Here is a 115,343-nt window from a genome sequence, read left to right as displayed (position 1 = left end):
ACTTCTGACTCACATAACCGATCAGGCCGCCGGCGGCTATAATTTGCTGCATAAACTCCGGCACCGGGGTGGCCTGGTACTCTTCATTTTTGGTCAGGTTCTTGATTACGCCGCTGCCGGGGTCCACCTGCAGCTCGTCGCCTTCACTGATGGCCTCGGCAGCTTGGGGGGACTCAAAAATCGGCAGGCCGATATTAAAAGCGTTGCGGTAAAAAATCCGCGCAAAGGTTTTGGCGATAACGCAGCTTACCCCGGCATATTTGATGGCGATGGGGGCATGCTCCCGGGAGCTGCCGCAGCCGAAATTTTTATCCGCCACGATAATATCCCCCGGCTGAACCTTTTGGGGAAACTCGGGGTCGGCGTCTTCCATGCAGTGTTTCGCCAGCTCCTCGGAATCAGATGTATTTAAGTAACGGGCGGGAATGATGGCGTCGGTATCAACATCGGCGCCGAATTTCCATGCTTTACCCTGGTATTTCATTAGGCCACCTCCCACGGTGCGGCAATTTTGCCCATGATAGCCGTGGCCGCCGCCACAGCCGGGCTGGCCAGGTATACTTCGCTCTCCGGATGGCCCATGCGGCCGACAAAATTCCTGTTGGTGGTGGCCAGAGCCCGCTCGCCCTTGGCCAAGATACCCATGTAACCGCCCAGGCAGGGCCCGCAGGTGGGCGTGCTTACCGCAGCCCCCGCTTCCACAAAGAGGTCCGCCAGCCCTTCCCGCATCATCTGCCGGTAAATCTCCTGGGTGCCGGGAATGACAATCAGCCGCACATTATTATTTACTTTATGGCCTTTTAAAATTGAGGCCGCTTCCCGCAGGTCCTCCATGCGCCCGTTGGTGCAGGAGCCGATGACCACCTGGTCGATGGCAACGTCTCCGGCCTCGCTGACCGGGCGGGTGTTTTCGGGCAGGTGGGGGAATGCCACCTGGGGTTCCATTTTGCTCACATCAAATTCATATATTTTGGCGTAGCGGGCGTCCGGGTCGCTCCGGTAAAAATGATAAGGCCGCTTGGCCCGCCCTTCCACGTACCGGCGGGTTATTTCATCCGGGGGCACAATACCGTTCTTGGCGCCGGCCTCAACGGCCATGTTGGCCATGGTCAGCCGCCCGTCCATACTCAATTTTTCAATTGCCGGGCCGGTGAATTCCATCGCCATGTACAGCGCCCCGTCCACCCCGATTTGCCCGATGGTGTAAAGGATCAGGTCTTTGCCGCTAACCCATTGGGGCAACTCGCCGTTAAAAATAAACTTGATGCTTTCCGGGACCTTCAGCCAGGTTTCTCCCAGCGCCATCGCCGCGGCCAGATCGGTGCTGCCCACCCCGGTGGAAAAAGCGCCCAGGCCGCCGTAAGTGCAGGTATGGCTGTCGGCGCCGATGATCAGGTCGCCGGGACCCACCAGTCCCTGCTCCGGCAGCAGGCAATGTTCAATGCCCATGTGCCCTACCTCGTAATAATTGGTCAGGTTGTGCCGGCGGGCAAATTTTCTGAGCAGCAGCGCCTGCTCGGCCGATTTTATGTCTTTGTTGGGTACAAAATGGTCCGGAACCAGAACCACCCGGTCCCGGTCCCATACCGTTTCTACTCCTATTTTTTCAAATTCGCGAATGGCCACCGGGGCCGTAATGTCATTTCCCAGCGCTACGTCTATTTTGACGTTGATCAACTGTCCCGGTTCAACCTGGTCCATTCCGGCATGAGCAGCCAGAATTTTTTCAGTAATGGTCATAGGCATTTCCAGTCACCTCATATTCAGGAGTCAGGAGCCAGAATTTAGGAGTCAGAATTTAATAGCAAAACGGATCTTCGGTTGTCATTCTGACTTCCGACTACCTATATTAAATATTTACAATTACTCGTTTCTAGTCAGCATTCAGTACTCAAGAGTCAGAACCCAGTTCCAGAAATCACAAGCTCTAGTTCTCATTCTGACTCCTGTCTCCTGACTCCTGACTACTTATCATTATTCTGGTTCTTTTTCTCGTAAATCATTTTGTTGACCGCATTGATGTAAGCCCGGGCGCTTGATTCCAGGATGTCGGTGCTGATGCCCCGGCCCATATACAGTCTCTCGCTGTTGTTTTCGGCAATACGCAGGGTAACTTCACCCAGCGCGTCCTTGCCGCCGGTAATGGCGTTGATGCTCCAGCTGTACAGCCGGCAGTTATAGCCGGCGATCTTGTCCACGGCCTTGCAGATGGCGTCAACCGGGCCGTTGCCACAGGCGGCCTCCTCCAGCAGTTCTTCCCCGTGGTTAAGCCCCACAGTGGCGGTGGGCACCACAGTTGTGCCGCTGCTGATGTGCAGGTAAGCCAGCTCGTAGGTGGGGGGCACTTTGCGAATTTCGTTTTCAACTATTGCTTCCAGATCCTGATCGGTAATTTCTTTTTTGCGGTCGGCCAGGTCCTTGAACCGGGCAAACGCTTTGTTTAACTCCTGCTCATTCAGTGCAAAGCCCAGTTCAACCAGCCGGGAGCGAAAAGCATGGCGCCCGCTGTGCTTGCCCAGCACCAGGTTGCCGTGGGCAATGCCCACCATCGTCGGGTTCATTATTTCATAGGTGGTGCGTTCTTTGAGCACACCGTCCTGGTGAATGCCGGATTCGTGGGCAAAGGCGTTTTTGCCGACAACCGCCTTGTTGGGCTGAATCTCCATCCCGGTGAGCTTGCTCACCAGCTTGCTGGTACGATAAATTTCCTCAGTATTGATACCTGTCTCCAACCCGTAGCGGTCCCGGCGGGTGTACAGGGCCATGACAATTTCTTCAATGGAGGCGTTGCCGGCCCTTTCCCCGATGCCGTTGATGGCGCCTTCCACCTGTCTCGCGCCGGCCAGCACCGCGGCCAGTGAATTAGACACCGCCAGGCCCAGGTCGTCATGGCAGTGGATGCTCAAAATAACCTTTTCAATGCCTCTGACGTTGTTCATGATGCTGCGGATAAATTCGGCAAATTCGTCCGGGGTGGCGTAGCCCACCGTGTCCGGAATGTTGATGGTGGTGGCGCCCGCTGCTATGGCTGCCTCCACCACCCGGCATAAAAAGTTCAGTTCACTGCGTGAGGCGTCCTCGGCCGAGAACTCAACGTCGGAGGTGTAGCCCCTGGCTCTTTTTATGCCGGCCACGGCAGCTTCAATCACCTGCTCCCCGGACATGCGCAGTTTATGTTTCAAGTGAATATCGGAAGTGGCAATAAAGGTGTGAATCCGGGGCTGGTCGGCATGCTTTACCGCCTCCCAGGCCCTGTCTATATCAGCAAAATTAGTGCGGGCCAAACCGGCGACGGTGACGCCCCGCACCTCGCGCGCAATGGTCTTGACGGCCTCAAAGTCACCTGAGGAAGTAATGGGAAAGCCGGCTTCGATGATGTCGACACCCAGACGGGCCAACTGCCTTGCTATCTCCAGCTTTTCATTTCTATTCAGGCTGACTCCCGGTGATTGCTCACCATCCCGCAGGGTGGTATCAAATATATAAACCCTGTTGCTCAAATTAATCCCTCCAGATCTAGCAATCAACGGCCTCGCTAATGGCCTTGCCGGCCAACACCATGGGATTGACGTTTTCCGCAGCGCAAATCAGGCAGTTCACCAGTACCGGGCCCGGGCTGTTAATGGCTTCCGGCAGCAGCTCATCAACCTCTTTTTCCGTACGCAGGGTGTAGTCCCTGATACCATAAGCCCTGGCCAGAGTAGCAAATTCCGGGTGGAATTTAAATTCCACCGCCATGTAGCGGGAATCGCAGTAAACCTGCTGCAGCTGGCGGACCATGCCTAGCACGTGATTGTTTAAGATGATTATTTTTAAGGGCAGTTCCTGCTCCATGGCCGTGCCCAGCTCCTGCATGGTCATTTGAATGCCGCCGTCGCCCACCACCAGGATGACCCGCTCACCGGGCCGGCCGATCTGGGCGCCCACCGCGGCCGGCAGGCCGAAGCCCATCGTACCCAGGCCGCCGGAGGAAATCAACGAGCCGGGACGCTTAAAGCAATAGTACTGGGCCACCCACATCTGGTGCTGCCCCACGTCTGTCACCACCGTAGCGTTGCCGCCGGTGATTTCATTTAATTTCTCTATGACGTACTGCGGCTTTAATTCGCCTTCCCCACGCCGGTAAACCAGCGGGTATTGTTCCTTCCAGGCCTCAATTTGCTCCAGCCAGCTGGTATCCTGCTTCTTTTCCAGCCGGGACAGCAGCTCCCGCAGCACCTGTTTCACATCTCCCACTATCGGGATGTGCACCTGCACGTTCTTGCCGATTTCCGCCGGGTCGATATCAACGTGCACCACCGCGGCATGGGGAGCAAACTCGGCCAGCTTACCGGTAACCCGGTCATCAAAGCGCGCCCCCAGCGCGATGAGCAAGTCGCAGTTGGTGACCGCCAGGTTGGCGGCCCGGGTGCCGTGCAGCCCCAGCATCCCCAGGAACAGCGGGTGATCACCGGGAAAACTGCTCAGGCCCATAAAAGTATTAGTAACCGGAGCATTGATGGTTTCCGCCAGAGTCAGCAGTTCCCCGCTGGCCTGGCTGTTAATTATGCCGCCGCCGGCATAGATCACCGGCCTGGCGGCGCGGCTGATCAGCCTCGCCGCCTCGGCTATTTGATTAGGGTGCCCCCGGTAAGTGGGTTTGTAACCCCGCAAATTCACCGAATCGGGATAATCAAATTTGATTCTGGCCTGGGCCACGTCCCTGGGCAAATCAATCAGCACCGGCCCGGGCCGCCCGGTGGCGGCAATATGAAAAGCGTTTTTAATAATCCTGGGCAGCTGCGCCGCGTCTTTGACCAGGTAATTATGCTTGGTTACAGGTATGGTGATACCGGTGATATCCACCTCTTGAAAGGCGTCGGTACCCACCTGGCTGGTCGGAACCTGTCCGGTAAACACCACCAGTGGAATTGAATCCATATAGGCATTGGCAATGCCGGTAACCAGGTTGGTGGCCCCGGGGCCGGAGGTGGCCATGCATACGCCGACCTTGCCGGTGGCCCTGGCGTAACCGTCCGCCGCATGGACCGCTCCCTGCTCGTGCCTTACCAGCACGTGCCGGACGGAGGAGTGGTACAGGGCGTCGTATACGTCAAGTATCGCCCCGCCCGGATAACCAAAAATCACTTCAACTTGTTCATTTTCGAGGCATTTGACCAGGGCTTGTGCAGCCGTAATCTCCATTGCAAGCCCCCCCTTGTTATTTTTTGTAGGAGTCAGAATTCAGGAGTCAGAATGATTTTTAGGGTAGAATTGAAGTAGGATCAGCTGGAGTCTTACGAATTCTGACTACCGGTTATTAAATTCTTAATAATTATTGTTTATAGGAATTAGGAATTAAAAGTCAGGAACGAGGAGTCAGAATAATTTTTCGGATAATTTAAGACTGGATTAATGAATCCTACTGAATTCTGACTCCTGACTCCTGAATTCTAATGTTATTCTCCGTTTTCCTGGAGAGCGGTGTATTTAAATCCCCTGAGCATGGCGATCTTGCCCGTGCGGACCAGCTCTTTAATGCCATAGGGCCGCAGGGATTCCTCAAAAGCATTGATTTTGCCGTCGTTGCCGGTGCACTCCAGGGTGACCGTCTTGCGTCCCAGGTCTACTATTCGGGCCCGGAAAACATCGGCAATTTGCATTACCTCACCCCTTTGGGCGGGGTCTACGTTTACTTTAATCAGCACCAGCTCGCGGTCAACATATTCGTCGGCTGTGATGTCATTAATCTTGATTACATCCACCAGTTTGTGCAGCTGTTTGTTTACCTGCTCCAGGATCCGGGCGTCTCCCTCAACCACTATCGTCATCCGGGAAACATCCGGGCTCTCTGTACGTCCCACGGCCAAACTATCAATATTGAACCCGCGCCGGCTAAACAAACCGGCTACCCGGGCCAGAACGCCCGGATTGTTTTCAACCAGCACAGCCAGGGTGTGCCGCATAATCACCCCTCCTATCCCAGCATATTATTAATGGCTTCTCCGGGAGGAACAAAGGGCATAACGTTCTCCTCCCGCTCAATTACAAAATCCAATACCACCGGCTTATCGATCCGGAGCGCTTCATCCAGAGCCGGCCGGACTTCAGACTTTTTATCCACCCTGATGCCTACGGCGCCATAGGCCTCGGCAATTTTTACAAAGTCAGGGTTATCCAGTTCCGTATATGAATAACGGCGGTCATAAAACAGCTCCTGCCACTGTCTGACCATGCCCAGGAAACCGTTGTTTAAAATGGCGATTTTAACCGGCAGCTTATGACTGACTGCGGTAGCCAGTTCCTGAATATTCATCTGAATGCTTCCGTCGCCGGCAATGTCGATCACTGTTTCGCCCGGGCAGGCCAACTGCACTCCAATGGCGGCGGGGAAGCCAAAGCCCATCGTTCCCAGTCCGCCTGATGAGATAAAGGTGCGCGGCCTGGTATACGTAAAGTAATGGGCGGCCCACATCTGGTGCTGTCCCACTTCGGTTGTAATCCTGGCATTGCCGCCGGTGGCGTGATAGATCTCCCTGATCACTTCCTGGGGCTTGATTCTGCCGTTTTCTTCAAATTCAATGGGATATTCCTTTTTCCACACCTGAATTTTATCCCGCCACTTGCTGACGAGCCTGGGCTGCAGGCGCCCGGCCAGTTCCCGCAGGGTGGTGCGCACGTCTCCCACCACGGGAATGTCAACACCCACATTTTTTCCAATTTCAGCCGGGTCTATGTCTATATGAATCACTGTGGCGTTAGGGGCAAAAGCCTCCAGCTTACTGGTAACCCGGTCGTCAAAGCGCACACCCACGCCGATCAGTAAATCGCACTCGGAAACAGCGTAGTTGGCATACTTGCTGCCATGCATGCCCAGCATACCCACCGACAGCGGGTGATTTCCGGGAAAGCCACCCAGGCCCATCAGGGTGGTGGCCACAGGGGCCAGCAGCATTTCCGCAAGTTTAAGCAGCTCAACATGTGCGTTGGCGCTAATCACACCACCGCCAGCATAAATAACGGGCCGCTCGGCTTCTTCAATCGCCCTGACGGCCCTGGCAACTTGCTCGGGATCTGGATCTGTTTTAACGTCATATCCCGGCAAATGCGCCGGCCCGGGGTCCTGATACTCCGTCTCACCCGCTGAAACATCCCGCGGCATGTCGATAAGCACCGGGCCCGGTCGGCCTGTGGTAGCGATATAAAATGCTTCACGTATTATTGTGGCCAGGTCTTTAACATCCTTGACCAGATAATTGTGTTTGGTAATTGGCAGGGTTATACCCGTAATATCAGCTTCCTGAAAAGAATCCCGCCCCAGCATTGAGGTCGGCACCTGGCCGGTAATAGCCACCAGGGGGACCGAGTCCATGTAGGCATTGGCAATTCCCGTCACTAAATTAGTAGCACCGGGACCCGAAGTGGCCAGGCAAACACCAGGTTTGCCAGAGGCCCGGGCATAGCCGTCGGCAGCATGGGCGGCGCCCTGTTCATGTCGGGTCAGGATATGGCGAATGTCAGCATCATATAAAGCGTCGTAAATAGGTAGCGCCTGCCCGCCAGGGTAGCCGAAAATGGTATCCACCCCCTCAGCCAGGAGACTTTCCACCAGGATTTGCGCCCCGGTTTTTTTCATACCCCTTCACCTCCGGTAAATTGTCAAACCGCCTCCGCCGGTTTATGGCCTCATTGGCAGGTAAACAGTTCTAATTAATCTACTTTAAGTCTATCATTAAAATATTTACAGTCTGTCAATTATACATTAAAGTTTCGTTAGTACTACAGCAGAAGATTGTTTATTTGTACAATGCTAACTTGATTCTCCTGACTCCTTATTCAAAGTCTTTTTTCAAGACCGCCCCGGTGCCGGCGGAGGTGACCAGTTTGGCATACCGGACCAGGTAGCCTTTGCGCACCCTGGGTTCCGGTTTGACCCAGCGGTTCATCCGGGCCGCCAGTTCTTCGTCGCTCAGCAGCACATTCAGTTTACATTCGGGTATGTTGATATCAATGATGTCCCCGTCCTGCAGTGCCGCGATAGGTCCTCCTTCGGCCGCCTCAGGAGTTGCGTGACCGATGGAAGCGCCGCGGGTGGCCCCGCTGAAGCGCCCGTCGGTGATCAGGGCCACATCCTTGTCAAGGCCAAGGCCGGCCACCGTGGCGGTGGGAGTAAGCATCTCCCGCATGCCCGGACCTCCTTTGGGCCCCTCGTATCTGATAATGATAACGTCGCCTTTTTGTATTTCCAGGTTATTTAAAGCCTGCACGGCTTCTTCTTCAGAGTTGAATACACGGGCCGGGCCGCGGTGCTGCAGCATTTCCGGCGCCACCGCCGATCTTTTGACCACCGCCCCGCCGGGAGCCAGATTACCGTAAAGGATAGCTATGCCTCCTGTGGAACTGTACGGTTCTTCCACACTGCGAATTACCTCCCGCCTCAGCACAGAGGCCGCGGCCACATTTTCACCCAAAGTCCGGCCGGTTACGGTCAGCGTGCTGCCGTCTATAAACCCGTGCTCGGACAGCTCCCGCAGCACGGCGGAAATACCGCCGGCCTCGTTCAGGTCCTGCATATAATGAGGACCCGCCGGGCTTAGCTTGCACAGGTTGGGAGTTTTTTCACTGATCCGGTTAATCTGGTCCAGCTCTATTTTAATATCGGCCTCACTGGCGATGGCGGGCAGGTGCAGCACCGTATTAGTGGAGCAGCCCAGGGCCATATCCATGGCCAGACCGTTGGCAAAGGCCTTTTCAGTAAGTATATCGGAAGGTTTCAGGTTTTCCCGCACCAGGTCAACCACCCGCATCCCGCTTAACTTGGCCAGACGGCGGCGGGCCGCGGAAACCGCGGGCAGCGTTCCGTTGCCGGGCAGCGCCATGCCCAGCACCTCTGTCAGGCAGTTCATGGAATTGGCGGTAAACATCCCGGCGCAAGAGCCGCAGCCGGGGCAAACCGACTCTTCATACAGGGCCAGTTCCTCTTCGGTCATCGTGCCTGCCCGCACCGAGCCAACGCCTTCAAAAATGTTGCTCAGGGAAAGATCCTTACCATTGAGCCGCCCGGCCATCATGGGGCCGCCGCTGACTACAATGGCAGGAATGTCCAGCCGGGCCGCGGCCATCAGCATGCCGGGCACCACTTTATCGCAAGAGGTAACCAGCACAATGCCGTCAAAGGGGTGGGCCATGCTCATTACTTCCACCGAATCTGCAATTAGCTCCCTGCTGGCCAGCGAGTATTTCATGCCAGAATGGTTCATGGCAATGCCGTCACAAACCGCGATGGCGGGAAATTCAAACGGAGTGCCGCCGTTCATTCTGACCCCGGCTTTGACTGCCTCGGTGATTTCCCGCAGGTGCATATGGCCCGGCACTATTTCATTGAATGAATTGACCACTCCGATCATGGGACGTTCCAGCTCCTGCCTGGTCAGACCCAGGGCATTGAACAGGGAGCGGTGCGGGGCTTTGTCCAGACCTTTTTTCATAGCATCACTGCGCACAATTACTCCTCCTTTTACGAAATAGCCACATCTTTTGCTGTAATAGAAAATAGCTTATTCGAAAGCTTCTTATGCATAAGTTTTATTTGAAAACAGTTTATTCAAAAATGACCGGTCCGTCCACTTTGGTTAATTCGCGGAAATCACCCAACAGTTCTTTGAACACCGGGCCGGGCTGGCCATTGCCAATAGCCCTGCCGTCCACCCGGACGCAGGGAATAAGTTCGGCTGCGGTTCCGGTTAGGAAACATTCGTCAGAAATATAAACATCATGACGGGTAAATACCTTCTCAATAACTTCAATGCCTCTCTCTCTGGCCAGGTCCATTACCGCATTGCGGGTAACGCCTTCCAGCATGCCTACATGAATCGGAGGAGTGATAAGTTTACCGTTCTTGACCAGGAAAATGTTATCCCCGGTAGCCTCGGCGACGTAACCTTCCTGGTTGAGCATAATTGCTTCGGGAACGCCGGCCAGGTTGGCTTCCATTTTGGCGTAAATATTATTTAAATAGTTAAGGGACTTGACCCTGGGGTTGCATGCTTCCGGAACATTGCGGCGCGTCGCCACGGTGATCATTTCAAGTCCTTTTTCATACAATTCTTCCGGATAAAGTTGAATTGAGGCGGCAATGCAAAAAATAGTCGGCCTTGGGCACTTGCGCGGGTCCAGACCCAGATCGCCCTTGCCCCGGGTAACCACCAGGCGGATATAAGCGTCCCGCAAATTATTGCGCCGCAGGGTCTCCAGCACCACTTCCTGCATTTCTTCAATACTGATGGGAATTTCCATAGCCAGCGTGCGGGCTGATTCATAAAGCCTGACCAGGTGGTCCTGCAGCTTGAACACCCGGTTATGGTAAGCTCTGATGCCCTCAAAAATACCGTCGCCATACAAAAGACCATGATCGAATACGGAAACAACCGCCTGTTCCTCGGGAACATATTTCCCATCCAAATAAATCGTAAGGCTCATCTTTTCACTCTCCTAATTCAAAATCTGCCATTAAAGCACCAATGTAAAAACAGCTATCGTTTCCATCATCCGCCAACACTTTTTCCAAACCAATCTCTACCCGGTTGCACCCGGTATTATAAAAGGGATTGACGACTGTTTTCACCTCCTGTGGCCAAGCAGGGAAATAAAAATAAGACCCCGCCGATATTTTCCAAGAGTGGAACCTATCCGCTGGGTCTTTTATCCCCACGGTGTAACCTCCGGGGATTACATCCCCTTTGGTCTGTACCGCTCGGTCCAGTCCCTCCCGCAGGAGGCGGAACCCTAGGTACACTTCCCTCTTTATAAAGGTGTATAAAATTAAAAACCTCCCGTATCTGGTTGGCACAACCAACCAGGGACGAGAGGTATAATCTCCTCACGCGGTACCACCCTGCTTGCCTCCGCCTCACGGCGAAAGCCTCTCAGCATGTCTCGTAAACACTACAGCGATAACGGGCCACTCCCGTCTTCGCTTACGGGAAGAACCTTTCAGCGAAGCAGTTCCAGGGCGATGTCATACCTGTTCCGGGCGCCGGTTTTCAGCATCCCCGGCTCTCTGTGGCACGGTTTTCCAGGCATTGCTCCCCTTCATAACTTTTACAGAATATTAGGAGTCAGGAGTCAGAATGAAAAAAACCATATTTAGGCCTTATCAATAACTAATTCTGAATTCTGAGCACTGATTACTGAGTTGGAATTGAAACTGATTTAAAAACTTTACTGTTTAGAAATCAGGAATTGAATGAACATGAAAAGAACCGTGTTCAGGACTACTGAATTCTGACTCCTGACTCCTGAAGTAAAACTTATTTTAAAAGTATACCGTATAATCGTTATATCGGTCAACAGTTTGTGAGCATTATTTGGCCAGATACTGCATTCCGACCATGACCAGTCCTAAAATGGCGCCCAGCAGTCCCCCGAGCCAGGTGATCGCCACCAGCTCGCGGCGCATTATGCCCAACAGCAGCTCCTCCACCTGCAGCACGTCTAATTCCTCCACCTGCCGGCGAATCATGGCGTTGACATCTAAAAATCTAACCAGGCCGGGGACCTGTTTTTGGACCAGAAAACGATACAGGCCCAGCGCCAAACGCCCGGGGTTTTCCCTGGCGTCATCCGGCAGCAGCTCCAAAACATAACTCATTTTAGCCTGCAGCAGCCCGTCGATACAGCGGTCTGCCAGCTGCTTAACTTTTTGGGCATACCCAGCGCTGCTTTGTGTTTGTTGCAACAGGCGGTCGAAAAACGACTCCAGCGCCTCCCACGGGCCGGGCTCACTGATGCTGAATATCTCGCGCCAGGTTTTATCACTGTTGCGCTCCACCAGTTGCTCAACAATTTCCGGGATCGACAGCCCCAGGCCGGGATTACGCATTTTTTCCAGCAGCCAGGAGGCAATCTCCTCTGCTTTTTCCTTTTTCCCCGCCTCATCCAGCGCCGCAGCAATATCAGCAATGCTTTTTTCCATAGCCTCATCCGCCAGCTGGTGCAGGCGTTTGATAATTTCCGCCCGGTTTTGCTCATCAGCCAGGAACATGGCTATTTCCGCGGCCAACTTTTCCGTAAGGGCGTCGGTGCCGGTTCCCAGCAGGCTGAAAACTCCGTTGAGCATCCGTTTTAACGCCGTACTTTCAAAAAAATGGTTTAACCTGTTTTTGATCGCCCGGTGTGCACTCCTGGAGGACAAGTACTGTTCAACGGCGCTGCCGATACGGGGGGCCTGGTCGTCAATAAACCGGTGCACCCCTTCTATTAACGCTTCCGGAAGGTATTCCCGCACAGTTTTGGGGCTGTTTAAAAAATCTTCTATTATATTAACCAGCCTGCTCCGCAAATTATCGCCCGCTTCACCTGCCAGCAAGCCGGCGTTGACCTGTTCCAACCATGCTCTAAACCGTGCCCGGCCGATAATTTCTATTGCAGGTCCCACTTGCTTGTCCAGAAGAGAACCGGTCAAATCTGCGGCGGCACGGGCGGCGGTCCGGCGAAATTCATCGCTCCGGGCAACGTTTACCGCGATGGTGGCAAACCATTGTTTTAAATCAGCCGCGGGCTGCTCACCGGGCGGCAGGGCCAAGGTTTCACCGACCGTCGCGTCCCGCCGGCGCATTTCAGCAATCCTGTTATCCAGGAAATGCTGAACTTTTTCTTCGGAATCCGGCCGCAGCAGGTGCTGCACTACTTTTTCCTCTGTCAGCAGCATTCCGCCCACAGCATCACCTATGCCTTTAGCCAGACGTGTCTTACCCCGGGGAATGACTCCCGGGGTAAAAGGGACATGCATACCCATCAGCTTTCTTTCATAAAGAGGCCGGAATAACATGCGAATAGCAATCCAGTTGGTAATATAACCGATTACGGCCCCAACCAGCACGGCCAGGGCAGCTTGCTGCCAGTTCATAATAAACCCACCCTGCCGCGCATTTTGGCAATGCTCTCCCGGACAGCTTCCGGGGCCGGACCTCCCGGAACCTTGCGGGCCGCCACACAATGGTCGATGCCAATGGCGCTGTAAACCTCTTCATCGATTACCGGTGAAAAACGGTTAAATTCCTCCAGGGTTAAATCATCCAAATTGCCTGCCCTTTCAATGCAATAGGCCACTGCCCGGCCGACTATTTCATGTGCTTCCCTGAAAGGCACGCCCTTTTCCACCAGGTAGTCGGCCAAATCGGTGGCATTGGTGAACCCTCCCCGGGCGGCCCGGGCCAGGTTGTCTTTTTTAACCCTCATCGTCGCCAGCATGGGGCGGAAAATAAGCAGACATTTTTTAACCGTATCCACCGCGTCAAACAGCGCTTCTTTATCTTCCTGCATATCCTTGTTATAAGCCAGGGGCAGCCCTTTGAGCATCACCAGCAGAGTGGTTAGGTCGCCGAAAACCCTGCCGCTTTTGCCCTTGATGAGCTCCGCCACATCGGGATTCTTCTTTTGCGGCATCATGCTGCTGCCGGTGCTATAGGCGTCATCCAATTCAACAAAGCTGAATTCACTGGTTGACCATAGGATTATTTCCTCGCAGAACCGGCTCAGGTGCACCATCACCAGCGCAGCGGCCGCCGCAAATTCCACTGCAAAATCACGGTCGCTTACGGCATCAAGACTGTTTTCGGTGATGGCGTCAAACCCCAGCTCCCGGGCCACGAATGCCCGGTCCAGGGGGAAAGTGGTCCCAGCCAGCGCTCCGGCGCCCAGCGGCATGACATTTACCCGCCGGCGGCAGTCCCGCAGCCTGTCCATATCCCGGTAAAACATCTGGCAGTACGCCAGCAAGTGATGGGCCAGGTTAACCGGCTGGGCGCGCTGCAGATGGGTATACCCGGGCATGACCGTATCAATATGCTGTTCGGCCAAATCCAGCAGGGTAACATTCAACTGCCCCAAAAGCTCCAGCACAGCATCTATTTCATCTCTGAGGTACATGCGGACATCCAGGGCCACCTGGTCGTTGCGGCTGCGGGCGGTGTGCAGCTTTTTGCCCACTTCACCGATTCTTTCTATTAAAAGCTGCTCGACATTCATGTGGATGTCCTCGGCGGATACGGAGAATTCCACCAGCCCGGCCTCAATATCAGCCAGTATGCCCTGCAGGCCGCGCGTTATTGTTTCCGATTCTTCCAGGCTGATTATGCCAACCCGGGCCAGCATTGCGGCATGGGCGATACTGCCGGTTATATCATATTTGTACAGGCGGCTGTCAAAGGATATGGATGAATGAAAATCATCCACCAGGCTGTCCGTCTCCTTTTGAAAGCGCCCTCCCCATAGTTTGGACATGCTACCACTCCTCAATCCAGGAGTCAGAAGTCAGGAGTCAGAATACACCAAGCCGGTCCTTTTATTCTGACTCCTGACTTCTGACTCCTAATATTTACAGATACTGACAGTTACCAAAAAATTATTATACCCCCGGATATTTTACCACATGCCAAGCCCAATATTATAGTAATCAGGTCGTTTTTTTAGAACAAATGAAATATATAAGCTGATTTTGACGAAAGCGTATAAAACATTTTCGAAAAAATGTTATACTAAATGACCCATTAGTTAATAAATATGTTAAAATGAAATTGTTACATGTAAGCTTTTAACAAAGGAGACGAGTTCAATGGAAAGAGAACTGACACTGGAACTGGTGCGCGTTACGGAAATGGCGGCGCTGGCATCAGCGCAGTGGATGGGGCGCGGGCGCAAAATTGAAGCCGACGACGCGGCCACCAACGCCATGCGGACCATGTTTGATTCAGTCTGTGTGAACGGAACCGTGGTTATCGGTGAAGGTGAAATGGACGAAGCTCCGATGCTTTATATCGGTGAAAAAGTTGGCAACTCGCAAACTCCCGAGGTAGATGTGGCCGTAGACCCCCTGGAGGGCACGAATATATTGGCCAAGGGACTGCCCAACGCTATGTCGGTAATCGCTATTGCCGACCGGGGCAACCTGCTGCACGCTCCGGATATGTATATGCAAAAACTGGCTGTAGGGCCTAAGGCAGCTGGTTTAATTAATCTGGATGACCCCATCGAAAAAACTTTGGAAATTGTGGCCAAAGCAAATAATAAGCGCATTGTTGACTGCACCGTAATGATTTTGGACCGGCCGCGCCACCAGGAATTAATAGAAGCTGTGCGGGGCGCGGGGGCCAGGGTGCGCCTGATCGGCGACGGAGACGTGGCGGCGGCGCTGGCTACTGCCTTTGAAGATACCGGCATTGACATTTGCGCGGGAATCGGCGGCGCGCCGGAAGGGGTTATCGCCGCGGCGGCACTCAAGTGCCTGGGCGGCGACATGCAGGCCCGGCTGGTGCCCGAGGACGATGCCGAATACCAGCGCTGCCTGAGCATGGGCATTCAGGACCCCAACCGCATCCTGACCATGAACGATCTGGTCAAGGGTGACGACGCCATCTTTGCCGCCACCGGAGTTACAGACGGAGAATTGCTCAAAGGCGTGCGCTTCCGCGGAGGCGAAATTGCCGAAACCTATTCGCTGGTAATGCGGGCCAAGAGCAGAACAGTTCGCACGATCAATACGGTACATAATCTGCAGTATAAACCGCACTATTCGCTGATCAAGGAAAAATAGAATAGGGTTCAAAAAGCTAAGGCCCGGGTTCCGGGCCTTCTTTATTATAAAAATTAATTGTTTTAGACCCTGCCGCCCCCCCCCGTCCCCTTAGTATTACCGGGACAAGCACGATAGGTGATGTTATTATCTGCTCAGATTCGTTAATCTCTTTCCATTTTAAAAAACCAAAGGAGAGATATAATATATTAACGCCTTGCTCTTCTATGGCGGTTTTAGCTTGATTTATTTTTCATTTATTTACCCCATACAATCAATAGCACCTGCCCGAAAGCAGATGCTCCTTATCTGTAAATATCTTTAAAATTACCCCGCTAGAAATCATTTTATAATTTCCTGGACTCTTCCAATCTGTCCATCGACAAGTCTTACCTTAATTCCTCTCGGATGTGTCATTGAGTTTGTTAGGACATCTTTGACCACTCCACGTGTCCTTTTCCCTGTACCTTGATCTTTTTTCAAAACAATCTCCACAGTTATCCCCGGATAAATATTTTTCCTATTTTGACCTTCCATAGATACCACCTTTTACTCCCAATTATTCCATACATCAGGACTATACCCAACTGTAGCATGTTTACCATTCCTGACAATTGGGGATTGATAAAGTTTTGGGTTTTTAAAAAGAATTTCTTCCGCAACGCTTCCAGTTCCAAGGCGGTGCATATTAAGCAGCTTATATTCCTTCGCTTTACTGTTTATTAATGCCCTTAGCCCTACTGCAGCTTTAACACTTGAAAATTCACCTTTACTTAACCCATATTTGGCCAGGTCAATATATTGGTATTTAATATTTCTTTCTTTAAAGTATCTCTCCGCCTTTTGTGTATCAAAGCATTTTTTCACACCGAAAATTTGGATATTCATTTGTTTTGCCCTACCTTCTTTCTATCCTTACCCACTCCAATTCAAACATAATCTAATAGACTTTTTTATGAATATGTCGCTCCTTACTAATATATTTATACCATGCTCCTGGCGCAAAAGCCTTGGACAATAGCGAAATTAATTAAAAAATTATACTAAATTTATTATTCGGGTCCACAAAGCCAAACCTATCTCATCGGGCCAGGATTTTGCCTCCAGCTTCCTTCAGATTCCATCTCGTGATGGACACCTTGCTCTCGGTTAATGGTTTCAACTGCCAAAAGCCCATAGTGGACTTTCACCGCCAAGTTGCTGCCCATGCCGGACGCACACGCAGCAAAGCCAAGGCTCGTTACGGGCCTTGGCTTTTTTAAAACAGCTACTGTATAAGCTCCAAATACAGCATCGCTTCCGGGGCCGACTTAAAGCCATTGTTCCGGCTGAGAAGCTGCTCAAGGAAGTTGATAAAGTCTTCAGATAGTGGCAGCACTTTCTGCCACGGTTCATTTAAATTTGGGTTTTCAATCAGGTTTGTAAAAAGGTCAACGCCTACAACTCCAACTCCGAAAAGATCACTGCCGGGCAAGATTTCTCTGCGCAACAGACGGTATGTTTCCGTTCCGGGAATCCTGTTAGCAGCTGAATAATTCAAGCAGTTGGGAGTGCTGTTATCTGAGCCGGCATTTCCCGGCGCAGGGTCCGGCACATGGGGGAACCGGGCAGGATTAAGATATCTTGCCAGCCCAAAATCCAAAAGGTAAATCTTACTGCTGTTAATCAATATATTGGACAGCCTTAAATCACGGTGTACAACAGCATTTTCCTTTTGGGGCGGACAATGCAAATAATCAAGAATAGTCAGCAGTTGAAAAAGCAGCGGCTTAACCCCGCCTTCATCAAATCTGTGGCCGTTGTGAATATGATAGCTCAGTGGCAGGCCTTCAATATATTCCTGAATAATGTAATGGACATCCTTAAAGGTAAAGGCATCAATAAACCCCGGTATCCGGGGGTGGTTTAAACGGCTGAGGATATCGGCTTCCAGTTTGTGCGCCAAAAACAGCTCGACATCCTCAGCTTTGTTGATCAATGCCTTTATAGCATATAAACTGTTGTTGCGCCTGGCTTTAATCACAACACCAAAACTGCCCCGCCCGAGAAACTCCTCGATTCTATAATCCCTGATCCATGGCTGTTCTTTTCATGAAGAAAATAGACGCCCCAAGAGTCCCTTCTTGCGTCCGCGGTGCCTGCCTGAACTGCTGCCGTGATAGCGGCCATGCGCATATGGAGGCTGATAGTGATCATCCGGCTGCCGGCGGGATGGCGCTTGCTTTTGTGCAGCAGGTCTATGGGATGCCTCCTTTAAGCTGCTGCCGCAATAGGGGCAAGCGGCCCATTCCGGCTGCAGCTGTTTATGGCAGGAGGGGCAGGAAAGGCTTTTATTTAACTCTATTCCACAATTGGGGCAAAATTTAAAATCTCCCTGTAGTTGTTTTTGGCAATTTGGACAATTCATAACGTAAACCTCCTTGGATTTAGCAATTAAGAATTAGTGATTTATTTTATAAAGCTCATATTGTTTAAAGTATACCACAAAAACACCAACCAGCAATCACGATCCAGAGCAAATCATCCCCATTTTACTGTTTTTGTTAAAAAAATCAATTGCAGTTCAGCCGGCAGCCGCCATGGGCTTGTCCAATAAATTACGTTTAAAAACCCTTATGAGTTTGGGTAACAAGGGGGCGTCCCCTTGTCATCGGATCATCGCCCCATTCGTCCGTACTGGTACTAAAGCAACTTTTTTATTTTAAAAACCAATTGCTTAAGTGGCATTAAAGTGATATCATATTGCTATCAAAATAATATTTTTTACAGGAGGGATACTCAGTGAACGAAAAAAAAGCTTTTGCAGTAAACGGCTTCCTGGCACTGATAGTGCTGCTAACCTATCTGGTTTGGTCCTTCTTGATCACCATTGGTGGTTCACCGTTTCCCGGTGTCCCAATGCTGATTCTGGGCATCGTTCTTTTAAGCGGCTTGACTATTGTCCAGCCCAATCAAGCCAGGGTACTGACCTTCTTCGGGCGGTACATGGGCAGCGTCAGAGCCAGCGGCCTGTGGCTGACCCTGCCGCTGACCATTCATAAAAAGGTTTCCCTGCGGGTGCGCAATTTCAATTCCAAAACCCTAAAGGTGAATGACATCAACGGCAACCCGGTGGAAATAGCCGCCGTTGTAGTTTTCAAAGTTGTGGATTCCGCCAAAGCGGTTTTTGACGTGGATGATTACGAGCAGTTTGTGGAAATCCAAAGCGAAACGGCTTTAAGGCATGTAGCCACTAAGTATCCCTATGACACCTTTGATGATGACGGTTATTCTTTGCGGGGCAATGCCGACGAGGTAGCTGATGAATTGGCCAGAGAACTGCAGTCCCGCCTTTCCGTTGCCGGAGTTGAGGTATTGGAGGCCCGGCTGACCCACCTGGCTTACGCCACTGAAATCGCCAGCGCCATGCTGCAGCGCCAGCAGGCTACAGCCATTCTGGCAGCCCGTCAAAAAATTGTCGAGGGCGCCGTGGGCATGGCTCAAATGGCCATTGAGCAGCTGCAGAAAAACAGCGTGGTGGAGCTGGATGAGGAACGGAAGATGGCCATGATCAACAATTTAATGGTAGCCATTGTATCCGACCGCGCAGCCCAGCCCGTGATCAATACCGGCAGTTTGTATTAATGGTTGGCGATACGATGCCTCCCAAAAAGAATTTTCCTCTGCGCATCGACCCCAAATTATATGAAGTGCTGGAGCGCTGGGCCGCGGATGAATTTAGAAGTGTCAATGCTCATATTGAATACCTGCTGCGGGAATCCGCCCGGAAAGCAAAACGTTGGCCGGCCAACACGTCGCAGCCGGCCAACGCAAAAGAAGACAGCCAAGTGTAAAAAAGCGCAGGACGGGGAAATTATATTTCCCGCTCTGCGCTTTTTGTATTGGCTTTGGCCGGCTTTCAAAAGATCAATCAATCATATAAATAATTCCGGTTCTCTCCGATCAGCAAAGCCAACTTCTAATTCATGTTTATGTCTTAAATAATCTTGATCATCATAATACTTGGCTTGCGTAGGGCATTTCTTAACACAGGCACCACATTTAATGCATATTCCGTTTAATTTAGATACATCCTCATCATCAATGGAACCCATAGGGCAAACATTGACACAAAGCTTGCAGTCAATACAATTGTCATTTGTTTTTGGACTAACCTTTCTAATATCAACAGCTATGCCCTGTTCATTTTTAGGCATGTAATATTTTCTATAAGGCCTATTTCCTTTTACAGCTACGGTTTGCATATTATCTTGAGTTGTTATTTTCGTATATATTTGATTGGCAAAATCACTTACTATAGCCATATCTTTTTCATCCGGCCTGTTTTGGGCAAGAATTTTGGAAAATGAGTGTTCTCCTATAAATGCACCCCCTGCAATAACTGTAAAACCGTTTAATTCCAAAATATCCTTTAGTTCGATTAAGGCATCGTCATAATTTCTGTTTCCATAAACAACCACAGGAATGGCCAATGCACCATTACCTGTAATGGAATTCAAATATTTCAGCAATACATTGGGAACTCTTCCCGCATAGACCGGAACTCCTATAATGACAACATCTTCTCCTGCAAAAGATACTGTTTCGTTCCTAACCCCCGGCAATGTAAAATCAATATTTTTTATAGCTATTTCCCTGTCAATTTTTTCTGAAATTTTTTCCGCCAGTCCGGATACTATTTTTTCAGTTGTACCTGTCGGACTAAAATACATTGTATTTATTGTTTTGTTCATAACCACTACCATTCCTTTCCTGGTGACACAAAAATCACTGAAAGATTTCTTTTAGATTAAGGCCCCCCTGAATTAATCATCCACAGATAATGTTTTTGAGTACCTGCCTGGTTGTAAGGTAATTATACTCTTTTTTTAGGGGTTGTCCGGTAAAAAATTATCTATAAATTTATCTATAATACAGAAAAGTATAAAGTTCTTCTTTATTGGTGGCAGCAATTGCATTCATTGGTATCATCCAGCCTGTTTGACAATTTAAACTTGACGCAGGACAGGCTGAGTGATAATCTAATTTTACTAATAGCGAATATTGCGTCCGTATCGTGATAAATTATTGATTTTTCACAAAAATTTTAATAAGGTTTCAAGAGACTGCTTGCATGCAAAAAAGTCCGAAGGAGGCTTTTATAGTCAATATTCATATGGATAAAAGCAAGGTAAATTCAGTAAAGAAAGCGCTGGCTATTTTGGAACTGTTCACAGTTAATGAGCCACAATTGTCTGTCAGTGAAATTAGCGAGAGAATGGACATGCCCCGGCCAACCATTTCCCGTCTGGTTAATACGTTAGTTGGCGAGGGTTATTTGAAACGAATTCCGGCAAGCCGTAATTACAGTTTGGGGATGAAGGTGTTTCATCTAAGCACGGTCATCACCAATACCATGACCCAAACGAAAATTGCCGCACCTTTGCTCAGGGATTTACGTGATAAATTGGGCGAAACAGTATACCTGGACGTCCTGGATGGATGTGAGCGGGTCTGCGTGCTGTCCTTTGAGGGCATCCACCTGCTGCGCACCGTAGTACCCTTGGGCCAGCGCTCTTACCTGTATGCCGGGGCAGATGCCAAGGTCATGCTGGCTTATCAGCCGGAAGATAAGTTAAATGACTTAATCTCAAGCATCGGATTGAAATCCTTAACCCAAAATACAATAACTGACCCGGAAGCTTTACAACGGGAGTTAATTAAAATCAGGCAGAACGGGTACGCCATAAGTGCCGCCGAATGCACTCCGGGCAGTGTAGCCGTCTCCTGCCCGCTTTTGGACCAGAATAATCAAGTAACTTCAAGCATTTCCGTTTCCTTTCCCGAAGTCAGGCTTACACAGAAGTTAGTTGACCGGTGCATTAAAGAGTTAAGGAGTATAGCTATCCTGATATCAAAGCAAATGGGGGTAAGTGAAAAAATGATCGAACTTACTTGGGGGGATGCCTGTTGAACAACAAATTGCATAGAGCCATAGCTACAGTAGTATCAATAGCAGCAGTGATCATGTCTTTATTTATTTTGTATACCAGTTTGACTACACCGCTTGTGGCCATGCGCCAGCGCGCAGTAATTTTGATGTTAAGCTTATTCATGGCTTTCATGGTGCATTCTTTCAGAAAAAAGCAGCCGGTTGGTTATTTTGATGTCTTTTTGGCATTGCTGGCTTTTGGGGTCAATGCGTATATAGTTATTAACTTCCATAACCTTGTCACCCGTATTGGCATGCCTAATACCACTGATTTATTGCTTGGGTTCATTTGTATCATACTGGTATTAGAGGGGACCAGGCGCTCAATAGGCTGGCCGCTGCCAATAGTCACTTCAATTTTCATCCTATATGCTTTGTACGGCAATCATATTCCGGGGCTATTTGGCCACCGCGGTTATGATTATGTACGAATAATCAACCAATTATATTTAACCACGGAAGGGATATTCGGTGTTCCCATCGGCGTAGTGGTTTCCATTGTCTTCCTGTTTATTTTATTTGGCTCTTTTTTAGAAAAAAGCGGCGGAGGGGGATTCTTCATTAACCTCGCCGTTTCCCTGGCCGGCAGAGCCCGGGGAGGTCCGGCGAAGATCGCCATTATTGCCAGCGGCCTGATGGGTACCATCTCCGGTTCCAGTATAGCCAACGTTGTAACAACGGGGAGTTTCACTATACCTCTGATGAAAAAGATAGGTTACCGGCCGGCTTTTGCGGCATCAGTGGAAGCAGCGGCATCCACCGGCGGGCAAATTATGCCGCCTATTATGGGTGCCGGGGCATTCGTCATGTCTGAATTCACCCAGATCCCTTACCTGACAATTATCGGAGCGGCCGCCATTCCGGCTCTGCTATACTATTTCAGTATTTATATGAATGTGCACTTTGAAGCCTGCCGTCAGGGCCTGGAGGGAATGCCGGAGGATGAGGTCCCCAAAACTAAGCAGGTGCTCAAGGACGGTTACGTCTACTTACTTCCCATCATTGCTCTGATAGTTATACTAATTCTGGGTTACAGCCCGGCCCGGGCGGCCTTGATCGGCATGGCCCTGTTAATTGTCGCCGGTATGTTAAGATCTTCAACACGCATGAGCTTGAAAGATTTCTGGGAAGCGCTGGAGAGCGCCGGCACGACCACTTTTTCCATTGTAGCGGCAACAGCCTGCGCCGGTATGATTGTAGGCATAGTCAGCATGACCGGCCTCGGGATTAAATTTTCCAATCTTATAGGCTCCATGTCCGGCGGCCTCGAAATTCTGGCACTGTTCTTTACCATGCTGGCCTGTCTTATTTTAGGTATGGCGCTGCCGACAACCGCCAACTATATCGTTCAGGCCGCCATTACTGCTCCTGCGTTGGTGGCCCTTGGCCTTCCTGTTTTAACAGCCCATTTGTTCGTATTCTATTTCGGAGTATTTGCCGATATCACTCCTCCGGTTTGCCTGGCGGCGTTTGCCGGAGCCAGCATTGCCAAGGCCAATCCCATGCAAACCGGCCTAAACGCCACCCGCAACGTAACAGTGGCTTACCTGATACCTTACCTGTTTGTGTTTTTCCCTGCTTTGTTGGGGCATGCCCCGGCACCGGAGGTGATTTTGGCTATCGTTACAGCTATATTGGCGGTTATAGCTTTTAGCTCTTCTTTCTCAGGATTCTTAGACCGGCGGTCTACCGGGATGGAAAGGTTTTTGTTAATTGCAGCCGGTTGCCTGCTTATAGTGCCCGAGCATGTAAGCGACTTGGCCGGTGCCGCACTGCTTACGGCTTTATACTTCAAACAGCGGCTTAACAAAGGCGGTATTACAGCATCCGGCAAGTAAACCGGCTAAATTGTTGCAAAATGACTTAAATCGGAGGTGATTGTTCAGAAAGAGGAACCAAAAATGCGGCCTTCCATTGAAGTTGATGCTTTAAAAAAATTTTTAAGGAGGGACTATTGATCTTATGAAAAAATTTAGTAAGTTGATTGCTATTCTTAGTGTGCTGGCATTAATGGCGGTCGTGCTTGCAGGCTGCGGCGGCAGCGGCGGCAACAGCGGCAGCGACGAGGACCAAAGCGCTGCGGAAAACCCGACTAACCTATCTATGTCCACCGGTTCCACCAGCGGTACATATTATCCCCTTGGTACTGCAATTGCAAACGTTCTTACCAATAGCGACCTGGGGATTAATATGACAGCCGAAGCCACAGGCGGCTCTGTGGAAAACGCCAGGTTTTTAGGACAAAAACAAAGCGATATCGGCTTTGTGGAATCCCTGGTTGCCGATGAGGCTTATAACGGTACGGATATGTTCGGCGGCACCAAAATTGAAAACATCCGCGGGCTGATATCTTTGTACCCCAACACCATTCAGGTAGTGGTTAAAAAGGATTCAGGCATTCAAACTTTTTCCGATTTGAAAGGCAAAAGGGTAGCCTGCGGTATCCAGGGCAGTTCCAGCCCGCTTAACCTGCAGTTTGTTTTAGAAGCTTACGATATGAGCATGGATGATATCAAGCCGGAGTACCTGTCTTTCGGACAAGGTATGGACCTTTTAAAGGACAACCAATTGGATGCGGTATTAGTTGACGCCGGAGCACCGAATTCAGCGATAATTGATATCAGCACTCAGCATGAAATTCACATTCTTTCTATAGAACCTGAAAAAATTGCCCAAATTAAAGAAAAATACCCATACTTCTCCGACCCGGTAACAATCCCGGCCGGAACTTATAAAGGCGTTGACGAGGATGTAATAACCACCGGGTCCAAGGTAACACTTTGCACTCGTGCGGAACTCTCCGAGGATTTAATATATAACATTTTAAAAGCTATCTTTGACAACAAAGATAAGATTACCCAAGTCCATGAAAAAGGCAGCAGCATTGATCTTGAACAAGCCACCGATGCCATTTCCATACCGCTGCACCCGGGTGCCGTCAAATACTACCAGGAACAGGGATTGGATGTTAAGTAATCTGGCTAAAAAAAAATAAAAATAAGTCTGATTCTAACCGATCAGACTTATTTTTTTGACCAGGGGAATCAGATTGCTGCCTTGCGCACACATAAAAATAACTGCCGCAGAGCACCTGCGGCATTTTAGATCTAACCAAGTCTTAGCGAAGCATTGCGGCTTTACTGAGAATCACCCCTGTTATAATTGGATTTACCGGGCTGGAATGTGCTAGAATATATGGTGTTGCACGATACAATAAATTCATTAGTCATTTGGACAAGGAGATGGTTTTATCAATTAATCTGTCATTTTCTCTTGTTGGCATCCGTTTTCAGTAATTGTACAAGGAGGTAATTAACATGGAACAACGGGAACAATGGGGCAGCCGGATAGGTTTCGTTATTGCTGCAGTGGGTTCCGCAGTAGGTTTAGGCAACATCTGGCGGTTCCCCTATATGGTAGCGGATAATGGCGGTGGCATATTCTTTCTTGTTTACTTATTTGCACTGTTAACTGCCGGTATTCCAATTATGATTCTGGAATTTGGCATCGGCCACAAGTATCGTGGCGGAGCGCCTTTAAGCTTTGCCAAAATGAACCGTAAGTTTGAATGGCTTGGTTGGTGGCAAATAATTGTATGTTTCTTTATTGCGGTCTATTATGTTCTTGTTATCGCGTGGGCCATGAGCTATGTATATCATTCATTATCTTTGGGTTATGCCGATGACCCCCAAAATTTCTTCTTTGGCAACGTGCTGGGCTTAACAGGCGGGCCTTTTGAGCTTGGCGGCATACAAACCCAACTGTTAATTCCTTTGGTGCTGGCCTGGGTTATCACCTTCCTGACCATTTACACCGGCGTTAAAGCCGGTATTGAAAGAATCGCCAAAGTACTAATCCCTATTTTATTCTTAATGATCGTAATCATTGCTGTGCGCGGTATTACCCTGCCCGGTTCCGCCGCGGGCTTAAACTTTATGTTTGAACCCGACTTCAGCAGGTTATTTGATTTTAAAGTTTGGACAGCAGCCTATGGTCAAATTTTCTTTGATTTAAGTATTGCATTTGCTATTATGATTACTTATTCCAGTTACCTGCCCAAGAAATCAGATATCACCGGCAACGCGTTTGCAACATGTTTTACCAACTGTGGTTTTAGTTTGCTGGCCGGTATTGCCGTATTCAGCATCCTGGGACACATGGCTCATTCCCAGGGTGTGGCGGTTAAAGAAGTTGCCGGCGCCGGCGTGGGTTTGGCTTTTGTGACATTCCCGGCAGCTATCGCCACCATCGGGGGAATGGCGCCGTTATTTGGCATATTGTTCTTCCTGGCCTTAACCTTTGCAGGCCTGACTTCATTAATCTCCATTAACGAGGCCGCAATTGCCGCTCTGATGGATAAGCTGGATATGAACCGTCAAAAAGTTACAATTATTTATACCGGTGTTGCAGCGATCTGCAGCTTATTGATTGCCACCGGCGCCGGATTGTACATTCTTGATATTGTCGACCACTTTACCAATAACTTTGGCATTGTGTTCGGTGGTTTACTCCAGGTTTTACTGGTTGGCTGGTTTTTTAACCTTAACTCACTGCAAGACCATATTAATTCAGCATCACAAATCAAAGCCGGCTCCTGGTGGGTATTCTGCATTAAATTTGTCACACCGTTAGTAGCGGGCTATACCGGCATTATGACCCTTATCAGCGATATCAAAGCACCCTATGAAGGCTACCCTCAGGAAGCGCTGCTGCTAATGGGATGGCTGGTGCTGGCAGTAATTATTGCCGGCGGATTTCTACTTTCCACCCTAAAATGGAAAAATGAACAGTACTTAATCGAGGGGGTAAAAAATAATGTCAGGTAGTGCAATTGCTATGATGATTGTCGCCATGGTTTTACTTTGGGGCGGCTCCGCCTATTTCTTAAGTAAAATAATTAAAAGCAAATCTTTCTAGCGCGGTTGTTGCCTGCTAACTTCGTTTCATTCATAACAGAAAGTGACAAGGGGACAGGTACTCTGTCCCCTTGTGCAACCGCAACAAGAAAAGCGCGCTGCGTTTTTCCTTAACCCCGGCCATATCTACGACCGGTGCGATAAATTATAAATCATTATTGACCTACGGCTAATTTTCAGAAGATAACTCAAGTTGGTTTTCAAGTGTTTTTTTAATATCACCCAGCTCAGCTAAAAATAAGTCGATACTAGCTCTTGAAACCGGGTATGCGCTTTTAAAACCCTCCAGATTTTTTTCTGCCGCCTGCCGTTCCAGACTCCTGATCATGTCAATCAACTTGCTGCAGTGAAAAGTAGATAAGGTGCCGGCCAATTTATGTACTTCTCGTTCGGCGCCAAGGGTATCGGAATTACTGATATGTGTTTCAATTCTATGTAATACCTGCCGGTAATCCTTCAAAAAATCTGAGATAATTTCCAGGAATACTTTCTCACCGTAAAGCGCGGCTTCTTCTAAAAAAACATGACGGTCGATAAAGCTTTCTTCTCCGGTCACATTAGTACTCTCCTTCGGTAATTTTCCAGTTGTACTAACTGATTTTATAGCCGATAATATTTGCACCAATTCCCTTTCATTAATAGGTTTGGACAGGTAATAATCCATACCCTTCGCAAGCAGCTTTTCCCTGTCTCCGATAATAGCCGACGCTGTCAGCGCGACAATAGACATATGCCTGCCGGTGCCCGCTTCATTCTGTCTAATGATCCGGGTGGTCTCTATACCGTCAAGCTCAGGCATATTCTTATCCATTAAAATACAATCGAAACTACCTGTTTTTAATCTCTCCAACACTTCCCTGCCGTTTAGCGCCAGAGTTACGTCACAGTTCAGATACTCCAGTAAAGCTTTAATATACTTTTGGCTGATAGAATTGTCTTCAGCAACCAGTATTTTTAGTGCAGCAAGCTCTCGCCTGTAGGGTTGCAGATATTCCCCGGCTTTAGTTGAAGACATTCCTCCGCAGGCGGTATGTCCCCTTTCCACTAATGATCTGCTGTTTTGACCACTATCCGCCGATACCAGGCGGATAGTGCACCTGAAGGTACTGCCCTTACCCAATGTACTATCTACAGTTATAGTACCCCCCATCATCTCAACCAGTTTTTTAGTAATGGAAAGTCCCAGGCCGGTTCCGCCAAACTTTCTGGTGGTGCTGCTGTCCACCTGGGCAAAATCCTGAAAAATATAATCAAGCTTATCCGGGGGAATGCCGATGCCGCTGTCTTTTACGGTTATTTCCAGAATAATTGCTCCAATCATTCCATCTTTAACGGCAGACAATACAAGTTCAACCTGGCCCTTCGTGGTAAACTTGGTGGCGTTGCTTAATAAGTTGGCAATAATCTGTTTGATTCTAAGGGGGTCCCCCCGCAAATCTTTTACGGATTCCTGCCGCAGGGTGGAAATTAGTCTAATGCCTTTTTCTTCCGCTTTTATTGTAAAGGGAGGCAGTATTTCCCTGACCAATTGATTTATATTGAAATTTCTTTCATCCAACTCAAGCATATTGGCTTCAATTTTAGAAAAATCCAATATTTCGTTAATGATTCCCAATAATGAACGGGCAGATAAGATGATTGAATTTACATTTTCCTCCTGCTCATAGTCAAGGCCGTTTTTTTGTAAAAGCCCGGCCATGCCGATCACGCCATGTAACGGAGTGCGCATTTCGTGGCTTACATTGGCCAAAAATTCATTTTTGGCTTGATTGGCGTTGGCCAACTGGATATTGGCACTTTCCAGCTCATAGTTTTTACGCCTAAGCTCCTCAGTTCTTTCTTCAACTATCCTCTCCATGCCCTGGTACAGCCTGGCATTTTCCAGGGATATGGCCAACTGAGAGGAAAGCACCTTTAAAACCAGCAGGTGCTGCTCGGTAAATGCTCCATCAAGCATATCGTTTTCCAGATACAGTAAACCTATCAGGCTGCGTTTTGATTCAACAGGCAGGCATAGCAATGACCTGGCCCTTTTATGATTGATAGACTGTTCATTAATGAAACGCTCAATCTCATACTCGCTATTGAGCAGCACACTCTCCCTTGAATTGACTACATAGTTTAGAAGTTTTTCGGAAACCTCGGCTTGTTCTTTTACATTAACGCCTTTCAGCACCTGCACTTGCCCACCGTCCGCGCTTCCCGACGCTTCAATGAACAGATCCCCGCCCCTGTCCATGATGAACAGAACTTTGTTGGCACCCGCGTTTTGTAAAACTATGCGCATCATTTTTTTTAGGAGTCCCTCAAGTACAATTTCTTCCGAAATAGCCTGACTGGCTTGTACTATTGTATTCACATCCAGCAAGAGGGGAGCGCTGTACTCAGCCGCTGTTTGTTCCGGCATTAAAATGCCATACTTTTGATTAAGCTGCTTTGCTTTTAAAGCGCAACCCCATTTTGCATAACAATACGCCGCATTTCTTGCATAATTCTCAGAGATGCTAATTTTTCCGGTAGAATGAAAATACTTTGCCGCCAGTTCGTTGGCCAGCGCCTCTTCCGGTAAAAAACCATTTTCTCCGGCCGCTTTGATAGACTTGTCATAATACTCCCAGGCCCGGCTATGGTTCTCCGCGGCCCGGGCCTGTTCAGCCAGAATGAGGAAGTACTTGTCGGTATTATTCCCAGGGGCGTCCCTGTAAAAGCTTTTAACTTCACGGAGACAGGCAAGCAGTCTCTTTTTATGTACGATTCTATCCCGGGCGGAGAAGCCGGCGAGTAATTCCAGGCGGATCAAAACGCTGTAAAAATTGTAAACCGGTATGCAAAAAGTTCCAATGGCCCCGTCCAGGTATTCTTCCACCGTTTTCAGGTTTTCCAGGGCTTCGTCATACTGTCCGAATAAATAAGCGATGATCATTTTATTAAAATAGGAATTAAATATAATTGAACGATCATTAGCTGCTTGATAATGCGGCAGCGCCTCTTCTTCATTGAAATACCGCCCGGCCAGTTTCCAGGGCTCACCCGATGTCCCCTGCAAATTTGCAATTCCCTGCAGGTACATCATGCAAACATTAATTGAGGTCTGGTTGTCGGTCCTGAACAGGTCATCCCTGTATTGCTCCATATCCTTCCGTATAGATGCAAGCTCCCTGCCGGCCAGGTACAGATAAACAAAGTGCTGCATCATCACATGGCCTGCGGAAGTCAAATCACCTGTGCTCAGCCCCTGCCGGTGGTTATAAGGGAAGCCGTTCAGCGTATTCCCAATATGCTCCCGCTGGTGTCTTAACAGTATTTCAAAGAGCAGGTTGGTCTTGCATTCAAAAGCTTTTGATTTTATTCCGGCCTGCAGCTCTATAGCCAGCTTGCCGAATTTATATCCCAGTGCTCTTTTTTTCAAATAGGCGCACAGAAAATGTCCGTATCCCGCGTAAGACACCGGCGTCAGAGGGGCAATGCCATGCCTTAAAGATATAAGCACCACATTCAGTGTGAGCATCACCATCACCGGAGCGGAGTAGCTGTATGCCGCAATACCCGCGCTGGTTATAATTCGCATCATGGCCAGGTACTTTGGGTCCTTCATTTCCGGCATCTTTTTAAGGTCGTCCAATGTACGGCCAGTAAGGGCCAGCCGGGTTCTGTAATACATTAGCATGATATCCGGGCGGGAAGGACGGCGGGAAATCCTAATCCCAAAAAGCTCTAAAACTTGCCGGGCTGTTTCAATGGCATCCTCCAACCGGTTTTGTACAGTTAAGGATTCAATTTTGATTTCATAAATTTTAGCTTGATCAAGAAGGGTTTTCCCCCTTTCCAGGACTGCATTTCCATACTGATCCAAGAGCGTGTATTGAGCGCCCATATAAGCCATTTCTGCTGCTTCAGTATAAAGCTCCAGGGTAATTTCGTAATTACTGTTCCAGCCATCATCGCCCAAAATCACAATTCCTTTGGAAAGATAGCCCAGACTCCGGTCATAAGCATAGCAGCTTTTGGCTTTCTTTCCTGCCCCCAGGTTAAGTCTGGCCAGCAGCAGACCTTTGTTATCAGCTAAAACCATATCTTCTGCCAAATTAAAATGGTCGGTAATCTCTAAAATGTTTTCAGCCTTTTCCCACTCCGGGTTTTGCTCCAGTAGTAAACAGCCGATGCAGTAATGAAAATTCTGTTTTTGTGTTTCTCCTACCAGGCTGTAAGCCGCCTGCTGCACCCGATCATGCGCAAAACGATAGCTAACAGGCATAGTTTTCTTTTCTGCATCAAATTCTACCGGGACTTGTTCAGCCACTAATCTTTCTTTGACCGCTTCCATAAGCATCTCGGCGGCGGCTGAGTTGGTAACGCCAAGTATTCTCGCCAGGGTCTCTACTTCAAACTTATTATTAATGCAGGCCGCCAGTTTGAGGGTCTGAACGGTTTTTTCCGGCAGCCCGGCAATTTTATGCACCATCAGGTCGACAACATTATCGGTAAAGCTTTGGTTAATCACCTGCTCAAAATTAATATCCCAGGTTTTGGCACTCCGGTTATAATTAATAAAACCCTCATCATGCAGTGATTTAATAAAATGAAAAAGAAAAAAAGGGTTGCCGCCTGTTTTTTCGTGGCTGAGTCTTACCAGCAGATCTGTCTGCTCACATTCGCAACGCATCATTTCCACAATTAACTGGCGAACATGATTTAATGTCAACGGTTTAATGGCCATAATTTCCGCAGCCCCGCTCTCCGCTGAGCGTGCCATTTCTATTATGGGATGCAATGGATGCGAACCGCTAATTTCATTGTCCCTGTACGCTCCTATTAAAAGAACATGCATTTTTTCTGCGCCTGACAATATGCGTTCCATGAGCTTGATACTGTTATTATCAGCCCACTGCAGGTCGTCAAGGAAAATAAGCAAAGGTTTTTCCTTAGAGGCCACAACTTGCAGGAAATTGATTACAACCTGATGCAACCTGTTCTGTGCTTCACTCAAAGGCAGTTGCTCCACCGGCTCCCGGAGGCCGATTATATTCTCCAGTCTGGGAAAAATATCAGTAATAATACTGGTATTGGCCCCTAACAGACCAGTGACTTTATTCTTCCAGGCGGAAATTTGGTCTTTGCTCCCGGCCAATATTTCCCTGAAAAGGCTATCAAAAGCCTGCACAAAGGAAGCATAAGGGGTGTTTACCCTGTATTGGTGGAATTTTCCTTGAATAAACATGCCACCGCTGTTTTTTACAGGCCTGTACAGTTCCTGTACAAGAGTCGTCTTGCCAACTCCCGAGTAACCCGCAATCAAAATAACCTTTGGGCTGCCTTCTCTAACTTGATCAAATGCGGCAATAAGCCGCTTGATTTCTGCTGCCCGGCCTAAAACCTTTTCGGGAAAATGTAATTTATCCGGCATATCGTACCGACCCACCGCAAAGAAGGGGATTTTATACACTCCGTTACTGTATTCAATATTTTGGAGACACTTTTCAAGGTCTTGCTTCAATCCTGCCGCAGATTGGTACCTGTCCTCGGCCTTCTTCTGCATCAGCTTGCCAACTATATCGGATAATACCTGGGGCATTTCCCCGTTCTTCCGGCAAACCGGCTCCGCCTCTCTGGCCAGGTGGGAATATATTACTTCTACATAATCATCCGACTCATAAGGCAAAACACCCGTTAACATTTGGTAGAATATCACCCCGAGGGAATAAAAATCCGTCCGGTAATCAACCTTTTGGGTTACCCTGCCCGTTTGTTCCGGAGAAATGTAAGCGACATCATATTTATTATTGGTCAGATTATTAACATTTTGGTCATGCGCAGTTATTCCGCTATATGAACTAAAACCAGCCAACTTAACTGTTTCACTTTTCAAATCAACAAAAACATTGGCCGGTGTTAAATGAGCATGTACGGTATTGGCATTATGTATAAAAGCTAAAATTCCGGCCAGCCTGACAGCGATTTTCAGGAACCGGTCAATGCTAATTTCCCCATGGCCCAGCATATTTGCCAGCACCTCTCCCCCAAAGTCTTCCATTACCAGAGTGGGGGCATAGCGATAGCTGGCCACCCCTAATACTTTCATGAAGCCCTCATGCGAAATACTTTTGGCGGCCTCTATTTTACCGTCGAATGCAAAACCTTTGTCCAGAGGGGGATATTCCCCATTAATCTGTTTCAAAACAACCGGAACGCCGTCACTTTCCCTTTTAGCCCGATAAAGGGTCATTCCAGCTCCCGTGTACATTTTTTTAATTATTCTGAACCCATCATTGCCAGTCATGCGGAATCACCTTCATGATTTTTACCCAATTATCCATCCCTTTTTAAAATACAGGAAATTGGTTACAAATAGTCGATTTATTGTTACAGAAATGTAAACAATCGCATTGGAAGTGGAGCATGCGGGCCGTTTTTTGCTTTTTAGGCCCGCTTAGCCACGAGTTAACACGCGTTAGCACCATGTTAGCATCAGCGCAAAGGGTATAAACGACAAATTTCGATCATCAGAAAATTATTTTACATAATTGTAACAAACTAACGAACCGTTGTTACAAAAATATTGTAAAAATATTAATGTTGCCAGTGGGAGATGATGCTTTGTGTACTCATGAGAAAACAAATCATCCGACAAGGATAAAGAGCATTGGTCTTGTTTTAATTACTTTTTCCTGGATTATCTACGGTATTATTTTTATCACTCCGTTCTCCAGCCTAAATTTAAAGATAAAAGCATTAATTTGTACTATATCTTACTGCTCCAGTCATGTTGTTTTTTGGACCGGAGTATTGATCGTTGGGAAAGAGGTTGCTAATAAATATAAAGTAATGAGCCTGTTAAGAAGATTTATGAGAATGTAGGGTTAGGAAGTATAAAAATGAGCAAAGAACCTCTGGTTAAATTAATATCAAAAAAAGACTTTAAGGCTTTTATTACCGATATGGAAACCTTAATGCAATCACCAATATGCATCAAAGATGCGGCCGGTAATGTCTTAATCGGCAGTGTCGGGAAAACGGCTTACGAATACCCGGTTAAATACGGTGAAATAAGAGCCGGACAGGTCTGCGGGGAAAAGGATGTCTCAACTGTTGCGGACCTCATTAACCTTAGACTTGACATGGAGCACGAGAAGAAGTCCCTGGGCCGGGAGCTATTGGAAAAATACCGGGAGATAACTTTTTATTTTAATATCACAGAACAATTGGCAGGGAACCTTGAACTCAAAGATACGTCCCGGTACTTGATCGCAGAAGCCAAAAGGTTGATTAAAACAGGGGATGTTACAATAGTTCTGCTGGAGAATAACGAAAAGGAAATTTTGGCTTCCTCAGAGTCTGAAGATTATGCCAGAGATAAGCTTATGGCTTGCCGGTCAGTCATCGACAGTGTTGTAGCCAATGTTAAATCAGAAGTAATTAACACACTTCCGGCGGACCACAGATACATTGACGGAAACGTAAAGGTCAGCTCTTTGATCTGTGCTCCTCTGGCGATAAAAAGTAAAGTGCTGGGTGTAATGCTGGTAAGCAGCGAACAGCCGGTGGATTTTACCGCCGGCGACTTGAAACTGCTGTCCACAGTAGCGTATCAGACAGCCGCGGCCATTGAAAACGCCAAATTATTTGCCAGGCTAAAAGAGACCATAGCAGATCTGAAACAAAAAAAAGAGGAACTCACCGCCTCAATAAAAATCCGCATGGAATTCGGCCAAATATTTATCAGTGTCGTGCTGATGGTTTGCCTGTATACCTTCCTTATTGTCATGCTGAATAAAATCAACGCCGGAGACGGGATAATCTATATCATCAGCCGGTTAATTGAAGTCACATTTGTGTTGGCCAACGTGTGGCTGGTTTTCAGGAGCGGGCTGCCGCTGTCCAGTTTTGGCCTGACTTTGGAAAACGGGAAAAAATCTATTCTTGAGTCACTGGCTGTCAGTTTCTTATTAATGTTCGCCCTGGTAGTTTTAAAATATTATCTGGTGAAAACCGTGCCGGCTTTTCACAACGAGACAGTCTTTGCCTGGCAATACCTCGGGTGGGATTATGCCACCTATATCCTGGTGGCGCCCCTACAGGAATTTCTGTGCCGGGGAGTGCTGCAGGGGTCTATTCATAGATTCCTGGTGGGCCGGTTTAACTGGCTGTGGGCCGTTATTCTTACCTCTTCATTGTTTGGCGTCTTTCATATCCACGAATCCCTGGAACTTGGGATTACGGCTATTATAGGCGGAATTCTCTGGGGAGGATTATATATCCGGCATAAAAATTTAATCGGCGTAAGTATAAATCACTTTTTAATCGGCAACTGGCTGGGGGTTCTGGGGCTTTGGAACCTCATCACGCACAGCGGAACTGGAGGTTAAAGCTAATGTACACTTTGAGTGGACAAATCAAGTGGTCTTCTACTCGTATTTTGTATTATTTAAGCCTGGCCTTGATGACCTTTACCGGAGGGCTGTTCATATATATCGCGGCCCCTTATTCGTCCTTCGTTTTTTTTAATGATCCGGCTTTCTGGAAATACCATAAATATTTTCCCAAATTGATTGTTCAGTTATATCGTCTAATCCTCCTGTGGATGTTTGATCCACATTACAGGGGGATGTACGCCCAGCCCCTAACGGCTCCGCCCTCTTCCGGCCCTGATCCCGCCAGGGTGAAGCTGTCAGCTGAATGGAAGAATAATCAGCATGATTGTGCCAGATGCATAAATTGCTGCATAAAAATCAACTGTCCATTACTGGATTATGAGGGGAAAAAGTGTCTCGTTTACAACTCTTTGTACTGGAGATATTTTTCTTGCGGCAGGTTTCCCGTTTCACAAAGACAGATTGACTACTACCAGTGCCCCAAGTGGGAAATGAGGGAGGATGTGCCGGGAAAAAAACCGGCGGATAAGAAAGAAGGCTTACTTTACACTTGATTGGCCCGGTAATAAGAGAGGGGTGCGATATGGCCGGTATACTGATTGTAGATGATGAGCCGCATATTAGAATTCTTTTGGAGCAAACCCTTGAAGAGCTTGAGGATGAGGGTGTCGAACTGAGCACTGCCGACAACGGGCTGAACGCCCTGAACTTAATCAAAGATGAAAAACCGGATCTGGTTTTTCTGGATGTGATGATGCCCGGGATGAACGGTTTTGAAGTTTGCAGCGCTGTTAAAAACGAGCTGGGACTGAAGGATGTCTTTATTATCATGCTCACGGCCAAGGGCCAGGAATTTGATAAGCAAAAAGGCATTGAAGTCGGGGCCGATATTTACATGACCAAGCCCTTTGATCCCGATGAAGTGGTTGAAAAGGCCAGGAAAGTGTTGGGTCTGCCTGATTGATTAACACGGCTGGTTTTGTAATTATAGCAGGGTCGTTCATTTCGGTAGTGGAAAAGGAGATGAATTACGGGTGATAAATGGGGTCGTTTTTACCGACAAGGAAAAATGCGAGGCATGTTCCGCCTGCCTGCGCGTGTGCAGAACAAAGTCCATTAAAATTAAGGACGGGAAATCGGAAATAATCAAAGAAAGCTGCCTGAACTGCGGCGCCTGTATCAAAGTCTGCAGCAAAGGCGCAAAAAAATACCAAAGCAGCATTGAAAATGTTGAAAAGCTCTTGAAAACCAGAGAAACCGCTCTGGTTCTGGCCCCTTCATATGTAATTGTGGCCGTTAAAAAATACCGCTGCTCTCCCGGACAGTTTTGCACCGCTATGAAAAGGCTGGGCTTCGCGCACATATATGAATCAAGTTTCGGAGCCGACGTGGTTACCAGGGTCTACACTGATTACATAAACGACTTAATTGAGGAAAAGGGGCGGGAAAACACCCATGTAATCGCCAGTCCATGCCCGGCGCTGATGAATTATGTGGAAAAACACGCCCCCGCACTGCTGGATGAATTCGCTCCCATATTAAGTCCCATGGCGGCCCAGGCTCTGTTGGCCAGGCGATGGAACAGCGATAACACAGCTGTTGTCGGAGCCAGCCCGTGTATAGCGAAAAAGTCGGAATTACTGGATGAAAATCTCGGGCTGTTTGACGAGGAACTGACCTTTGAGGAGCTGATTCAACTGCTGGACAGCCGGAATATAGTGCCCCGGTCCCTGGCAGAGTCGGAATTTGACGGCATCCAGGCCTTATACGGCGCAGCTTTTCCCATATCCGGCGGCCTTACCAAAACCATGGAATTATTCACAGGAGAGTCCGGCTTTAATCCCATCGGCACCGGCCATCTGATTTTGGAGGGAGAGAGCCGTGCCGTACGTTATCTGGAGAAAATGGCCGGGGAAAAAATAAACGGCGGTACTTTGGCGGGATATCCCCTGCTGATTGATATTCTTTACTGTGAAGGCTGTATCATGGGCAAGGCGATGGGAGTTGAAAACGATTTCTGGGAAAACCGGCGCATTATTGCGGAATATACACGAAAGAGATTCCAAAGAGCCGCTAGAAATGATTTGACATGTAAATACGAGGGCTGCTCCATACTGGTCAAAAACACTGTGCAAGCTCCCGAGTTTGAGGCATGGCTGGACATCGTTGAACAGCTTCTGCAAGATAATACGTTTATCAGAACGTGGAATAACAGGCACTATGATAAAAAAGTGCCGGATGAGGCCCAAATTAAATCGATTTTGGAACTTGACGGCAAGTATTCGGCCAAGGACGAGCTTAACTGCGGCGCGTGCGGCTACGATACCTGCAGGGACAGGGCCATAGCCGTATTTAACGAAGAAAACGAGGCTGGAGGCTGCATCGTCCATATCAAGTATGAAGCAAAAATAAGTCTGGAAGAAAACAAGCGGCTGCAGGAACTGGACCGGATGAAATCAGACTTTTTGTCCACGGTTTCACACGAATTGAGGACACCGCTTACATCCGTTCTGGGGTTTTCTAAAATTATTAAGAAAAAATTGCAAGAATTAATTTTCCCACTGGTACAAACCAGTGAAAAGAAAGTTAACCGGGCCATAAAACAGGTTAACGACAATGTAGATATTATCATATCGGAAAGTCAGAGGCTGACTTCTTTGATTAACGACGTGCTGGACCTTTCCAAAATGGAGGCGGGCCGAATCGAGTGGGAAATGGAACCCCTTGCCGTAGAGGAAGTTATCAACAGGGCCGCCACCGCCACCTCCTCCCTTTTTGAGCAGAAGGGGCTTACATTAATCACGAACATTGAAGACGGCCTGCCTCAAATTGTAGGAGACCTTGATAGGTTGATTCAAACAGTGATTAACTTGATATCCAACGCGGTCAAGTTTACCGAACAGGGATCGATCACTTGCGGCGCAAAAGCTGCAGGGGACACTGTTATAGTTAGTGTAATAGATACCGGCATCGGGATTGCCGGAAATGACCTGGAAAAGGTATTTGAAAAATTCAAGCAAGTGGGAGACACTCTCACCGACAAGCCAAAGGGAACCGGTCTGGGACTGCCCATATGCAAGCAGATTGTTGAACAGCATGGAGGCAGAATCTGGGTGGAAAGTCAAATAGGAAAGGGCAGTAACTTCTCATTTGCCCTTCCAATGTTAAAAGGCAACAAAAATGACGTGAAAATAATCGACATGGATGCCCTGGTCAGCAAGATGGAAGCGCAGGTGGCACCGGTGCCCGGACACCCGAAAGACCAAAAGCGCATTTTGGTGGTGGACGATGACGCCAATATAAGGTTGCTGCTGCGTCAGGAACTGGAGACGGCGGGCTATTCCGTCAGGGAGGCGGCTAATGGCATGGAGGCCATTGATATGGTCAAGAAAGAAATGGCGGACCTGATTCTCCTGGACGTGATGATGCCCGGGATGAACGGGTTTGACGTAGCCGCAGTGTTAAAAAACGACCCGGCCACCATGGATATCCCTATTATCATTCTCTCTATCGTTGAGGATAAAGAAAGGGGTTATCGCATCGGCGTCGACAGGTATTTAACAAAGCCCATCAATGTAGAGAAACTGCTGGAAGAAATAGAAACGCTCATATCCCGGGGCGGATCCAGAAAAAAAGTGTTGGTGGTGGATGAAGACAAATCTACCTTGAATACATTGATTCAGGTATTGCAAACCAGGGGATATACGGTCGTCGGGGCCGGAGACAGTGAAGAGTGCCTGAGAGTGGCCATAGCGGAAAAGCCGGACATGATTATTGTTGACACGCTTTTTTCCGAGCAGCACGATGTGGTTAAGACGTTGCGGCTGGAAAAAGGACTGGAAAATGTATTGTTCCTTTTCACAGGCAAAGTCTCTCCCACTCGCCTCTAGTTAGTTACACAGTCGATAGCCAATACTCCTGACGGTCTCTATTATATTGGGATTCAGACCGTGCTCTTCCATTTTTTTTCTGAGCCGCCTGATATGGACATCCACAGTACGGGTTTCCACGTATTGCTCCTCGTGCCATAAAATATCAAGCAAGTTTTCCCTGGAAAAGACCCGGCCGGGGCTTTTGGCCAGGAGGGTTAATAGCTCGAATTCCATATGTGTGAGCAATACCGGCTCGTTATTAAAATGGATGGTGCGGTTGTTCAGGTTTATTTCCATACCGTACATAATCAGCGTTTGGGATTCGGGTTGTACCGCGGTGTCTGTCCTTCGGAATATTGTTTTCAGCCTGGCAATCAGCTCGTGGTACCTTACCGGCTTGCTCAGGTAATCGTCCGCGCCCATTTCAAGACCGACAACCGTTTCAATTTCGCTGTTTTTACAGGTAAGCATGATTACAGGTAATTGCCGGTGCGGGGAATTCCTAATCCTCCTTAAAACTTCCAGACCGTCCATGCTGGGCAGTACCACATCCAGTATTACTGCGTCCACGTGCTGTTTATCAAGGTTTTCCAGAGCCTCTTCCCCCGAGGCGCATGGTATGGCATGATACCCGTTTTTCTCCAGGGCCGCCCTCAATAATTTAAGTATTGACATGTCGTCATCCACAAGCATGATATTCTTTTTACTCATATGTATGCTCCCATTGGAACTTGATAATTAGTTACTTAATACTAAAAAATTTACATATTTGTAACAGTAAGATGAACTCCTGTAACAATAATACTGTATAAATATTATATAAATCAATATTTTCATAAAATGAATCTATTTGCCAGTATATTTAATACATTATGGATCGTAATTCATAAACCCCAACATATCCAGGGTCATCAAAACAGTGCTGCTGGGAATTAGATGGAAGGTTACCACGAGTAGGATGCACAACATCTATATTACGGGGGGGATTACTAGTTATGGATAAGATCAGGCTGCTTATAATCAGCGAGGATTCCTCTGCAAGGCGTGGCCTTTCAGCTATATTTGCTTCGGGAAACACGTTTGACGTGCTGGGCGGCTTTTCGCTGGATAGAGCCGGAGAAAAATCAGTTATATTGCAACCAGACGTAGTGCTTTTGGATATTTCGGGCGACATATCCGAATACCTGCCTAAAACCAGCCAGTTAAAGGAGAAATGCCCGTGCAGTTTGGTTATTGCACTGGTGGAGAACGAACATTGCAGTAACTTAAACGATGTTTTGGCGCAAGGTATAGACGGTTGCGTGCCCAGAGGCATTATGAGGGGATGCCTGGTTAATACAGTTGAACTGGCATGCAGGGCCGGAATCTTCTGTTTGCCCGGTTCTTACAAGAAAAAGATGGTATGGTCGGAAATAGAAAAAAAGAATCGTCTGGAACGGCCCGGTAATGGTTCCACCGTCAGTGGCGAGACTCTAACCAGGCGCGAGATGGAAATACTGCACTTAATGGCTCAAACTCTTTCCAACCGGGATATAGCGACGAAACTTTTTATCAGCGAACCGACGGTAAAAACCCATGTCAGCAGCATCCTGCGCAAATTGGGCCAGAATAACCGGGTCCAAGCCATAATCTATTCATATAAAACTGGGTTGGTAAACGAGCCCCTGCTTGCGCACAATTAAGTATTAATACTACACCGGGGTAAGCCGGTTCAAAAAAAAGAAACACAATACTAATCTAAAACGATAATCTATAAGATTATATGGTATAGACCACGGTTTAAGTACTGGTGCCAACCCCTTGGCCAGCACCAGTATTATTGCTATTCCAAACCTATTTTTCTTTTCATGAGCGCCCGGACTTTCAGCGGCAGGCCGAACAGGTTGATGAAACCCTCTGCGTCGGCCTGGGAGTATACTTCGTCGCGACCAAAGGTAGCTAAATCTTCGTTGTAAAGCGAATATGGCGAAGTGGTTCCGGCGGGTGTGCAGTTGCCTTTATAAAGCTTCATGCGCACAGTGCCGGTAACGGTACGCTGGGTGGAATCCACAAAGGCGTCCAGGGCTTCCCGCAGCGGGGAGAACCAAACCCCGTCATAAACCAGCTCGGCGTAACGGGTTGACACTACCTCCTTGTAATGCAAGGTAACCCGGTCCATGGTCAGCAGCTCCAGCTCACGATGGGCCAGGTATAGAATAGTCCCACCCGGTGTTTCATAAATACCTCTGGACTTCATGCCCACCAGGCGGTTCTCCACCATGTCCACAATGCCGATGCCGTTGGCGCCGCCAATTCTGTTCAGTTCCTCCACCAGCACCTCGGGTGCCAGTTCTTTTCCGTCGACCTTTTTAGGCACACCCTGCTCGAAATATATTTCAACATAAGTGGGTGCATCAGGCGCCTTTTCCGGCGCGACAGTCAGCAGCAGCACATCATCCGGTGGTTCCTGGCCCGGATCTTCCAGGGCCCCGCCCTCGTGGCTGAGGTGCCAGATATTGCGGTCCATGCTGTACGGTCTCGACTTGGTAACAGGTACGGGAATGCCCCTGGCCTCGGCGTAGTCAATGGCGTCGTCCCTGGAGCGAATGTCCCACTCCCGCCAGGGCGCAACTATTTTTAAATCGGGATTCAGTGCCTTGATGGCCAGCTCAAAGCGAACCTGGTCGTTTCCTTTGCCGGTGGCCCCGTGCGCAATGGCATCAGCGCCCTCTTTTTCGGCAATTTCCACCAGCTTTTTGCCGATCAGCGGGCGGGCCATGGAAGTACCCAGCAGATACTTGCCTTCATAAATGGCTCCCGCTTTAAGCGTGGGATAGATGTAATCGGTAACAAATTCCCGTTTTACATCTTCAATATATAACTTGCTGGCACCGCTCTTTAACGCCTTCTCATGCAGCGGTTCCAGCTCCTCACCCTGGCCCAGATCGGCGGCCATGGCGATTACTTCGTAGCCATAGTTCTCCTTCAGCCAGGGTATGATAATCGAGGTGTCAAGCCCCCCCGAATACGCCAACACAACTTTTTTCACATCCATCTTCCTCCTTAAATATTCTAATCCGCCATCAGCAAACCCAGCACGGCTTTTTGAGCGTGAAGGCGGTTTTCCGCCTCGTCAAAAACCACCGAGTGAGCACCGTCAATAATTTCTCCGGATACTTCCTCACCGCGGTGCGCCGGCAGGCAGTGCAAAAAGATAAAGTCCGGCGCCGCCCCCGCCGTTATCCGGGCATTAACCTGATAAGGGGCGAAAATATTGGCCCGCACCTGCTGCTCGCTTTCCTGTCCCATGCTGGCCCAAACGTCTGTTACCACCACATCCGCCCCGGCAACAGCTTCTTTCGGATCAGTAGTTATCACAATCTCCGATTTTGTTTCCACGGCGTCCGCGCGGGCCGCCGTAACAATTTCCTCATCCGGCAGGTAGCCTTCCGGAGCGGCGACACTGATGTTCATGCCCGTCTTGGCGCAACCAAACAGCAGCGAATGGCAGACATTATTGCCGTCACCCAGGTAAGCCAGTTTCAATCCTGCCAATTTCCCCTTATGCTCGCGGATCGTCAACAGATCGGCCAGTATCTGGCAGGGATGCAGCAAGTCCGTCAAACCGTTGATTACCGGCACACCGGCGTATTCGGCCAGTTCCGCCACATCACTTTGGGCAAAGGTCCTGATCATGATGCCGTCTACATATCTGCTCAAAACCCGCCCGGTGTCGGCGATACTTTCGCCCCGGCCCAGTTGCAAGTCGCCGGCGTTTAAGTAAAGGGCGTGCCCCCCCAACTGGTACATGCCCACCTCGAAACTAACCCGGGTGCGGGTTGATGATTTTTGGAAGATCATGGCCAGAGTCTTGCCCTTTAAGAGCTGGTGGTCCACTTTTTCCTTTTGTTTTTGTTTTAATTCCGCTGCGTAATCCAAAATATAATTAATTTCACCGGGGGTGAAATCATGCAGGGACAGCAAATCCCTGCCTTTTAAAGCATTTTTAATATCCATAAACAAGTTCACCATCCGAAAACTAATTTTTATCTCTCCAATTCCACCACTTGAACAATTCAGGATCGTCGTATGTTAATTTTTCTTTTGCAAAACAATATCCAGAATGTCCAGAGCCCGGTCAACGTCCTTGGTATTAATGATTAAAGGTGGGATAAACCGCAAAACATTATTATTAACGCAGTTGATTAAAAGACCATTTTCCCTGCAGCTGTTGACGATGCGACCGCCTTCGACGCTCATCTCCATCCCCAGCAGCAGGCCGAGGCCCCGCACCTCTTTGATGAAACTATATTTGCCGGCCAAATCGTTCAGCTTTTCTTTAAAGTATGCCCCTACCCGGGCGCAATTCTCCACTACGCCTTCTTCAAGCATGGCTTGCATGGCAGCCAGTCCTGCCGCGCAGGCCAGCGGGTTGCCGCCAAAGGTGCTGGCGTGATCTCCCGGTGCAAATCCGGCGGCCACTTCGGCTTTGACCAGCATCGCGCCGATGGGGAACCCGCCTCCCAGCGCTTTGGCCAGGGTAGCAATGTCGGGCTCGACACCGTAGTTCTCGTAGGCGAAGAATTTACCGGTACGGCCCAAGCCGCATTGCACCTCATCAAAAATAAGCAGCGCGCCGTTTCGATCACAGAGTTCCCGCACCGCGGCCAGATACTCAGCAGTAGCAACGTTAACGCCGCCTTCACCCTGCACCGGCTCCAGCAGCACGGCGCAAGTTTGGGGCCCGATGCTCTCTTCCAGGGCAGCCAGGTCGTTAAATGGAACATACTTAAACCCCGGCACCAGCGGCTCAAATCCCTGCTGGTACTTGGTCTGCCCGGTGGCTGTAACGGTGGCGAGAGTTCTCCCGTGGAAGGACTGTTTGGCGGTGATAATCTCATATTTCCCTGGACCGTGCTTTTTCCAGGCATATTTGCGGGCCAGCTTGATCGCGCCTTCGTTGGCCTCGGCACCGCTATTGCAAAAGAAAGCCCGGTTAAAACAGGAATTTTGCACCAAAAGCTCCGCCAGCTTCGCCTGGGGCTCGATATAAAACAGATTACTTACATGCATCAACTGACCGGCCTGCTCTCGAATTGCGTCCACCACGGCAGGGTGACAGTGACCGAGAGAATTAACGGCCAGCCCGCCTACAAAATCCAGGTACTCTTTGCCGTCGGCGTCCCAGAGCCGGGCACCTTTGCCGCAAACCGGGGCCAGGCCGATACGCCCGTATGTATGCATTACATATTTATCGCTTAATTGAATAATATCCTTGGTATTCATTTACTTTCTTCCCTCCTCGTCTATTTAATTACCATTGTACCCACGCCACGGTCAGTGAACACTTCCAGCAAAACGGAATGGGGCACCCGACCGTCCAGAATGTGAGTGGTGCTAACCCCGCCCCGCAGGGCGGAAACGCAGCATTCCACCTTGGGAATCATACCGTCTTCCAGGATTCTCCGTTCAATCAAATTCGGAACTTCATCCATCTTAACGGTGGAAATCAGTGAATCCTTATCGTTCCTATCGGCTAAAATACCCTCCACATCGGTCAATATAATCAACTTGTCGGCGTTTAACGCCACTGCCAGGGCACCGGCGGCGCTGTCGGCGTTGACGTTATAGCTTACGCCCCCTTCTCCCACGGCGACAGGCGCCACCACCGGAATGTAGCCCTCCCGGATGACGGTTGTTAAAATGCCGGGGTTAACCTGTCGCACTTCACCGACATGACCAATGTCAACAAGCTCATCCTGACCTTCCGGAGACCGCACCCGGCCCAGCTTTTTATCAGCCACCAGGAGGTTGCCGTCCTTGCCGGACAAACCCACAGCGCTGCCGCCTATATCATTAATCATGCTGACTATGTCCTTGTTAATTTTACCCACCAACACCATCTGGGCAATTTCCATGGTTTCATCATCGGTAACTCTGAGCCCGCCCACAAAATTGCTTTCCTTGCCCACTTTTTTTAACATACCGGTAATATCGGGGCCGCCGCCGTGGACAATAACCGGGTGCATGCCAACATACTTCATTAATACTGCGTCGGTTAAAACAGCTTTTTTCAGCTCGCAGTTTAACATGGCATGGCCGCCATACTTAATCACAACCGTCTTACCGTAAAATTTTTTAATGTAGGGCAGGGCCTCAACTAAAATGCCCGCCTTTTCCATGGGACTCAACAACAATACTTCCCCTCCAAACACCCGAAATCAGCTACGGCAATACTAATTATGCCCGTTATTATCCTGAAAAAAAGTTTTTACGTTACTTATATCTGGCGCTCCGGTGGTTCCCCCCGTGTGCTACGCTTACTCCGAGAAACCGCCGGATCACCTTGCCTGCGGTATCTATTCCCACTAGGAGCGGTAGCTGCCGTTGATGCGCACGTACTCGTAAGTGAGGTCGCAGCCCCAGGCTGTAGCGGAATAGTTTCCGCTTTTGAGGTCGATGTCAAACAGCACGTGTTTTTCGGCCAGCACCAAAGCGGCCTGTTCTTCATCAAACGGCAGCGCGGCGCCGTTTTCGGCAACTTTAACAGCACCGATAAATATATCCACATTATCCTGGTTGAAATCAGCGCCAGAGTAACCGGCAGCACAGATCACCCGGCCCCAGTTGGCATCCTGGCCGAAAACGGCGGATTTCACCAGGCTTGATCCAGCCACAGCCTTGGCGACTTTTTTCGCGTCTTCGGCGGAATGTGCGCCCCGCACCCGGACTTCCAGCAATTTGGTGGCGCCCTCACCGTCACCGGCTATGGCTATAGCCAGCTTCCGACATACCTTTTCCAGGGCTGCACAAAACGCGGTCAAGGCAGGGCCTTCCCCGCATATGACAGGGTTGCCCGCCGCCCCGTTGGCCAGTGCCAGCACCATATCATTGGTACTGGTGTCGCCATCCACAGTAATCATGTTAAAGGTGCGGTCAACAATTTCAGCCAACGCTTTTTTCAGCCACCGGGGGTCAATAGCTGCGTCAGTGGTAATAAAACTAAGCATGGTGGCCATATTGGGGTGGATCATACCCGACCCCTTGGCCATACCGCCGATGGTTGCATCAACATCGCCAAGTTTAACCGTTACGGCAATTTCCTTGGCAAAGGTATCGGTGGTCATAATCGCCTCGGCTGCGTCCGGGCCGCCATCACGGCTTAGCTCCGACACCGCCGCCTCAATGCCGGCCAAAACTTTATCCATCGGCATCAGCTGGCCAATAACACCGGTTGAACCCACCAGCACTTGTTCCGCGGTAATTTGCAGCAATGCACTTACCTTGTCTGCCATAGCCCTGGCGTCAAGCAAACCCTGCGGGCCGTTGCAGGCATTGGCGTTACCGCTGTTGGCCACAATGGCCCGGGCCTTGCCGTCGCTGATGTTTTCCATGGTCAAATGAACCGGAGCCGCTTTAACCTTATTAGTGGTAAAAACTCCGACCGCCGCAGCTTCCCGGTCGGTAAAAACCAGTGCCACATCCTTGGTATCATTTTTAATCCCGGCTGACACGCCGGCTGCGGAAAAACCCCGCGGTGCGGTAACTCCGCCTGTTATCTCTTTTATCTTCATCTCCGGCATTTACGGTTCCCTCCAGAGTTAATTTAGAATTCAGGAGTCAGGAGTAAGAATGCTCCGAGAGAATAGACTGTTCTCTTATTCTGACTTTGTCTTCTAACTCCTGTCTCCTGATTCCTATCTCCTGACTACTGACTCCTACATTTACGGGTAAAGTCCCGGTTTATCCAATCCTGTTGTTTCGGGCAGCCCAAACATAATGTTCATGTTTTGCACCGCCTGGCCGGCCGCTCCCTTGATCAGGTTATCTATGGCGGAAATCACCACCACCCTGCCGGTGCGCCGGTCTACAACCGGTACAACATCACAATGGTTTGATCCGGCCACGGCCTTGGTCTGCGGCAGCAGGCCCGGGGGCAGTAAACGAACAAAAAACTCTCCCCGGTAAAATTCTTCATAAATCGACCTCACCTGATCCAGGTTGATATCCTGCTTTAACCCGGCGTAAACAGTGCTCAAAATACCCCTGTTAATGGGCAGTAAGTGCGTGGTAAACGATATGATCATCTCTTCCCCGGCCAGCTTGCTCAGTTCCTGCTCAATCTCAGGTGTATGACGGTGAGCGGCCACATTATATGCCCGGAAGTTTTCATTCACTTCACAAAAATGGCTGCCCAGGGATAATCCCCTGCCGGCGCCGGAAACGCCTGACTTGCTGTCTGCAATAACACTCTTGGTATCAATCAGTCCATGGACAAGCAAAGGCGCCAGTCCTAAAATAACACTGGTCGGGTAACAGCCCGGATTTCCCACCAGCGATGCCTGTTTTATTTTTTCCCTGTATAATTCAGGTAATCCATATACCGACTGCGCTAAAAGATCGGGATCGGCATGCTCAACCTTGTACCACTGCTCGTAGGTATCCTTACTGTTAAAGCGAAAATCAGCTCCAAGGTCGATAAACTTTTTTCCATATTTCATTATTTCCCGGGCTACGGGAACGGCATGCCCGTGCGGCAGAGCTGCAAAAACAACGTCAACTTCCTGTACCAGCGAAGGGATATCCAGTTCCCGGCAATCCATTAAAACATGCTTGTACAGGTGAGGATATACCTCACAGAAAGCCTTGCCTCCGTAGCTTTGCGTAATCAGCGCAGCAAGTTCAGCGTTAGGGTGGGCCGCAAGAATACGGACCAGTTCGGCCCCGGCATACCCCGTAGCACCAATAATCCCTACTTTAATCTTCATTTGAACCCCTCCCCGGCAACAATAAAAACGACTTGGTTCAGATGGGGTTTTGACCCATACGTTGGGGACATTCCTCGACCCAAAAGTTTGACCCATAAGCAGAGGTGTGTCCCCTGACCGCTAAACCTTAGTCGCACTTATTTCGAGCTTACAGCCTGTTAATCCCCGACCTAAGGGCGGGGTTTTACAGGCTGTGCGAAGATAAAATAATTATACATACAGGTGAATAAAAATACAACAGTTTTCCACGCACAATTCATTACCGTTTTTCATAAATTACCTGTAAAAAGAAATTATTACAAGGAGGTTAACGGCTACTATGCCCAACGATAATAACCAAAATATGTTTAACAATCCCCTGGTAAGCCTGTTGTTGATGGTGGCAGCCAGCGTTCCCGACCCGCAGGGCAAACTAAACAGCCTGGGGCAGGCAATTAATTCGATGCGTGACGCAGTTAACAGTATCAATGCAGGTCTTGAAACTTTTCATACCCAAGTTATGCCCATGATTATGCGCCAGCCGGAGAAAAAATAATTAACCGGCCTATCCAGCCGGTTTAATGTGGCTTCTCGCCAGCCCGGTATAATAATCACCGGGCTGCCATTATTTAGGGACATACCTCCGACCCTGCCTCCTTAAATCAACACCGCCATTTCATCACGGTCCAGCACATTCCTGATGTCATTTATAGCCACTTTCAGTGAGGCATCCTCCCCGGCAGCCCTTTCAATTTGGCGGAGAATGTCTATTTCCCGCCGGACAACGGAAAATATGTCTCCCTCATGTAAATTGCACATTTTCTGCAGTTCCTCGAAAGTTGCGCCTTTGTACCAGGCCTCAGCCAGCGGGCCGGGCAGCGGTGACCAGACGCACAGGTTTTCCGGCACTCCGGCATTTAATAGTTCTGTGCGCAGCATGGCCACGTCATCCATGGGGAATTCACCCGGCAGAACCACTTCGTCCCGCCCCGGCATATAATCGATGCCGGCCAGAATACAGGCCGCTTCAGCCGGGGACGCCTCGCGCATGATCCCGGAAAAGATCAGTTCGGTAACCAGGATCTCCTGAACGTGCAGATGCAGGGCAAACAACCCCCTGGGCAACAGCTGTTTTCCCTCTATATAGCCCAGCTGCTCCAACAAACGGCACATGCGCTGAAAATCCTGGTGGTAATCAGAAGCATGTTTCTTCAGGTACCGGTTGCGACGAACCAACTCTTTTTTCCGCTCAACCAAAGCTGTAATTTCATCATGGGCATCACGACAGTCATCATGCAGGCAGCTTTTGGCCGGCTCGGCCAGAATGGATTTAATTTCCGCTATTCGCCCGGGAACTTCCGGTTTTTTCCTTCTCCTGCGGTTGCGCAGCCGGTTTAATTCCTTTTTCAGCTTATTCCTCAACAGCGGACAGGACGGCCCGTCTTTTTCCTCACAAAAAGAACTGCGCAGAGAAAACATCTTTTGCTCCAGGGTTTCCAGTTCGTCGGCCAGGTCCCTGGTTTCCCTGGTGTTCTGGTAAACAGCCAGGTTCTGGGAAAGATAGTGCTCTATTTCTGCATCCGTCTTCCAGTGCAGAAGACTTAAAACTGTATTGGGTGATATAATCAACCTGCCGTGAACAGGCTCAACTTCTTCTTCATTAAAGAAGCCTGTTTGTTCAGGATATTTTTCATCAATATTGACGTATACATGACCGGTCTTGTCAAACCCCCGCCTGCCGGCCCGCCCGGCCATCTGAAAAAATTCGCGGTTATACAGGTTCCTGTGATTGCGCCCGTCCCACTTGCGGGTGGCGTCAAACACGGTGCTGGCGGCCGGGAAATTTATGCCCACAGCAAAAGTTTCCGTGCAAAACAATACAAAGATCAGCCTGGCCTCGTATAGGTTTTCCACCAGTTCCTTTAATGCCGGTGCCAGACCGGCATGGTGGTAGCCAATGCCCTGCTGCAGCAAACGCTGCAGGTGCTTGCGCCGGCCGGCAAACAGACCGGGGCTTCCTTTTTCCGCCCTGGTTAAATACTCCTCCACCCGCGCCTTTTCTTCCGGCAGCAGGAAATCCCATTCCCGGCCCAGTTCCTCAGCCAGCTGTTCAGTCCGCCCCCTGCTGAAAACAAAATACAGTGCAGGCAGGTTGTCCTGTATGGCTTCTACTACTCCCACACAAGATGTTGAATTTCTAAAAGCCAAAATTTTATTCCTCCCGGTTAACTGTCATACGTACTGGCTCCTGCTGCCGGCCTGGCGCAGCGCCTCTATTTCATCCATTGCTTCATCCTGGTCCAGCACTTCGTTGTCCGGCGAAATCCACCTGATTTCCAGGGGTACCGCCCTGCGGTATTCCTCAACCACCACAACCTTGCTGGACCGCACATCCTCCATCCAGCTTGCCAATTGCATAATATTGGGGACTGTAGCCGACAGGCCGAGAATATTGATATGAGGCGGAGCGAAGATAATGCTTTCCTCCCAGGCCGTGCCCCGCTCAACATCGTCCAGGTAATGAATTTCATCAAAAATAACGTGGGATATACCGCTCATCCACTCGGGGTTGGCAAAGCACCAGTTGCGGAAAATTTCCGTGGTCATTACCAACAGGGATGCCCGCTCGTTGATCGAAACGTCCCCGGTAATCAGGCCAACCCGGTCATATCCGTAAAGCCTGGCAAAATCCCGGTATTTCTGGTTGGATAGCGCTTTAATGGGCGAGGTGTAGATAACCTCTTTTCCCCGGGCCAGGATATATTCCACAAGCCTTTCGGCAATCAGTGTTTTGCCCGTACCGGTAGGGGCGGCAACCAGCACGGAATGGCCCTCTTCTAATGCCGCTATAGATTTTTCCTGATACTCATCAAGTTTAAGCGGCCCGTTAACCGGAGGCGGCGCCGGTCGCCTGTTGCGGGGACGCCTTTTCCCGCGCCTTACCGTCCGCTCCTGACCTTGCCCGGAGGGCTCCCCCCACCTTTCCTTAATTTCGGGCAGCCTGGCCAGCAGATCTTCAACATCGCCGCGGCGCAGCTGGTGAATTCCCTGGACGGTGCGGCCGGCGCTGCGCAAGTATCCCTCCCGGATGATTCTTTTCATTTGGTCCGGACTGAGGCCCAAAATGCGCGCGGCGTCTGTCAATTTAATCTTTTCTGAGCGCCTGATTAAACGTTCGATATTGGGGGCGTTACGCAACCGGTCCACTGAAGGGCGCCAGTAGCGCATATTTCCTTCAAGGGCAAAGCCCAAAACGTAGCCCTGTTCTTTCAATTCAGCAACATCTGCGGGACGCACCCCCAGCGCGCGCCCGGCTTCGCGCGTATTCAACGAATTATCAACAATATAGGCAACCGGTACAGTCGCGCCCTTGCCGACGGGGAAATCAAGACCGGTTATTTCCTTTAACTCAGCTGCTATGCTGCCGTGGTTCGCCTGGATGGGAGCGCAGAACATATCTTTTTTGCTTATTTTAAGTTCAACACACCCGGCGTGTATAGCTTCCTGCCTGGCCAGAGCCCTTTCCCGCGGGGCAAAATCCTCCAGAGTGAAAAAAGAACGCCCGCCCATTTTTTCCTTAAGGGTGTAGTGCACATAAGCCAGTATTTCCCTGCGCCGAAGCTCCTCCCGGCCCTCCGGGCGGGTTTCCACGGTGATCCGGCCATTAGGTAAAATAACAAAGGGGGGCTCCTCGCGCCCCTTCTTGATATGCGCAACCAGCTTTTTATGCCGTTTGAACATACGCATAAAATCCTGGCGGCTTACCGGCTCACTGCGGGACAAATACCTACCTACCTCATCCCAGGCGGCATCACTGTCCGGATGGGCATAGCTGCCGTCGGGAAGCCGCATCAAATGCGCAATGGCCTCGGGAAGCAGCTTTTCCCCCAGGTGAGTTTCCAGCTCCGTTTTACTTAGCGGCGTTTCTTGCTCCTCCAGCAGTTCATCGATCCGCCGGCGCTGCCGCTGCATTGCTTCCCTGCGCTCACTGGATTCGGCGGCGCGCCTGGCCAGTTCCGTCTCCCCGGCCGGTGTTCCTTTCAGTGTGTATGAACCGTCGGGCAGCACAATGACGTCCGGCATGGCGCCCGGCAGCCGGGGCGGCAGGTGCGTCATAGAGGCCAGCTCTTCCCTGGTGCGGGGTGTTCCGTCCGTAAGTATCTCCCGAATGCTGTCCGCGGCTCGCTCCCTGAGCAGCACCCTGACCCTGGGCATACTGGCCGCTATTAGCCTGGCTGCCCGGGCCTTTTCCCTGGCGTCGGTTGGAGCTAAAGCAGCACCGTTATTACCTGGTTTGGTAAGTAATACTTGTTCCGGGTCCCCTTCCGGCGTTCCAAACACATTAACCTCTCCCCGGGAAGCAAGTGATTGAAGCGCGCTGGCCAACAGATCAATTTCTCCACCTGCCCGGTCCGACAACTCACGCAAACTAATTGTGCCGTCAACCGGAACTAGTGCTAGTAAAATCTTTTTGACTTCCTCTGTTCTTGAATTCGCCAACTTACACTCTCCTGACAACTCTTATATCCTGATTACATAACAATTGCAATTTTTTCACCGCAGCCCGGGCAGGTTCCACCCGCCGGTCCCAATACCTTGACCTGATACCCTGCGCGGTCCAGCAGCAATTGGCCGCACTCCGGGCAGTGGGTGCCGGACGCTTTTAATTGGGGTGCGTTGCCTATATAAACATAGCGAAGCTGCCGCCGGGCTATCTCCCTGGCCTGCAGCAGAGTTTTTTCGGGCGTCGGCGGCAAGTCCATTTTATAGTTTGGGAAATACCGCGAAAAATGCAGTGGAATTTCCGCATTAAGCCCGGACAGCCACTCCGCCAGCCTGGTAATTTCTTCGGGGCCGTCATTCAGCCCGGTAACCAGCAAAGTGGTAATTTCAACGTGGCAGTGCCGGTAAGCTATTTCCACCGTTCGCTTGACCGGCTCAAGCCGCCCCGCGCAGGTTGAGCGGTAAAAATCTTCGGTAAAAGCTTTAACGTCTATGTTCATGGCATCTATATAAGGAAGTATTTCCTTAAGCGGCTCTTCGCTGACATAGCCGTTGGTTACCAGCACATTTTTCAAACCGGCCTCCCGGGCCAGTTTGGCTGTATCATAAACATACTCGTACCACATAAACGGCTCCGAGTAGGTGTAAGCGAGGCCGACACAGGAGTAACCCCGTGCCTTTTGCTGCAGCGCCAGGTCCACGGCCTGCCGGGGCGAAATGTAGGTGGTGGGGGACTCTTCCTGGGCGATCTGCCAGTTCTGGCAAAAACCACACCTCAGGTTGCACCCCACAGTACCCAGCGACAGTATATACTGCCCGGGATAAAAATGGTATAGCGGTTTTTTTTCGATGGGGTCAAGAGCATAAGATGAACATTCACCGTAATTAGTGGCGTAAAGTACCCCGTCCCGGTTCTCCCGCACCCTGCAGAATCCCCTCTGGCCGGGTTTGATATTGCAGAGCCTGGGACAAACCTTACAATTGGCAACCCCCTGCTCACCCTTGGTATAAAAAATTACCTCACGTTTCAAGCTGAACCGCTCCCCTGTTTACCTGTATCGAATAACCTCAAACCTTTCCAATTTAACCGGCTCTCCGGGCTCTATACCGGCCTTCTGCATGGCAATGGCCACCTGTTCGTCAACAGTATTGACACCTTCCAGGTCGGGCAGCAGCAGCCCCCTCCTGCCGCCGGACGACACAATTACTCCGTATCTTTTGGGATCAAGTTCATCCATATTCCGGACAGGTTCGGCATCTGACAGGACATCCACGGAAATATCAAGTTCCGGCAGTTCTTCAGGCTCCACCGGGTAGAAACGGGGGTCCCTGGTAGCGGCACTGATGGCGTTTTCCTCAATTTCTTCTATTACATTATTCCGGGTGGGGGCTATGGTGCCAATGCAACCCCTCAGTTGACCGTTCTTTTTCAGCGAAACAAACACACCGGCCCGTCGACCGGCAAATTCCTCCGGTACATTTTCGCTATCATCTTTCTTTTTACTTCCCGCGAAATATTGATGCAATGTTTTACGGGCTATTTGAACGGGATAGCTTTCGCCCGCTCTTTTAATCCTTACTTTTTCCACCGCCCGGCCTAGAAGCTTTTCTTCCAGGTTCCGGCTTAAATCAGGAGTCCCGGGCCGCAGCGCGGCCACCATATAGCCAACGCCAAAGGGGCCTTCGTAGGACAAAACCTCGCTTTCTACCGACACCCCGTCAAAAGCGCCAATCATCATAATAATGGAACGCAGACCGCACTCACCGGCGCACTCCACAAAATCAGGATTCAGGTCCATTATTCCCTCTACGTTTACATCTCCAACCAGTTTGACAATCGTCCGGTCATATTCCTTACCGGAAGGATCATAGCCGGCGGGAGCGTCTTGCGTCAGACGGTGTGACAGGTCACCGCTGGCCACCACCGCCACCTTTCTGTTCAGTTTAGCTGCGGCATCCCGGACAGCCACGCCAAAGGAATACAAATTATTAAATGGCAGCATACCCATGGATACATGCACCAGCGGCAAATCAACGCCCGCTTCCCTGATAAAATAAAGCGGGGCGGTGATACCATGGTCCAAGTCCGGAGTCAATCCGTAGCGGTCCACCATTTCCTGATCTATTTTCACAACCAAAACGCCCTTCTGCAAAGCAGTTGACTTTATCTCCCGGGCCAGCTCCAAATCGTTACCCAGGGCAAAACGAACCTCCCGGGCATTAAATTGTTTTAAATCACCCTTTAATTCCTTAAAAGCCGAAATGCCAATGCCGTCGGCAAACACCGTGCCGTGGGGAGTTATCATCAGCAATGTCTCCGCGCCGCTTTCCTTGATCCTTCTCCCCAATTCAAGCATGGATTTTTGAGTTTTGGCAACTTCCCGGTCCCTGCCCTGCCCTACTGCCGGCACCATGATAGGCGGGTGTGGGCATACGCCACCAAATACCACTGACATACCTTCCCGTCCACGGCTTGCACCGTTAAACGGTTATTCAACTCCTTTCAATAATCTTCTCTGTCGGTATAACTGTATATATGCAAAAAATCACGCTGAATTCCACACTTTGCCACCTCAGGCACAAGGGCGGGCGGACAGGGTCATCCACCTTTTCATTCTCTGCTGGTGCTGCGTTAGCGGCATGGATATATATTTTAATATTTCCATAATGTAAAAAATGTATAGCATTGATTTTACAGGAATTTATTAAATCCATGGTATGCAAAATACCCGCCCAGGCCGATTAAAAACAAGCCGCAAGTAATAATAATTCCCCGGTACACACTCTGGTTCATAAAGCGGCGCCCGCCGTCCACCGCTGCTGAAACCGCCCCGTACCAGACCAGGTCGGCCAACAAATGTCCGCTTAAAAACGCAGCCAGCCCCGCTGTTCCCAGCGCCATGGAGGTAGTGATATACGCAAGCCCCACGGTGGCCCACCAGAGACTCCAGTAAGGGTTGGACAAACTGATCAAAATTCCGGCCAGCACCGGATGCATGCCCGCGCTCCCGGCAGTTTCCTTATCCAGCTGCAAGGAAATTTTCCCCTTTACAGCATCCCTGTACATTGTCCAGCCCAGGTAAATTAAAAAAATTCCCCCCACCAGAGCTATAACCGCATGTATCCAGTCGGCAGCCAGATACGAAGCTAACCCTAAAACCAGCAATGTCACCAGCAAAATTTCCAGAACAGCATGCCCCAGTACAAGCAGCGGACCGGCTATAAAACCGCGCCGGGTGGTTTCACCAATGGTTACTGTTAATAAAGGACCCGGCATCATCGCGCCGGAAAAACCAACCAGAAAGGCGGTGGTAAATATCGCTCCCAATTCCACTTAGGTCACCCCAATAAGCATAAAATACCATTAACAGCAAATTTTCTTGGTGCTATTGATAAAATCCTGCCCCCACCAGGAAAATAATAATGTTAATGGTTTTAAAAACATACGGGCATAATAAACAGACAATCTAATTCCAGGGGTGGTTTGACTTATGGACAGGTTTACCAAGGGATTTACGGCCGGTATTATTGGCGCCATTGCCATGAATATTTGGGATTTTCTGTCTTTTTATGTTTTCAGGCTCTCAACTGACCTATATCTTGATTGGGCGGCTATTTTAATCTACGGGCAAAGGCCGACTACATTATTTGGAACAGTGTTTGCCTTAGCGGGCCAGATCCTTTTTTCCGGGCTAATGGGTATTGCCGTGGCGTACATTTTGACTTATATAACATCCCGTCATTATTTGATTAAAGGTGCTTTAATTGGATTTGCCTTAAACTTTTTATTTTATGCAATTCCAATTGCTTACAGGATGCCGGTATTAAGCCAGAATCCCGCACCTACGGCTTTTTCACATATGGTTGGTTCCGTATTATGGGGTATTGTTCTGGTTCAGGTGCTGCATCGTTTGGATGACCGGCCAAGGGCAGAAGCCTAACGTCGTGGAATAGTCGGGAACTGGGGAACAATGAAGGGACAAGGTATCCGACCTTGTCCCTTCATTGTTATTTTAGCATGGTTTTAGCATGCACACCCTCAGGTAGCCTGCACAATTTTCAATATGCAAAGCAACATTTGGCTTGTGCAGATCAGGTCTATTTTGACACGATAACCCAGCGTTTTTCAAGTTAAATCGATAAATTGCGACCAAATTCACCAGACTTTAAGTTTGCGGAATTGGCAATATTATCCTTAAACTACATAACTACTGCTTAAATTATCATTATTTATTGACAAGTTTGAATAAACAACGGTAAAATATATGCATACATAAAATAGTACGCGTACCATCAAGTGGTACGCTCAAAATGCTGTAAATGTCGAAAATTAGGGTACTGTGTATGCCATTGTACCCGTTGACTGATTATAGTGATATCGGTCTGCCAATTCCGAAGTTATCCGTCCAATAGCCGGCGCAAAGCAACGCCGGGCAATTAATACGCATAACCTAACGGCTTACCTTTACCGGGCGCACAATCTTAATCGCAAAATTTTACCTAATCTCCGGCTCACATTGTTTTTTTGAACATATACTACTTTATGTCTTTGGGATTTGTACAAGTCTACTCCTATTGGCAAAGGAGGTGAGCAAAAGCTAGATCTTTTTCAGTATTTTCAACCAAAAAGAACTAAAAAAAGGAGAGGTGGAAAATGAAAAATGCCGGAAAACTAGTAATTGGCATACTCTTAATTTCGTTTTTAGCAATGATGCTGGGCGGATGCGGGAGTAAGGAAGCGGCCAAGGATGACTACCCCAACAAGCCAATTAAGGTTATCATTCCCTATGCCGCGGGCGGAAACAGTGATATGAACGCAAGAAAATTAGCTGAGATCATCGAGGCTGAAAAGTTATTGCCTCAGCCCCTTGTTGTAGTCAACATGCAGGGCGGTGGCACTGTTGACGGTCTTAATGCACTTAAAAACGCTGATCCGGACGGATATACTATTATGCTGCACCACTCAGCCATCCTGTGCCAGGCCAATATGGGCCAAATTCCTTATACCTATAAAGATTTTGATACTGTAGCTGAAGTACTCGAACAGCCCAGCGTCATTGTAGCACACAAGGATAATCCCTGGAACAATTCCCAGGAACTGCTGGATGCCGCCAAGAAAGATCCGGGGAAAATTTCCTGGACCTTCTCGGGCCTGGGAGCCACAGCTCACTTGGCCTCAGAAATATACTGGGCAGGTACTCAGAGCAGGGATTTATTTAAAATTGTAGTTTACCAGGGCGGTGCGGACGCACTGACGGCTCAGTTGGGGAAACACGTTGATATGAGAGGCTCCACCACCGTTGATGCCATCAGATACATCAAATCCGGCGATTTAAAGGCTATTGCAGTGTCGGGCGAAGAGCGGCTTGAAGCACTGCCCGATGTTCCAACTTTTAAAGAGTTGGGGTTGGCAGATACATTCACTACCCGTCAGGGCATTTTTACCACCAAGGGAACACCACAAGAACGTATTGATATTTTAGCCGACGCATTTCTTAAAGCGGTGGAGACCCCGGAATATGCCGAATATTTAGAAACCTGCGCATCACAAAAAGCAAACAAAGGTCCTAAGGAGTTTGAAGAGATTTTGGCGGCTGACGACGCAGTAATCGCTAATATTGTTAGCAGCCTTGATCTTAAAAAACAATAATTAAATAATCAATAATATAATGTTTACCGGTTTCATGGTTAAATAGCCGTGAAACCCGGTAAACATCTGCATATCATGGCTTGTCTGCTTATAATTTATTATCCAACCGAGCCGCAGAACTCTTGGCGGGAAGGTAAAAGTTACACAGCTCTGTTTAGGAGTGATGGAATGAAAACGGCGGAAAAAATATTTTTAATAGCATTAATCATTATCGGCGTTACCCTGTTTTGGGGTTCCGAAGGTATGAATACCATATTTCAAGAACCACTGACTTCAGAGGTGTATGGAGAGTTACTAAGTGGCTTATTGATTGTTTTATGCTTAATTAAATTGATTATGCTGCAGATAAAGAAACAAGATTCGGAGACAAAAGAAGACGTAGCAGTTAATAATATGCGAATAATTATTATTCAGGCTGTCCTTATGATTTTATATACCATAGGGATAACAACAATTGGTTATTTTGTTACAACATTTATTTATCTATTGATAATGTTGATATTATTAACGGATACGGCCAAAACAAAAACAGCAATAATAAAATTTACATTAGGTTCTGCAGCTTTTACGGCAGCTTTATATGCTTTATTTACCGTATTCAATGTTTTCCTTCCGAAGAGTCTACTGTTTTAATGGGAGTTGATAATTAATGCTTGAGTCTTTGGAAATGATATTTTCCGGCTTTACAATATTGTACATGCTTTTCGGTGTTGTTCTGGGGTTACTTTTCGGGGCGATTCCCGGATTAACAGCTACGCTGGCCGTAATACTGCTTGTACCGTTTACTTACACGATGGACGTTACCAACGGCATGGCTACATTAATAGGCGTATACGTAGGCGGCATCAGCGGCGGATTAGTCGCTGCCATCATGCTGAAAATGCCGGGAACGCCATCGTCAGTGGCTACAACCTTTGACGGGTTCCCTCTGGCCAGGCAGGGAAAAGCCGGTAAAGCACTTGGTGTTGCCGTTTTCTCTTCCTTTGTTGGTACGATTTTCAGCTGGCTGTGTTTGATTTTCCTGGCACCCTACCTGGCCAAGGTTGCTTTGGCCTTTGGCCCCTTTGAATATGTTGCGGCAATATTATTTGGCTTTACGGCCGTGGTAACACTTTCAGGCGACTCAATTTACAAAGGTATTATCAGCGCCGCACTGGGACTTGGCTTAGTGCTGATCGGCACCGACTCATTGACGGGAATGCCCAGAGCTACTTTTGGAAGTGAGTTTTTAGTTAGCGGTTTCCCCTACATGCCGGCTTTAATAGGCTTGTTTGTTTTAGCAGAAATATTTTCCCAGATTGAAGCAAAAGACGAAAAGTTCGTTGTGCCATCTCAAAAACTATCAGGCATTTATATGACCGTTAAAGAAATAATCGTATCGATACCAAACTTTATCAGGTCCAGCCTGATAGGTGTAGCAATTGGCATATTGCCGGGAATAGGCGGTTCTTTTGCCAACTTTGTCTGCTATGATCAGGCCAGAAAGGCCTCCAAAGATCCGGATAGCTTCGGCAAAGGCAATATTCAAGGATTAGTTGCCTCGGAAACCGGCAATAACGCTACAATTGGCGGTTCCCTTATTCCCCTGGTATCTTTGGGTATCCCCGGCGATACAGTCACAGCGGCTCTACTGGGAGGGCTGATGATCAAGGGCATCACTCCGGGCCCGCTATTCGTCCATGAATACCCGAATGTGCTGTATGCCATTTTTAACTCGGTGCTGTTGTCAAGTTTTCTGATGCTGGCTTTTATGCTGCTCATCGGTATTAAAGTTATGCCGCCTTTATTAAGAATTCCTAAGCACGTATTACTTCCCATCGTTTTAATTATGTCCCTGGCCGGGGCTTACAACATCAATTTCAGTGTCAATGATGTTTGGATCACAGTTTTCATGGGGATTATCGGCTTCATTATGGATAAGCTAAAATACCCCAAAACGCCAATTGTCATCACCATGATTCTGGGCAAGGCCTTTGAAATGCAGTTAAGAACGGCATTAACGCAGAGCGACGGCAGTCTGCTTCCTATGGTGACAAGTCCATATGCCCTGATATTCGTATTGATCACAGTCCTAACCATAGCTTTACCTGTGATAAGCAAGTTAAGACAAGCGGCAAAAGCGAAAGCTGCTTAGTATTTAAAAGCAACCTTCTCTATATATTATCGGCGCATTGTCGGCCCGGCGATGGTAAGCATCAAGCACCGCGCTTTGGTTAAATAAAATAAAAATTGTTGACAGGCTAACACCGGTTTTTTTACAATTAGCTTAAAACGCATACTAATACGCATATGCCAAATGAAGCGATAAAGGGTGATAGTATTTGACCGAAGTGCGAGCAGTAAATAGGGCTTTTGAAATATTGGAGGTGCTTTGCAGTGAAAAAGAACCGCAAAGCCTTGCTTCTTTGCATAAAACTTTAGGTTTATCTAAAACAACCCTGGCCAGAATATTGAACACACTTGAAAAAGGGGGGTATGTGGAAAGGGACGATAGTTTGCAAAAATACGCGCTTGGCATGAAATTTCTTCATTATAGCTACGCGGTTTCAGAACGATTAACCGTTAAGCAGGTGGCAGCGCCTATTATCAAAAGAATCCGGGATAATTGTATGGAAACCGTTTACATTTACATTTTACATGGCAACAAGAGGATCTGCGTTCATTGCCTGCAGGGGAAAAGTTCAGTTAGAGTAATGGTCTATATAGGACAAGTATCACCATTGTATGCGGGTGCATCCGGCAAGGCAATATTGGCATATTTCCCGGAAGAAGAACTCGAGCAATATTTTAACGAAGTTGAATTAAAGCCTCTCACCCCGAGTACAATTATTAATCGGGATTTGCTGGAGCATGATTTAAAGCTGATACGCCAGCGTGGCTACGCTATAAGTATAGGAGAAAAGGATTCTGGCGCGATTTCTGTTAGTGCTCCAATTTGGGACAAGGATGGGAAGGTAACTTCAGCAATTTCTATTGCCGCACCTCTGGATCGCCAGCAAGAAATAGACAAGTTTATTAAATTAGTTAAGGAAGGTGCAGCTGAAATTTCTTCTTATCATATGGTTGTCGAATTTTAAAAATAACTCAAATTTTTTTCCAGTTTCAATGGTACATGTTTCACCTAGTGGCACAACATTTGAGCTGGATACTTTTGGCAGAAGTAAAAAAACGAAAAGGGGGATAAAATTGGAACGGGAAACAAGACTGGTTCAAGGCAACCAGGCGATAGCAGAAGGGGCAATATACGCCGGAGCCGGGTTTTACGCCGGCTACCCGATAACACCTTCCTCCGAGATAGCGGAGGAATGTTCAAAATTGCTTCCCAAAGCGGGGGGCGTATACTTGCAAATGGAAGATGAAATAGCCAGTATAGCAGCAATAGTGGGAGCGTCGCTGGCCGGAGCCAAATCTTTTACTGCTACCAGCGGCCCAGGGTTTACGCTGATGCAGGAGAACCTGGGCTTGGCGGTAATGGGTGAGGTTCCCTGTGTGGTAATTGATGTGCAGCGCTCCGGCCCAAGCACCGGCCTGGCTACCAAACCGGCACAGTCCGATGTGATGCAGGTGAGATGGGGGCGCCATGGTGATCAGAGTATCATTGCCCTCTCACCGGCCACAGTTGAAGAATGCTTCACCTTAACCGTAAAGGCGTTCAACTTTGCTGAAAAATACCGTGTGCCGGTAATACTGGCTGCGGATGAAATAGTGGCTCACATGCGTGAAAACCTTAGCTACCCGGCTCCGGGAGAATTGGAAATAGTGACAAGGAAACAGCCCGCCGGCCCGCCGGCAGAGTACAAGCCATTTTTACCGGAAGATGACGGCATTGCCCCGTTGGCCGCCTATGGAGGCGAATATGTATTTCACGTAACCAGTTCCATGCACGGCTATGACGGTTACAGCAATAATAATCCCGCCAATGCCGAGTGGCGGGTGGCGCAGCTGCACCGTAAAATTGAACGCTACCGCGACGAAATAGTTATGGTCAAAAATTTTGACACCGAAGATATGGATATTCTGCTCATTGCCTTTGGCGCCACCACCCGCGCGGCCAGGGCGGCGGCCCTAAAAGCCCGGGAAAAGGGGATCAAAGCCGGAGTGCTGCAGCTTCTGACTATCTGGCCCTTCCCCGACAAGGAAATAGCCGCCCTGGGCCAAAAAATCAAGACCGTAATCGTACCGGAAATGAACTACAGCGGCCAGGTGGCGGGTGAAGTGCAACGTGTTTTGGGCCCCAATATTGAAATAAGACGGGTTAACAGATATAACGGCACAATTATCACTCCGCAAGATATCTTAAAAGCTATAACTCAGGATTAACTTCAGAAAGAGGTGTTAACGTGACACATGCAACAGGCTTGAAATACTTGAAGAATGGCTGTCTGCCGCTGATGTGGTGTCCCGGCTGCGGCCACGGGATAACGTTGGGCAACATGCTGCGGGCCTTTGAAGAGTTGGATTTTACCAATGAAAATACCGTAGTGGTTACCGGAATTGGTTGTTGGGGTAAATCAGATGATTATCTGGTGACCAATGCCCTACATACCACCCATGGAAGGGCGCTGGCTTTCGCCACCGGTGTAAAAGCATACAACCCCAAACTAAACGTCGTAGTTTTAATGGGTGACGGCGACGGCGTAACCATAGGCGGCAATCATTTTATTCATGCCGCCAGAAGAAACATCGACCTTACCGCTATCATAGTTAACAACTACAATTATGGTATGACCGGAGGGCAGGCCTCCGCTACAACCCCGTCCGACAGTCGTACCAGCACAACTGTTTACGGCAACCCCGAAAGAGAACTGGATGTCTGTGCGCTGGCTGAAGCCGCCGGGGCTAACTACGTAGCCCGGGGCACGGTATATCACGGCTGGGATCTAAAAAACCTGATGAAAGAAGGCCTAAGCAGAAAAGGATTTTCCTTGATCGAGGTAGTAAGCCCGTGTCCCACTCATTTTGGCCGGAACAACAATATGAAGGTTGCGGTTAAAATGCTTAACTGGCTTAAAGAAAAAGGTGTGACTAAAGAAAAATACGCCCAACTGACCGATCCACAAAAAGATGGATATTTTGTAATTGGTAAGTTGGTCGATAAAGATGCTCCCGACTTTAATACCAGATACGAAGAGATCAGAGCCAGGGCAATGGGTTCTTAGGAGGAAGGTGCAACAAATGAAAGATAAATACGAAATCATCATGGCGGGTTCAGGTGGCCAGGGATTGGTATCCTGCGGCATTATCCTGGCCGAAGCAGCGATTATTGAAGGCCAGAACGCGGCGCAAACGCAATCTTATGGCATAGCCACCAGGGGTGGGTTTTCCAAATCCGAAGTTGTAATTAGTAGAAATGAAATAATTTTTCAACAGGTGCAGGAACCGGATGTAGTATTGGCCCTTACAGAACAGGCTATGGAAATGTATGCCACTATTGAATCCCAGATACCGGTGTTTTATGATACCACCCTCTTGAAAATCCGTGTGGGAGATAACCTTTATGGTTATCCATTCACCGAGCTGGCCAGTAAACTGGGGCATGTTGGTACAGCCAATATCATCGCGTTGGGCGCCATGGCCGCCAAAACCAACATGGTACAAATAGAAAGCCTGGCTCTGGCTTTAAAAAAGAGATTTTCCGGGAAAGTAGCTGAAATGAATATAAAAGCATTAAATATCGGTGTTGAGTTGGAAAGGGACAATAATTAGTGAGCCAGAAAGGAGACCGCCATGAAAAACGGAAAATCTACCACCGCTTCATGTAAAGCAGCTTGTCCGGCGGGCGTGGATGTACCCCGCTATATCAGATATATAAGAGCAGGAAAATTCACCGAGGCCTTGGCCGTAATACGTGAAAAAATACCGTTTCCCGCTGTTTGCGGTTATGCTTGCATCCATCTCTGTGAAACCAAATGTGCCCGGGTGCAATATGACGAACCGGTAGCTATCAGGCTGCTTAAACGGGCGGCACAGGAATACGGGCAGTTAAACGAAGCAGCTATTGCCAAAGCGCGGGCCACAGGGAAAAAAGTCGCCATAGTGGGTGCCGGCCCATGCGGCTTGACAGCCGCTTACTACCTGGCCCGGAATGGACATGAAGTTAAAATTTTTGAGGCTTTGCCTGCTGCAGGCGGCATGATGCGGTATGGTATTCCCGAGTACAGGCTGCCTAATGACGTGCTGGACAAGGAAATATCGTTGATTACCCGTCAGGGTGTGGAAATAGTCAATAATACCAAAATAACCGGCCCGGAAGAATTATTTAATAAAAATTATGACGTCGTGCTGTTTACTGTGGGCGCCTGGCAGGGAACAAGAATGAGCATCGCAGGAGAAGAAAGCACTCATGTATTGAACGGCATTTCCTTCTTAAAAGATGTTAACGCGGGAAATAACCCGGCCATAGGCAAAAAAGTAGTTGTAGTGGGTGGCGGAAACACAGCGGTAGATGCTGCGCGGGCCGCGCTGCGGCTCGGATCGGAAGTTACCATGGTCTACCGCCGCACCGGTGCCGAAATGACGGCTAGCCTTGAAGAAATATCAGAAGCTCTTGAAGAAGGCGTAAGAATTAAATATTTAACTGCTCCGGTTAAGATAACGGGAAAAAGTATAACCTGTATCAAAATGACGCTCGGCCCCGCGGACGGCAGCGGCAGGCCGGCTCCCGTCCCGGTTGCAGGCAGCGAGTATAGCATTGAATGTGATAATGTAATTCTGGCCGTGGGGCAAAAAGCGGACGCGCGCGCATTAAATCTGGCAGCCAATGATAACGGTACGGTAAAAGTAGATCCCCATACCCTGGCAGCTTCCGGACAAGGTATTTTTGCCGCCGGCGATGCTGTAACCGGACCATCTTCCATAATTGAAGCCATTGCTCAAGGCAGACAGGTGAGCTCCTCCATAGATAAATTTTTAGGCGGCTCCGGCATAATTGATCTGCCGGCTGCAAAGGCGGAGCAAGATGAATTGCCTGAAGAAACCCCCCGGGGCACACGGCGTGTACAGGCCAAAAATCTGCCTGTGCAACAGCGCCTTAGCGGCTTCAGCTTAGTGGAACTCGGGTACGATGAACAAGCAGCCGTGGCCGAAGCCCGGCGTTGTTTGGCCTGCGACCTGCGCGAATTTAAGACTGAAGTCAACTCTGCGATTTGCAAGGGATGCCAGTACTGCAAAGAAGTATGCACCTTGGATGTGTTTGAAATATCCGACACCTTCAACCCGCAGGGTTACAAGCCTTCTGTAGCCGCAAAAACGGATAATTGTATCGGCTGCCTGAAATGCCTTTACGTATGTCCTGACTTTGCTATTAGCATCAAGAGTACTTGTCCAACAACTTAGCTTAAAGCAATTAGGCCAACCGCAAACCGGTCAAAGATAATTTTCTATATCAGAAGGGAATGATTATTATTTTATGGACGTTCCCAGGTTATATTTAATTTCCCAAAGTTTTTCTCAGCCGGTAGTTGAAAATATAGCAGAAGAGGTTGCACGACAACTAAAAAACATTGCCATCGACCAATTAATACATCGGGATCAAAGAGTAGCTATAACCGCCGGCAGCAGAGGAATTAAAAATATTGCCGAGATTTTAAGTGTTGTTGTAACAGAGTTTAAACATTTAGGTGCCAGGCCTTTTATTGTGCCGGCCATGGGAAGTCATGGCGGCGGTACTGCTGAAGGCCAAACTGAAGTTTTAAACAGCCTGGGTATCAATGAAGCAACTGTTGGCGCTCCCGTAATATCTGATACGGAAGTGGTGAAACTGGGGCGGACCGAAAAAGGCGCCACGGTTTATATGGATAAAAACGCATTTTATGCCGATGCCATCTTTGTTATCAACAGGGTCAAACCTCATACAAAATTTAAGGCCAGCATCGAAAGCGGCTTAATGAAAATGATCGCTATCGGCCTTGGCAAACAAAAAGGATGCACTGAATTACATTCCTTTGGCTTATATCCTGAACTAGTTCATGCCGCCCGCATGGCGCTGGAGAAGGCCCCGATCATAGCCGGATTGGGTATCGTAGAAAATGCGTCCAAACAAACTGCCAAAATTACAGCAGTCAGGAAAGAAAAAATGGAAGAAGCGGATGCCGAGCTGTTGGTTTTGGCCAAGGATTTAATGCCGGCTCTGCCTGCTGAACATATCGATCTGTTAATAGTTGAAGAGATGGGTAAGAACATCAGCGGCAGCGGGATTGATGTTAATGTAATCGGCCGGGTTACCAAGCCCGTTCCCAGTGAGGAAAAACCACAGGTCGATAACATCGTGGCGCTGGATTTATCTGATGCATCACACGGCAATGCTTTGGGTATGGGATTGGCTGATGTTATTACCCGGCGCTTCGCTGATAAGATCGATTTCCAAGCCACTTACGCCAACGTTATTGCAGCGGGCTCTCTGGGAAGGGGCAAGATGCCCGTTGTCCGGGAAAACGATAGAGCTGCCATCAACGTTATTCTTAACAGTTTACCGGGTAAAAATGAGCAAGATGCCAAAATAGTTTTTATCAAAAACACAATGGAATTGACTAAATTATTAGTGTCTCAGGCTTTACTCAAAGAGCTGGAAGCTAAACCGGGCATAAAAGTTTTAACTGAACTTACACTGGAGTTTGATGATAAAGGAAATCTAACGAACAAAGGATGGTGGTAGACGGAACTATAACCCCAGATTAAAAACTTTGACCATTATAAATAAATTAGAAATTAACGAGGTGTTATAAATGGCTCCCAAAGTGCTATTAACCGAAGCAATTCATGAAGAAGGCATGAATATAATCAAGGAAGCCGCACGGTTGGAAATTGCCGCGGACCCGGGAGAAGAAACGGTCATTAAGGCTATCGCCGATGCAGACGCACTGATTGTGCGCAGCACCAAAGTTACCGCAGCCATAATTGAAGCGGGGAAACAATTAAAGGTTATCGGCAGACATGGTATCGGCCTTGACAATATCGATCTTGAAGCGGCCAACCGCTGCGGGGTTGCGGTGGTAAACACTCCCGAAGCGAACGTCATGTCTGTAGCCGAACATGTATTGGCTACCATGCTGTACCTGTGTAAACGCATTAAAGAGGTGGACAACGCTCTGCGCGTGGGAGAGTTCGACCAGCCCGGTTCTTTGCCCGGTTTGGTTACCAAACTCGGCTATACAACTGAGGAGTTATACGGAAAAACGCTTGGTTTGGTAGGCTTTGGGAAAATTGCCCGGAAGACGGCCGAACTTTGTGTTAAGGGTTTTAATATGAAGGTGTGCGGTTACGACGCTTACCTGGCACCTGAAATGATTAAGCAGGCGGGAGTGGAGCCGTGCGGGTCACTGGAAGAAGTCTTTGCCAAGAGTGACTTTATATCAGTTCATGTACCGTTGACACCGGGTACAAGAAACCTGATCGGGAAAAAACAATTGGACTTAATGAAACCCACGGCTTATTTTATTAACCCGTCCAGGGGCGGTGTGGTCAATGAGGAAGATCTATACCAAGCATTAAAAAACAAGTCCATTGCAGGCGCCGCGGTAGACGTATTTGCCAAGGAACCTCCCGCTAAAGATAATCCCTTGTTTACACTGGAAAATATTGTAGTAACACCACATATTGCAGCTATGACCGACGGGGCCCTTGTTCGTATGGCCCGCGATGTATCTGCAGGGGTTATGTCTGTTTTGCGCCGGGAGCGCCCCCAAAATCTGGTTAACCCCGAAGTATGGAAAGATTAATCCCGCGGGTGATTTAAAATGGAGCAAATTACCGGTTATCTGCGGGCCGACGGAAAAATAGGCGTCCGCAACCACGTACTTGTTATTCCAAGCTCCGGGTGTGCCTTGCATGTTGCGAAGATGATAACCCGTAAGGTGCCGGGTGCGGTATGCCTGGCCAACCAGTACGGCTGCGGGCAAATAGGAAAAGATTTGGAACAAACTTTCCGCACTCTGGCCGGTTTGGGGCGTAACCCCAACGTTGGCGCCGTTATGGTTGTGGGATTGGGATGCGAATCTTTGCAGCCGGGACTGCTGGCGGATAATATAGCACTATCCGGCAAGCCAGTGGAAATGATTATTATTCAGAATAACGGTGGAACTTCAGGCGCCATTGCCAAGGGAACGCAGCTATTAAAAAAATTAGCGGCAAACGTTGCGAAAGCAGAGCCCTCCCATTATCCGGCCAGTGAAATAATACTGGGTTTGGAATGCGGAGCTTCCGATGCCACTTCAGGACTGGCGGCAAATCCTTCCCTGGGATATGCTGCAGACATGCTCGTTCAATCCGGTGGCAGTATAATCTTATCGGAGACTGTTGAAATTATTGGAGCTGAACACGTGCTGGCAAGAAGGGCGGCAAACCCGGAGATAGCTGCAAAGCTGCTCGGAGTTGTACAAGCGTTTGAGCAAAGAGTGGTTAACGAGGGCAGCGATATCAGGGATACCCAGCCTACACCCGGCAATAAGGCGGGAGGGATCACCACCCTGGAAGAGAAATCTCTGGGCTGCATTTATAAGGCGGGAACAACTGCCGTTAATGATGTGCTTGCTTACGCCGAGGGAATCCGGGGCAAAGGTTTATCCGTAATGGATACACCGGGGCATGATATCCAATCTATGATCGGCATGCTGGCGGGAGGAGCGCAAATCGTGGCCTTTACCACCGGCCGGGGAAGCCCCTGTGGCACGCCTATAGCGCCGGTGGTAAAAATCACTGCCAATAAACAAACATATGCTAAAATGATGGACAACATCGACGTGTACGTTGGCGGCGTGATCGAAGGCAGCAGCTCAATACAGGTATCAGGAGCCCAAATATATGAACAGGTTATGGCCGCTTGCAACGGTCAATTAACCTGTTCGGAGAAATTGCAGCACAGAGAATTTGCTTTATGGCGTATTGGGACCAGCTATTGATCTTCGCACAGCCTGTAAGACCCCGCCCTCTTAGGTCGGGGATAACAGGCTGTAAGCTCTAAATAAGTGCGACTAAGGTTTAGCGGTCAGGGGACACACCTCTGCTTATAGGTCAAACTTTTGGGTCGAGGTATGTCCCCAACGTATGGGTCAAAACCCCACCTGACCAAGTCTTCTTTATTAAGCTAACCGTGAAAGTATGGCGAGTAAAGTGCTAAAACTTATCAGAGGCTATTCAATATTTATTACAGGCCTGCTTTATATAGTAACTGCTTTATTGGGAGTTGGCAACTGGCACGGAATTTTAAGTGTCGCCACTTTGCTGGTAATAGTGCAGTGTATAACCGTAACTACCGGATTAACAAGGTTTGTTGGTTACGGTCTCTTTTTTATAGGGTCCGCCCTGCTGATATATAATGATAGTACTATGTCGACCTGGTTCAATGCGATTATCCAGAACGGCATGGTATTAACGCTAATTGTTTTCGTTCCGTTGATGGGATTGCCGTTAAGTTTTCCCAAGTACCATGCGGCATTGGAGAGCATGCTTCAAAAAAGCATAACCGGCAGCCGCAGCGGTATTTATCTTCTGGGCCACGGCATATCTCACTTGCTGGGCAGTGTAATGAACATTGCCTGTATTTCCATCACTTATAGTGTCTTGATCATAGGCACCGGGGGCAAGTATCGCAATATGCTGGCCCGGGCGGCGATGCGGGGTTATGGCGGCATATTGTTCTGGTCGCCTAATTCCGCTGCTGTCGGAGTGGTACTGGCCTATTGGGGAGATGATCTGGTTGATCTAATTTTATATGGCCTGCCGCTGGCTCTTCTGACCCTGGTTGTAGGGTGGCTGGAAAACCGAGTCCGGTATGGAGCTGCCGGCAGAAAGCCTGCCAGCAACAGTCCGGGCACCAGCAATTCAAATGAGCGGCTTGGAGCATCAGTGCAACAGCCGGATAGTGCAGCTGCCGGCGGTTCCAATATCAATAATGATGAAAACAGGTATATCAAGCAGCTTGTGGTGGGGATAACTGCAATGCTGGCAATTATTATCCTTTTAGACATGCTTACATCAATAAGCATTTTAGCTCTCGTACCCCTCGTTGCGCTTATTGTTCCGTTAATCTGGGTGGTCTTAACCGGTGACATGGCGAACTATAGTTTTGAGTTTAAAAAATATCTAACCGAGATGATCCCGCAAATGTCAAATGAAGCAACCATTTTTCTCGGCGCCGGTTTTTTTGCGGTGGCGGTGGGGGTTTCTCCCATTGGGCACTATCTGCCCTTATTGTTCAAAAGTGTTGCCGGAAACGCTACGCTGGTATTATTGCTGACCGGAGTTCTCATTATCGGGTTATCTTTGTTCGGGCTTCACCCCATGCTTACGACTACCAGTATTTTAACTGCTTTTACTCCACAGGCCCTGGGGCTGTCCTTCCCTTTTATGGCCATGGCGATACTGGGAAGTTTTGGACTTGCCGTTACCTGCTCACCTTTTTCCGCCGGCAATTTAAATGTTGCCGCTATTGTGGGGAAGGATTCCACGGAAGTATCAATTAAGTGGCAGCTGGCCTATACACTATTAATGTTTTTGGTTTTAGTCATTTATTTGAATGTTATAAAATTGCTCTTTGGCATATAAGTTCCTTATATATTGCCTGAAAGCAAACACTGCAGATGTAACTGACCGGCCAATGCTGCCCACGCCGAACATTGCCAGACAAAATTTTCCTTGGGAGGGACAAGTTATGACACAAGCCGGCAGAGAGGCAATTATTTTAAACATTAAGGATAACACAGGCACCGCGCTGAAGGACCTTAAAGCCGGAGCAGCTTTAAATATTGCTGTTGAAGATAAACAATATCGTATTGTTTTGCGGGAAGATGTTCCTTACGGTTTTAAATTCGCCCTCTGCAAAATACTCAAAGGGGAAGCTGTTATAAAATACGGAGAGACGATAGGCCGGGCTACCATTGAAATTAATGAAGGCAGCATTGTTCACGAGCACAATATGGAAGGCTTGCGCGGCAGGGGTGTTTTGCAACCAACTAGCAAGGAGGATATGAGCATGAAGCATAAGTTTTTAGTTCATGGTTATGAGGACAATGTCGGGGTAGCCGTCCAGGATATTAACACCGGCGAAAATGTAATAGGTGTCTTCTTGGACACCAATGATGAAACAACCATACAATCCAACCATGATATTCCACTTGGACACAAGATTGCCTTAAAGCCGATCAAAACCGGTGAATATGTTTTTGAATACGGTGAAACAATCGGTAAGGCAGTCCAGGATATCAATCCGGGAGACTTGGTGCATGTTCACAACATCAAAAGCGTGAGGTGGTAAAAATGAATACCAAAATATTAGGCTATCGCCGTGAGAATGGCCGGATCGGCATTCGGAATCATGTATTGCTGCTGCCTTTGGATGCGGTGTCTTATCCAGTATGCCGAGCGGTGTCCAATACCGTTGCAGGCACGCTGTTTATTACTCACCCGTATGGGCGCATGCAATTCGGGGCGGATTTGGAGCTGCACTTCAGGACACTGATCGGTACCGGCAGCAATCCGAATGTGGCGGCAGTAATTGTTATAGGGATAGAACCTAATTGGACGAAAAAAGTGGCCGACGGCATTGCCAAAACCGGTAAGCCGGTAGCTTATTTTTGGACTGATGAAAACGGCGACTTGAAAACGATAGAAAGAGCTTCGCGTAAGGCGGTAGAATTTGTACATTATGCAACAGCATTGGAAAAGGTGGAGGCCGATTTAAAAGACCTGATCTTCGGGTACAAGTGCGGCGAGTCGGACACAACCTCCGGGTTAGCAGGTAACCCGGCTGCCGGTGTGGTCTGTGACCGGTTAATAGAAATGGGATCCACGGTAATGTTTGGCGAAACTCCCGAAATCACCGGCGCAGAGCATATCCTGGTCAAGCATTTTGCCACCAAAGAGCTGGGAGATCAATTCCTCAAAACACATAAAGAGTATTTGGACCTCATTTTTTCCAAAGGCGAGGATCTCCTTGGCTCGCAACCCAACCAAGGCAATATCGCCGGGGGCATATCCACGATTGAAGAGAAAGCTTTAGGCAATATTCAAAAGGTTGGCAAATCCCCGATCGTTGGTATTCTGGATACATGTGAAGCACCCGCCAAGCCCGGACTCCATTTTATGAATACTTCTTCGGCCGCCGCCGACTTAGTGACAGCTATGGCGGCAGCAGGAGCCGCGATGACCGTGTTTATCACCGGGAAGGGTAACAATGTCGGCAATCCGATTACTCCGGTGGTTAAAATATGTGCCAATCCCAAAATTTGCAGTCTGGTGCCGGAAAACATCGATGTTAATGTAAGCGGTATAATCAGCCGGGAAATAACATTGGAGCAAGCCGCCGACAAAATTATGGAGTGCATCATTAAAACATCCCGCGGCCGCTTTACCGCGACAGAAGTGCTCAAGCACGATGAATTTGCTTTAACGCGGCTATTTCCCCAATCATAAGTTAAAAAATATTATGCGCTTCACACAACAACACATTTACAGCAAATTAACGATAAACTCGAGGAGGATCGATTATGAAATTTACCCGATTTTCCAATAATGGAGAAACCATGTATGGTGTTTTGGAAGGAGAAAAGATCACCAGATTAAGCGGCGATTTTCTACAGGGAAATGCGGAGAAATTAAATGAGGTTTATTCTTTGCAAGATGTGCAGCTGCTGCCACCGGTGATTCCCGGCAAGATTATTGCCATCGGACTCAACTACGTTAAACACGCGGAAGAGAGTAATAAGCCGATTCCCGAGGAGCCGATGATGTTTATGGTATCTCCCTCTGCGGTAGTGGGTCAGGATGATCAAGTCATTTTGCCGACGTTGGATCACCGGATTGATTATGAAGCGGAACTGGCTATCGTGATAGGCCAGGAAGCAAAAGGAGTCAAAAAAGATGAGGCTCTGTCTTTTGTATTCGGTTACACCTGTGCCAATGATATCTCCGACCGGGATTTACAAAAGAAGGATATCCAGTATACGAGAGCCAAATCATTTCATACCTTCAAACCGTTAGGGCCTGTCATTGAAACCTCTCTCGATCCGAATAATGTCGAGATCAAACTCTTTATTAATGGAGATGTGCGCCAGCATTCCAATACCAATGATTTAATTCATAATGTAGAAACAATAATTGAGAAAGTGACGGAGGTTATGACATTATATCCCGGTGATGTAATTCTGTCAGGCACGCCTTCCGGCGTAGGACCGTTGCACCCTGGTGATTTAATCGAAGTAACAATCGAAGGAATCGGTGTACTTAAGAATACCGTGCAAGGATGAAACAGGTAAACGGATTGTTTTTCCGGTTGCCCATTGTACAGGAGGAGCAGCTGTTATGAATCAGGAACAAGTGCAAGATCAAAGTACCCCTTTGGATCAAGGCGAGTACTGGAAGATGTTAGGAATGACTATTGTACAGAGCAAAAACGGAGAAGCGGTAGTTAAACTGGAGGCAGGCCGGAACCTGACGCAAGTTTTCGGCCGGGTCCATGGCGGCGCCGTTGCTTCTTTGGCCGACGCCGCCATTGGGGCGGCCCACAGGAGTTACTTGAAGCCGGGGGAGAGTCAAGCCACCATTGAGTTGAAGGTAAACTTTTTGAAGGCTGTTAATCTTGGAGAGCTTGTCGCTGAAGCCCGGATTATTCATAAAGGCAAAAAAATATCATTCGGCCAGGCTGAAATAAGGAACAGCGAGGGCGACCTAGTAGCCTTTGGCGTCGCTACCTACATGGTTATATAAACGGACGCATTGCAGCGTCTAAGGATTGGCGTCCGCTTCGCAGAACGACGCTGTATCTTTGCTCACTCTTTAGCAATTTCGAATAAGGCGTGATAGGGTAACCGGCATAAAACCTGGCTCAGGCGTAAATAACGCCTTTTGCCATGACCCGGTTACCCTGCACCGGTTTTTTGCATCGTGTTGCCAACTAGCTTTCCCGTTTTAGACCCAGCCCCTGGCCTTAATGGCTTCTTCCACCCTGCGCAGAGCCCTCACCCAGGCAGCCATCCGCATGCTGATCTTTTCAACCTCCGCCGTCCGGTAAACTATATTAAAGGTTTCAGTAAACATCTCGTCATATTTCCTGTGTACCTCTTTTTCCACCCAGTAATACCCGTATGTTCCCTGTACCCTTTCCAGGTAGGCGATAACTGTTCCTCCCCCGTTGGCCAGGATATCCGGAACCACCTTAACGCCCCGCTCGGTCAGGATCTTTTCGGCGTCAGGCGTCGTGGGTCCGTTAGCACCTTCAACAACTAATTTGGCTTTAATGTTACAGGCCATCTCAACAGTAACAACCCCCTGCACCGCCGCCGGAATCAATACATCACACGGACAGGTCAGCAATTCAAGGTTAGTCATAGCCTGAGCACCTGGAAAATCGATTAAAGTATTATATTTCTCCATATAACTGTTAAGCTTAGCTATATTAAACCCGTTTTCATTATAGATAGCGCCGTGGACATCGCTTACCGCCACAATTTTAGCGCCAAAGCTGTCCAGAATCCGGGCCGCCCACGAACCAACTTTTCCGTAGCCCTGAACAGCCACGCGCAGGCCTTTAATATCCCAGCCTGTTGCCTTGCAGGTCTCACGCACGGCAAGGCTTACCCCGAGTCCCGTTGCCGCAGCCCTGCCCTGGGAGCCGCCTAAAGCAACCGCTTTGCCGCTAACCGCGGAAGGCTCATGGCGCATACCGTGGACCTGTTCCCATTCATCCAACATCCAGCTTTGGGTGTCGGCCCCCGTCCCGATATCAGCGCCGGGAAAATCCACACCGGGTCCGATCAAGGGAGCAATTGACCTTATATAAGCCCGGCACACCCGTTCCAATTCGGCTTCCGAAAGGACCCCGGGATCACAGCGCACTCCGCCTTTGCCGCCGCCGGCGGGGATGCCGTTAAGTGAATTCTTAACCGTCATCCACATCGCCAGCGCCTTGATGTCATCTAAAGTTTCATCGGGGCTGAATCGAGTTCCCCCTTGGATTTGCCCCAAGGCATGATTATGGTGCACCCTGTATCCGGTAAAGAAAATAGTTTTCCCGCTATCCAGCTTGACGGGGAAATTAACAATCAACACTCGTTGCGGCTCACATAACATGGCCAGCGTTTCCGGCTGCAGCCCGGCAATATTGGCGGCCTCCTCCAGTTGAGCCAAAGCTATCCCCAAAGCGGTATTATTCATTTAATACAGTCCCCTCCATAAGAAAGGCGCGCACAGTCAATTCCCTCGGTGCGCGTTTTTCAATACTTTATTTCGATGCCCCGGCAATAAATTATGGGTATTTATACGCCTGGGTGTGTCCCCCATGCGCCGATGCCAGGCACAACCCCGAGCTTACCCCCCGCCGAGAGGGGGCACAAGAGTTACCACATCCCCATCAACAGGCAGATAATCCCTTCTCCTGCATTGGCCGTTTACAATAATCGCCGCCAGGCCGGCTACGTCGATCCCCAGCTGATCAGTCAATATTTGCTGCACTGACAAGGGTTCATCCAGCATAACGACAATTTTTTCCTGCTTGTTGGGGAACTTTTCACGAATTATTCCCGTTGCCCGTAAAGTTATTTGCAAGTTAATCCAACTCCACTGATAAAAAGCATACACTTTATAATCGCCTTATGCGCTGAGGTGTTCCTTTACCACTTCAATTACATCGGGGAAATCAATCCTTAACCTTTTCAGCGTCTCCAAAGTCGGGATACCGTTCATTGTCCAGCCGCGCCGCTTATAAACGGCATCCGCCAGTTTTTCATACTGTTCTTCCTTGTATTGCCGCAAAGCCTTTATTTTCTCTGCCGTGGTTTTGCCCGCGGGGTCAAAGCCCATGTTATCTTTCAGCTGTTGGTCGTAGCGGTCGGCGCGGGATTCGTATTCTTCCACGGTAACCGGTCCAACAGAACGGTAAGGAACAGCATCATGTTCCCTGGTTCCGTAACCCATCTTCAGGTTAAAGACCCGCTGGAAGTTATATATGGCCTCGGACTGAGACTTCAGGCCGTCTTTGGTTATTTCCCGGCCGGTAACCCCGGAAAACAGGTCGACATAGTTTTCTATGTGTTCCGGTACTTTTTCAGGTTCCTCAGTATCTGCATTATCCGCCGGCACTATATCGTTCCAGGGCAGTTTACACAACCCGTTGAGACCGAACCAGGTGCGCAGCATGGGGAAGTAATGCAGCGCCTCCGCCTTGTCTTCAAAGGTTGGTATCTGATTGAGAACCATATCCATGAAAATAAGCCATGCTTCGTCGTGGTGGGCGCCTTTATTGCCCAACCCGTAACCGCCCTGCTGGGCCAGGGACTCTTTGGTTACATATTCGGAATACTCCAGACCTTTTACTTCCATCCCAATATCCTGCAGGAATTCAGGGTCGGCCTGATATTTTGCAGCAAATAACCTTTTCATCCGCCGGATGCCGAGGCCGGCTATTTTACCAAAACCTTCACCTCGGGCAATTTGGTGCAGCAGTTCCATAGCGGCTTCAGCGTTACCAAAATTAAGTTCCAGCCCGCCGGTAATATCCTTATTGATAATGCCCTTTTCGTAACATTCCATGATAAAAGCAGTGCCTGTTCCGAAAGAAATAGTATCAATGCCATACGTGTCGCAGTAGAAGTTCCCCTCCAGTACATAATCATCATCAAATATGCCAAGATTGGTCCCCAACCCGGCTATGGTCTCATATTCCGGGCCGTCGACCAAAACTTTGCGCCCTTTATAGGGGCCCGTTTTAAGCTCGTATTTTTCCACAACCTTGGCGCAGCCAAGCGTGCAGCCATACCAACAGCCATCGGTCCCGGTGTGCGTAAACCGGTCTATCCACCCGTCGGTAACCTTATAAGCTTCGGGGTGGGAACCGAACTTGAAATTCAAGGTTGGTATCAAGTCATACTCGCGCATAATGGGGGCCAGGTGTGCAGTACCTTTCCTGCGCATTTTATTTTGTTTGTCATCCAGCGTGGCAATTTCCCTGTGCATCTTGATGCCGGTTTGGCATATACGCTCTTTATCCGCCGGGTTGTTGGAATAACCCTTAAGCCCGCTGTATTTGACCACCAGCGCCCTGATTTTTTTGTTTCTGAAGACTGTGCCCGTGCCGCCGCGACCCGCTTGCTTCAGCCTAACAGACTTTCTCCGAAGGTCATAAAACGAAAAATTAAGCACGCCCCAAAGTGAATTGTCGGCGCCAATACCTGCGGAAACTACAGAAACATTCTTTTTATTATTGTCTGATCCGGCGTACAGCTCAGTTAGCTGATCAGCTAACATATGGCTGTTTACATCCTCTAAAGTTACTTCCTCAATGCTTACCGTGCCGGTATCGCCGTCTATATAAATAACCACGTCTTTTGCCGCTTTACCCTGTATTTCTATGGCATCCCAGCCGGAAAATTTCAAATAGGGACCAAAGTAGCCACCAACGTTGCTGTCTATCACCGAACCGGTTGTTGGGGACAATGTTACTACCAGGGATTTTCCTGCACCCGGATACTGGGTAATCCCGCCAATTGGTCCGCTGGAGATAATAATTTCATTTTCCGGGTCATTCCACTTGGTATCCCCCGTTACAGCGCGCCACAGGTAGTATAGTCCGAAGCCCCGGCCACCGATAAAAATATCCTTCATTTGGTCGGTCACAGGCTTGCTATTAATTGTATGATCAGCTAAGTTTACATAAAGCGTTTGATTAGCGTATCCTTTGTCAATCGCCGGTATCTCATAATTAAAAGTTGCTATGACTTTGCGGGGTATACTCATGGATTATCGCCTCCTTCTTGATCAAATCCAACTAAATTTCTTCTATATATAAAGCCCGGGCCGGACATTCCTTGGCACATTTGCCGCAAGCGATGCATTTATATGGCTCATCCATGCTTAAGTGTTTTTGCATGGCCCCGGCGGGGCAAAAGCCAACACAGGAATAGCAGCCCACGCACTCACTTTTTCTGATCAGCACCGTACCATTCTTGGCCCTGTAGATCGCCTGCACGGGACATACTTCAATACAATTGCCGCACTGGTCACAGGCCACGATAGAAACCAGGCCGGTATCCTGTGACCTGGCGCCTATTTTAATGGCCGATAATTCTTTGTTAATGCTTTTGGTAAAGTTAGTGGAGCATATTTCTTCACACTTATAACACTCTGTGCAAAGTTCCGGTTTTGTCCTTAATACTTTCACCATTCGATTAATATACCTCACTCTCCAATAACAATTGATTTTCCGCAAACCGGGTAATAGAAAATGGAGTTAAATCTATCGTCTCGTATTTCCCTAAACGGATCAGTTCCGATAACGCTTTACCGGCCGCAGGTGCTTGTTGAAAGCCATGACCGCTAAAACCGGTGAGTAAATAATAACCATTCATATCGGGATGCTTACCAATGATCGCGTTATGATCTATATAATTATATTCATAAAGACCGGCCCAACCTGTTTCCAACTTTAATTGATCGAAATTAGGAGAGCGTTCGGCTAATAAAGGCCAAACTTCTTCGTTAAAATATGATCTATCTAAAGTAAAATCAAAATTGAAGCTGTAATCTTGTTGCTCTGTCTCATTAGATCCCTCGCGCGAACCGATAATTACTTTAAGTCCTTCACCCTGGAAGTAGGTGCCTAAATAGTCAAAAACAAATGGGATGTCTGTTTTAAACGGCACGGCCAAGTCGACACAATAAACTTGCTTACGATAAGGACGAACCGGTATATCTACCCCCATTGTCTTACTTATTTCACCGGACCAGGCTCCGGCTGCATTTACCACAATTGGTGCATGATATTCTGCGCCGGTTTCCAATTTCACACCCTTTACTTGATGAAGTCCATCGGTTAAAAGGGCTTGAACCTTCTCGTAAACGTACTCCACTCCCAATCGTTTAGCATGTCTCACATACCATTGCAGGACGGAATAAGGATCGGCATTACCGCCTTCCACATCAAAAACGGCACCCGCCAAATCATCAACATTCAGCTCCGGGACTAAAGATTTTGTTTCTTCAGGGGTTAGTAATTGTACATTTACATCATAACTTTTCTGCACCTTCATGTTTTCTTTTAACAGGGATAACGCTTGCTCATTAGCTAAATATAAATAACCATGTTGTTTAAAATCAATTACTGCCGGTTCATCATCCAGAGCCATTTCCTTTTCAAAATTTTTCAGTACTTGCAAACTAAGCTTGGACATTTGTATATTTCCCGGAATACTGAATGTTTGACGGAATCCTCCGTAACAGCGTGGAGTGGAAGAATATTCATACATGCGGTCTTTTTCAAAAACAACAATGCTTCCGGTATATCCGTCTTTGCGCAGGTTATAGGCTAAACTTGACGCCATGATCCCGCCGCCTACAATAATCAAATCATACTTCTTAATCATAATAACCTCCCCGTTATTTTTCATGACAGTCTATATGCCCGGCTCCACTTATTTATGGATGATAGCGCATCCAGTGCTGCGCTTACTCCGGGAACCACCGGATCACCTTGCCTACGGTATCCATTTTTCATCCTCTGCTGGTGCCGCACCGGTGCCATGGTGGTCTATAAGGAACAAAATAAAAGTCGTTAAATTGGTCGGACCATCGTAATCCAACGCAGCGAAAAAAAATATACTGGTCAGACCACTTTAAACAATTTTCCACATTAATACGAATTTTCCTGCCCGGCACGAAAATTTTTCAGTAAAATTGTTTTTAATGTGGCCCGACCAATAAAGAAGACTTGGTTCAGGTGGGGTTTTGACCCCACCTGAACCTTAGTCGCACTTATTTCGAGTTTATCGCCGTTTAACTCCCGCCTGTAGAGGCGGGAGTCTTAGCGGCGGTTAACGAGATAAACGATAATTAAGTTAATCTTTATAATTATTTGCTTCTAAGGGCCTTGGTAATAAAATATAAAAATCCACCCATAAAGGTCCCTAAAATGATAATCATCATGATAATGGTTACACCGGTAAATTGGTAATCCATTACATACCCCTCCCAAGTTTGGCGTTTTGCTTGCCGCTATCAGCCATCTGGCTACCATAGGGGCGCTTAATCATTTTGTTAAACCAGCCGTTTAATATACCTACTACCGCAAACGCAAAGACAACCTGTACGACAATGGTACCTACACTGAATACTTCCTTGGGATCCCACCAGTTGTCGGGGTACCAGGTAACCGCCTGCCACAACCACCAACCCAGGAAAAACACAAATATTACCGGGATGCAGTACTTGATGGAGAAAACAAACCAGTTGCCCAATTTAATATCGCTGACCGGGTTGACGTCTTCGTCACGCATTTTTTCAACCCCGTATTGGATCGCGGCTATGGCATAGAAGAGGCAGCTGAACAACAGGCCGATACCCCAAACCCAGTCCTGGTTGTTAAAAATATCCATGCTGATGGCGGAAGGGATGCCCATCAAAAAGCACACGGCAACAACCCATACAATAGCTCTATGCCTGTCCATGCCAAAGTCCATAAAGTTCCTGGTGGCAAACTCCACCATGGCGATCAGTGACGATATTGCGGCAAAAGCCAGAGCGATGAAGAATACCACAGACATAAAGTAACCGCCGGGCATTTTACCGAAAAGCTGCGCCATATAGATGAAGGTTATACCGGTATTACCAGAGCTCATCGCCTGGTGCATATATTCAGCCGACGGAGCCAGAGCGAAAATGGCCGGGATAATGGCCATCCCTGCCAGCAGTTCCACCGTGTTGTTACCCATACCTGCTGTTAGAGCATTTTGGGCAATATCCTCTTTTTTCCTGGTGTAGATGGCATAAGTCGCATACAAGCCCCAACCGGCTCCGGTAGACCAGGCCGACTGTGACAGAGCCTGCAGCCATGTATCGGCTTTAACCAGATAAGCCGGATCGGGGGTAAACATGTAGGCCAAGCCGGCCATGGCCCCGTCCAAACTGAGGGATTTGATAACTGCAACTATCAGCAATACAAATAATGCCGGTAAAAGAAATTTACTTGCAGCTTCAATACCGCGTTTAACCCCAAAGTATACCACTATGCCGCTTAAAACTATGGCCATAAAGTGAAAGCTGATCGTTTGGGCGGGATTGGTGGTGAATGTCTCCCATAATTTATTGGTGTCGACTCCCGAATGAAAGGCGCCGCCAATAGCCAATGAGGCATATTTAATAGTCCAGCCAACCACCACTGAATAGTAAAAGGTAATAAATATGCAAACCCAGGTAATGAATCCACCCATCCAGGTATATTTACGACCCACAAAATCTCTGAAAGAACCTGTGGTACCCAACCTGGTTTTACGTCCTACCACCATTTCCACCATAATCAGCGGGAAAGACCACAGGAACAAGAATATAGCCCAGCCAATTAAAAATGACCCGCCGCCGTTTTCCGCAACCATCCTGGGGAAGCGCCAAATGTTGCCGGTGCCGATGGCCATACCCATAGCCGCCAATATATAGCCAACTCGGGTACCCCACTCTTCACGTTGATTGTTAACCATAATATCCTCCTTAGTCAAATAGTTGAAAAGCTGCCGGTAACGCGAATGTTATGTATCCAACTGCGCAGCATCTTCGAATACACTCCCCCTTTCCCAGCAAATTGCCGCTATGCTTAAATTGATGTATGGCACATCATGCCGGCATAAGGCAGTACTGCCACCCCGGTCTGCCATAATCACAAAGCGCTGCATTAAGGGCGTATGGCAGGGATAGCGCATGTTTCATAGCTATCTACGCCGTTTCCACCGCCGGACATTTCCTCAGTGACAATTAAAATTAATTTGGCTTATTAAAATATTTTGAATTATACTTTGGCACAAAAATGGCAAGTCCGCTTGTCTTAACTGGTATGACCAATTTGAGTAAAAAATACGCCAATTTTTTTAAAATTCCTCCTAGTCTCAAAAAAAATTTTTAAAATATTTTTAAGGTTTTTAATAATTAATTATATCTATAGAACAACTATATTGGCAACAAAAAAACCCTGGCTAAAAAGCCAAGGCCCCATTACCTTTAAAATACAAGTCAAAACCTCTTCGTTTTGTATGTAATTTTATGTTTATATTTTGCCCTATCACGATTATTATGTCAATATGTTAATCGGTGTTTTCATCATTTATTAAACGTTTAGTCTCGTTTATAGCATGCTGCAGATGATCTTCTATAAGCCTGGCCGCCAATTCGGCTTCTTTATTCTTGATGGCCTCATAAATTTCAAAGTTTTGATCACACCACGTTTTAATTGGCCCTTTCAAAAGCTCTTTTCTGGTGGGGCCGTACGCCTCTTTCATCAGCCCGGAAAGCATCGTCATGATGTTAAATAATACCGAGTTTTGGGTAGCCCTAGCAATAGCCAAGTGAAAGCTTATATCGGATTCATCAGCGTCCCGGTTGTTGGTCACGTCATTATACATTTCAATAGCCGCTTCCCGGATCTGGTACAAATCAGATTTGCTGGCCCGCTCGGCGGCCAGCTTCACATTTTCAACCTCCAGGATCTTGCGGGCTTCCAACAGCTCCAGAACGCTTTCTTTCTCCTTCAGCATGATGCTGGCCAACGGCTCAACGATACTCTCCACGCTAATTTTTTTGATGTAAGCCCCCCCGCCGGGTGTAATTTCTATCAGCCCCATGGAATCCAATGCGCTTAAAGCTTCCCGCAGCGCGGATCTGCTCACCCCCAGCTTTTCAGCCAGCTGTCTTTCCGGCAGCAGCTGGTCACCGGGAGCTAAAGACCCTTCCTGGATGAGCTGCCTAATTTGCGCTACAATATCCCTGTATAACCTGGTCCTTTTTTTGCGCTTAAAATCCAATTCTTCACTATGACTCATGTCGTATACATGCACCTCCACATGCCAAGCATACCCTTAATCTATATTTTTCCCGTTCTCTGAAAATCCTTCCGGCAAACTGCCCCGTCTGAAAAAGTTGACACCACCCGGAAGCTGCACAATGAGTACTGCCAGGATAACCAGCGCCGCACCGGCTGATTGAATGGGGTCGAGCACCTGTCCCAGCATGACGTACGCAAAAAACACCGCCATCACCGGCTCAAGGGTGGCAATAATACTGGCCAGCCCGGTTTCTACATGCTTTAGAGCAGCTATGTAGCATAAATAAGCCAATAATGTAGGCACTAATCCGATATATAACAGGTAGTACCAAACAACATTTTCGTAATGGGCTATAAACACTTCAGCGGGAAAATGCAAAACAGATAAAAACAGCAAACCAAAACCCTGGGAATATATGATCACCGTCCAGGCATGATAGTTGGCCGAGGTTTTTTTGCCGAAAATAGAATACATGGCATAGCAAAAACCCGCCGTTACACCCAACAAAATACCGGACATGTTTAACTTTAAATTGGCCGCATCATAGCCCTTAACCACCAGAAAACACCCTGAAATCGTTAATAAGATGCAAAATATTTTTTTAATATTAATTACTTCGTTGAAAATAAACCTGGACAGCACCACCACCATGGCCGGTGCCGTATATAAAAGAATGGCCGCCATGGCCACGCCGGTTTTTTCAATGGCATAAAAATATGAGTAATAGAACATGGTTACACTGATAAATCCATATAAACAAAATAATGGAATATCGCGCAGCTTAATTTTAAGTCGCGACCTATCAAAAATCAAGCAGATTACAGACATGGCCAAGAAGCAAATGGCTGCCCTAAACCAAATTACCTGCTTGGGCTCCAGGCCAATGGCAAAAAGTTTTTCCCCCGGTATACCGATACTGCCCCAAGCCGCTGCGGCCAGCAGAATTAACACATAGGACAGGCCCACTACCTTCACTCCTAACCTTGCAGCTATTTACGCAATGCCTAATTCTGGTCTATAATGGTAAGACCAATTCTAGATCAACATTAGTATTTCCTGCTTTAGCCTGATCTTTTTTGCATTTGGTCATCAGGACGTTAGATTAGATAATCTATTTTGCCAACTAATCAAAGAAAGGAGTAATTTAAATTGCTGGTACTTACACAGGAAGACATTAAAAAAGCAATTACCATGCGCGAGGCTATAGACGCCGTGGAAACAGCTTTTGCGCAGCACTATTTGCAACGGGCCGCCATACCTTTGCGCACCAGGATTCATTGTACCAAGTCCGACGGGGACGTGCTGTTTATGCCCGCTTATATGCAGGACCTGGACGGAGTCGGCATCAAAATCGTGTCCGTGTTCCCCCGGAATGCAGCCTCCAACAAACCCACTATTTCAGCCATCATGCTATTAAATGACGTGACCACCGGCGAACCACTGGCCCTCATGGATGCCACCTACCTTACCGCACTGCGCACCGGCGCCGCCTCGGGTGCAGCCACCAGGCACCTGGCCAACCAAGATGCCGCCAGGGCGGCCATATTTGGCACCGGGGCACAGGCCCTGAGACAGCTGGAAGCAATATTAGAGGTCAGAAATCTGGTTGAGGTTATGGTTTTTGATATAGATCCCGGAAGAGTCGGCAGCTTTATCGATACTTGCGCAAAAGAGTTAAGCAGGTTTACCTTCAGCCTGAAACAGGCCGCCGACCCGGATGAAGCAGTGCGCGCCGCTGACATTATAGTTACCGCCACCACCTCCCGCAAACCCGTTTTCCACGGTCATGATATTAAGAACGGCGTACATATCAACGGCATAGGCTCGTATACCCCGGAGATGCAGGAGCTTGACGCACTGACCGTTTCCAGGGCCGATAAACTGGTGGTGGATGCTTACGATGCTTCGCTCAAAGAAGCAGGGGATTTAATCATACCCCTGGAAAAAGGCCTGATAACCACTAGTGATATCTACTGCGAAATCGGTAAAATCACATCCGGTCAGGCGCCCGGCCGGGAGAATAAAGAGGAAATAACTTTGTTTAAATCGGTGGGCATAGCCGCGCAGGACATCGCCGTGGCCAAAATTATCTATGATCATGCGCTGGCCAAAGGACTGGGACAGCAAATAAACCTTTCATAAACGTTTAAATAATACATGGAAAAAATGCTTTTATCAAATTCCAAGACTCCCACTTCTATAAGTGGGAGTTCCTATTTTTACTTCAGGTGGGGTAGAATCCCCATCTGAAGCCCCGATGTTCAGCTTTAGCTGAACGAGTTCACTTTTCACGAAGCACGCAGTCCGTAGATATAACTGCGCCCCGGATGCCGCGCACGTACGGGAGAAGCAATACCCCGATCAAGGGATGGCTTCTCCCGGCGCCAATACCCCTACAACTCCTACACTTTGCTTTTAACGTAATTTAAGAGCCCACCGGCCTTTAGTATTTCCATTTGCCTAACCGATAAGCTGTGCTTAACGGGATAGCTTTCCTGCCTGGTAATATTGTTGATTATAATTTCATTAGCCGCCAAATTCTCCAGCAGGTTTTCAATAACCAGTTGATCACCGGCTTCAATGCCGTCGTAATCCGTTTCATTTTCAAAGACCAGCGGCAGCAGGCCGAAATTAACCAGATTCTGCATGTGAATTCTGGCAAAGGATTTGGTCACAACAGCTTTAATCCCGAGGTATAAAGGCGCCAGCGCCGCGTGTTCCCGGCTGGAGCCCTGCCCGTAATTGAGCCCGCCGACCACAATGCCGCCGCCTGCCGCAAGGGCGCGCCGGGCCAAGGTGGAATCCACCCGCTCAAAGCAATGCATGGAGATGGCCGGAATATTGGAGCGAAGCGCTAAAATTTTTGCTCCGGCAGGCATGATATGATCGGTAGTGATGTTATCCCCCACCTTCAGCAGCACTTCACCCGCCAGCTTATCCTGAAGCCGGTTGGCTGCCGGCATGGGTTTGATATTCGGCCCCCGGACAAGCTCCACTGCCCTACCGCTTTCCGGCGGCGGAATAACCATCCTGTCGTCCACCGCAAATTTTTCCGGCATGTTAATCAGGATGGGCTCACCCAACCCGCGGGGGTCCGTTATTTCACCCGCCAGAGCCGAAGCCGCCGCCGTCTCGCAGCTCACCAGGTAAATTTCGGCGTCCGCGGTGCCGCTGCGCCCCTCAAAATTGCGGTTGGAAGTACGCAGGGAGATACCCGCTGAAGGAGGCGACTGCCCCACCCCGACACAGGGCCCGCAGGCGCATTCCAATATTCTGGCCCCGGCATCCACCATATCGGCCAGGGCGCCGTTGGCGGCCAGATTGCGCAAGACCTGACGGGAACCGGGCGCGATCACCAAACTAACCTCCGGATGTACAGTTTTCCCTTTTAGTATCGCGGCCACCCGCATCAGGTCCGTATATGAAGAGTTGGTGCAGCTCCCGATGAACACCTGGTTAACTTTACGTCCCGCCACTTCCGAAACCCCGGCCACATTATCCGGCATGTGTGGCAGGGCAATCAGGGGTTCAAGCAAACTTAAATCTATCTCTACAACCTCATCATAGGCAGCGTCGGCATCGGGCAGCAATTCCAGATAGTGGTTCGGTCTGTTTTGGGCTGTCAGAAATTCCCTGGTCACTGCGTCACTGGGAAAGATTGAGGATGTGGCTCCCAGTTCGGCGCCCATATTGGTAATGGTGGCCCGCTCGGGCACGCTAAGGTAGGCAACTCCCTCCCCGGTATACTCCATCACTTTGCCGACACCGCCCTTGACGCTAAGCCGCCGCAAAACTTCCAAAATGATATCCTTTGCCGCCACCCAGGGCGCCGGCCGGCCGTGCAGCCTGACGTTGACTACCCCGGGCATTTTAACGTAAAAGGGATAACCGGCCATGGCAGTTGCCACATCGAGGCCGCCGGCACCGATGGCCAGCATGCCCAGCCCGCCGCTGGTGGGCGTATGGCTGTCTGAACCCAATAATGTTTGGCCGGGCCGGCCGAACCGTTCCAGGTGGACCTGATGGCAAATACCGTTCCCCATACGGGAAAAATAAACACCGTATTTGGCTGCGGCGCTTTGTAAAAACCGGTGGTCATCGGCATTTTCGTAGCCTACCTGCAATGTGTTATGGTCAATATAACTAACTGACAGCTCAGTTTTTACTTGATCAATACCAATTGCCTCAAATTCCAGGTAGGCCATGGTACCCGTAGCGTCCTGGGTGAGGGTTTGGTCTATTTTAATGGCGATCTCCTGTCCGGACACCATTTCCCCTTCTATAAGGTGAGCAGCTATAATTTTTTGAGTTAAGTTGAGGTCCAAATGTTACCATCCTTTCAGCTAAGTCTAATTTCCCATAAAAGTCTTCAGGCACTGCTTGCAGGCAGCTTTTAAGTGTTTGATGACTAATTCTTTGGCCTTTTGTACATCCATCCGGTCAACAGCCATCAATATTTCTTTATGTTCCTGCAAAGCTTCATGCCTTCGTGATTGGTTGGACATGGTCATCCTTCTGAACCGGGAAACATATTCCTGCTGCGCATTGATCAAGCTGATCAGCCGCGGCATTCTGGATGAATTATTCATTACATCATTAAAAATCCTGGATAATCGTAACAGCTCCTGATCGTCATTCAACTCAATTAATTGCTCCATTCTTTCCACAAGCTCGAACAGTTTTTCTTTTTCGCCAACGGTTATGTTTTCAATTATAAAAGCAATGGCTGTAGTTTCCAGGGCTTCACGTATGGCATAGATCTCAATGATATCATCCGCGGTTATCCCCCTAACCACCAAACCTTTGCGAGGCAAGCGGTTGACCAATCCCTCCACCTCAAGTTTCCGCAGCGCTTCCCGAACGGGAGTACGGCTTACCTTCAGCCTTTCGCCCAATTCTTTTTCCACCAGGCGATCGCCGTGTTTTAACTGTCCTTCGAAGATAGCCTGCCTGAGGGTTTCGTAGACCATATCCCTGATTGTCCTGGCATTGGCCGGGTTGAATTTTTCCATGTAATTTTCCATCTTCAACCCTCTCTCACTAAATGTATTTTAGGATCCCGGTATACTTTTCTGAAAATTTTATTCGACAGACACCGGCTAAATACCTTTTTTTAAATCATCCAATCTCGATGGTAATTATTTTACTAAAATAGGTATCTTTTTATTAAAAGCAGCAATATCGACTTTCTCCTTCTCGCTACATTGATTGCGAAGGATTTATAAAACAATTTATCGAATATTAACAGGTAAATTGATGAAAGGAGAGGGTACTATTTCCAGAACGGTGTTTTTAGCTGGGCACGCCGTATTGCCTCAGGGTATGGCGGCCAAGGGGCTGTACGAGCATATCGCAATTGTAGTGGAAATCGACAAAAGGTATGGGGTTGTGATTGATGCCCGGTGTACTTTAGTAACGGATTTGGCAAATAAAGTGGTTCAAGATTTATTAAGAGGATACTGTATTCACGACGGGGTCGAGGAAGCTATTGCCAATGTTATCGAAAGATATCATGGAGCTGCAAAAAATGCTATAATTGCAGCATTAAAAGATCTTTACAGGGAATATATTAAGTATAAAAACACTAAATAATACCGTTTTATTCCAAGCAATGAGATTAACAGCAGGTAAAGCGAGAACCCGCAATTATATAATGTTTAAAAACTACTGTTTTTAATGTGACCGATTAAGTTTTCATTAGGCGTAACAAGCAATTTACAGCCAGTTGGCTTTCTATAGCTGGCTATTATTTTTATAATAAAAGGTGGTGTAAATAGCTTGTTTTCTTAAAAAATAGTAATAATAGCTTTTACCAACCTGGAAGATAGTCTAATGTTATAGAGCAACCCGGGCGCCCGATGGGGTTCTGTTAAGGATAACTGAAAGGACCTTCCTATGAATAAAGTTATTCCGCGAAAGGTCCTCTCGTATAGGAGTTGATGGTTATCTGATGGTCGAAAATCCGCCGAAAAATCCAATACAAGCCGCCTCGTTGAGTGTTAAACCATGTTGTGCCTCGAAAAATGCCGCATATACGCTCAACTGAACCACCAGCCCCCCGGCAGCAGTGTTCCGGGGTTGCCGGTCACCGGGCCGAAATCCGCCATAGCACTCAGTCCAGGGAAAATAAGTGACGGCGTTAACTCGGTTGCAACTTAATAAATTCAGAATTGACAGGTAAATCTAATGCTGTTCCCAGTAGTTCTGTAAAATAAATTATAGGGATCTTACGGTAACTATTTTCATTTGCTTTAGCTTTTTGCTGGGACCGATCCAAGTTAAACTGGCATAGCGGACAAGTGGTAACTATTATATCCGCTCCATTTGCTGCAGCGCCTTTAATTATATCCAGACCCCTGTTTGTCGTTAAACATTCATTATTTAAAACTTGGTACGAACCACAGCAGGTAGTTTTATTGGGATGATCAATTACCTCCGCGCCCAGGGATATAAATAATTCATCCATAATCATAGGATTCTCAGGGTTATCAAGGTCAAGTTCCGCAAAAGGTCGAACCAACATGCAGCCATAGTAACAAGCTACTTTAAGACCTGTTAAGTTCCGGACTATTTTTCCCTTGATAATATCAATACCTATATCGTTTTTTAAAATCTGCAAAGGATGCTGCACCCGAACTTCACCCTGGTAATCAGTTTCCAAATAATTATTTAGTTTCTCTCTGACTACCGTATCATTTTGCATTGTATGATTTACACGTTTTAAAATATTAAAGCAAAAAGAACAAACTGTTGCCAGCCTGTCGCCTTCTTTTGCCGCATCCGCTAAAATGCGTGCCGGTGCCACCATTTCCATATAATTATCCCCGGCCAGGGGAAAGACCGCGCCACAGCAAGTCCATTGAGGCAACTCAACCAGTTCAACTCCCAATGCAGCTAGTGACGCTCTTGTAGAGTTATCCAACCGGCTGGCCTTATTATATAATGTACATCCAGGAAAGTATGGAATTTTCATCTATTTCCCCTCTTTTTAAACGCTTAACTTCCTAAACCCACCTATAAGAGCAATCTGGGGAACCTGTTCTACCAACTCCGCTGGAATTTCTTCCACAACCAGCGCTTCATTGCCCTGTCTCTGGCTAATAACTCGTAATGCTTCCATTAGACGTGCAATGTCAATGCCCCGGGGGCATCGGGCTGTACAGATTAAACAGGTGCTGCAAACCCAGGCGGATTTACTGCTTAATGTTTTAAAATCACCCATTTGGATCATGCGTACGATCTGACGGGGCGACCTATCCATATACCCTCTGCCTGTACAGCCGGCACTGCATATTCCACACTGCATACATAGGTATGGGTTTTGTCCGCTGATCTCACGAATAATTTTTATTAATTCCTGGCCGTTTTTAATAGACATATTTATGGCCGTCATAATATTTACTCCTTTGGTTATTCTCACATAATAGTTATTGCCGGCCGCTGGTAAAGTTTAACAAACCACCCGCCATAAGTATTTCAACCTGTCTGGATGTCATTTGCGCATGGGCTTTAAATACAAAGTTACGGGTTTTATTTTTAATTTCCAAATCCAACTGATCCTTTAGGCAAGCATGTATGTTATTTACTTCAAGCACATCACCTTGTTCAACCCTGTCATATTCCACTGGATCAGTAAAAGTAACCGGTAATATTCCAAAATTAATCAAATTATCTTTATGAATACGGGCAAAGGTTTTCGCCAACACAATTTTTATGCCGAGATACATCGGAGCAAGGGCGGCATGTTCCCGGCTGGATCCCTGTCCATAATTATCTCCGCCTAATATAATCCCAACTTTAGCCTCCTTGGCCCTCTGCACGAAAGACGGGTCCACAGGTGCAAAAACGTGTTCCGCCATAGCGGGGATGTTGGAACGCAATGGCAGTACTTTGGCGCCGGCCGGCATAATATGATCGGTTGTTATGTTATCGCCAACTTTAATTAATACCGGGCCGGCTATCTCCCCGGGGAACGGCTCTGCAATAGGCAATGACTTAATGTTGGGGCCGCGTGTTATTTCCACCACCAAAGAATTTTCGGCCGGAGCTAAGATATTACTATCATCAATACAAAAACTTTCAGGTATTTCAACCAGAGGTATTGCACCCAATACCCGGGGGTCGGTCAGCTTGCCCGTAATAGCTGCAGCAGCTGCTGTTTCAGGGCTCACAAGATATACTCCGGCACTGGCAGTGCCGCATCTTCCTTTAAAGTTTCGATTATTAGTCCGAATAGAAATTCCGTTTGACGGTGGCGCCTGGCCCATTCCTATACAAGGGCCGCACGCGCATTCCAGGATCCGTGCCCCGGCGAGGACCATGTCTGCCAATGCCCCATTTTTAGCCAACATAGCGTAAACCTGGCGTGAGCCCGGTGCAATAACAAAATTAACCCCGGGATGAACAGTCCTGCCTTTTAATACGGCGGCAACGCGCATCAGGTCCAAATATGAAGAATTCGTACAGCTGCCTATGACAACCTGATCAACATCCGGAGATCCAACAGCACTGACCTTTTTTACGTTATCAGGGCTATGAGGACATGCCGCCATCGGCTCAATATCGTTTAAGTCAATGTCCAAAACCTCATTGTAAACAGCATCATGATCTGCAGCCAACTCTCTCCATATATCCTCCCGCCCTTGGGCCCGCAAGAAATAACGCGTTACTTCGTCGCTGGGGAAGATAGAGGTGGTTGCACCTGTCTCAGCCCCCATATTGGTTATCGTGGCTCGCTCCGGAACGGAAAGTGTTTTAATGCCGTCCCCCCCGTATTCAAGGACTTTACCAACACCCCCTTTTACCGTCAGCCGGCGTAAAACCTCAAGCACAACATCCTTGGCCGTCGACCAGGGCGGGAGAGAGCCATGCAGGCGAACATTCACCACCTTGGGCATGGTCAAATAAAAAGAACCTCCGCCCATAGCAACCGCCACATCAAGTCCGCCCACACCCACGGCGAGCATCCCCAGACCTCCTGCTGTGGTAGTGTGGCTATCTGACCCAAGCATTGTCTTGCCGGGTATTCCAAACCTTTCCAGGTGAACCTGGTGACAAATTCCATTGCCCGCTCTGGAAAAAAAAGCCCCGTATTTAGCAGCCATACCCTGAAGAAATTTATGATCATCGGCATTTTCGAAACCAGTTTGCAACGTATTATGATCAATATATGATACCGTTAGCTCGGTTTTGATTTTTGAAATTCCCATTGCTTCAAACTGTAGATATGCCATAGTTCCCGTAGCATCCTGGGTAATGGTTTGGTCGATGCGGATTGCTATCTCAGTACCCTGTTTTAATACACCATTAACTAGATGACTTGCGAGTATTTTTTGTACAATACTATAGCCCATTTTTTTCACCCCGTTTATATTTACTGTTTTTAAATGTAATCAACCTCGAAACAAATTATATTAGCTATAGCTTCTGGCTTCATTATCCGGTCTACTATAATCAGGCAAAACTAGTGGAGATTTTTTATCTTTTTCTACGCCCATTAGAGCTAATTCTTTATTATATTGATAAACGTGTTCAAGCGTAATCTTTGACAAGGCTTGAACTTCTTTGGCCCACAATGCTGCTGTTTGTCCGGCTCTTCGGCCAAAAACGAAAATGTCAACCAATGAATTTCCGCCCAGGCGATTTCTGCCCTGAACCCCCCCGGAAACTTCGCCGGCAGCAAAAAGACCGGGTATATCTGTTTTACCATCGGGATCAATTTCAATACCGCCATTCTGGTAATGCTGGGTTGGGAAAACAAGAATAGGCTCTTGGTGAGGATCTATGCCATATTCGAAGAATCTGTGCACTATGCCGGCAAACATCCGGTCCAGTTTTCCTTTCCCGCCACGGATATCAATCAAAGGAGTATCCAGCCAGACTCCTTCCATGCCTGTTGGCGTACGAATTCCGTTCTTTCTGTCCCGCACTTCCCTAATATTGGCCGATGATGTTACATCACGGGTTTCCAACTCGTTAATAAACCGCTCCCCTTTACAATTAACCAATTGAGCGCCGTTGCCACGCAGCGCCTCCGTGATCAGTTGGCCAAGCATCTGTGGAGGCCAGGCCGCACCAGTGGGGTGGTATTGTATGGCATCCATATGCAGCAGTCCGGCCCCAGCCCGATAAGCTATTACCAGGCCGTCGGCGGTGGCGCCATAATGATTTGTAGTAGGAAACTTGTTCGGGTGCAGCCGGCCAATACCTCCTGTTGCCAATATAACAGCTTTGGCTTTTACAACGATAGGCAGGTTTGTTTCCAGATTGAGCAGTACGGCGCCGGCGCAGTTACCTTTTTCATCAAGCAAAATTTCTACTGCCGGACTAAATTCAAGCACATCAATTCGCCTGTTCCATAGCTCATCCCGCAGAACCCTCATAAATTCCATACCGCTAAGGTCTTTACAAGAATGGACCCTTCTCCGGCAGTGGCCTCCGGCAAATGAAACCACCAGGTTTCCGTTGGGGTATGTGTCAAACATTGCCCCCAGATCCTTTAACCATTCAACAATTAAAGGAGCATCATGGACCAAAGTTTTTACTAAGTCTCTTTTGTTCTGAAACCTGCCCCCGCCCATGGTATCTAAAAAGTGTAAGTACAATGAATCATTTGACTGGGTAGCGGCAGCAATTCCTCCTTCAGCCATAATCGTATTAGAATCACCAAATCTTAATTTTGTAGCCAAAAGCACTTCGGCTCCTTGCTCGTGAGCTATTAATGCCGCGGTTGTACCACCCCCGCCACCACCGACAACAAGAACATCAACGTTATGATCAACTTTTGCCAAATTTATTTGATCAGGTTCTACGCAACTGTAAGATTCAAGAAGATTAACCAATTCGGCCTGCATACGTTGGCCTTTATTAGAACCCACTCGCACCTCACACATGCCTCCCGGACGGAAGTCAGGGTGGTACTTTTCTAAAAGGCGATTTTTTTCAGCAGGGTTTAGACGCGGAATTTCTTGTTGAAGGCGAAATAATCTTGTTTCTTCTATTTTACGAATTGATTCTTGCATCATACCGGGATAACCCACCATGATTCCCTCCTGCATTACAACTTTTCAAATTCTCTTGCCAGGTAGACCTTTTTTAATTGTTCTTCACTTGCTGCAGCAATCTTCTCCAATTCCCCGTCAAAGCAACCGGCTTTTATTTCAGCAACCCTTTCCACTAGATGATCCGGCTTGGGCAGCATGTGCTTGCTATAATACCGGCGCACAAGTATGGCAATATTGTATGGGGTAATCTGAGCCGGACACTTGGCCGCACATAACCCGCACATAATACAGTCAAAAGATAACTCTGCCGCTTTGGCAAAATCACCCCTTAAAGCAGCGGCAACAAAATACATGGGCTGGAGTTTCTGGGGACAAACCCTGGTACAGGTATTACACCCAAGACAGCGTGCAATTTCGGGATAATTGCGCAGCAAAGTTTCTACCGCAGGACCAACATCGTTCAAATTATAAATTGATTTATTAACCGGAAAATACGGAATTTGCATCAAGTTCATGTCCGGTACTATTGGAGTCTGACAGGCCAGACCAACCTTTTGCCTGAAATCACCGGGTATCCGGTAAACAGTTGCGCAAGCGCCACAAAAACCGCCCCTGCACCCACAGCCGCGGGTAAACTTGAAGCCCGCCCATTCCATAGCTTTTAATATGGTAAGTCCCTCAGGCACTTCATAACGCCTGCCCATAATAAAAACCGGTACTAAAGTTTCTGCCAAAGGATATACCCTCCTCAACGCATCTTATCAATAACAGCCATCGCCATTTCAGAGGTGCTGGACGCCCCGCCAAGATCATAAGTTACCGCGCAGCCCTCACTTATTACCTCGGCCAGCGCATTTTCCACTTTTGCCGAAGCTTCCATCTCACCCAAATGCCGGAGCATCATCACCGCGGAAAAAATCATCGCTGATGGATTTGCTTTATTTTGCCCCGCATGCTTTGGAGCGCTGCCATGCACAGGTTCAAAAATAGCTATATCCTTGCCAATATTCGCTCCGGGGGCCATGCCCAGGCCGCCCACCAAACCGGCGCAGAGATCCGATACAATATCCCCGTATAAGTTGGGCAAAACCATTACATCATAGAGCTCCGGTTTTTGAACCAACTGCATGCACATATTGTCCACAATGCGGTCTTCAAACTCAATTTGCGGGAATTCTTCCGCAACCCGGCGGGCCGTATTTAAAAATAACCCGTCCGTACATTTCATAATGTTGGCTTTGTGTACCGCCGTTACTTTTTTACGGCCTTCCCGCACAGCATACTCAAAAGCGAACCGGACGATGCGTTCCGACCCTTTACGGGTAATGATTTTAATACTCTCCGCAGCATCCTCACCTACCATGTGCTCAATACCCGCATATAGATCTTCGGTATTTTCCCTGACCACAACCAGATCAACATTGTCATACCGGGATTTAACGCCGCGGTATGTGCGGGCGGGGCGCAAATTAATATAAAGGTCAAATTCCTTCCGGAGCGCCACGTTAACGCTTCTAAAACCAGTGCCAACAGGAGTGGTTAGGGGACCCTTCAAAGCTATTTTATTTTTTCTAATTGACAAAAGGGTATCCTCAGGTAAAAGCCGGCCAAACTTGCTGTAAGCCACCTCACCGGCCAACTTCTCTTCCCACCGGATATCTACTCCTGTTGCCGCCAAAACCTCTTTGGTTGCAGCGGATATCTCCGGACCGATACCGTCACCGGGGATTAAGGTGATTTGATACATTGTAATAACCCTCCTTTATGTTATAAAGAAAAATGAATATACCTATGATTACCCCTGGGGCCAGAATATTTCATAAGGAACATAAGCATAACCGTCCATGATACGCCGAGCCGTTCGGGCCACTGCAGCCTTGCCCAGGGTTGGCTTATTGCTTTCGTAAGAAATTTCAATTTCAAATTCCAGTATTCCTGAAGGATGCCCCAATCTAATTTCCTTTCCTTCTTTTGCTCTTGGTGCCACAACCTCATTAACTACTGTTCCTGCCAGCTTGGCTGCAGTTGAAGTACAGATACCTCCGGTAACCGCGTAAGCTTTGTGCATTTTTTGCATTGACATGGTTCGGGCTACAAGATCAATTTCATCGGCTTTTACAACTCTGCCGCTGCTTGTTATGTATTCCCGAGGTGGCGCTACAAATGCTACTTTGGGTACGGCCGGACTTTTGCAAGAAGCCTCTCCCCGGCCCGCCAGACCTATCATTTCTGCCGCAATACTTCTGACTTCCTCAACTAACTTTAGCAGTTTTAAATTACTGTTAAATTCTTCTGGTAATTCGGTCCCCAAAAGACCTAAATCCGCAGCCTTAAAAAAGACAACCGGGTTGGCGGCATCAACTATTGATATAGTCAAATTAATTCCGTTGGCAAGAGTTATTTCATCCTTTAAATTCCCGGTGGGTAAAAGTTTACCGGTTATTGCCCCGCCTGAATCCATAAAATTTAAAACTATCCTGGCACCGGTGCCGGGTACCCCGTCAATTGCGTAATCCCCTTTCGTAACCGCCTTTCCGTCTTTGACAGGCACTTCCGCAATAATAATCTTTTTAGTGTTGGTATTGTATATCTTTACAATGGTTACAGGTTCAACTGCGTTCACCAATCCTTCGTCAATTGCAAACGGACCCACACCGGAGGATATATTCCCACAATTTCCTTTATAATCAACCAGAGGACTGGTTATACTTACCTGTCCAAAGGTGTAATCAACATCTGCATCGCTTCTGGCCGACCGCTTGATAATAGCTAGTTTGCTGGTTAAGGAATCTGCTCCGCCTAAACCGTTAATCTGCCTTGCATCCGGGCTGCCGTAGATTGTTAGAATTACCCGATCCCTAACCTCCGGGTCCGGCGGCAGATCGTTTTCCAGCAAATAAACACCCTTGCTGGTGCCCCCTCTTAATATCACACACCGTATCCTTTCTGATTCCCGCATTTTAATAACACCTCCTAATTTCTCTTTTACGTCATAAAAAAAGGCAACCAGTATGTAACTAAAGTTACAACTGGTTGCCTTACCCATGCTTTACGCCGGTCTACCCGAACGTCAATGGATAATTACAGTCGCATCGAAGTTCCTTATAGTATGGCTGAAACTTCTCTAATAAACATTATAGTATTATTCTAGTTCATTAATGATGGTAAGTAAAGTGAAATTTTAGGGAAGAGAACCATTATAATCAGAGCTATAATCATAACTGCAATAAATGGCACCACTCCCTTAATAACTTCCTCCAACCGTGCTTTAGCTATTCCGCTAACCACAAAAAGGTTCAGGCCTACCGGTGGTGTAATCATTGCTAATTCCATGTTTACAACCATGATTACCGCGAAATGAATCATGTTTATTTCCAAATGATTAATAATCGGGATGAGAATAGGTAGTGTGATTAAAACTATAGATACAGCTTCCAAAAACGTGCCCATGATGAAGAACATTATTTGCACCGCTACCCAAAACATAGGAACACCTAAGTTACTGCCGGCAATCCATTGAGCTATTTTAGCAGGTACTTGCTCATTGGTTAAATACATGGCAAAAGTCATGGCAGCCGGTATCAGCAAGAAAATCATAGATGTGATAGCAATAGCTTCTTTTAATACAAACTTAAATTTATTCCAATCTATCTCCTTGTAAATAAATAAAGTAACAAATAGAGCATAAAAAACAGATACAATTGCAGCTTCTGTTGGAGTGCAAATGCCCCCGTAGATGCTTCCCAGAATTATTACAGGAAGCAAAAACCCGGGCAGGGCTTTGCGGGTAGCCTTCCATCTTGTTTTCCAATCACTTTTCCGTTCACCACCATAATTTTTTATCCGTGCATAAATTAACGCCGTTATAAGTAATATTCCGCCTAGAAAAATCCCGGGTAGAAAACCGGCCATAAACAATTCGCCGATTGACTGATTGGCTGTAATTCCGATCAACACAAAGGTTATACTTGGCGGGATCAATATGCCCAGCGTTCCCGAAGCAGCCACAAGTCCCATGGCATAGCGCCTGTCATAACCTGCATTCTCCATAGCTGGGATAAGGATTCCTCCAATGGCGGCTGCTGTTGCCGGACTCGACCCGGAAATTGCCGCAAAAATCATACAAGCAATAATTGTAACTACCGATAATCCTCCACGCAGATGGCCAACCCAAGCCATTAAAGCGGCAATCAAATATTTTGAAATGCCTCCGTGAGCCATTATAGTACCGGCAAAAACAAAACCGGGAATCGCCATCAAAGGCGGAGACTCTAAAGCTGAAAACATCTTTTGCGCTACCATATACAGATTGAAATCGGTAGTTATGGCCAGGATAAGCACGCTGGAAATGGCAAGGCTTAAAGCAATTGGTACATTGAGAAGGAATAAAATAATAAATATGCTAAAGAGCAGAACTGTCTCCATCTTGAGACGAAACTCCCTTCATAATTTGTTCATATTCATAAAGCCTTGCTTTGGAGCTTGTTTTAGGGCCTTGTTTGATCACATGATAAAGTTCCCGGGTAAACCGGATAGCTAACATAAGAGCAGCAATTGGAACAAAAAAATAAACAATCCATAAAGGAAATTGGGTATTTAGCGAAAGCTGGCCTGTTTTCAGGTACTTAGCTTCCAACAAAAATCCCAAGTATGCCAGGAACAGACAGAACACTATGCTCACACTATTGGAAAATATGCTTATAACCCACTGAACTTTAGGTGGTAGACGATCATACAACAAAGATACTTTAATATGACGCCCCTCACGCTGTGCTATACTCCAGCCCAAAACACAACCCCAAACCAATATATACGTAGAAATCTCATCAACCCAAAAAATTGGGCTTTTTAATACATACCTAAAAAACACCCCATAAAAGACCAGTGCAATTCCCGAAAAGAAAAAGACACCTGCGGCTGCGTCCTCGAAAGCAGTGTAAAAGCGTTCTAGACGTCTCATCTTTTTCCCCTTTCTTGATATATAAGGATATTCGGGTATACTTTTTTACAGGTTGTACCCAATTCCCTAAACCTTTTTTTATTCATCTACCGGTTAAGTTCTACAACCGCATCAATGAGGTCTTTCCCAACAACTGATTCATATTTGGCCCATACAGGCTCCATTGATTTAACAAATGCTTGGTGGTCTTGCTCCGTTAACTCGTATACGTTAATTTTTTGTTTCAGCTTGGCCAAACTTTCTTCATCCAGTTGATCAGCCAGTTCCCGTTCGTAAGCAGTTGCCTCCGTCATACATTCCTTAACTATTTCTCTTGTATCGGCAGGGAGGCCGTCCCAAAATTCCTTATTAACAATGACTACATAAGCTAAGCTGTTCATATTGGCAATGGTAAGGTATTTTAAAACCTCTTCATACTTTTCATTTTCAATGTTGTCAAAAGACGCAATTGTACCATCAACAACTTTTTGTTGCAAGGCCGGATATACTTCACTAAAAGCGATGCTTGAAGTCCCGGCGCCCAGTGTTTGGAAAATATCAACCAAAACACCACCGGCCGGAATTCTAAATTTAAGGCCTTTTAAATCCTCAGGACTTTTTATTTCTTTTTTGCTGTTCATTATTTGTCTCATACCGTTGGGCCAAGCAGTAAGCCCTATCATTCCCTGACTTTCCAGGCTTTGCAAAAGCTCTTGGCCTTTTTCACTATCCCAAAACTTGGACGCGCCCTGGTTATTCTTAAAAAGGAAAGGCATATCACCAATCTGGAAACGCGGGTCAAAACTAATTAATTTGCCTGCCGACGGTGCAATGAATTGCACGTTATTGGCCTGTAATGCTTCAAATTCATCCTTATCGCCAAATAATTGACCCGATGGAAAAACCTCAATTTCAACTTGACCATTTGTTTTTTCTTTTACCAAATCAGCAAATTTTTCTGCCGCCAGCCCTTTAGGTGTACCAGTTGCAGTGACATGGCTGAACTTGGCAACAATTTTTTCCGGAGCAACGGCCTTGTCACTTGAAGATGCCTCCTGTTTTCCTCCACAACCCGCCATTATTAGACTAATAAATAATCCTAAGCCAATAAGCAAAAATCGAAATTTTCTCATAATATTACCCCCTTTTAAAATAACCGTTAAATTACTATTTATTCCGCAATATTAAAGGGTCTCACCTCCTTATGGATAAATAAAAAAAGCAACCTAATAAAAAGCTTTACGCTTTCAACCGGTTACTTACCCACTCGTACCATCCGATCGTACTCGAATGATTGCAGATATTGCAGTTGAATCGCCCTTTAAAGCGAAGATTCATTTAACTTAAGCGGTTAATTCTACAAAAAAACCCTAATTCCTCCTAATTGTTTTATTTTGAAAATTTAAATTTAAAAAATATTTAATAAAGATTGATAACTTTGTATATTCCAAAAGTAAAAATAATAATTAACCCACTAGGTAACAGTAACGGTTTATAAGATTTTATAAAATTTGATCCAAAATATTCAACAGTTAGTATAAAACATAGGTGGATAGGCGACATCATCACACCAATAACCCCGGATACATACGCCAGCATGACGAAACCTACTGAGGGTTCAATAATTGATATTAGTAAAGGAAACGAAATCCCTATACAAACCTGTACCAGCCCTGTCAAAATTCCGGTAATCATTGGTAGTATGACTACTATTAAAACCAACGGAATGCCCAAGTCGGCGATTGAGTTGCTTATTTGAGTTACAGCTTCCGAAGATTTTAAAATCTCCTTGAATGCCATGGTTCCCCATATTAATAAAGCTATTTTTAAGGTTATGGGCTCTTTTAATGCCAACCAAACAGATATAGGCTGATAACGTTTTTCAACAATTAGGGCAATAGAAACTATGGTTAAAGCCCATATTATAGGAATGTTGGCCAAAACCAACACCACTGAACTCCAAAGTGGCCATGTATTGTAAAGGAGATTTCTAAGCGATACCTTAAGAAACACACTTTTACTTGTCCCATCTTCTTGGTTGCAAGTAGAGGCTACATAGTAATCTTCTTTATTTTTCCTTATTTTTAACTTAAATATAAACACATATCCTATTATCGCCCACAACAAGGATATTGGCCATTGATAAAAAATCAGCTTATTAAGAGCTATACCCGAAATATGTGCTGCTAAAATCAAGCCTGGGTACAGTGGTAAAGAATATTCCCAGATATGACGGAACCAATAATTGATTAGAACTTTATCTTCTGTTGAGTATTCACTATATATGGTTGCTTGGGCCACAAGCGGCGCAGAGAACCTGGCTCCACCCGCAGATGGTAAAAGTCCGATTATAGCAGGGATGGCAGCAACAAGTAAATTTTGATTTAAAGGCAATTCGGTCAATGACCTGGTCATGGCATCTAACATACCCGTCTGTCTCATTACAGATTCCATAACCATAATCAAAGTTAAAACAATGATTAGCATAACAGTCAGTGGATCAATTAAGGATTTAACAACTGAATTGAGAAGGGGAAGCGGTTGCATGTTAAAGATCAAGCCCAACGCACAGGTGGAAACCAACATGACCAAACCAGTGTGGAGCTTCTGTCTCAACAAGGTAATTATAAGTAAAAAAACTAACGAGATTTTAATTAACGGTAACATTACCTGCCCTTTCAATCCAATATTATTTTTAATGAACTGGTCAGAACTACAAAAAGCCAGTAGAGTTAACTCTACTGGCTTCCTCTAACTTTTGTATAGTGTGCTAACACTAATACTGTTAAAAGGCTCAGTATTAAGCTATATTTTAGGTGAATGTTACCACTTTGTTATAACTATGTCAATAGAATTTTTTTTGTTCACTATAATAGGAAGCCATATTTAAGAGGATCATTTTTGTTTATGACAAAGTTATTCAACCCCGTTATATAAGCGCTTCCGGTAATTTGCGGGATAATCCCCTGATAAGCGCCTATTTGCGCCGCTTTTAAGGCTTTGCCCTTAAATGTAGTGCCCAGTATGCTTTCGTTAACTAATTCCTCATTAATCTGCAGTTGACCTTTGGCTATCAGGGTGGCCAGCTTGGCGCAGGTGCCCGTGCCACAAGGAGATCTGTCCACTTGGTTCTTGCCAAATATGACTACATTTTTAATATTGGCTCCGGCCACTGATGGTTTATCGCAAATTTCCACTAAATCAATTTTATTGATATGGGTAAAAATTGGATGCTGCACGGTCAGTTTCCGGTTAACCTCTTTGAGGATTTCCATACCGATTTCTTTTAGCTCTTTTACCTGCTCGGGGCAAACCCGAAGTCCTAAATCAGCTGCATTAACTATCGCAAAAAAGTTGCCGCCAAAGGCAACGTCAACGGGAATGTTCTTTCCTCCAACCTCAACGACGCCGCTTTCAAACAAAAAAGCCGGCACATTTTCAAAAGTTACTTCACGGACAGCTCCGTCCTCAACTTGGGCCCGGGCGGTAACCAGGCCGGCGGGAGTATCCAGAACAACCCGGGTAACGGGTTCAACTACCTTCAACATTCCGGTTTCGATCATTATCGTAACTGCACCGATGGTCCCGTGGCCACACATATTCAAGTAACCGCCGGTATCCATAAAAATTATTCCCATATCTGCCCGGGGATCGCCAGGCGCAGTTAATATCGAGCCGAACATATCACTATGACCTCTGGGCTCATGCATTAAAGCAGTTCTGATGTAATCTAAATTTTGTTCCAGGTAAATTTTTTTTTCAGTTATCGTATGACCCGGTATATAAGGAATGCCGCCAACTATTACCCTGGTCGGCTCACCTGCCGTATGAGAGTCAACGACTGATATTAAACGTTCAAATTTCATTATTTAAACCCTCCTTTAATTAAAAATTTATTTAGATTTTTAATGTGATACAATGGTTTTAGATTATAAAGTCCGGCGGGGTGTTGGTTATGCAGATTTCCGGTGTCATCCCGATACTGTTAAACATTATTTTAAGCGAACAGCAAGACCAAAAACAAGGTCAGATTGCGCGGGAATTACTTGCGGCTAAAGAGACAGCCAAAGCCGCAGAAGTTTTAACCAAAGGAACAGCGCAAGAGGCGCCCGCGCAGCATGCGCGGGGACACGAAGCCAGCGACCCCCTTTTGCTTCCGCTGCCGCTCAAAACCCCTCTCTATCCTGAAACCCAGTTTTACGTATTAAGGAAGCAAGGTGAACAAAAAAAAGAGCAAAATGCAGCAGCAGAGGAATCAGGCGTTGTTTTCAGCTTATCCACCCATAGCATGGGCAGTCTGTTTTTCTATTTAACTGTCAAAGAAGATGCCATTAACATTGCCTGTCATGCCGAAAGCGAGCAGTTTGCCGCACGTTTAGCGGCACACTCCGGCGAATTAAAAGAACAGGTGCAGAAAACCGGCTTTAAGCAAGTGATCTTCCGCTGTACCGTTCTAGACCCTCAAATAAAGCAGCTGATGTCGGGCCTTAAAAACCCGGTCATGCTGGATCAAAAAGTTTGAGATGGGGTAACGGATTATGAACCCAAAAAAATCTGATGCCAAAACACCCGATTTAAGGGGTTATGCCGCCGCCCTGCGTTATGACCCGAATCAGGAAGACGTGCCCCGTGTTACAGCCGCAGGACGGGGAGAGCTTGCCGAGGCTATCCGTAAATTGGCCGACGAGCACGGTATACCCGTTTACGTTGACGCAACCCTGGCCGAAACTCTCTATAAGCTGGGATTTGATACACAAATCCCCCCTGAATTATACGATGCGGTAGCCCAAATACTGGTATTTGTAGCTCAAATAGACCAAAAATCCCCCCCAACGCACTATTAGTAAAAAAAGCGTGCTAAATCAGTTCCCTTAGCGCACGCTTTTTTATACTTTTTTCCTCTATTCCGGCCATATATTTGGCGGATCGAATTCCCAAAGTGTAAAGTAAAGTGTAAAGTATTAAAAAATTCTGGATAACCCCCAAATGTTATTTTTCAACCCTTAACGGTCGTTTTTCTTTATGAATGGTTCTTCAGCGAGTTGAGCGGTTAATCACCAACAAACCATCCTATTGATTTTTACCCAAGAATACAATATCTTATACTTAACTGACTGAACGTTCAGTCATTAACTTTGACAGGATTTGGGGTATCATACCCTTTTCCCGGTAAACCCCGCTCATACATAGGGGAAATAGTTAGTAAGCAAATTTTGCAGTAAAAGGAGGAACCGGAAGATGAAGCGCAGCATCAACAAGGCCGCTGTACTTGGCGCAGGCGTAATGGGTGCAACCATTGCCGCACACCTGGCCAACGTGGGCATCCCCACCTACCTGCTGGACATTATTCCAAACCAGCTGACTCCTGATGAGGAAAAAAAGGGTTTAACCCTGGAAAGCCCGCAAGTTAGAAACAAATTTGCCACAAACAGCATTCAGGCGCTGCTTAAATCCAGGCCGGCAGCGTTCTACGTGCCGGAAAACGCCGCACTGTTAACACCGGGCAACTTTGAAGACAACATGAACGTATTAGCCGAGTGCGACTGGATTATTGAAGTTGTTGTAGAAAGACTGGATATCAAACAAAGCTTATTCAAAAAAGTCGAAACATTCCGCAAGCCTGGATCTATTGTAGCCTCAAACACTTCAGGCATATCCATCAACAGTATGTGTGAAGGTTTGTCACAGGAATTCAAACAGCACTTCCTGGGCGCTCACTTCTTTAACCCGCCCCGCTACATGAAACTGCTTGAACTTATCCCCTGCAGCGAAACCCAGCCGGAAATTATGGAATTCATGCGTGACTTTGGCGAAAGGGTTCTGGGCAAGGGCGTTGTTATTTGTAAAGATACGCCCAACTTTATTGCCAACCGCATCGGCGTTTACGGTATGTGCGCCACCGTCAAAGGCATGATGGAATATGGCCTGGGCGTTGATGAAGTAGATGCACTGACCGGGCGCGTGATGGGCAGGCCCAAGAGCGCATCCTTCCGCACGTTGGACATGGTAGGGCTGGACGTTATGCTGCACGTGGCCAAAAACGTTTATGACGTAGCCACCGATCCCAAAGAAAAAGCCGTCTTTGAACCCCCGGCGTTCCTGCAGAAAATGTTGGAAAACAAGTGGCTGGGCGATAAAACCAAACAAGGTTTTTATAAAAAGGTAAAAACCGAAAAGGGCCGGGAAGTCCTGGTTCTTGATTACAATACTATGGAATACAGGCCCAAGGCCAAGCCCAAATTTGCTTCACTGGAAGCTGCCAAGCAAGCCGGCAAGCCCGCCAAGCAAATGAAGGCCCTGTTATCCGGCAAGGATAAAGCTGCGGAATTCGCCTGGTCAGTTACCAGGGATGCCCTGGTTTATGCCGCCAGCCTGCTGGGTGAAATTGCCGACGATATCCAATCCATAGACGACGCTATGAAGTGGGGCTTCAACTGGGATTTCGGCCCGTTTGAAGCCTGGGATTTATTGGGTGTTAAAGAAGTAGCCGACCGCATTAAGGCGGAAGGCGGCGATGTGCCCAAAGTGGTGGAAAATCTGCTGGCTTCCGGCCGCACCGCCTTTTATGAGCAGAAAGAAGGTGTGCGCTACTACTTTGATCAAAACACCAGTGAAGTCAACCGGGAGCGTATTCCTGAAGGCGTTATTTTCCTGACCCCGCTTAAAGAGCAAAATAAAGTCATCAAATCCAACAGCGGCGCCAGCCTGATTGACATCGGCGACGGCGTGGTCTGCCTGGAATTTCACAGCAAGGCCAATTCTATCGGTGACGATATTGTCAACATTATGAATTTTGCCGTTAAAGAAATTGAACAAAATTATGAAGGCATGGTTATCGGCAACTACGGGCAGCATTTCTCCGTGGGCGCCAACCTGTTCCTGATCCTGATGGAAGCGGAAGACGACGAATTTGATGAACTGGACATCATGGTAGACGAGTTCCAAAAGGCCAATATGCGCCTTAAATACTGCAAGAAGCCGGTTGTCGCCGCACCACACGGCATGACTGTCGGCGGCGGCTGCGAAGTTTGCCTGCATTCCCATAAGGTTAACGCCGCCGGCGAAACCTATATGGGCCTGGTTGAAGTTGGCGTGGGCCTTGTACCGGGTGGCGGCGGTTGTAAAGAGCTCGCTTTCAGGGCCGCGGAATTAATGCCGCCCAAGAGCCAGATAGCCGTGGGCGGAGTCAATTCGGTCCAGCCCATGATCAACCGCGTTTTTGAAAACATCGCCATGGCCAAGGTGGCTACCAGCGGCGCTGAAGCGATTAAGTTCGGTTATATGCGTGCAACCGACAGCGTCAGCCCCAACCGCGACAGAATTATCGGCGACGCCAAGCGGCTGGTGCTGCAGATGGCCGCCAACGGATTTAAACCGCTGCAGCCCAAGAAGATGAAAGCCGTGGGAGATGCCGGTTACGCCGCAATCGAACTGGGCGTGCAAACCCTGCTGTGGGGCAAGCAAATAAGTGAGCACGACGCCAAGATCGCCAAGAAAGTAGCCCATATCGTAACCGGCGGTGGCGTAACTCCCGGCGTTGAAGTAACCGAGCAGGATCTGCTGGATCTTGAACGTGAAGCTTTCTTAAGCCTGCTGGGAGAACCCAAGACCCTTGACCGGATGAGATATATGCTTAAGTATAACAAACCGCTGAGGAATTAAGGGGGGGTAAGAAAATGCAAGAAGCTGTAATCGTCAGCGCAGTACGAACCGCAGTTGGTAAAGCGCCCCGGGGCAAGTTGAAAAACACCCGCCCGGAATACATGGGCGCCGAGGTGCTAAAGGAACTGCTAAAAAGAACGCCCGGCCTCGATCCCGTTGAAATAGAAGATGTTTTAATCGGCTGTGCTTTTCCCGAAGCGGAGCAAGGCATGAATTTCGGCCGCATGCTGGTGTTAAGAGCCGGACTGCCGATAGAAGTTTCCGGCGCCACAGTAAACCGTTTTTGTTCATCCGGCGTGGAAACCATCGCCATGGGGGCCACCCGGGTTATGGCCGGCTTTGCCGACGTTTATGTTTGCGGCGGTGTTGAGAGCATGAGCACAGTGCCCATGGGCGGCAACAAGACCATGCCCGACCCTGAATTGCTGCAAATATGCCCGGAAGCCTACATGGGCATGGGCATGACTGCGGAAAACGTTGCCGAACGCTACGGCATCACCAGGGAAATGCAGGATGAGTTTTCCGTCGGCAGCCACGCCAAAGCTGCCAGAGCAATTGCAGAAGGTCGTTTTAAGGAGCAAATCGTTCCTTTAAATATCGTGCATAAAACCCTCAAGAAGGGTAAATTGGTTGAAAGTTCCTTCATTTTTGACACGGATGAAGGCGTAAGGCCGGGAACCAACATGGAAACGCTGGCCAAGCTGCGCCCTGTATTTAAAGCAGGCGGCAGCGTAACAGCCGGCAACAGCTCCCAGACCAGTGACGGCGCAGCCGCCGTTATGATTATGAGCCGTGCCAAGGCCGAATCCCTTGGACTTAAACCAATGGCGGTATTCCGCTCCTATGCCGTGGGCGGCTGCGGTCCCGAGGTTATGGGCATGGGCCCCTCGGTAGCTATTCCCAAGGCTTTGAAACTGGCCGGAATCACCAAGGATCAAGTAGATGTCTACGAACTTAACGAAGCGTTTGCCGCTCAAGCTCTGGCTTGTATCAAAGTGCTGGAACTTGATCCTGCCAAGATTAACTTTAACGGCGGAGCCGTGGCGCTTGGCCACCCGCTAGGCTGCACAGGCGCCAAGCTGACCACCCAGCTGCTCTATGAAATGAAACGTCAAAACGCGCGCTACGGCGTTGTCAGCATGTGCATCGGCGGCGGCATGGGCGCAGCCGGCGTTTTTGAAATGGTGGACTGATAATCAGGAGTCAGGAGTCAGGAGTCAGAAGTCAGTAGTCAGAATAAGAAACTGTTTTTTAATATTCTGGATTCTGTCTACTGAATTCTAAATACCTGAATCGAACCGCCATGCCGCTGAAGCGGCACCATCAAAGGATGAAAAATGGATGCCGTATGCAAGGTGATCCGGTGGTTCCCGGAGTAAGCGTAGCACTGGATGCGGTCTATAGCTCGTCAAATCTCCAAAGCTTGACCCCATAAGGGCGTAAAGTTTCACCGGGCTGTTTGGTGTAAGCGTTAGCTATAGGTAACTATAAAAGATATAAGGAAAATTGCGCAGCGCACGGAGGGAACCACCGGAGCGCCAGATATAAGTAACTTAAAAATTTTTTTCAATATAGTAACGGATGATTTATAATGATGAAAGGGGAATACGATAATGCAAAAGGGCGCCATGTTTATTTTAGAAAACATTGACCCCGATAAGATTTTTACACCGGAGGATTTTTCCGACGAGCATAAGATGATTGCAGCTACCGTCGCTGATTTCGTGGAAAACGAGATTATACCCAACGTAGAAGAGCTTGACCACCAAAAAGAGGGTTTAATGAGATCCATACTGGAAAAGGCAGGAGAACTGGGCCTTCTGTCCGCCGACATTCCGGAAGAATATGACGGCGGTGAAATGGGCAAAATTGCCGCTGCCATTATCACAGAAAATGTTTCCACCGGCGGTTCCTTTGCAGTCAGCCACGGTGCTCACACCGGTATCGGCTCCCTGCCCATAGTACTTTTCGGCAACGAGGAACAAAAGAAAAAATACCTGCCCGGCCTGGCAACCGGCGAATTGGTTGCCGCCTATGCGCTAACCGAGCCAATGGCCGGCTCCGACGCTCTGGGCGCAAAAACCAAGGCTGTTCTTACAGAGGACGGCAAATACTATCTCCTTAATGGGGAAAAAATCTTTATAACCAATGCCGGTTTCGCAGATGTTTATGTGACTTACGCCAAGATTGACGGCGATAAGTTTACTGCTTTCATTATTGATAAGGGGACGCCAGGCTTTTCAGTAGGCGCTGAAGAAAAGAAACTGGGCATCAAAGGCTCCTCTACCTGCTCATTAATTTTTGAGGACGCCCAGGTTCCTGTGGAAAACGTTTTGGGGGAAATCGGCAAAGGTCACGTTATTGCCTTTAATATTCTTAACATTGGCCGTTACAAGCTGGGTGCCGGCGGCGTCGGCTCCTCCAAAAAAGCCCTTGAAGTGGCAGCCAAGTACGCTTTGGAGCGTCAACAGTTTGGCCTGCCCATTGCTAAATTTGGTATGATTAAAAACAAGCTGGCCCAAATGGCTGCCAAAACATATGCATCCGAAAGTTTGGTCTACCGTTTGGTGGGCGAAATTGAAGAAGTGCTGGAAGATAAATCCGACGGCAAAGAAATCGGGGCTGCTATTGAAGACTACGCCATTGAGTGCTCTATTGCCAAGGTGCACGCCTCTGAAACTTTGGATTACGTTTGCGATGAGTGTGTGCAAATTCATGGCGGCTATGGTTACACCCAAGAGTTTCCGGCTGAACGCTTCTACCGCGACAGCAGGATCAACAGAATTTTCGAAGGCACCAACGAAGTAAACCGCTTGATTATTCCTGCCACCTTACTGCGCCGCGGCATGAAGGGTCAACTCCCACTGCTCCAGGCCGCCCAGGCGTTGGCAGGCGAGGTAATGTCACTGCGAGCCAAAACTCCTACCGGTGATGAGGCCCCGTTTGAAATCGAAATGGATATGATCGACCGGGCTAAGAAGCTGTGCCTGATGGTTGGCGGCACCGCTGCTCAAAAATATATGCAGAAAATAGTCAAAGAGCAGGAAATTATTGAAATCATGGCTAACATGGCCATTGAAATTTACGCCATGGAAAGCGCTGTGCTGCGGGCCCAAAAAGCGCTTCAAAACGATCCTGAAAATGCCGAAACCAAAGTTGAACTGGCTCTGGCTTACGTATACGATGCGTTTCCGAAGCTTGACGCCTGGGGCAAACAAGCGCTGGCCTACATGTTTGACGGCGGGGATATGCTCCGCACCAACCTCAGCATAGTCAAGCGCCTGGCCAAGTACACCCCAATTAATCTTATCGCTATTCGCCAGAAGGTGGCCGCCAAGGTTTTGGAAGCCGGCAAATACGTCGTATAAATAATGGTACCCCTCCAAGCGCCGTACACTACAGGGGTTTGATGGCAACCAAGGGCCATCAAACTCCCGGCGGCCTTGTTCTAAAAACACCACGGGAGGAGGTGGCGTATGGCAAAAAGAACCGGGGAAAAATACCAAGCCATAATTGAAGCAGCCGTCAAGGTTATTGCAGAGAATGGCTACCATAACTCCCAGGTATCCAAAATAGCCAAAGAAGCGGGGGTAGCTGACGGCACAATATATTTGTATTTTAAAAACAAGGAAGACGTGCTGATTTCACTTTTCCGCTCTAAAATGGGTGAATTTACTGCCAGTGCCCGCCAGGAACTGAAGAAGCTGCACAATCCTTTTGAGAAACTTGCCAAGTTGATTGCGCTTCATTTTGACAGGCTTGAGTCGGACCGGAATTTAGCCCTGGTTTTGCAAATTCAACTCAGGCAGTCTGATGCTTCAATACGTTCGGGCATCGCCGGCCCTCTCAAAGAATATTTAAATATTATAGAGGACATTGTCGAACAAGGCATAATTTGTGACTATTTTAGAGATGACGTAGACCCCAAACTGGCCCGCCAGATGATTTTCGGCACTATGGACGAGGTGGCCACATCCTGGGTTATGTCTCACCGTGAATACAGCCTTACCAACCTGATCAGGCCTGCATATTACTTACTGGCCCGGGCGCTGGCCAAAGGTGACACTATTCATCCCTATTAAGGGAACACATTTTTTCGCAGAATCTCACCAATTGTAGATCTAAAGCACAAAAGCCGGGTAATCTCCCGGCTTTTTTTTGCAAAATTGCAGTATAATAAATTTTCAACCAATCCCCATCCTTAAAATCAAAGCGAACTCAGCAGGCAGGCCGGCCTTTTCCACGGTCCGGGCCGCAGATTCAAAGTCATATTCAACAGTGTCATTATTCAAAGGCACAATCCTAAATTTACCGCCTTTGCCGCCCCTTACAGTAACATTTTCTCTACGTTTTTAATGCCGACATCAGAGCTATTAAGGTCAGATACTTCCTGGACTTTTAAACCAGCCCTGGTCATCAGCCTGCATATTGCCATATCTCTGTTTTTTCTTAAGCCATATGATATAAGCATCATTCATAATCTATCCCTTTCGATGGGATGTAGGTCACCGACCTCATCCGAATATAACCAATCAACAAGTTCCCTCATTCGCGGCACCAGGCTATTCATTGGCGGAACATGTTTACTGCCGGTATAAATACGTTAACTTCACGGTATTTGCCAGCATCCCTATCTCTAATATTCTTCAATATCAGGTAATGCAGTTGCTTAATGATATGCTCCGTTAAAGGTTCTTGGTTTGATATTAGTTCCTCCACATATAAAATGGCTTCCTTATGGTTTACAACCTCAAAATGTTCACGTAAGGATTTACCGCCAACAGTAATGCCTTCAAGTACAACTTTCGTCTCAAGTAGCGTTAAGGTAGGTATTGCCCTCAATGGCGTTGCTGTTATAAGTCCATTACCAGAAAAAATTCTCTCAGGTTTTCAACCACTTCAGGCGGTAGGGGTCTGTTAGCATCTAAAATTTTTTTCTTTTGATCAATCCTTGTAAATAGCTTTTGCAGTTCAATATCCAATTCCATTTCATCCGGCCAATCGATATGAATACCATCTCTGCATATCGAGCAAGTAAACTCATTGGTCACCTTGATCAACAAGACATCATGGGCTTTTTCTTTTGATAGTTATCACCATTTCAGTGATATGTCCATGAACATGACTCCTTGGGTGTATCATATAACTTTCTATTCTCTCTATTCTTTAATAAAACCAATATCTCCTCTTAATAACCACATACACTGACCCAAAAACAACACAGATGCCTCCGGCTACAGCCGCCACAAGCCAATTGATTGGAAATTGAGACAGTTTCTTTTCTGTTAATAAATACGTCCCACCCTTGTCTATATAAATGCTCTTATCATCTGCGTTAAAGGAATCGATTTTTTCGTATTTATTTTTACTCTGGTTGTATAAGTATAAATATTTTTTCGTAAATACTCCATCGTCTCTTAGGTTTATCGTAATCTTACCTGGGAGCGGTTGACCATCGTTTACCACGAACTTCATGTTATCTTCCACATATTCAATCGGTATGTCCAACAAAAACGTGTTTGCCGGGTTGGCTATTGCTCGCCCTTGAATCAAAATAAGGTATTTACCCTTCTCAATAATCAAATTCTTATTTTCATTTTTTAGCATACATAAAGTAGAAGAATCTAATAAACTTAAATCTGTATTATTGAGAACTATTTCCTTTGAAGCATTATTTTGTATCATAGACGCTAGCTGACTATTTTTAATATTTTCCGTCTCAGCGTTATAATTACTATAACTCGATAATGATCCACCTAATTCTCTATCGGAGTCATTGTTTACTACAGCTGTGATGATTTCTGATGCATCTCCGTTTGATACAATTACAGATGCAACTCCTGGATTTTTCGCTGTAATTACCCCGCTGGCATCAGCAATTATCACATTTTCGTTTGTACTAGTATATGTGCACTTTTGCTCTGCTGTTTTAGGAAGCACTAAAGTACTAATCTGAAAGGTCTTATTAGGTAATAGAGTTAGAAAATTTTCATTTAATTTTATTTTAATAGTTTTTATATAAACAGTAAGCTCCGCATCTGCACTAGCATTCCCGGAAGAAGCTGTTATAATCACTGGTCCGGCACTGTGACTGGTGACTTTTCCGCTAGAACTTACAGTAGCAACATTCTCATTGGATGAAAAATATTTAACTGTCTGATCTTGAGCTTTAGTCGGCATGACCGTTGTCGTTAATGACAGAGATTTACCAACCTCCAACTTTTTTTCAAAGTCTCCGAATTCAATGCTTTTTACTGAAATGGGAATGGTCATCTGCTCAGTTACAGTATGTTCGTCTTTATCTGTTATGATAACTTTATAGGTCTCATCTTCTTTATATTTAGACAACGACTGACTCCAAATATATCTTCCGTTTTTTACTGACTCACTTCCTTTGAAAACGTCTCTAAGATTGGCATCCTTAATATTGATCTTTACACTTTTAGCGGAGCTTTCCCCGACAATTTTTAGTTCTCCGTCCTTGGTAGATACAGATACAGTTAACGTATAGATATCATCTTTCACAGGAATTATAACCGTATCGCTGGTGGTGTGTCCTTTGGTATCCGTAACTTTTACGGAATAGTTTGCTTCTGGAGTGAATCTTGATATTGAACCACTCCACTCAAACCTTCCATTGTTAACATCAATCATAGTATTTTCAACTTCTACAAATTTACTGTTTTTAATCGAAATATTTACTTCTGTGCAGGAACTTTCCCCCGCAACCGTAAAAGTTTTACCGCTTGTTAGAACAGACAAGTTCAATGTATAATTATCTTCTAATGTTATTGCGTGACTTGTCGTGTTGCCGTTGTTATCAATAGCTATAGTTTTATAGGTTTCGCCCGGAATATAATTTGAAAGGGAATCACTCCATTCAAATCGCCCGCTTATGACGTTTGCACTTACTTGCTTAACAACTATAAAGTTACTATCTTTAATGGTAATTGCAACGCTTTCAGCACTGCTTTCTCCTATTATTTTAAATGTATTATTCTTTGTAACAATATCTAATGTCAGGACGTCATTATCACTCTGATCAGTATAAACCGACTCACTCACTGTTGAATCAATAATTTGAATAGATCCTTGCGAAGTCGACATTATCTCATTTATCTCTAATGCATCAACATATAACCCTGCATTATTCCAAAATAATAAGTAATATATTAAATAAATTATAATTACCTTTGCTAAAATCCTTCTCATCCCATTACCTCAACCGTACCCCCAACGCATCTAGAAGATACTCCAAATATGTGATTTGATCATATTTAATCCAAATAATTCCTCCTTGATTTGATCATCTGTATAACCATACCGTTTATATTCATCGGCATTAAAATTTAACTGTTTTCGCTTGCTTTCATAGGCTTCATATTTACTTCTATAAAAGTCATCCTGCATATTCATCGAATCAAAATAATTTGTGTTATCCCTTAAACATCTTAATAACTTTTCATATTGTGCAATCTGATCCTTGTAGGTTACAATCTGCTTATCTACTTGCTCCTTCTGCAAGTCCAAATCAATACTTGCCACCGTAAGCAAAGCGGTTCCTTTCTCGACATAAGCACCTTCCTTGATATTGATCTCCTTGATTTCTCCACTGTAAGACGACATGATATAGTTCTTGTTGGTGCTGTATACTAGACCATTTCCTTTCACGATGTACATTTTAGGTGTCTTACACATCCACACAGCAAGGATAATTAGTAAAAATGTCAACACTAAAATAATCATGTAACCAAAGTAAGGCAAATCCTTTTCATATAAAATCCTACTGTCTCTAAGATCTTGCAAGGTTTTAATTTGTTTACTCACTATATGCTTTCTCCATAAATATATCAGCCACCAGCATATCCTCATTTTTATCTACAAATATTGTATAACTGTCCCCTGCCAATGTAATGTCTTCCTCAAAAGAGATCAAATTTAATTTGTCATAAGCAAACTTTAGGTTTTTCTCTTCAGCGGTAAATCTAACATAGAGGCAGTTCGGAACACGTATAACCGGTTCCATTAAATAGGGTGCTTCTACCTTATGTATAAAATTATTCGTTTGTCTCATGAGTTTACTCAATATGTTTGGCACTCCTCCTTCATCAATATCAACTGCAGTATATTGAATAAGAGGACCGATGGGTTGCGCACCTTTGGATTTAATATAATTCTCCATCAATTCAACTGTTCTAAAATAATTCTCCATATCCTTCGGAATGAGTTCCTTGATTACAACATTGGATAGTTTCAATGTCTTATTGTAACTTACTTGTAATTTTTCCATTTCCGCCATAGTGCTTTCCTCCAAATCAAAAATCACAATATCTCTCCTAATACAACAAAATAATAAAAAAATATTAATTTAAAATAGAATGATTATTATTAACTAGGTAAAATATTATCACAAAATTTAAATCTAAGATATTTTTATCATGTTAGTACTTTCTTAATTCTTTGTCCATCACTAAAGCAACACTCAACGAAACACTAAAAAGTACTAATAAGTTTTTTTGCTGTTTTTATACCTCCAAATCTGATATAGAGTAACCCTGTTTAACAAAATTAGGCTTAGTCCCAATGTAAAATAGCTTACTCTAGAAACCCATGCTAATCTATAATCATTTGGTGTGCCACCAATTAATTCAAACAGACTCAGATAGGGTAACATGATGATAAGTAGCCCGATACACCACGACAGTCCAAAAGTAACATAGGAAAAAGAATCAACCTCACGATAGTCAACTTCTTCAGCTGATACCTTTACACACGCATTCATTGCAGATGGTCCTATTAAGAATAGTAGAGACCAAATATAAATAAAATATGGTTCAAAATTTAGCAATAATAAAATAGGTAAAGATAAAATCTATTTAGCCCCTTTAAGGAATTTGAGTCTTATCCCCAAATGATATAAACTTTAAAACGGGAAGGGGATAAGCATGAAAGGTAAAAGATATCCAAAAGAATTTAAGGATCAACTCATCCAAGAAGCTGAGGAAATCGGAAACGTCTTGCAAGTAGCCAAGCGCCACGAAATAAGCCCAAAGACCCTTTACCGCTGGATTAACTTGTCAAAGCATACAGCATGGCAACATACAAGCGGCAAAGCTAAGAAAACAGCTGTTTATATACCCTCAAACCAAGAGTTTAAGCAGTTGGAAAAAGAAAACGATAAACTTAAAAAAATACTTGGCGAAAAAGACCTTGAAATCGCCATACTGAGGGATCTGATAAAAAAGAAAAACCCGGGCTTTCAGACAGAGTACTAATAGCCGACAAATGGATTGCCCGGGGGTACCCAGCAGCAGTAGTATTGCGGATCGTCGGCGTTAATGAAGCCACTTACTACTATCACAAAAATCACCCACCTAAAAAGCAAGTTTATAAC

The 115,343-nt window shown here is 47.3% G+C and carries 100 protein-coding genes and 1 other annotated feature (1 of these 101 running past the window's edge); of the genes, 41 read left to right on the top strand and 59 right to left on the bottom strand.

Annotation, left to right across the window (positions count from 1 at the left end):
* From leuD to argH, 11 genes are all read right to left on the bottom strand, one after another.
* Nucleotides 1-484, bottom strand: the 5' portion of a protein-coding gene (leuD, locus tag BM056_RS17785; RefSeq protein ID WP_092472915.1) for a 3-isopropylmalate dehydratase small subunit. It extends 29 nt beyond the left edge of the window; the window shows 484 of its 513 coding nt (coding positions 1-484); its start codon is at nt 482-484; its stop codon lies beyond the left edge, outside the window.
* Entirely contained in the window at nt 484-1,746 is a 1,263-nt protein-coding gene (gene leuC / locus BM056_RS17780) for a 3-isopropylmalate dehydratase large subunit (protein ID WP_092472913.1), read from the bottom strand. Before leuC ends, leuD begins: the two co-directional genes overlap by 1 nt.
* Nucleotides 1,747-1,964: 218 nt before the next feature.
* Nucleotides 1,965-3,500 (bottom strand): 2-isopropylmalate synthase, encoded by a 1,536-nt coding sequence (locus BM056_RS17775; RefSeq protein WP_092472911.1) that lies wholly within the window; start codon nt 3,498-3,500, stop codon nt 1,965-1,967.
* A 16-nt stretch (nt 3,501-3,516) separates the two neighbouring features.
* Nucleotides 3,517-5,184 carry a biosynthetic-type acetolactate synthase large subunit gene (gene ilvB, locus BM056_RS17770; RefSeq protein WP_092472909.1) on the bottom strand — a complete coding sequence of 556 codons (1,668 nt, stop codon included), beginning with the start codon at nt 5,182-5,184 and terminating at the stop codon, nt 3,517-3,519.
* A gap of 254 nt (nt 5,185-5,438) precedes the next feature.
* Nucleotides 5,439-5,945, bottom strand: coding sequence for an acetolactate synthase small subunit (ilvN, locus tag BM056_RS17765; protein WP_092472907.1), 507 nt, complete (start codon nt 5,943-5,945; stop codon nt 5,439-5,441).
* Nucleotides 5,946-5,956: 11 nt separating this feature from the next.
* On the bottom strand, nt 5,957-7,615 hold the full coding sequence (gene ilvB / locus BM056_RS17760) for a biosynthetic-type acetolactate synthase large subunit (protein ID WP_092472905.1): 1,659 nt from the start codon (nt 7,613-7,615) through the stop codon (nt 5,957-5,959).
* Between the two features lie 196 nt (nt 7,616-7,811).
* The gene (gene ilvD / locus BM056_RS17755) at nt 7,812-9,482 is read right to left on the bottom strand and encodes a dihydroxy-acid dehydratase (protein ID WP_092472903.1); all 1,671 of its coding nucleotides are present in this window, start codon (nt 9,480-9,482) and stop codon (nt 7,812-7,814) included.
* 97 nt (nt 9,483-9,579) lie between these two features.
* Entirely contained in the window at nt 9,580-10,458 is an 879-nt protein-coding gene (ilvE, locus tag BM056_RS17750) for a branched-chain-amino-acid transaminase (RefSeq protein ID WP_092472901.1), read from the bottom strand.
* Between the two features lie 4 nt (nt 10,459-10,462).
* Nucleotides 10,463-10,690, bottom strand: coding sequence for a hypothetical protein (locus BM056_RS25880; RefSeq protein ID WP_131820786.1), 228 nt, complete (start codon nt 10,688-10,690; stop codon nt 10,463-10,465).
* Between the two features lie 143 nt (nt 10,691-10,833).
* Nucleotides 10,834-11,083, bottom strand: a binding site (T-box leader).
* 258 nt (nt 11,084-11,341) lie between these two features.
* A complete protein-coding gene (locus BM056_RS17740; RefSeq protein WP_092472897.1) occupies nt 11,342-12,886 on the bottom strand; it encodes a DUF445 family protein in 1,545 nt (514 codons plus the stop codon).
* Nucleotides 12,883-14,262, bottom strand: coding sequence for an argininosuccinate lyase (gene argH, locus BM056_RS17735; RefSeq protein WP_092472895.1), 1,380 nt, complete (start codon nt 14,260-14,262; stop codon nt 12,883-12,885). Before argH ends, BM056_RS17740 begins: the two co-directional genes overlap by 4 nt.
* Before the next feature lie 331 nt (nt 14,263-14,593).
* Here argH and glpX point away from each other — a divergent pair, with 331 nt between their 5' ends.
* Nucleotides 14,594-15,571, top strand: a complete 978-nt coding sequence (gene glpX / locus BM056_RS17730; protein ID WP_092472893.1) for a class II fructose-bisphosphatase — start codon at nt 14,594-14,596, stop codon at nt 15,569-15,571.
* A 16-nt stretch (nt 15,572-15,587) separates the two neighbouring features.
* On the opposite strand, the gene BM056_RS27695 is transcribed toward glpX, so the two are convergent.
* The 5 genes from BM056_RS27695 to BM056_RS17705 form a co-directional block, all read right to left on the bottom strand.
* Entirely contained in the window at nt 15,588-15,800 is a 213-nt protein-coding gene (locus BM056_RS27695; protein ID WP_092472891.1) for a DUF4011 domain-containing protein, read from the bottom strand.
* A gap of 92 nt (nt 15,801-15,892) precedes the next feature.
* Nucleotides 15,893-16,087 (bottom strand): YwbE family protein, encoded by a 195-nt coding sequence (locus BM056_RS17720; protein ID WP_092472889.1) that lies wholly within the window; start codon nt 16,085-16,087, stop codon nt 15,893-15,895.
* Nucleotides 16,088-16,099: 12 nt separating this feature from the next.
* Nucleotides 16,100-16,438, bottom strand: coding sequence for an arsenate reductase family protein (locus BM056_RS17715; protein ID WP_092472887.1), 339 nt, complete (start codon nt 16,436-16,438; stop codon nt 16,100-16,102).
* 379 nt (nt 16,439-16,817) lie between these two features.
* Nucleotides 16,818-17,609 carry a protein kinase domain-containing protein gene (locus tag BM056_RS17710; protein ID WP_274377565.1) on the bottom strand — a complete coding sequence of 264 codons (792 nt, stop codon included), beginning with the start codon at nt 17,607-17,609 and terminating at the stop codon, nt 16,818-16,820.
* Between the two features lie 30 nt (nt 17,610-17,639).
* Entirely contained in the window at nt 17,640-17,957 is a 318-nt protein-coding gene (locus tag BM056_RS17705) for a zinc ribbon domain-containing protein (protein WP_092472882.1), read from the bottom strand.
* Between the two features lie 374 nt (nt 17,958-18,331).
* Here BM056_RS17705 and BM056_RS17700 point away from each other — a divergent pair, with 374 nt between their 5' ends.
* Both BM056_RS17700 and BM056_RS17695 read left to right on the top strand, forming a co-directional pair.
* The gene (locus BM056_RS17700) at nt 18,332-19,174 is read left to right on the top strand and encodes an SPFH domain-containing protein (RefSeq protein WP_092472880.1); all 843 of its coding nucleotides are present in this window, start codon (nt 18,332-18,334) and stop codon (nt 19,172-19,174) included.
* Between the two features lie 14 nt (nt 19,175-19,188).
* Nucleotides 19,189-19,383, top strand: a complete 195-nt coding sequence (locus BM056_RS17695; protein WP_092473004.1) for a type II toxin-antitoxin system antitoxin — start codon at nt 19,189-19,191, stop codon at nt 19,381-19,383.
* Nucleotides 19,384-19,464: 81 nt separating this feature from the next.
* Here the strand turns inward: BM056_RS17695 and BM056_RS17690 are convergent, their stop codons facing one another.
* Nucleotides 19,465-20,283, bottom strand: a complete 819-nt coding sequence (locus BM056_RS17690; protein ID WP_092473002.1) for an EFR1 family ferrodoxin — start codon at nt 20,281-20,283, stop codon at nt 19,465-19,467.
* A gap of 422 nt (nt 20,284-20,705) precedes the next feature.
* Here BM056_RS17690 and BM056_RS17685 point away from each other — a divergent pair, with 422 nt between their 5' ends.
* The 5 genes from BM056_RS17685 (at nt 20,706) to BM056_RS17665 (ending at nt 26,438) form a co-directional block, all read left to right on the top strand.
* Nucleotides 20,706-21,503 (top strand): IclR family transcriptional regulator, encoded by a 798-nt coding sequence (locus tag BM056_RS17685; RefSeq protein WP_165613591.1) that lies wholly within the window; start codon nt 20,706-20,708, stop codon nt 21,501-21,503.
* Nucleotides 21,500-23,359, top strand: a complete 1,860-nt coding sequence (locus tag BM056_RS17680; RefSeq protein WP_092472876.1) for a TRAP transporter permease — start codon at nt 21,500-21,502, stop codon at nt 23,357-23,359. The genes BM056_RS17685 and BM056_RS17680 overlap by 4 nt, the downstream gene beginning before the upstream one ends.
* Before the next feature lie 124 nt (nt 23,360-23,483).
* The gene (locus BM056_RS17675; RefSeq protein WP_092472874.1) at nt 23,484-24,497 is read left to right on the top strand and encodes a TAXI family TRAP transporter solute-binding subunit; all 1,014 of its coding nucleotides are present in this window, start codon (nt 23,484-23,486) and stop codon (nt 24,495-24,497) included.
* A 341-nt stretch (nt 24,498-24,838) separates the two neighbouring features.
* A complete protein-coding gene (locus BM056_RS17670) occupies nt 24,839-26,347 on the top strand; it encodes a sodium-dependent transporter (protein ID WP_092472872.1) in 1,509 nt (502 codons plus the stop codon).
* Nucleotides 26,337-26,438, top strand: a complete 102-nt coding sequence (locus tag BM056_RS17665) for a MetS family NSS transporter small subunit (RefSeq protein WP_092472870.1) — start codon at nt 26,337-26,339, stop codon at nt 26,436-26,438. Before BM056_RS17670 ends, BM056_RS17665 begins: the two co-directional genes overlap by 11 nt.
* A 168-nt stretch (nt 26,439-26,606) precedes the next feature.
* On the opposite strand, the gene BM056_RS17660 is transcribed toward BM056_RS17665, so the two are convergent.
* Nucleotides 26,607-32,714, bottom strand: coding sequence for an AAA family ATPase (locus BM056_RS17660; RefSeq protein WP_092472868.1), 6,108 nt, complete (start codon nt 32,712-32,714; stop codon nt 26,607-26,609).
* A gap of 293 nt (nt 32,715-33,007) precedes the next feature.
* Here BM056_RS17660 and BM056_RS27690 point away from each other — a divergent pair, with 293 nt between their 5' ends.
* The 5 genes from BM056_RS27690 to BM056_RS17635 all read left to right on the top strand — a co-directional run bounded on the left by BM056_RS27690 (nt 33,008) and on the right by BM056_RS17635 (nt 38,696).
* Nucleotides 33,008-33,292, top strand: a complete 285-nt coding sequence (locus tag BM056_RS27690) for a transporter suffix domain-containing protein (protein ID WP_131820785.1) — start codon at nt 33,008-33,010, stop codon at nt 33,290-33,292.
* Between the two features lie 17 nt (nt 33,293-33,309).
* On the top strand, nt 33,310-34,800 hold the full coding sequence (locus tag BM056_RS17650) for a GAF domain-containing protein (protein WP_092472864.1): 1,491 nt from the start codon (nt 33,310-33,312) through the stop codon (nt 34,798-34,800).
* A 5-nt stretch (nt 34,801-34,805) separates the two neighbouring features.
* Nucleotides 34,806-35,360 (top strand): hypothetical protein, encoded by a 555-nt coding sequence (locus tag BM056_RS17645; RefSeq protein ID WP_092472862.1) that lies wholly within the window; start codon nt 34,806-34,808, stop codon nt 35,358-35,360.
* A gap of 29 nt (nt 35,361-35,389) precedes the next feature.
* Entirely contained in the window at nt 35,390-35,770 is a 381-nt protein-coding gene (locus BM056_RS17640; RefSeq protein WP_092473000.1) for a response regulator transcription factor, read from the top strand.
* Nucleotides 35,771-35,840: 70 nt separating this feature from the next.
* Nucleotides 35,841-38,696 carry a [Fe-Fe] hydrogenase large subunit C-terminal domain-containing protein gene (locus BM056_RS17635; RefSeq protein WP_092472860.1) on the top strand — a complete coding sequence of 952 codons (2,856 nt, stop codon included), beginning with the start codon at nt 35,841-35,843 and terminating at the stop codon, nt 38,694-38,696.
* Here the strand turns inward: BM056_RS17635 and BM056_RS17630 are convergent, their stop codons facing one another.
* Nucleotides 38,697-39,389, bottom strand: a complete 693-nt coding sequence (locus BM056_RS17630; RefSeq protein ID WP_092472857.1) for a response regulator transcription factor — start codon at nt 39,387-39,389, stop codon at nt 38,697-38,699.
* Between the two features lie 284 nt (nt 39,390-39,673).
* Here BM056_RS17630 and BM056_RS25685 point away from each other — a divergent pair, with 284 nt between their 5' ends.
* Nucleotides 39,674-40,360 carry a response regulator transcription factor gene (locus tag BM056_RS25685; RefSeq protein ID WP_114319299.1) on the top strand — a complete coding sequence of 229 codons (687 nt, stop codon included), beginning with the start codon at nt 39,674-39,676 and terminating at the stop codon, nt 40,358-40,360.
* 140 nt (nt 40,361-40,500) lie between these two features.
* Here BM056_RS25685 and BM056_RS17620 read toward each other — a convergent pair whose 3' ends face one another.
* The 6 genes from BM056_RS17620 to argC form a co-directional block, all read right to left on the bottom strand.
* On the bottom strand, nt 40,501-41,712 hold the full coding sequence (locus tag BM056_RS17620; protein ID WP_174549975.1) for an argininosuccinate synthase: 1,212 nt from the start codon (nt 41,710-41,712) through the stop codon (nt 40,501-40,503).
* Between the two features lie 17 nt (nt 41,713-41,729).
* Nucleotides 41,730-42,674 (bottom strand): ornithine carbamoyltransferase, encoded by a 945-nt coding sequence (gene argF / locus BM056_RS17615; protein WP_092472853.1) that lies wholly within the window; start codon nt 42,672-42,674, stop codon nt 41,730-41,732.
* Between the two features lie 75 nt (nt 42,675-42,749).
* On the bottom strand, nt 42,750-43,943 hold the full coding sequence (locus BM056_RS17610; protein ID WP_092472851.1) for an acetylornithine transaminase: 1,194 nt from the start codon (nt 43,941-43,943) through the stop codon (nt 42,750-42,752).
* A 20-nt stretch (nt 43,944-43,963) separates the two neighbouring features.
* Entirely contained in the window at nt 43,964-44,851 is an 888-nt protein-coding gene (gene argB, locus BM056_RS17605) for an acetylglutamate kinase (protein WP_092472996.1), read from the bottom strand.
* 174 nt (nt 44,852-45,025) lie between these two features.
* The gene (gene argJ, locus BM056_RS17600) at nt 45,026-46,240 is read right to left on the bottom strand and encodes a bifunctional glutamate N-acetyltransferase/amino-acid acetyltransferase ArgJ (RefSeq protein WP_092472849.1); all 1,215 of its coding nucleotides are present in this window, start codon (nt 46,238-46,240) and stop codon (nt 45,026-45,028) included.
* A 141-nt stretch (nt 46,241-46,381) separates the two neighbouring features.
* Nucleotides 46,382-47,425: an N-acetyl-gamma-glutamyl-phosphate reductase gene (gene argC / locus BM056_RS17595; RefSeq protein WP_092472847.1), complete on the bottom strand. Its 1,044-nt coding sequence runs from the start codon at nt 47,423-47,425 to the stop codon at nt 46,382-46,384.
* A gap of 319 nt (nt 47,426-47,744) precedes the next feature.
* On the opposite strand from argC, the gene BM056_RS17590 reads away from it, so the two are divergent.
* Complete coding sequence (locus tag BM056_RS17590) at nt 47,745-47,960, top strand: hypothetical protein (protein ID WP_092472845.1); 216 nt, start codon at nt 47,745-47,747, stop codon at nt 47,958-47,960.
* Between the two features lie 101 nt (nt 47,961-48,061).
* On the opposite strand, the gene BM056_RS17585 is transcribed toward BM056_RS17590, so the two are convergent.
* The 5 genes from BM056_RS17585 to BM056_RS17565 form a co-directional block, all read right to left on the bottom strand.
* Complete coding sequence (locus BM056_RS17585) at nt 48,062-49,612, bottom strand: helicase-related protein (protein ID WP_092472843.1); 1,551 nt, start codon at nt 49,610-49,612, stop codon at nt 48,062-48,064.
* Nucleotides 49,613-49,636: 24 nt separating this feature from the next.
* Nucleotides 49,637-51,904 carry a DEAD/DEAH box helicase gene (locus BM056_RS26960; protein ID WP_238456527.1) on the bottom strand — a complete coding sequence of 756 codons (2,268 nt, stop codon included), beginning with the start codon at nt 51,902-51,904 and terminating at the stop codon, nt 49,637-49,639.
* A 32-nt stretch (nt 51,905-51,936) separates the two neighbouring features.
* On the bottom strand, nt 51,937-52,938 hold the full coding sequence (gene amrS / locus BM056_RS17575) for an AmmeMemoRadiSam system radical SAM enzyme (protein WP_238456526.1): 1,002 nt from the start codon (nt 52,936-52,938) through the stop codon (nt 51,937-51,939).
* Between the two features lie 18 nt (nt 52,939-52,956).
* Nucleotides 52,957-54,363, bottom strand: a complete 1,407-nt coding sequence (amrA, locus tag BM056_RS17570) for an AmmeMemoRadiSam system protein A (protein ID WP_092472841.1) — start codon at nt 54,361-54,363, stop codon at nt 52,957-52,959.
* 236 nt (nt 54,364-54,599) lie between these two features.
* The gene (locus tag BM056_RS17565) at nt 54,600-55,241 is read right to left on the bottom strand and encodes a LysE family transporter (RefSeq protein WP_092472839.1); all 642 of its coding nucleotides are present in this window, start codon (nt 55,239-55,241) and stop codon (nt 54,600-54,602) included.
* Nucleotides 55,242-55,398: 157 nt separating this feature from the next.
* Here BM056_RS17565 and BM056_RS17560 point away from each other — a divergent pair, with 157 nt between their 5' ends.
* From BM056_RS17560 to BM056_RS17480, 17 genes are all read left to right on the top strand, one after another.
* Nucleotides 55,399-55,848 carry a hypothetical protein gene (locus BM056_RS17560; protein WP_092472837.1) on the top strand — a complete coding sequence of 150 codons (450 nt, stop codon included), beginning with the start codon at nt 55,399-55,401 and terminating at the stop codon, nt 55,846-55,848.
* Between the two features lie 713 nt (nt 55,849-56,561).
* Complete coding sequence (locus tag BM056_RS17555) at nt 56,562-57,557, top strand: Bug family tripartite tricarboxylate transporter substrate binding protein (RefSeq protein ID WP_092472835.1); 996 nt, start codon at nt 56,562-56,564, stop codon at nt 57,555-57,557.
* A gap of 168 nt (nt 57,558-57,725) precedes the next feature.
* On the top strand, nt 57,726-58,190 hold the full coding sequence (locus BM056_RS17550) for a tripartite tricarboxylate transporter TctB family protein (RefSeq protein WP_165613589.1): 465 nt from the start codon (nt 57,726-57,728) through the stop codon (nt 58,188-58,190).
* A 16-nt stretch (nt 58,191-58,206) separates the two neighbouring features.
* On the top strand, nt 58,207-59,691 hold the full coding sequence (locus BM056_RS17545; RefSeq protein ID WP_092472831.1) for a tripartite tricarboxylate transporter permease: 1,485 nt from the start codon (nt 58,207-58,209) through the stop codon (nt 59,689-59,691).
* A gap of 196 nt (nt 59,692-59,887) precedes the next feature.
* Nucleotides 59,888-60,634: an IclR family transcriptional regulator gene (locus tag BM056_RS17540; RefSeq protein ID WP_238456532.1), complete on the top strand. Its 747-nt coding sequence runs from the start codon at nt 59,888-59,890 to the stop codon at nt 60,632-60,634.
* A 109-nt stretch (nt 60,635-60,743) separates the two neighbouring features.
* Nucleotides 60,744-61,877 (top strand): 2-oxoacid:acceptor oxidoreductase subunit alpha, encoded by a 1,134-nt coding sequence (locus BM056_RS17535; RefSeq protein WP_238456525.1) that lies wholly within the window; start codon nt 60,744-60,746, stop codon nt 61,875-61,877.
* Nucleotides 61,878-61,897: 20 nt separating this feature from the next.
* Entirely contained in the window at nt 61,898-62,716 is an 819-nt protein-coding gene (locus tag BM056_RS17530) for a thiamine pyrophosphate-dependent enzyme (protein ID WP_238456524.1), read from the top strand.
* A gap of 16 nt (nt 62,717-62,732) precedes the next feature.
* Nucleotides 62,733-63,263 (top strand): 2-oxoacid:acceptor oxidoreductase family protein, encoded by a 531-nt coding sequence (locus BM056_RS17525; protein ID WP_165613588.1) that lies wholly within the window; start codon nt 62,733-62,735, stop codon nt 63,261-63,263.
* A 21-nt stretch (nt 63,264-63,284) separates the two neighbouring features.
* On the top strand, nt 63,285-64,892 hold the full coding sequence (locus tag BM056_RS17520; protein WP_092472825.1) for an FAD-dependent oxidoreductase: 1,608 nt from the start codon (nt 63,285-63,287) through the stop codon (nt 64,890-64,892).
* A 73-nt stretch (nt 64,893-64,965) separates the two neighbouring features.
* On the top strand, nt 64,966-66,210 hold the full coding sequence (locus BM056_RS17515) for a nickel pincer cofactor-dependent isomerase, group 22 (protein ID WP_092472823.1): 1,245 nt from the start codon (nt 64,966-64,968) through the stop codon (nt 66,208-66,210).
* Between the two features lie 70 nt (nt 66,211-66,280).
* Complete coding sequence (locus tag BM056_RS17510) at nt 66,281-67,273, top strand: hydroxyacid dehydrogenase (RefSeq protein ID WP_092472820.1); 993 nt, start codon at nt 66,281-66,283, stop codon at nt 67,271-67,273.
* Between the two features lie 18 nt (nt 67,274-67,291).
* The gene (locus BM056_RS17505; RefSeq protein WP_092472817.1) at nt 67,292-68,452 is read left to right on the top strand and encodes a UxaA family hydrolase; all 1,161 of its coding nucleotides are present in this window, start codon (nt 67,292-67,294) and stop codon (nt 68,450-68,452) included.
* Between the two features lie 199 nt (nt 68,453-68,651).
* The gene (locus tag BM056_RS17500; protein WP_131820783.1) at nt 68,652-70,097 is read left to right on the top strand and encodes a hypothetical protein; all 1,446 of its coding nucleotides are present in this window, start codon (nt 68,652-68,654) and stop codon (nt 70,095-70,097) included.
* Nucleotides 70,098-70,203: 106 nt separating this feature from the next.
* Nucleotides 70,204-70,806, top strand: a complete 603-nt coding sequence (locus BM056_RS17495) for a UxaA family hydrolase (protein WP_165613587.1) — start codon at nt 70,204-70,206, stop codon at nt 70,804-70,806.
* 2 nt (nt 70,807-70,808) lie between these two features.
* Complete coding sequence (locus BM056_RS17490; protein ID WP_092472811.1) at nt 70,809-71,963, top strand: UxaA family hydrolase; 1,155 nt, start codon at nt 70,809-70,811, stop codon at nt 71,961-71,963.
* 74 nt (nt 71,964-72,037) lie between these two features.
* Nucleotides 72,038-72,796 carry a fumarylacetoacetate hydrolase family protein gene (locus BM056_RS17485; RefSeq protein WP_092472808.1) on the top strand — a complete coding sequence of 253 codons (759 nt, stop codon included), beginning with the start codon at nt 72,038-72,040 and terminating at the stop codon, nt 72,794-72,796.
* Between the two features lie 55 nt (nt 72,797-72,851).
* Nucleotides 72,852-73,256, top strand: coding sequence for a PaaI family thioesterase (locus BM056_RS17480; protein ID WP_092472806.1), 405 nt, complete (start codon nt 72,852-72,854; stop codon nt 73,254-73,256).
* A gap of 201 nt (nt 73,257-73,457) precedes the next feature.
* Here BM056_RS17480 and BM056_RS17475 read toward each other — a convergent pair whose 3' ends face one another.
* The 9 genes from BM056_RS17475 to BM056_RS17440 all read right to left on the bottom strand — a co-directional run bounded on the left by BM056_RS17475 (nt 73,458) and on the right by BM056_RS17440 (nt 83,311).
* On the bottom strand, nt 73,458-74,702 hold the full coding sequence (locus tag BM056_RS17475; protein ID WP_092472804.1) for a Glu/Leu/Phe/Val family dehydrogenase: 1,245 nt from the start codon (nt 74,700-74,702) through the stop codon (nt 73,458-73,460).
* A 153-nt stretch (nt 74,703-74,855) separates the two neighbouring features.
* The gene (locus BM056_RS17470; RefSeq protein WP_092472802.1) at nt 74,856-75,092 is read right to left on the bottom strand and encodes a MoaD/ThiS family protein; all 237 of its coding nucleotides are present in this window, start codon (nt 75,090-75,092) and stop codon (nt 74,856-74,858) included.
* A 45-nt stretch (nt 75,093-75,137) separates the two neighbouring features.
* A complete protein-coding gene (locus tag BM056_RS17465; RefSeq protein ID WP_174549974.1) occupies nt 75,138-77,279 on the bottom strand; it encodes an aldehyde ferredoxin oxidoreductase family protein in 2,142 nt (713 codons plus the stop codon).
* 31 nt (nt 77,280-77,310) lie between these two features.
* A complete protein-coding gene (locus BM056_RS17460) occupies nt 77,311-77,706 on the bottom strand; it encodes a 4Fe-4S binding protein (RefSeq protein WP_092472800.1) in 396 nt (131 codons plus the stop codon).
* A 4-nt stretch (nt 77,707-77,710) separates the two neighbouring features.
* On the bottom strand, nt 77,711-78,904 hold the full coding sequence (locus BM056_RS17455) for an NAD(P)/FAD-dependent oxidoreductase (RefSeq protein ID WP_092472798.1): 1,194 nt from the start codon (nt 78,902-78,904) through the stop codon (nt 77,711-77,713).
* A 591-nt stretch (nt 78,905-79,495) separates the two neighbouring features.
* On the bottom strand, nt 79,496-81,010 hold the full coding sequence (locus BM056_RS17450) for a sodium-dependent transporter (RefSeq protein WP_092472796.1): 1,515 nt from the start codon (nt 81,008-81,010) through the stop codon (nt 79,496-79,498).
* Between the two features lie 48 nt (nt 81,011-81,058).
* Nucleotides 81,059-81,229, bottom strand: coding sequence for a hypothetical protein (locus BM056_RS26315; RefSeq protein ID WP_165613586.1), 171 nt, complete (start codon nt 81,227-81,229; stop codon nt 81,059-81,061).
* Nucleotides 81,230-81,607: 378 nt separating this feature from the next.
* A complete protein-coding gene (locus BM056_RS17445) occupies nt 81,608-82,342 on the bottom strand; it encodes a FadR/GntR family transcriptional regulator (RefSeq protein WP_092472794.1) in 735 nt (244 codons plus the stop codon).
* Between the two features lie 36 nt (nt 82,343-82,378).
* Nucleotides 82,379-83,311, bottom strand: a complete 933-nt coding sequence (locus tag BM056_RS17440; protein WP_131820782.1) for a DMT family transporter — start codon at nt 83,309-83,311, stop codon at nt 82,379-82,381.
* 183 nt (nt 83,312-83,494) lie between these two features.
* On the opposite strand from BM056_RS17440, the gene BM056_RS17435 reads away from it, so the two are divergent.
* Nucleotides 83,495-84,487: an ornithine cyclodeaminase family protein gene (locus BM056_RS17435; protein ID WP_092472790.1), complete on the top strand. Its 993-nt coding sequence runs from the start codon at nt 83,495-83,497 to the stop codon at nt 84,485-84,487.
* Nucleotides 84,488-84,747: 260 nt separating this feature from the next.
* Here the strand turns inward: BM056_RS17435 and BM056_RS17430 are convergent, their stop codons facing one another.
* Together BM056_RS17430 and BM056_RS17425 are read right to left on the bottom strand one after the other, a co-directional pair.
* Entirely contained in the window at nt 84,748-86,670 is a 1,923-nt protein-coding gene (locus BM056_RS17430; protein WP_092472788.1) for an aconitate hydratase, read from the bottom strand.
* A 24-nt stretch (nt 86,671-86,694) separates the two neighbouring features.
* Nucleotides 86,695-87,369: a GntR family transcriptional regulator gene (locus BM056_RS17425; RefSeq protein WP_092472786.1), complete on the bottom strand. Its 675-nt coding sequence runs from the start codon at nt 87,367-87,369 to the stop codon at nt 86,695-86,697.
* Between the two features lie 232 nt (nt 87,370-87,601).
* On the opposite strand from BM056_RS17425, the gene BM056_RS17420 reads away from it, so the two are divergent.
* Nucleotides 87,602-87,937 (top strand): DUF3870 domain-containing protein, encoded by a 336-nt coding sequence (locus BM056_RS17420; protein ID WP_092472784.1) that lies wholly within the window; start codon nt 87,602-87,604, stop codon nt 87,935-87,937.
* Nucleotides 87,938-88,484: 547 nt separating this feature from the next.
* Here the strand turns inward: BM056_RS17420 and BM056_RS17415 are convergent.
* The 12 genes from BM056_RS17415 to BM056_RS17360 all read right to left on the bottom strand — a co-directional run bounded on the left by BM056_RS17415 (nt 88,485) and on the right by BM056_RS17360 (nt 102,153).
* Nucleotides 88,485-89,318 carry a CoB--CoM heterodisulfide reductase iron-sulfur subunit B family protein gene (locus BM056_RS17415; RefSeq protein ID WP_092472782.1) on the bottom strand — a complete coding sequence of 278 codons (834 nt, stop codon included), beginning with the start codon at nt 89,316-89,318 and terminating at the stop codon, nt 88,485-88,487.
* A gap of 15 nt (nt 89,319-89,333) precedes the next feature.
* Nucleotides 89,334-89,738, bottom strand: coding sequence for a 4Fe-4S dicluster domain-containing protein (locus BM056_RS17410; protein WP_207648211.1), 405 nt, complete (start codon nt 89,736-89,738; stop codon nt 89,334-89,336).
* Between the two features lie 34 nt (nt 89,739-89,772).
* Nucleotides 89,773-91,698, bottom strand: coding sequence for an aconitate hydratase (locus BM056_RS17405; RefSeq protein ID WP_092472779.1), 1,926 nt, complete (start codon nt 91,696-91,698; stop codon nt 89,773-89,775).
* 60 nt (nt 91,699-91,758) lie between these two features.
* Entirely contained in the window at nt 91,759-93,387 is a 1,629-nt protein-coding gene (locus BM056_RS17400) for an FAD-binding protein (protein WP_238456523.1), read from the bottom strand.
* A gap of 14 nt (nt 93,388-93,401) precedes the next feature.
* Entirely contained in the window at nt 93,402-94,082 is a 681-nt protein-coding gene (locus tag BM056_RS17395; RefSeq protein WP_092472777.1) for a 4Fe-4S dicluster domain-containing protein, read from the bottom strand.
* 14 nt (nt 94,083-94,096) lie between these two features.
* The gene (locus BM056_RS17390) at nt 94,097-95,095 is read right to left on the bottom strand and encodes an isocitrate/isopropylmalate dehydrogenase family protein (protein WP_092472775.1); all 999 of its coding nucleotides are present in this window, start codon (nt 95,093-95,095) and stop codon (nt 94,097-94,099) included.
* A gap of 48 nt (nt 95,096-95,143) precedes the next feature.
* Nucleotides 95,144-96,307, bottom strand: coding sequence for a 2-methylaconitate cis-trans isomerase PrpF family protein (locus BM056_RS17385; RefSeq protein WP_092472773.1), 1,164 nt, complete (start codon nt 96,305-96,307; stop codon nt 95,144-95,146).
* Between the two features lie 188 nt (nt 96,308-96,495).
* Nucleotides 96,496-97,773, bottom strand: a complete 1,278-nt coding sequence (locus BM056_RS17380; protein ID WP_092472771.1) for a TRAP transporter large permease — start codon at nt 97,771-97,773, stop codon at nt 96,496-96,498.
* Nucleotides 97,751-98,308 carry a TRAP transporter small permease gene (locus tag BM056_RS17375; RefSeq protein WP_092472769.1) on the bottom strand — a complete coding sequence of 186 codons (558 nt, stop codon included), beginning with the start codon at nt 98,306-98,308 and terminating at the stop codon, nt 97,751-97,753. Before BM056_RS17375 ends, BM056_RS17380 begins: the two co-directional genes overlap by 23 nt.
* A gap of 86 nt (nt 98,309-98,394) precedes the next feature.
* Nucleotides 98,395-99,420, bottom strand: a complete 1,026-nt coding sequence (locus tag BM056_RS17370) for a TRAP transporter substrate-binding protein (RefSeq protein ID WP_092472768.1) — start codon at nt 99,418-99,420, stop codon at nt 98,395-98,397.
* 286 nt (nt 99,421-99,706) lie between these two features.
* On the bottom strand, nt 99,707-100,954 hold the full coding sequence (locus BM056_RS17365) for a DUF401 family protein (protein ID WP_092472766.1): 1,248 nt from the start codon (nt 100,952-100,954) through the stop codon (nt 99,707-99,709).
* 200 nt (nt 100,955-101,154) lie between these two features.
* Nucleotides 101,155-102,153 carry a proline racemase family protein gene (locus BM056_RS17360; protein ID WP_092472764.1) on the bottom strand — a complete coding sequence of 333 codons (999 nt, stop codon included), beginning with the start codon at nt 102,151-102,153 and terminating at the stop codon, nt 101,155-101,157.
* 89 nt (nt 102,154-102,242) lie between these two features.
* On the opposite strand from BM056_RS17360, the gene BM056_RS17355 reads away from it, so the two are divergent.
* The 6 genes from BM056_RS17355 (at nt 102,243) to fadR (ending at nt 110,031) form a co-directional block, all read left to right on the top strand.
* Nucleotides 102,243-102,809: a flagellar hook-length control protein FliK gene (locus BM056_RS17355; protein WP_092472762.1), complete on the top strand. Its 567-nt coding sequence runs from the start codon at nt 102,243-102,245 to the stop codon at nt 102,807-102,809.
* 16 nt (nt 102,810-102,825) lie between these two features.
* On the top strand, nt 102,826-103,131 hold the full coding sequence (locus BM056_RS17350) for an EscU/YscU/HrcU family type III secretion system export apparatus switch protein (RefSeq protein WP_092472760.1): 306 nt from the start codon (nt 102,826-102,828) through the stop codon (nt 103,129-103,131).
* A gap of 394 nt (nt 103,132-103,525) precedes the next feature.
* Nucleotides 103,526-105,949 (top strand): 3-hydroxyacyl-CoA dehydrogenase/enoyl-CoA hydratase family protein, encoded by a 2,424-nt coding sequence (locus BM056_RS17345; protein ID WP_092472758.1) that lies wholly within the window; start codon nt 103,526-103,528, stop codon nt 105,947-105,949.
* A 14-nt stretch (nt 105,950-105,963) separates the two neighbouring features.
* Nucleotides 105,964-107,142, top strand: a complete 1,179-nt coding sequence (locus BM056_RS17340; RefSeq protein ID WP_092472756.1) for a thiolase family protein — start codon at nt 105,964-105,966, stop codon at nt 107,140-107,142.
* A gap of 420 nt (nt 107,143-107,562) precedes the next feature.
* Nucleotides 107,563-109,317: an acyl-CoA dehydrogenase FadE gene (locus tag BM056_RS17335; RefSeq protein ID WP_092472754.1), complete on the top strand. Its 1,755-nt coding sequence runs from the start codon at nt 107,563-107,565 to the stop codon at nt 109,315-109,317.
* Between the two features lie 108 nt (nt 109,318-109,425).
* Nucleotides 109,426-110,031: a fatty acid metabolism transcriptional regulator FadR gene (gene fadR / locus BM056_RS17330; RefSeq protein WP_092472752.1), complete on the top strand. Its 606-nt coding sequence runs from the start codon at nt 109,426-109,428 to the stop codon at nt 110,029-110,031.
* Between the two features lie 245 nt (nt 110,032-110,276).
* Here the strand turns inward: fadR and BM056_RS17325 are convergent, their stop codons facing one another.
* The 6 genes from BM056_RS17325 to BM056_RS17300 all read right to left on the bottom strand — a co-directional run bounded on the left by BM056_RS17325 (nt 110,277) and on the right by BM056_RS17300 (nt 114,248).
* Nucleotides 110,277-110,423 carry a hypothetical protein gene (locus BM056_RS17325; protein ID WP_165613584.1) on the bottom strand — a complete coding sequence of 49 codons (147 nt, stop codon included), beginning with the start codon at nt 110,421-110,423 and terminating at the stop codon, nt 110,277-110,279.
* Between the two features lie 92 nt (nt 110,424-110,515).
* The gene (locus tag BM056_RS17320) at nt 110,516-110,791 is read right to left on the bottom strand and encodes a Fic family protein (RefSeq protein WP_092472750.1); all 276 of its coding nucleotides are present in this window, start codon (nt 110,789-110,791) and stop codon (nt 110,516-110,518) included.
* A gap of 11 nt (nt 110,792-110,802) precedes the next feature.
* On the bottom strand, nt 110,803-111,012 hold the full coding sequence (locus BM056_RS17315; RefSeq protein ID WP_131820781.1) for a hypothetical protein: 210 nt from the start codon (nt 111,010-111,012) through the stop codon (nt 110,803-110,805).
* A 103-nt stretch (nt 111,013-111,115) separates the two neighbouring features.
* Nucleotides 111,116-113,161 carry an Ig-like domain-containing protein gene (locus tag BM056_RS17310; RefSeq protein WP_092472746.1) on the bottom strand — a complete coding sequence of 682 codons (2,046 nt, stop codon included), beginning with the start codon at nt 113,159-113,161 and terminating at the stop codon, nt 111,116-111,118.
* 30 nt (nt 113,162-113,191) lie between these two features.
* A complete protein-coding gene (locus BM056_RS17305; protein ID WP_165613585.1) occupies nt 113,192-113,776 on the bottom strand; it encodes an HlyD family secretion protein in 585 nt (194 codons plus the stop codon).
* A complete protein-coding gene (locus BM056_RS17300; protein ID WP_092472980.1) occupies nt 113,769-114,248 on the bottom strand; it encodes a hypothetical protein in 480 nt (159 codons plus the stop codon). The genes BM056_RS17305 and BM056_RS17300 overlap by 8 nt, the downstream gene beginning before the upstream one ends.
* A gap of 646 nt (nt 114,249-114,894) precedes the next feature.
* Here BM056_RS17300 and BM056_RS17295 point away from each other — a divergent pair.
* Nucleotides 114,895-115,224 carry a transposase gene (locus BM056_RS17295; RefSeq protein WP_092472742.1) on the top strand — a complete coding sequence of 110 codons (330 nt, stop codon included), beginning with the start codon at nt 114,895-114,897 and terminating at the stop codon, nt 115,222-115,224.
* Nucleotides 115,225-115,343: the final 119 nt, after the last annotated feature.

This window comes from Desulfotruncus arcticus DSM 17038 (genome assembly GCF_900113335.1).
Lineage (GTDB): Bacteria > Bacillota > Desulfotomaculia > Desulfotomaculales > Desulfallaceae > Desulfotruncus > Desulfotruncus arcticus.
Note: the sequence above shows the minus strand (reverse complement) of the source record. Positions and strands in the feature narration are given on the sequence as shown.

Excerpts from the sequence above, each read along its gene's own strand:
- BM056_RS17620 (WP_174549975.1), bottom strand. The coding sequence starts at position 41,712 with ATGGATGTGAAAAAAGTTGTGTTGGCGTATTCGGGGGGGCTTGACACC.
- BM056_RS17705 (WP_092472882.1), bottom strand. The coding sequence starts at position 17,957 with ATGAATTGTCCAAATTGCCAAAAACAACTACAGGGAGATTTTAAATTT.
- BM056_RS17380 (WP_092472771.1), bottom strand. The coding sequence starts at position 97,773 with ATGGAGACAGTTCTGCTCTTTAGCATATTTATTATTTTATTCCTTCTC.
- BM056_RS17360 (WP_092472764.1), bottom strand. The coding sequence starts at position 102,153 with ATGAAATTTGAACGTTTAATATCAGTCGTTGACTCTCATACGGCAGGT.
- argH (WP_092472895.1), bottom strand. The coding sequence starts at position 14,262 with ATGTCCAAACTATGGGGAGGGCGCTTTCAAAAGGAGACGGACAGCCTG.
- BM056_RS17310 (WP_092472746.1), bottom strand. The coding sequence starts at position 113,161 with ATGAGAAGGATTTTAGCAAAGGTAATTATAATTTATTTAATATATTAC.
- amrA (WP_092472841.1), bottom strand. The coding sequence starts at position 54,363 with ATGTCAGTGGTATTTGGTGGCGTATGCCCACACCCGCCTATCATGGTG.
- BM056_RS17510 (WP_092472820.1), top strand. The coding sequence starts at position 66,281 with ATGGCTCCCAAAGTGCTATTAACCGAAGCAATTCATGAAGAAGGCATG.
- BM056_RS17485 (WP_092472808.1), top strand. The coding sequence starts at position 72,038 with ATGAAATTTACCCGATTTTCCAATAATGGAGAAACCATGTATGGTGTT.
- BM056_RS17350 (WP_092472760.1), top strand. The coding sequence starts at position 102,826 with ATGAACCCAAAAAAATCTGATGCCAAAACACCCGATTTAAGGGGTTAT.
- BM056_RS17345 (WP_092472758.1), top strand. The coding sequence starts at position 103,526 with ATGAAGCGCAGCATCAACAAGGCCGCTGTACTTGGCGCAGGCGTAATG.
- BM056_RS17720 (WP_092472889.1), bottom strand. The coding sequence starts at position 16,087 with ATGGAAGGTCAAAATAGGAAAAATATTTATCCGGGGATAACTGTGGAG.
- BM056_RS17490 (WP_092472811.1), top strand. The coding sequence starts at position 70,809 with ATGAATACCAAAATATTAGGCTATCGCCGTGAGAATGGCCGGATCGGC.
- BM056_RS17695 (WP_092473004.1), top strand. The coding sequence starts at position 19,189 with ATGCCTCCCAAAAAGAATTTTCCTCTGCGCATCGACCCCAAATTATAT.
- BM056_RS17390 (WP_092472775.1), bottom strand. The coding sequence starts at position 95,095 with ATGTATCAAATCACCTTAATCCCCGGTGACGGTATCGGTCCGGAGATA.
- BM056_RS17370 (WP_092472768.1), bottom strand. The coding sequence starts at position 99,420 with ATGAGAAAATTTCGATTTTTGCTTATTGGCTTAGGATTATTTATTAGT.
- BM056_RS17550 (WP_165613589.1), top strand. The coding sequence starts at position 57,726 with ATGAAAACGGCGGAAAAAATATTTTTAATAGCATTAATCATTATCGGC.
- argF (WP_092472853.1), bottom strand. The coding sequence starts at position 42,674 with ATGGATATTAAAAATGCTTTAAAAGGCAGGGATTTGCTGTCCCTGCAT.
- BM056_RS17455 (WP_092472798.1), bottom strand. The coding sequence starts at position 78,904 with ATGATTAAGAAGTATGATTTGATTATTGTAGGCGGCGGGATCATGGCG.
- BM056_RS17405 (WP_092472779.1), bottom strand. The coding sequence starts at position 91,698 with ATGGGCTATAGTATTGTACAAAAAATACTCGCAAGTCATCTAGTTAAT.
- BM056_RS17300 (WP_092472980.1), bottom strand. The coding sequence starts at position 114,248 with ATGGCGGAAATGGAAAAATTACAAGTAAGTTACAATAAGACATTGAAA.
- BM056_RS17355 (WP_092472762.1), top strand. The coding sequence starts at position 102,243 with ATGCAGATTTCCGGTGTCATCCCGATACTGTTAAACATTATTTTAAGC.
- BM056_RS17365 (WP_092472766.1), bottom strand. The coding sequence starts at position 100,954 with ATGTTACCGTTAATTAAAATCTCGTTAGTTTTTTTACTTATAATTACC.
- leuC (WP_092472913.1), bottom strand. The coding sequence starts at position 1,746 with ATGCCTATGACCATTACTGAAAAAATTCTGGCTGCTCATGCCGGAATG.
- ilvB (WP_092472905.1), bottom strand. The coding sequence starts at position 7,615 with ATGAAAAAAACCGGGGCGCAAATCCTGGTGGAAAGTCTCCTGGCTGAG.
- BM056_RS17560 (WP_092472837.1), top strand. The coding sequence starts at position 55,399 with ATGGACAGGTTTACCAAGGGATTTACGGCCGGTATTATTGGCGCCATT.
- BM056_RS17415 (WP_092472782.1), bottom strand. The coding sequence starts at position 89,318 with ATGAAAATTCCATACTTTCCTGGATGTACATTATATAATAAGGCCAGC.
- BM056_RS17480 (WP_092472806.1), top strand. The coding sequence starts at position 72,852 with ATGAATCAGGAACAAGTGCAAGATCAAAGTACCCCTTTGGATCAAGGC.
- BM056_RS27690 (WP_131820785.1), top strand. The coding sequence starts at position 33,008 with ATGTTGCCAGTGGGAGATGATGCTTTGTGTACTCATGAGAAAACAAAT.
- BM056_RS17610 (WP_092472851.1), bottom strand. The coding sequence starts at position 43,943 with ATGAATACCAAGGATATTATTCAATTAAGCGATAAATATGTAATGCAT.
- glpX (WP_092472893.1), top strand. The coding sequence starts at position 14,594 with ATGGAAAGAGAACTGACACTGGAACTGGTGCGCGTTACGGAAATGGCG.
- BM056_RS17515 (WP_092472823.1), top strand. The coding sequence starts at position 64,966 with ATGGACGTTCCCAGGTTATATTTAATTTCCCAAAGTTTTTCTCAGCCG.
- BM056_RS17385 (WP_092472773.1), bottom strand. The coding sequence starts at position 96,307 with ATGCGGGAATCAGAAAGGATACGGTGTGTGATATTAAGAGGGGGCACC.
- BM056_RS17500 (WP_131820783.1), top strand. The coding sequence starts at position 68,652 with ATGGCGAGTAAAGTGCTAAAACTTATCAGAGGCTATTCAATATTTATT.
- BM056_RS17650 (WP_092472864.1), top strand. The coding sequence starts at position 33,310 with ATGAGCAAAGAACCTCTGGTTAAATTAATATCAAAAAAAGACTTTAAG.
- BM056_RS17375 (WP_092472769.1), bottom strand. The coding sequence starts at position 98,308 with ATGAGACGTCTAGAACGCTTTTACACTGCTTTCGAGGACGCAGCCGCA.
- BM056_RS17325 (WP_165613584.1), bottom strand. The coding sequence starts at position 110,423 with ATGATGCTTATATCATATGGCTTAAGAAAAAACAGAGATATGGCAATA.
- BM056_RS17520 (WP_092472825.1), top strand. The coding sequence starts at position 63,285 with ATGAAAAACGGAAAATCTACCACCGCTTCATGTAAAGCAGCTTGTCCG.
- BM056_RS17675 (WP_092472874.1), top strand. The coding sequence starts at position 23,484 with ATGAAAAAATTTAGTAAGTTGATTGCTATTCTTAGTGTGCTGGCATTA.
- fadR (WP_092472752.1), top strand. The coding sequence starts at position 109,426 with ATGGCAAAAAGAACCGGGGAAAAATACCAAGCCATAATTGAAGCAGCC.
- argJ (WP_092472849.1), bottom strand. The coding sequence starts at position 46,240 with ATGCCGGAGATGAAGATAAAAGAGATAACAGGCGGAGTTACCGCACCG.
- BM056_RS17340 (WP_092472756.1), top strand. The coding sequence starts at position 105,964 with ATGCAAGAAGCTGTAATCGTCAGCGCAGTACGAACCGCAGTTGGTAAA.
- BM056_RS17640 (WP_092473000.1), top strand. The coding sequence starts at position 35,390 with ATGGCCGGTATACTGATTGTAGATGATGAGCCGCATATTAGAATTCTT.
- BM056_RS17410 (WP_207648211.1), bottom strand. The coding sequence starts at position 89,738 with ATGACGGCCATAAATATGTCTATTAAAAACGGCCAGGAATTAATAAAA.
- ilvB (WP_092472909.1), bottom strand. The coding sequence starts at position 5,184 with ATGGAGATTACGGCTGCACAAGCCCTGGTCAAATGCCTCGAAAATGAA.
- BM056_RS17425 (WP_092472786.1), bottom strand. The coding sequence starts at position 87,369 with ATGGAAAATTACATGGAAAAATTCAACCCGGCCAATGCCAGGACAATC.
- BM056_RS17465 (WP_174549974.1), bottom strand. The coding sequence starts at position 77,279 with ATGAGTATACCCCGCAAAGTCATAGCAACTTTTAATTATGAGATACCG.
- BM056_RS17525 (WP_165613588.1), top strand. The coding sequence starts at position 62,733 with ATGAAAGATAAATACGAAATCATCATGGCGGGTTCAGGTGGCCAGGGA.
- BM056_RS17545 (WP_092472831.1), top strand. The coding sequence starts at position 58,207 with ATGCTTGAGTCTTTGGAAATGATATTTTCCGGCTTTACAATATTGTAC.
- BM056_RS17665 (WP_092472870.1), top strand. The coding sequence starts at position 26,337 with ATGTCAGGTAGTGCAATTGCTATGATGATTGTCGCCATGGTTTTACTT.
- BM056_RS17400 (WP_238456523.1), bottom strand. The coding sequence starts at position 93,387 with ATGGTGGGTTATCCCGGTATGATGCAAGAATCAATTCGTAAAATAGAA.
- BM056_RS17295 (WP_092472742.1), top strand. The coding sequence starts at position 114,895 with ATGAAAGGTAAAAGATATCCAAAAGAATTTAAGGATCAACTCATCCAA.
- ilvN (WP_092472907.1), bottom strand. The coding sequence starts at position 5,945 with ATGCGGCACACCCTGGCTGTGCTGGTTGAAAACAATCCGGGCGTTCTG.
- BM056_RS17460 (WP_092472800.1), bottom strand. The coding sequence starts at position 77,706 with ATGGTGAAAGTATTAAGGACAAAACCGGAACTTTGCACAGAGTGTTAT.
- BM056_RS26315 (WP_165613586.1), bottom strand. The coding sequence starts at position 81,229 with ATGCGCTATCCCTGCCATACGCCCTTAATGCAGCGCTTTGTGATTATG.
- BM056_RS17505 (WP_092472817.1), top strand. The coding sequence starts at position 67,292 with ATGGAGCAAATTACCGGTTATCTGCGGGCCGACGGAAAAATAGGCGTC.
- BM056_RS17690 (WP_092473002.1), bottom strand. The coding sequence starts at position 20,283 with ATGAACAAAACAATAAATACAATGTATTTTAGTCCGACAGGTACAACT.
- BM056_RS17715 (WP_092472887.1), bottom strand. The coding sequence starts at position 16,438 with ATGAATATCCAAATTTTCGGTGTGAAAAAATGCTTTGATACACAAAAG.
- BM056_RS17495 (WP_165613587.1), top strand. The coding sequence starts at position 70,204 with ATGACACAAGCCGGCAGAGAGGCAATTATTTTAAACATTAAGGATAAC.
- BM056_RS17335 (WP_092472754.1), top strand. The coding sequence starts at position 107,563 with ATGCAAAAGGGCGCCATGTTTATTTTAGAAAACATTGACCCCGATAAG.
- BM056_RS17450 (WP_092472796.1), bottom strand. The coding sequence starts at position 81,010 with ATGGTTAACAATCAACGTGAAGAGTGGGGTACCCGAGTTGGCTATATA.
- BM056_RS17740 (WP_092472897.1), bottom strand. The coding sequence starts at position 12,886 with ATGAACTGGCAGCAAGCTGCCCTGGCCGTGCTGGTTGGGGCCGTAATC.
- BM056_RS25685 (WP_114319299.1), top strand. The coding sequence starts at position 39,674 with ATGGATAAGATCAGGCTGCTTATAATCAGCGAGGATTCCTCTGCAAGG.
- argC (WP_092472847.1), bottom strand. The coding sequence starts at position 47,425 with ATGAAGATTAAAGTAGGGATTATTGGTGCTACGGGGTATGCCGGGGCC.
- BM056_RS17670 (WP_092472872.1), top strand. The coding sequence starts at position 24,839 with ATGGAACAACGGGAACAATGGGGCAGCCGGATAGGTTTCGTTATTGCT.
- ilvE (WP_092472901.1), bottom strand. The coding sequence starts at position 10,458 with ATGAGCCTTACGATTTATTTGGATGGGAAATATGTTCCCGAGGAACAG.
- BM056_RS17590 (WP_092472845.1), top strand. The coding sequence starts at position 47,745 with ATGCCCAACGATAATAACCAAAATATGTTTAACAATCCCCTGGTAAGC.
- BM056_RS17420 (WP_092472784.1), top strand. The coding sequence starts at position 87,602 with ATGAAAGGAGAGGGTACTATTTCCAGAACGGTGTTTTTAGCTGGGCAC.
- BM056_RS17475 (WP_092472804.1), bottom strand. The coding sequence starts at position 74,702 with ATGAATAATACCGCTTTGGGGATAGCTTTGGCTCAACTGGAGGAGGCC.
- BM056_RS17630 (WP_092472857.1), bottom strand. The coding sequence starts at position 39,389 with ATGAGTAAAAAGAATATCATGCTTGTGGATGACGACATGTCAATACTT.
- BM056_RS17645 (WP_092472862.1), top strand. The coding sequence starts at position 34,806 with ATGTACACTTTGAGTGGACAAATCAAGTGGTCTTCTACTCGTATTTTG.
- BM056_RS17685 (WP_165613591.1), top strand. The coding sequence starts at position 20,706 with ATGGATAAAAGCAAGGTAAATTCAGTAAAGAAAGCGCTGGCTATTTTG.
- BM056_RS17660 (WP_092472868.1), bottom strand. The coding sequence starts at position 32,714 with ATGACTGGCAATGATGGGTTCAGAATAATTAAAAAAATGTACACGGGA.
- BM056_RS17555 (WP_092472835.1), top strand. The coding sequence starts at position 56,562 with ATGAAAAATGCCGGAAAACTAGTAATTGGCATACTCTTAATTTCGTTT.
- BM056_RS17445 (WP_092472794.1), bottom strand. The coding sequence starts at position 82,342 with ATGAGTCATAGTGAAGAATTGGATTTTAAGCGCAAAAAAAGGACCAGG.